Source organism: Neobacillus massiliamazoniensis, from assembly GCF_001048695.1.
Lineage (GTDB): Bacteria > Bacillota > Bacilli > Bacillales > Cytobacillaceae > Neobacillus > Neobacillus massiliamazoniensis.
Genome location: NZ_CVRB01000002.1, coordinates 749,370 through 864,712 on the forward strand (window position 1 = coordinate 749,370; position 115,343 = coordinate 864,712).

At 39.4% G+C, this 115,343-nt stretch carries 96 protein-coding genes, 4 tRNA genes, 3 rRNA genes, 1 riboswitch and 1 other annotated feature (2 of these 105 cut by a window edge); of the genes, 59 read left to right on the forward strand and 44 right to left on the reverse strand.

Features of this window, described 5'->3' with window-relative positions:
- The 32 genes from purH to dnaA all read right to left on the reverse strand — a co-directional run.
- Positions 1-1,075, reverse strand: partial view of a bifunctional phosphoribosylaminoimidazolecarboxamide formyltransferase/IMP cyclohydrolase gene (gene purH, locus BN1082_RS11450; protein WP_090634380.1) — the 5' portion only. The gene continues 464 nt to the left of window position 1, outside the view; only the first 1,075 of its 1,539 coding nucleotides appear in the window; it begins with the start codon at positions 1,073-1,075; its stop codon lies off the left edge, out of view.
- Positions 1,038-1,652 carry a phosphoribosylglycinamide formyltransferase gene (gene purN / locus BN1082_RS11455; protein ID WP_090634383.1) on the reverse strand — a complete coding sequence of 205 codons (615 nt, stop codon included), beginning with the start codon at positions 1,650-1,652 and terminating at the stop codon, positions 1,038-1,040. The genes purH and purN overlap by 38 nt, the downstream gene beginning before the upstream one ends.
- Positions 1,649-2,677, reverse strand: a complete 1,029-nt coding sequence (gene purM / locus BN1082_RS11460) for a phosphoribosylformylglycinamidine cyclo-ligase (protein WP_090634385.1) — start codon at positions 2,675-2,677, stop codon at positions 1,649-1,651. The genes purN and purM overlap by 4 nt, the downstream gene beginning before the upstream one ends.
- An 11-nt stretch (positions 2,678-2,688) precedes the next feature.
- Complete coding sequence (purF, locus tag BN1082_RS11465) at positions 2,689-4,083, reverse strand: amidophosphoribosyltransferase (protein ID WP_090634388.1); 1,395 nt, start codon at positions 4,081-4,083, stop codon at positions 2,689-2,691.
- Entirely contained in the window at positions 4,059-6,275 is a 2,217-nt protein-coding gene (gene purL, locus BN1082_RS11470; RefSeq protein ID WP_090634390.1) for a phosphoribosylformylglycinamidine synthase subunit PurL, read from the reverse strand. The genes purF and purL overlap by 25 nt, the downstream gene beginning before the upstream one ends.
- On the reverse strand, positions 6,259-6,942 hold the full coding sequence (gene purQ, locus BN1082_RS11475; RefSeq protein WP_090634392.1) for a phosphoribosylformylglycinamidine synthase subunit PurQ: 684 nt from the start codon (positions 6,940-6,942) through the stop codon (positions 6,259-6,261). Before purQ ends, purL begins: the two co-directional genes overlap by 17 nt.
- A complete protein-coding gene (gene purS / locus BN1082_RS11480; protein WP_090634394.1) occupies positions 6,939-7,193 on the reverse strand; it encodes a phosphoribosylformylglycinamidine synthase subunit PurS in 255 nt (84 codons plus the stop codon). Before purS ends, purQ begins: the two co-directional genes overlap by 4 nt.
- Entirely contained in the window at positions 7,186-7,899 is a 714-nt protein-coding gene (purC, locus tag BN1082_RS11485) for a phosphoribosylaminoimidazolesuccinocarboxamide synthase (RefSeq protein ID WP_090634396.1), read from the reverse strand. Before purC ends, purS begins: the two co-directional genes overlap by 8 nt.
- A 205-nt stretch (positions 7,900-8,104) precedes the next feature.
- Positions 8,105-9,403 (reverse strand): adenylosuccinate lyase, encoded by a 1,299-nt coding sequence (gene purB, locus BN1082_RS11490; RefSeq protein ID WP_090634399.1) that lies wholly within the window; start codon positions 9,401-9,403, stop codon positions 8,105-8,107.
- A gap of 3 nt (positions 9,404-9,406) precedes the next feature.
- A complete protein-coding gene (gene purK, locus BN1082_RS11495; protein WP_090634401.1) occupies positions 9,407-10,555 on the reverse strand; it encodes a 5-(carboxyamino)imidazole ribonucleotide synthase in 1,149 nt (382 codons plus the stop codon).
- Positions 10,548-11,036, reverse strand: a complete 489-nt coding sequence (purE, locus tag BN1082_RS11500; protein WP_090634403.1) for a 5-(carboxyamino)imidazole ribonucleotide mutase — start codon at positions 11,034-11,036, stop codon at positions 10,548-10,550. Before purE ends, purK begins: the two co-directional genes overlap by 8 nt.
- Before the next feature lie 258 nt (positions 11,037-11,294).
- A riboswitch (purine riboswitch) is annotated at positions 11,295-11,396 on the reverse strand.
- Positions 11,397-11,481: 85 nt separating this feature from the next.
- On the reverse strand, positions 11,482-11,679 hold the full coding sequence (locus BN1082_RS11505; protein WP_090634405.1) for an NETI motif-containing protein: 198 nt from the start codon (positions 11,677-11,679) through the stop codon (positions 11,482-11,484).
- Positions 11,672-11,875 (reverse strand): hypothetical protein, encoded by a 204-nt coding sequence (locus tag BN1082_RS27450; RefSeq protein WP_245640394.1) that lies wholly within the window; start codon positions 11,873-11,875, stop codon positions 11,672-11,674. The genes BN1082_RS11505 and BN1082_RS27450 overlap by 8 nt, the downstream gene beginning before the upstream one ends.
- A 172-nt stretch (positions 11,876-12,047) precedes the next feature.
- On the reverse strand, positions 12,048-12,761 hold the full coding sequence (locus tag BN1082_RS11515) for a sirohydrochlorin chelatase (protein WP_090634409.1): 714 nt from the start codon (positions 12,759-12,761) through the stop codon (positions 12,048-12,050).
- Between the two features lie 22 nt (positions 12,762-12,783).
- Entirely contained in the window at positions 12,784-13,560 is a 777-nt protein-coding gene (gene cobA / locus BN1082_RS11520) for a uroporphyrinogen-III C-methyltransferase (protein ID WP_090634986.1), read from the reverse strand.
- 120 nt (positions 13,561-13,680) lie between these two features.
- Entirely contained in the window at positions 13,681-14,277 is a 597-nt protein-coding gene (gene cysC, locus BN1082_RS11525) for an adenylyl-sulfate kinase (protein ID WP_090634412.1), read from the reverse strand.
- A gap of 12 nt (positions 14,278-14,289) precedes the next feature.
- Positions 14,290-15,438 (reverse strand): sulfate adenylyltransferase, encoded by a 1,149-nt coding sequence (sat, locus tag BN1082_RS11530; RefSeq protein WP_090634414.1) that lies wholly within the window; start codon positions 15,436-15,438, stop codon positions 14,290-14,292.
- Between the two features lie 28 nt (positions 15,439-15,466).
- Positions 15,467-16,528, reverse strand: coding sequence for a sulfate permease (locus tag BN1082_RS11535; protein WP_090634416.1), 1,062 nt, complete (start codon positions 16,526-16,528; stop codon positions 15,467-15,469).
- Positions 16,528-17,280, reverse strand: a complete 753-nt coding sequence (locus BN1082_RS11540) for a phosphoadenylyl-sulfate reductase (protein ID WP_090634419.1) — start codon at positions 17,278-17,280, stop codon at positions 16,528-16,530. Before BN1082_RS11540 ends, BN1082_RS11535 begins: the two co-directional genes overlap by 1 nt.
- A 79-nt stretch (positions 17,281-17,359) precedes the next feature.
- Complete coding sequence (locus BN1082_RS11545) at positions 17,360-17,488, reverse strand: YezD family protein (protein WP_090634988.1); 129 nt, start codon at positions 17,486-17,488, stop codon at positions 17,360-17,362.
- A 177-nt stretch (positions 17,489-17,665) separates the two neighbouring features.
- Complete coding sequence (gene cysI, locus BN1082_RS11550; RefSeq protein ID WP_090634422.1) at positions 17,666-19,384, reverse strand: assimilatory sulfite reductase (NADPH) hemoprotein subunit; 1,719 nt, start codon at positions 19,382-19,384, stop codon at positions 17,666-17,668.
- Between the two features lie 23 nt (positions 19,385-19,407).
- Positions 19,408-21,231, reverse strand: a complete 1,824-nt coding sequence (locus BN1082_RS11555; protein WP_090634424.1) for an assimilatory sulfite reductase (NADPH) flavoprotein subunit — start codon at positions 21,229-21,231, stop codon at positions 19,408-19,410.
- A gap of 551 nt (positions 21,232-21,782) precedes the next feature.
- Positions 21,783-21,899: ribosomal RNA gene (rrf, locus tag BN1082_RS11560) — 5S ribosomal RNA — on the reverse strand.
- Between the two features lie 99 nt (positions 21,900-21,998).
- Positions 21,999-22,252 (reverse strand) — a sequence feature (23S ribosomal RNA rRNA prediction is too short).
- Between the two features lie 647 nt (positions 22,253-22,899).
- A 5S ribosomal RNA gene (gene rrf / locus BN1082_RS11565) occupies positions 22,900-23,016 on the reverse strand.
- 665 nt (positions 23,017-23,681) lie between these two features.
- A 5S ribosomal RNA gene (rrf, locus tag BN1082_RS11570) occupies positions 23,682-23,798 on the reverse strand.
- Between the two features lie 598 nt (positions 23,799-24,396).
- Positions 24,397-26,916: a DNA gyrase subunit A gene (gene gyrA, locus BN1082_RS11575; RefSeq protein WP_090634426.1), complete on the reverse strand. Its 2,520-nt coding sequence runs from the start codon at positions 26,914-26,916 to the stop codon at positions 24,397-24,399.
- A gap of 140 nt (positions 26,917-27,056) precedes the next feature.
- Positions 27,057-28,979 carry a DNA topoisomerase (ATP-hydrolyzing) subunit B gene (gyrB, locus tag BN1082_RS11580; RefSeq protein WP_090634990.1) on the reverse strand — a complete coding sequence of 641 codons (1,923 nt, stop codon included), beginning with the start codon at positions 28,977-28,979 and terminating at the stop codon, positions 27,057-27,059.
- A 44-nt stretch (positions 28,980-29,023) separates the two neighbouring features.
- Positions 29,024-29,308, reverse strand: coding sequence for an extracellular matrix regulator RemB (remB, locus tag BN1082_RS11585; RefSeq protein ID WP_342666647.1), 285 nt, complete (start codon positions 29,306-29,308; stop codon positions 29,024-29,026).
- The gene (gene recF / locus BN1082_RS11590; RefSeq protein ID WP_090634429.1) at positions 29,286-30,404 is read right to left on the reverse strand and encodes a DNA replication/repair protein RecF; all 1,119 of its coding nucleotides are present in this window, start codon (positions 30,402-30,404) and stop codon (positions 29,286-29,288) included. Before recF ends, remB begins: the two co-directional genes overlap by 23 nt.
- 22 nt (positions 30,405-30,426) lie before the next feature.
- The gene (gene yaaA / locus BN1082_RS11595) at positions 30,427-30,639 is read right to left on the reverse strand and encodes a S4 domain-containing protein YaaA (RefSeq protein ID WP_090634432.1); all 213 of its coding nucleotides are present in this window, start codon (positions 30,637-30,639) and stop codon (positions 30,427-30,429) included.
- A 276-nt stretch (positions 30,640-30,915) separates the two neighbouring features.
- Positions 30,916-32,052 (reverse strand): DNA polymerase III subunit beta, encoded by a 1,137-nt coding sequence (dnaN, locus tag BN1082_RS11600; RefSeq protein ID WP_090634434.1) that lies wholly within the window; start codon positions 32,050-32,052, stop codon positions 30,916-30,918.
- A 182-nt stretch (positions 32,053-32,234) separates the two neighbouring features.
- A complete protein-coding gene (dnaA, locus tag BN1082_RS11605; protein ID WP_090634436.1) occupies positions 32,235-33,581 on the reverse strand; it encodes a chromosomal replication initiator protein DnaA in 1,347 nt (448 codons plus the stop codon).
- Between the two features lie 708 nt (positions 33,582-34,289).
- Here dnaA and rpmH point away from each other — a divergent pair.
- From rpmH to BN1082_RS11655, 10 genes are all read left to right on the forward strand, one after another.
- Complete coding sequence (gene rpmH, locus BN1082_RS11610) at positions 34,290-34,424, forward strand: 50S ribosomal protein L34 (RefSeq protein WP_066059809.1); 135 nt, start codon at positions 34,290-34,292, stop codon at positions 34,422-34,424.
- Positions 34,425-34,655: 231 nt separating this feature from the next.
- The gene (rnpA, locus tag BN1082_RS11615; RefSeq protein ID WP_090634438.1) at positions 34,656-35,018 is read left to right on the forward strand and encodes a ribonuclease P protein component; all 363 of its coding nucleotides are present in this window, start codon (positions 34,656-34,658) and stop codon (positions 35,016-35,018) included.
- A 71-nt stretch (positions 35,019-35,089) separates the two neighbouring features.
- Entirely contained in the window at positions 35,090-35,869 is a 780-nt protein-coding gene (gene spoIIIJ, locus BN1082_RS11620) for a YidC family membrane integrase SpoIIIJ (protein ID WP_090634440.1), read from the forward strand.
- The gene (jag, locus tag BN1082_RS11625; RefSeq protein WP_090634443.1) at positions 35,866-36,489 is read left to right on the forward strand and encodes an RNA-binding cell elongation regulator Jag/EloR; all 624 of its coding nucleotides are present in this window, start codon (positions 35,866-35,868) and stop codon (positions 36,487-36,489) included. Before spoIIIJ ends, jag begins: the two co-directional genes overlap by 4 nt.
- A 528-nt stretch (positions 36,490-37,017) precedes the next feature.
- Positions 37,018-38,403, forward strand: coding sequence for a tRNA uridine-5-carboxymethylaminomethyl(34) synthesis GTPase MnmE (gene mnmE / locus BN1082_RS11630; RefSeq protein WP_090634445.1), 1,386 nt, complete (start codon positions 37,018-37,020; stop codon positions 38,401-38,403).
- A gap of 52 nt (positions 38,404-38,455) precedes the next feature.
- Entirely contained in the window at positions 38,456-40,345 is a 1,890-nt protein-coding gene (mnmG, locus tag BN1082_RS11635; RefSeq protein ID WP_090634448.1) for a tRNA uridine-5-carboxymethylaminomethyl(34) synthesis enzyme MnmG, read from the forward strand.
- A 63-nt stretch (positions 40,346-40,408) separates the two neighbouring features.
- A complete protein-coding gene (gene rsmG, locus BN1082_RS11640) occupies positions 40,409-41,125 on the forward strand; it encodes a 16S rRNA (guanine(527)-N(7))-methyltransferase RsmG (RefSeq protein WP_090634450.1) in 717 nt (238 codons plus the stop codon).
- A gap of 222 nt (positions 41,126-41,347) precedes the next feature.
- Positions 41,348-42,211 (forward strand): nucleoid occlusion protein, encoded by an 864-nt coding sequence (gene noc, locus BN1082_RS11645; RefSeq protein WP_090634453.1) that lies wholly within the window; start codon positions 41,348-41,350, stop codon positions 42,209-42,211.
- A gap of 218 nt (positions 42,212-42,429) precedes the next feature.
- Positions 42,430-43,191: a ParA family protein gene (locus tag BN1082_RS11650; RefSeq protein WP_090634455.1), complete on the forward strand. Its 762-nt coding sequence runs from the start codon at positions 42,430-42,432 to the stop codon at positions 43,189-43,191.
- The gene (locus tag BN1082_RS11655) at positions 43,184-44,035 is read left to right on the forward strand and encodes a ParB/RepB/Spo0J family partition protein (RefSeq protein WP_090634457.1); all 852 of its coding nucleotides are present in this window, start codon (positions 43,184-43,186) and stop codon (positions 44,033-44,035) included. Before BN1082_RS11650 ends, BN1082_RS11655 begins: the two co-directional genes overlap by 8 nt.
- Before the next feature lie 202 nt (positions 44,036-44,237).
- On the opposite strand, the gene yyaC is transcribed toward BN1082_RS11655, so the two are convergent.
- Positions 44,238-44,861, reverse strand: a complete 624-nt coding sequence (gene yyaC / locus BN1082_RS11660) for a spore protease YyaC (RefSeq protein ID WP_090634459.1) — start codon at positions 44,859-44,861, stop codon at positions 44,238-44,240.
- A gap of 214 nt (positions 44,862-45,075) precedes the next feature.
- Between yyaC and BN1082_RS11665 the strand changes: the two genes are divergently transcribed.
- The 31 genes from BN1082_RS11665 to BN1082_RS11820 all read left to right on the forward strand — a co-directional run bounded on the left by BN1082_RS11665 (position 45,076) and on the right by BN1082_RS11820 (position 75,561).
- Complete coding sequence (locus tag BN1082_RS11665) at positions 45,076-45,912, forward strand: mechanosensitive ion channel family protein (protein ID WP_245640412.1); 837 nt, start codon at positions 45,076-45,078, stop codon at positions 45,910-45,912.
- A gap of 13 nt (positions 45,913-45,925) precedes the next feature.
- Positions 45,926-46,129 carry a DUF951 domain-containing protein gene (locus BN1082_RS11670; RefSeq protein WP_090634995.1) on the forward strand — a complete coding sequence of 68 codons (204 nt, stop codon included), beginning with the start codon at positions 45,926-45,928 and terminating at the stop codon, positions 46,127-46,129.
- Positions 46,130-46,431: 302 nt separating this feature from the next.
- Positions 46,432-47,532 carry a redox-regulated ATPase YchF gene (gene ychF, locus BN1082_RS11675; RefSeq protein ID WP_090634464.1) on the forward strand — a complete coding sequence of 367 codons (1,101 nt, stop codon included), beginning with the start codon at positions 46,432-46,434 and terminating at the stop codon, positions 47,530-47,532.
- Between the two features lie 327 nt (positions 47,533-47,859).
- Positions 47,860-48,147 carry a 30S ribosomal protein S6 gene (gene rpsF / locus BN1082_RS11680; RefSeq protein WP_090634467.1) on the forward strand — a complete coding sequence of 96 codons (288 nt, stop codon included), beginning with the start codon at positions 47,860-47,862 and terminating at the stop codon, positions 48,145-48,147.
- Between the two features lie 66 nt (positions 48,148-48,213).
- Positions 48,214-48,735 carry a single-stranded DNA-binding protein gene (gene ssb / locus BN1082_RS11685; RefSeq protein WP_090634469.1) on the forward strand — a complete coding sequence of 174 codons (522 nt, stop codon included), beginning with the start codon at positions 48,214-48,216 and terminating at the stop codon, positions 48,733-48,735.
- Positions 48,736-48,790: 55 nt separating this feature from the next.
- On the forward strand, positions 48,791-49,030 hold the full coding sequence (gene rpsR, locus BN1082_RS11690; RefSeq protein WP_090634471.1) for a 30S ribosomal protein S18: 240 nt from the start codon (positions 48,791-48,793) through the stop codon (positions 49,028-49,030).
- Positions 49,031-49,352: 322 nt separating this feature from the next.
- Entirely contained in the window at positions 49,353-50,291 is a 939-nt protein-coding gene (locus BN1082_RS11695; protein WP_090634473.1) for a YybS family protein, read from the forward strand.
- 28 nt (positions 50,292-50,319) lie between these two features.
- Complete coding sequence (locus tag BN1082_RS11700) at positions 50,320-52,293, forward strand: DHH family phosphoesterase (protein WP_090634475.1); 1,974 nt, start codon at positions 50,320-50,322, stop codon at positions 52,291-52,293.
- Complete coding sequence (gene rplI / locus BN1082_RS11705; protein ID WP_090634477.1) at positions 52,290-52,739, forward strand: 50S ribosomal protein L9; 450 nt, start codon at positions 52,290-52,292, stop codon at positions 52,737-52,739. Before BN1082_RS11700 ends, rplI begins: the two co-directional genes overlap by 4 nt.
- Positions 52,740-52,901: 162 nt before the next feature.
- Positions 52,902-54,266, forward strand: a complete 1,365-nt coding sequence (gene dnaB, locus BN1082_RS11710; protein ID WP_090634479.1) for a replicative DNA helicase — start codon at positions 52,902-52,904, stop codon at positions 54,264-54,266.
- A gap of 179 nt (positions 54,267-54,445) precedes the next feature.
- Positions 54,446-55,738 carry an adenylosuccinate synthase gene (locus tag BN1082_RS11715; protein ID WP_090634482.1) on the forward strand — a complete coding sequence of 431 codons (1,293 nt, stop codon included), beginning with the start codon at positions 54,446-54,448 and terminating at the stop codon, positions 55,736-55,738.
- Between the two features lie 447 nt (positions 55,739-56,185).
- Positions 56,186-56,261 (forward strand) — tRNA-Lys (locus BN1082_RS11720).
- Positions 56,262-56,273: 12 nt separating this feature from the next.
- Positions 56,274-56,345 (forward strand) — tRNA-Glu (locus BN1082_RS11725).
- A gap of 10 nt (positions 56,346-56,355) precedes the next feature.
- Positions 56,356-56,432, forward strand: a tRNA-Asp gene (locus BN1082_RS11730).
- A 49-nt stretch (positions 56,433-56,481) separates the two neighbouring features.
- Positions 56,482-56,554, forward strand: a tRNA-Phe gene (locus tag BN1082_RS11735).
- A 401-nt stretch (positions 56,555-56,955) separates the two neighbouring features.
- Positions 56,956-58,404 (forward strand): peptidoglycan DD-metalloendopeptidase family protein, encoded by a 1,449-nt coding sequence (locus tag BN1082_RS11740; protein WP_090634484.1) that lies wholly within the window; start codon positions 56,956-56,958, stop codon positions 58,402-58,404.
- Between the two features lie 478 nt (positions 58,405-58,882).
- Positions 58,883-59,596, forward strand: coding sequence for a response regulator YycF (gene yycF, locus BN1082_RS11745; RefSeq protein WP_218055150.1), 714 nt, complete (start codon positions 58,883-58,885; stop codon positions 59,594-59,596).
- Positions 59,597-59,604: 8 nt separating this feature from the next.
- The gene (walK, locus tag BN1082_RS11750; protein WP_090634488.1) at positions 59,605-61,431 is read left to right on the forward strand and encodes a cell wall metabolism sensor histidine kinase WalK; all 1,827 of its coding nucleotides are present in this window, start codon (positions 59,605-59,607) and stop codon (positions 61,429-61,431) included.
- Positions 61,428-62,750, forward strand: a complete 1,323-nt coding sequence (locus BN1082_RS11755) for a YycH family regulatory protein (protein ID WP_090634491.1) — start codon at positions 61,428-61,430, stop codon at positions 62,748-62,750. Before walK ends, BN1082_RS11755 begins: the two co-directional genes overlap by 4 nt.
- Entirely contained in the window at positions 62,737-63,534 is a 798-nt protein-coding gene (locus BN1082_RS11760) for a two-component system regulatory protein YycI (RefSeq protein WP_090634493.1), read from the forward strand. Before BN1082_RS11755 ends, BN1082_RS11760 begins: the two co-directional genes overlap by 14 nt.
- Before the next feature lie 5 nt (positions 63,535-63,539).
- On the forward strand, positions 63,540-64,334 hold the full coding sequence (locus tag BN1082_RS11765) for an MBL fold metallo-hydrolase (RefSeq protein ID WP_090634495.1): 795 nt from the start codon (positions 63,540-63,542) through the stop codon (positions 64,332-64,334).
- A 138-nt stretch (positions 64,335-64,472) separates the two neighbouring features.
- Positions 64,473-65,690, forward strand: a complete 1,218-nt coding sequence (locus tag BN1082_RS11770; protein ID WP_090634497.1) for a S1C family serine protease — start codon at positions 64,473-64,475, stop codon at positions 65,688-65,690.
- Positions 65,691-65,814: 124 nt separating this feature from the next.
- Positions 65,815-65,973, forward strand: a complete 159-nt coding sequence (locus BN1082_RS11775; RefSeq protein WP_090634499.1) for a CxxH/CxxC protein — start codon at positions 65,815-65,817, stop codon at positions 65,971-65,973.
- A 101-nt stretch (positions 65,974-66,074) separates the two neighbouring features.
- A complete protein-coding gene (rlmH, locus tag BN1082_RS11780; protein WP_090634501.1) occupies positions 66,075-66,554 on the forward strand; it encodes a 23S rRNA (pseudouridine(1915)-N(3))-methyltransferase RlmH in 480 nt (159 codons plus the stop codon).
- Positions 66,555-66,893: 339 nt separating this feature from the next.
- On the forward strand, positions 66,894-67,529 hold the full coding sequence (locus BN1082_RS11785; RefSeq protein ID WP_090634504.1) for a YczE/YyaS/YitT family protein: 636 nt from the start codon (positions 66,894-66,896) through the stop codon (positions 67,527-67,529).
- 363 nt (positions 67,530-67,892) lie between these two features.
- A complete protein-coding gene (gene yjeM / locus BN1082_RS11790) occupies positions 67,893-69,416 on the forward strand; it encodes a glutamate/gamma-aminobutyrate family transporter YjeM (RefSeq protein ID WP_090634506.1) in 1,524 nt (507 codons plus the stop codon).
- Between the two features lie 594 nt (positions 69,417-70,010).
- Complete coding sequence (locus BN1082_RS27000; protein WP_218055151.1) at positions 70,011-70,223, forward strand: hypothetical protein; 213 nt, start codon at positions 70,011-70,013, stop codon at positions 70,221-70,223.
- A gap of 927 nt (positions 70,224-71,150) precedes the next feature.
- Positions 71,151-72,323 (forward strand): ParM/StbA family protein, encoded by a 1,173-nt coding sequence (locus BN1082_RS11800; RefSeq protein ID WP_090634511.1) that lies wholly within the window; start codon positions 71,151-71,153, stop codon positions 72,321-72,323.
- Between the two features lie 13 nt (positions 72,324-72,336).
- Positions 72,337-72,936, forward strand: a complete 600-nt coding sequence (locus tag BN1082_RS11805) for a hypothetical protein (protein ID WP_090634513.1) — start codon at positions 72,337-72,339, stop codon at positions 72,934-72,936.
- A 1,224-nt stretch (positions 72,937-74,160) separates the two neighbouring features.
- On the forward strand, positions 74,161-74,517 hold the full coding sequence (locus BN1082_RS11815) for a nucleotide excision repair endonuclease (protein WP_090634517.1): 357 nt from the start codon (positions 74,161-74,163) through the stop codon (positions 74,515-74,517).
- A gap of 156 nt (positions 74,518-74,673) precedes the next feature.
- A complete protein-coding gene (locus BN1082_RS11820) occupies positions 74,674-75,561 on the forward strand; it encodes a TRM11 family SAM-dependent methyltransferase (protein ID WP_245640395.1) in 888 nt (295 codons plus the stop codon).
- Positions 75,562-75,891: 330 nt separating this feature from the next.
- Here the strand turns inward: BN1082_RS11820 and rluF are convergent, their stop codons facing one another.
- On the reverse strand, positions 75,892-76,599 hold the full coding sequence (gene rluF / locus BN1082_RS11830) for a 23S rRNA pseudouridine(2604) synthase RluF (protein WP_090634519.1): 708 nt from the start codon (positions 76,597-76,599) through the stop codon (positions 75,892-75,894).
- Between the two features lie 235 nt (positions 76,600-76,834).
- On the opposite strand from rluF, the gene BN1082_RS11835 reads away from it, so the two are divergent.
- The 3 genes from BN1082_RS11835 to BN1082_RS11845 all read left to right on the forward strand — a co-directional run bounded on the left by BN1082_RS11835 (position 76,835) and on the right by BN1082_RS11845 (position 80,399).
- Positions 76,835-78,268, forward strand: coding sequence for a sugar phosphate nucleotidyltransferase (locus tag BN1082_RS11835; protein ID WP_090634522.1), 1,434 nt, complete (start codon positions 76,835-76,837; stop codon positions 78,266-78,268).
- Between the two features lie 116 nt (positions 78,269-78,384).
- Positions 78,385-79,416 carry a glycosyltransferase family 4 protein gene (locus BN1082_RS11840; protein ID WP_090634524.1) on the forward strand — a complete coding sequence of 344 codons (1,032 nt, stop codon included), beginning with the start codon at positions 78,385-78,387 and terminating at the stop codon, positions 79,414-79,416.
- 23 nt (positions 79,417-79,439) lie between these two features.
- On the forward strand, positions 79,440-80,399 hold the full coding sequence (locus BN1082_RS11845; RefSeq protein WP_090634525.1) for a phosphotransferase: 960 nt from the start codon (positions 79,440-79,442) through the stop codon (positions 80,397-80,399).
- A gap of 170 nt (positions 80,400-80,569) precedes the next feature.
- On the opposite strand, the gene BN1082_RS11850 is transcribed toward BN1082_RS11845, so the two are convergent.
- Positions 80,570-81,907: an APC family permease gene (locus BN1082_RS11850; RefSeq protein WP_090634527.1), complete on the reverse strand. Its 1,338-nt coding sequence runs from the start codon at positions 81,905-81,907 to the stop codon at positions 80,570-80,572.
- Between the two features lie 588 nt (positions 81,908-82,495).
- Between BN1082_RS11850 and BN1082_RS11855 the strand changes: the two genes are divergently transcribed.
- The 5 genes from BN1082_RS11855 to BN1082_RS11870 all read left to right on the forward strand — a co-directional run bounded on the left by BN1082_RS11855 (position 82,496) and on the right by BN1082_RS11870 (position 88,655).
- Entirely contained in the window at positions 82,496-82,909 is a 414-nt protein-coding gene (locus BN1082_RS11855; protein ID WP_090634529.1) for a hypothetical protein, read from the forward strand.
- An 88-nt stretch (positions 82,910-82,997) separates the two neighbouring features.
- Positions 82,998-84,005, forward strand: coding sequence for a TIR domain-containing protein (locus BN1082_RS11860; protein ID WP_090634531.1), 1,008 nt, complete (start codon positions 82,998-83,000; stop codon positions 84,003-84,005).
- Entirely contained in the window at positions 84,002-84,172 is a 171-nt protein-coding gene (locus tag BN1082_RS27455) for a hypothetical protein (protein ID WP_176699747.1), read from the forward strand. The genes BN1082_RS11860 and BN1082_RS27455 overlap by 4 nt, the downstream gene beginning before the upstream one ends.
- A gap of 627 nt (positions 84,173-84,799) precedes the next feature.
- Entirely contained in the window at positions 84,800-85,318 is a 519-nt protein-coding gene (locus BN1082_RS11865) for a DoxX family protein (protein ID WP_090634533.1), read from the forward strand.
- 247 nt (positions 85,319-85,565) lie between these two features.
- Positions 85,566-88,655, forward strand: a complete 3,090-nt coding sequence (locus tag BN1082_RS11870) for an efflux RND transporter permease subunit (RefSeq protein ID WP_090634535.1) — start codon at positions 85,566-85,568, stop codon at positions 88,653-88,655.
- Between the two features lie 158 nt (positions 88,656-88,813).
- On the opposite strand, the gene BN1082_RS28175 is transcribed toward BN1082_RS11870, so the two are convergent.
- Positions 88,814-89,818, reverse strand: coding sequence for an N-acetylmuramoyl-L-alanine amidase family protein (locus BN1082_RS28175; protein WP_090634536.1), 1,005 nt, complete (start codon positions 89,816-89,818; stop codon positions 88,814-88,816).
- Positions 89,819-90,247: 429 nt separating this feature from the next.
- Between BN1082_RS28175 and BN1082_RS11880 the strand changes: the two genes are divergently transcribed.
- Positions 90,248-91,864 (forward strand): lactate permease LctP family transporter, encoded by a 1,617-nt coding sequence (locus BN1082_RS11880; protein WP_090634538.1) that lies wholly within the window; start codon positions 90,248-90,250, stop codon positions 91,862-91,864.
- Between the two features lie 293 nt (positions 91,865-92,157).
- On the opposite strand, the gene BN1082_RS11885 is transcribed toward BN1082_RS11880, so the two are convergent.
- The 7 genes from BN1082_RS11885 to BN1082_RS11915 all read right to left on the reverse strand — a co-directional run bounded on the left by BN1082_RS11885 (position 92,158) and on the right by BN1082_RS11915 (position 98,780).
- Positions 92,158-93,231 carry a pyruvate kinase gene (locus tag BN1082_RS11885; protein ID WP_090634540.1) on the reverse strand — a complete coding sequence of 358 codons (1,074 nt, stop codon included), beginning with the start codon at positions 93,229-93,231 and terminating at the stop codon, positions 92,158-92,160.
- Positions 93,232-93,261: 30 nt separating this feature from the next.
- A complete protein-coding gene (locus tag BN1082_RS11890) occupies positions 93,262-94,383 on the reverse strand; it encodes a Ger(x)C family spore germination protein (RefSeq protein ID WP_090634542.1) in 1,122 nt (373 codons plus the stop codon).
- Positions 94,380-95,474 carry a GerAB/ArcD/ProY family transporter gene (locus BN1082_RS11895; RefSeq protein WP_090634544.1) on the reverse strand — a complete coding sequence of 365 codons (1,095 nt, stop codon included), beginning with the start codon at positions 95,472-95,474 and terminating at the stop codon, positions 94,380-94,382. Before BN1082_RS11895 ends, BN1082_RS11890 begins: the two co-directional genes overlap by 4 nt.
- Positions 95,455-96,978, reverse strand: coding sequence for a spore germination protein (locus BN1082_RS11900; protein WP_425412149.1), 1,524 nt, complete (start codon positions 96,976-96,978; stop codon positions 95,455-95,457). Before BN1082_RS11900 ends, BN1082_RS11895 begins: the two co-directional genes overlap by 20 nt.
- Positions 96,979-97,468: 490 nt before the next feature.
- On the reverse strand, positions 97,469-97,783 hold the full coding sequence (locus BN1082_RS11905; protein ID WP_090634998.1) for a DMT family transporter: 315 nt from the start codon (positions 97,781-97,783) through the stop codon (positions 97,469-97,471).
- The gene (locus BN1082_RS11910; protein ID WP_090634548.1) at positions 97,783-98,121 is read right to left on the reverse strand and encodes a DMT family transporter; all 339 of its coding nucleotides are present in this window, start codon (positions 98,119-98,121) and stop codon (positions 97,783-97,785) included. Before BN1082_RS11910 ends, BN1082_RS11905 begins: the two co-directional genes overlap by 1 nt.
- 83 nt (positions 98,122-98,204) lie before the next feature.
- The gene (locus tag BN1082_RS11915) at positions 98,205-98,780 is read right to left on the reverse strand and encodes a TetR/AcrR family transcriptional regulator (RefSeq protein ID WP_090634550.1); all 576 of its coding nucleotides are present in this window, start codon (positions 98,778-98,780) and stop codon (positions 98,205-98,207) included.
- A gap of 448 nt (positions 98,781-99,228) precedes the next feature.
- Between BN1082_RS11915 and BN1082_RS11920 the strand changes: the two genes are divergently transcribed.
- From BN1082_RS11920 to pdxK, 5 genes are all read left to right on the forward strand, one after another.
- The gene (locus tag BN1082_RS11920; RefSeq protein ID WP_090634552.1) at positions 99,229-101,427 is read left to right on the forward strand and encodes an ornithine decarboxylase; all 2,199 of its coding nucleotides are present in this window, start codon (positions 99,229-99,231) and stop codon (positions 101,425-101,427) included.
- 78 nt (positions 101,428-101,505) lie between these two features.
- Positions 101,506-103,716 (forward strand): ornithine decarboxylase, encoded by a 2,211-nt coding sequence (speC, locus tag BN1082_RS11925; RefSeq protein ID WP_090634555.1) that lies wholly within the window; start codon positions 101,506-101,508, stop codon positions 103,714-103,716.
- 135 nt (positions 103,717-103,851) lie between these two features.
- Complete coding sequence (gene potE / locus BN1082_RS11930; protein WP_090634558.1) at positions 103,852-105,183, forward strand: putrescine-ornithine antiporter; 1,332 nt, start codon at positions 103,852-103,854, stop codon at positions 105,181-105,183.
- A gap of 435 nt (positions 105,184-105,618) precedes the next feature.
- On the forward strand, positions 105,619-107,100 hold the full coding sequence (lysS, locus tag BN1082_RS11935; RefSeq protein ID WP_090634560.1) for a lysine--tRNA ligase: 1,482 nt from the start codon (positions 105,619-105,621) through the stop codon (positions 107,098-107,100).
- A gap of 409 nt (positions 107,101-107,509) precedes the next feature.
- Positions 107,510-108,322 (forward strand): pyridoxine/pyridoxal/pyridoxamine kinase, encoded by an 813-nt coding sequence (gene pdxK / locus BN1082_RS11940; RefSeq protein WP_090634563.1) that lies wholly within the window; start codon positions 107,510-107,512, stop codon positions 108,320-108,322.
- Between the two features lie 695 nt (positions 108,323-109,017).
- Here pdxK and BN1082_RS11945 read toward each other — a convergent pair.
- Complete coding sequence (locus BN1082_RS11945) at positions 109,018-109,608, reverse strand: TetR/AcrR family transcriptional regulator (protein WP_090634565.1); 591 nt, start codon at positions 109,606-109,608, stop codon at positions 109,018-109,020.
- A gap of 195 nt (positions 109,609-109,803) precedes the next feature.
- Between BN1082_RS11945 and BN1082_RS11950 the strand changes: the two genes are divergently transcribed.
- The 4 genes from BN1082_RS11950 to cydB form a co-directional block, all read left to right on the forward strand.
- On the forward strand, positions 109,804-111,990 hold the full coding sequence (locus tag BN1082_RS11950) for an MMPL family transporter (RefSeq protein ID WP_090634568.1): 2,187 nt from the start codon (positions 109,804-109,806) through the stop codon (positions 111,988-111,990).
- A gap of 432 nt (positions 111,991-112,422) precedes the next feature.
- Positions 112,423-112,791: an HsmA family protein gene (locus tag BN1082_RS11955; RefSeq protein WP_090634571.1), complete on the forward strand. Its 369-nt coding sequence runs from the start codon at positions 112,423-112,425 to the stop codon at positions 112,789-112,791.
- 406 nt (positions 112,792-113,197) lie between these two features.
- The gene (locus tag BN1082_RS11960) at positions 113,198-114,604 is read left to right on the forward strand and encodes a cytochrome ubiquinol oxidase subunit I (RefSeq protein ID WP_090634575.1); all 1,407 of its coding nucleotides are present in this window, start codon (positions 113,198-113,200) and stop codon (positions 114,602-114,604) included.
- 1 nt (position 114,605) lies between these two features.
- Positions 114,606-115,343, forward strand: partial view of a cytochrome d ubiquinol oxidase subunit II gene (gene cydB / locus BN1082_RS11965; RefSeq protein ID WP_090634577.1) — the 5' portion only. It continues 276 nt past the right edge of the window; the window shows 738 of its 1,014 coding nt (coding positions 1-738); its start codon is at positions 114,606-114,608; the stop codon falls past the right edge of the window.

Below are 115,343 nucleotides of genomic sequence, written 5' to 3' on the forward strand. Positions count from 1 at the left end.
TTACTTCATCAAATGGAATTGTCAAAAGACGAAGATTCTTTTTCCCTGTTAAAATTGACAAAGCCTCTTCCGAGAAAGAAGGTGCAATCACAATTTCTAAGAAAATTTCGTGAAGCTTACGAGCTGTTTCGCCATCGACTTCTCGGTTCAAAGCAATAATCCCGCCAAAAATCGAAACTGGGTCTGCCGCAAATGCCTTCGAAAAGGCTTCGAATCCTGTTTTACCAGTTCCAATACCGCATGGATTCATATGCTTTACGGCTACTGCTGCAGGCTCAGAAAACTCTTTGACAATTTGCAGCGCAGCATCTGCATCATTGATATTGTTATAAGAAAGCTCTTTGCCATGAAGCTGTATGGCACTCGCAATCGAGAACGTTGATCCAAGCGGTTTTTTATAAAATGCCGCTTGTTGATGTGGGTTTTCCCCGTAGCGTAACGGCTGTTTTAATTCATATGTAACCGTTAATTTTTCTGGTGTTTCTTCACCCACCAAAGTGGTCATGTATTCAGCAATAAGAGCATCATATGCTGCAGTATGACGGAAGACCTTGGCAGCAAGCTTTCTCCTTGTTTCTGCACTTGTCTTCCCTTCACTCTTCAGTTCTGAAATGACTGTTTCATAATCTTCTGGATCGGTCACAACGGTAAGATATTGATGGTTTTTAGCGGAAGCGCGCAGCATCGACGGACCGCCAATATCTATATTTTCAATTGCATCCGCTACAGTTACATCTGGCTTTTCAATCGTTTGCTGGAACGGGTAAAGATTGACGCAAACAAGCTGAATTGGCTGAATCCCGTGCTCTTCTAACTGCTTTTGATGGTTTTCATCATCATGTTTGGCGAGCAATCCACCATGGATATAGGGATTTAATGTTTTAACCCTGCCTTCTAAAATTTCCGGGAAGCCGGTGACATCACTGACACCGACAACGGGTATTCCTTGCTCTTGAAGGGTTTTTTTCGTTCCGCCCGTTGAGACAATTTCAAAGCCGAGATGTACTAGCTCCCTTGCAAATTCAGATATCCCTGTTTTATCGGAAACACTTATCAGTGCACGTTTCTTCGTCATTTGTACCGTCTCCTTTTGTCAAAAGCATTTGCAAAATCGCTGGGTATAGCTTGTGTTCCATCGTTTGAATCTTTCTTTGAAGGCTCTCTCTCGTTTCGTTTTCTTCTAAACGAACTCGCTCCTGGACAATGATTGGGCCGGTATCCATTCCTTCATCGACATAATGGATGGTCACACCGCTCCATTTCGCTTCCGCGGCGATGGCCTGACCAATCGCATCCTTTCCCGGAAAGTCCGGTAGTAAGGAAGGATGGATGTTAATAATCCGTCCCTCATATTCTTTTAAGAGCGTTGGACCGATGAGCCGCATATAGCCGGCGAGCACAATTAATTCCACCCCGCACTCCTTTAACTGCAAAGAAATTTCCTTTTCATAGTCTTCCTTACTGCGGTAATCCTTTGCTGTGAAAACAAAGGTACGAATAGAGGATAATTTTGCCCGCTCGATGACAAAGGCACCAGGCTGGTCACAAACAAGTAGCTGAATACTTGCATCTAGGCCTACTGATTGAATCGAATCGAGAATAGCTTGAAAATTACTCCCGCTTCCCGAAGCAAACACAGCTATCTTTTTCATTGTTGACCACCTTTAATAACGATACCTTCCTGTTCCGTAACAACGCCGATTTCATAGGCAGTTTCCCCGCACTGTTTGAAGTGAGCCAAGATGTCTTCTACCTTTTCTTTTTCAACAGCGATGACCATGCCGATGCCCATGTTAAAAATCGTATACAACTCTTTATAATCAATTTGGCCTACCTTTGAAATCAACGAGAACACAGGTGGAGTGACCCAACTCGTTTCATCAAGCTCCGCGCCGAGACCGTCTGGCAGCATGCGGGGGATGTTCTCAATAAATCCGCCTCCCGTAATATGGGCCATCCCTTTAAGCTGGAATTTTTTCAAAGCAGACAAAATCGACTTCACATAAATTTTCGTAGGTTTGAGGAGTTCCTCCCCTAACGTACAGCCAAGTTCATCGACAACCTCTGATAAATACCAATTTTTAAACACTTTTCTGACAAGCGAATATCCGTTACTGTGGATGCCGCTCGAAGCGAGACCAATCAGCACATCGCCGGGTTTGATTGACTCCCCTGTTACTAACTGCGATTTTTCACAGGCGCCAACTGAAAAACCAGCCAAATCATATTCTTCCACATCGTACATGCCAGGCATTTCTGCCGTTTCTCCGCCGATTAAGGCACAACCTGCTTGCTCACAGCCGTCCGCAATCCCTTTAACGATTGCCTCAATTTTTTCAGGAACAGCTTTCCCACAGGCAATATAATCAAGAAAATAAAGTGGTTCAGCCCCTTGAACGACGATATCATTAACACACATCGCGACCGCATCGATGCCAATCGTATCGTGGCGGTCCATTTGGAACGCCATCATCAGTTTCGTACCTACCCCATCGGTGCCTGACACCAATACTGGCTCTTTTAAATTCAAAGCTGATAGATCAAACATCCCGCCGAAGCCACCTAAACCTCCGAGAACACCGATGCGGGCTGTTTTTTGAACATGCTTTTTCATTCTATCAACTGCTTCATAGCCTGCTTCGATATCAACGCCGGCATTTTTGTATGCATTCGCCATGTCTCTTCCCCCTACTTTTGGTAATAATACTGGAGTGTTTCAGGATAGATTTCCGTCGGGTAATTGCCGGTAAAACATCCGAGGCAAAACTCATTTTTACCAATTGCTTCAACCATGCCCTCAAGACTTAAAAATGTAAGTGAATCCGCCCCAATCAGCTGCCGAATTTCTTCCACTGATTTATCCGAAGCAATCAATTCTTCTGTCGTTGATGTATCAATCCCATAGAAGCATGGATTTTTGATTGGTGGTGAGCTGATGACGACATGGACTTCGGTCGCTCCAGCCTCTTTTAACATCGTCACAATTCGTCTGCTTGTCGTCCCACGTACAATCGAATCGTCCACCATAATCACGCGCTTTCCTTCGACCACCCCACGAACCGGCGACAGCTTCATTTTCACCCCTTGCTCACGTAACGATTGCGAAGGCTGAATAAAGGTGCGTCCGACATAGCGGTTTTTGATTAAGCCCATTTCATAAGGAATGCCCGAAGCTTCCGCAAACCCGATTGCCGCAGAAATGCTTGAATCAGGAACTCCTGTGACAACATCAGCCTCAATTGGGGCTTCGATGGCCAATCTCTTACCAAGATTTTTTCTAGCGGTATGAACATTAACTCCCTGAATATTACTGTCAGGTCTTGAAAAATAAATATATTCCATCATGCAAATGGCTTTTGTTGTGCTTACGGCGAATTGCTCTGAAAATATCCCCTTGTCGTTAATGATGAGTAGCTCTCCCGGCATAATGTCGCGAATATATTCTGCTCCGACTACATCAAAGGCACAGGTTTCCGATGCAACCACATAGGCGTCTCCAAGACTGCCCAGTGAAAGAGGTCTTAGGCCATGCGGGTCTAGCGCTACCATTAATTCTGTTTCTGTTAAAATTAAATAGGCATAGGCACCTTTTAGCATGGAAAGAGCATTTTTAGCGCGGTCTTTTGAATCAGTAAAACCGCTTCTTTTCATTAAATGAGCTAATACCTCAGTATCTGAGCTCGTTTGAAAAATACTTCCTTGGGCTTCAAGCTGATGCTTTAATGAAGTGGCATTAACCAAATTTCCATTATGGGCAAGAGCAAGACTCCCTGTCTGTGAGTGGAACAAGAGTGGCTGGACATTTTCATAGCCTCCGCCACCTGCTGTTGCATAACGTACATGCCCAATCGCAGCATTACCGCTTAACTCCTTCATCACTTCCGCTGTAAAAATCTCAGCAACAAGCCCTTCACCTTTCACACCTTTTAGCGTTTTACCGTCCGACACGACCATTCCGGTACCCTCTTGGCCGCGATGCTGAAGGCTATGAATTCCGTAATAGGTGAGCTGAGATGCATCCGGATGTCCCCAAACTCCAAAAATTCCGCACTCTTCATTTAATCCCTTAATTTCAGCAAGCATGGGATCGCCCCTTTCCAGGCAGCTTTTAGTTCTTCCACCGAAGACTCAAGGATGGTTTCATTTCCAATGAAAACACGCAATGCTGCTGATTCATTCACTTCTCCAATCAACTCAGCACTTACTAACTTTTCAAACTCTTGTTGATTTTCTTTTTTAACCGTTAAAAGAAAACGTGATTGTGATTCACTAAATAATGCCGAAATCGGATTTCCAGTCAGCTTCACTTCAGCGCCCAGTTGGTTGTTCGCGAAAAGGCATTCAGCTAAAGCTACCGCTAATCCACCTTCTGATAGATCGTGGGCCGATTGCACGAGGCCTGCACGGATTGCTGCAAGAATTTGCTGCTGTCTTTCTTTCTCTATTTCGAGGTTTACTTCTGGAGCTTTGCCAAAAATCTGGCCGTTAACAAGCTTCTGCAGCTCGCTGCCGCCAAATTCAGCCTTCGTTTCACCGATAAGATAAATCAAATCACTGCTTTGTTGAAAATTCTGCGTCGTAATATGGTCAATATCAGCAACAAGCCCAACCATCCCCACAACTGGAGTTGGGTAAACTGCTGTTCCACTTGTTTCGTTATACAAGGAAACGTTTCCACCAATGACTGGTGTCTGTAACGTCCGACATGCTTCACTCATACCTTCGCAAGATTTTTCCAGCTGCCAGAATACTTCCGGTTTTTCCGGACTTCCGAAATTCAAGCAATCGGTAATCGCCAATGGCTCTGCGCCTGAGCAAACGAGGTTGCGGGCGGCTTCGGCTACAGCAATTTTTCCACCTGTTTCCGGATCGAGATACACATAGCGAGAATTACAATCTGTTGTCATGGCAAGCGCTTTTCGGGTTCCGCGAATCCTGAGCACAGCTGCATCTGACCCTGGAGCAACAACAGTATTCGTACGAACCGCATAATCATATTGCTCATAAACCCATTCTTTACTAGCCACCGTTGGCTGACGTAAGATGTTTAATAAAGTTTCTTTCAAATCATCTACTTGAGGGATTTCAGCTTGAGTTTCTTGAAGATATTCAGGCTTGCGTGAAGGTTTTTGATAAACCGGCGCATCCTCTGCAAGGGCATCAGCCGGCACCTCTGCAACGATTTCTCCTTTATGCAATAAACGAAGCTTCTTATCATCAGTAACTGTACCGATGGCAACAGCTTCTAAATCATATTTTTTTAAAAGATCAATGATTTCTTGTTCTCTTCCTTTTTTAATAACAACGAGCATTCGTTCTTGTGATTCCGACAGCATCATTTCATAAGCAGTCATCCCTGTTTCCCGCTGTGGAACGAGGTCTAAGTTCATTTCAATGCCCATTCCTGCTTTGCTCGCCATCTCGGCAGAGGAACTGGTAAGACCTGCTGCTCCCATATCCTGAATACCAACAAGGGCATCAGATTGAATCAGCTCTAGGCATGCTTCTAATAAAAGCTTCTCCATAAAAGGATCGCCTACCTGAACGGCTGGACGCTTTTCATCGGATTGCTCTGTTAGTTCTTCAGATGCAAAAGTGGCACCGTGGATGCCATCGCGTCCCGTTTTCGCACCAACATACATGACCGTATTGCCAGCACCATGCGCCTGCCCCTTTTTAATGTCCTTATGGTCAATCAAACCAACGCACATCGCATTAACGAGCGGATTTCCTTCATAGCATGGATCAAATTGTATTTCACCGCCAACAGTTGGAATACCGATGCAATTTCCATAACCAGCAATCCCAGCTACGACTTCTTTAAATAAATAGCGGACTCTGGCGTCATCCAGCTCCCCGAAACGAAGTGAGTTTAAGATAGCGATTGGTCTTGCCCCCATCGAAAAAACATCACGGATTATGCCGCCGACACCTGTTGCTGCTCCTTGATAAGGTTCAATCGCTGACGGATGATTATGGCTTTCGATTTTAAAAACAACTGCCTGACCATCACCGATATCAACAATTCCCGCTCCCTCGCCAGGACCCTGGAGAACTCTTTCCCCTTTGACTGGGAATTTTCTAAGAACTGGCTTCGAGTTCTTGTAGCTGCAATGCTCCGACCACATAACAGAAAACAAGCCTGTTTCCGTATAGTTAGGTGTGCGTCCCAAGATGCCTTCAACCATCATAAATTCTTCATCGGACAAGCCCATTTGCTGATACAATTTTTCCGCCTTAATTTGGTTTGGATTTGGTTCAAGCGATAACAGCATGTGTATTCCTCCAAGTCTTCACGATGGTTTGAAACAATTTCAGTCCGTCTGCACTGCCTAAAAGCGCATCGACTGCTCTTTCAGGATGCGGCATCATACCGAGGACGTTCCCTCTCTCATTGGTGATACCGGCAATATCAGCAAGGCTTCCGTTAGGATTTTGCTGATACGTAAAGGCGATTTGATTGTTTTTCTTTAATGTTGCGAGGGTTTCTTCATCGCAATAGTAATTTCCTTCCCCATGGGCAATCGGAATCGTAATGACTTCTTCTTTCTCATACTCAGCGGTAAACATCGTTTGATTGTTCTCAACCTTCAACTCTACCGGCTTACAAATAAATGATAGACTTTCATTCCGTCTCATCGCCCCTGGAAGTAGCCCAGCCTCAAGGAGAATTTGGAACCCATTGCAAACACCAAGAACTGGCTTTCCAGCATCCGCTGCTTTTACCACTTCTTTCATGACATTACTGAACCGGGCTATTGCACCTGAGCGTAAATAGTCACCATACGAAAATCCACCAGGTAGTAAAATTCCGTCAAATCCTTCTAAGCTCTCAGTATCATGCCAAACATATTCTACTTCTGCGCCAAGTTCATCTTGAATGGCATGAAACATATCTACATCACAGTTCGATCCTGGAAAGACAATGACTGCAAATTTCACTGTGGAACAACCTCCTCTACCTCATATCGGTAGTCTTCAATTACTGGATTCGTTAGCAGCTTTGCAGCCATTTCCTCCACTATTTCATTTATATTCCGGTCCGATTTTTCAATGGTCAGTTCCATATATTTTCCGATCCTAACATCCGTCACTTCTGTATAGTTTAGAGCATGTAAGGAATGGGTAACGGCTTTCCCTTGAGGGTCTAGCACGCTTTCTCTTAAAGTGACATACACCTTTACTTTATACATTTTGATGTCCTCCAAGTCTCTTCAAAATAGTTTCATAGCCTTCGGTTAAGCTACCTAAATCACGGCGGAATATATCCTTATCAAGCTTTTCATTTGTCACGCTGTCCCACAAGCGGCAGGTGTCAGGAGAAATTTCATCTGCAAGAAGAATCGCTCCGGTTTCGTCTTTTCCAAACTCTAATTTAAAATCGATCAGGCGGATGCCAAGTTCTGAAAAATAGCTCGTTAATACCTGATTAATTTCTAGTCCCTTTTGACGCAAAGTATTTAATTCTTCAGACGACGCTAGCTTCATTTCAAGAATATGGTCGACCGTGAACAGCGGATCGCCAAGTTCATCATTTTTAAAATAAAACTCAACAATTGGTGTCGAAAGCTCTCGGCCTTCTTCAATTCCTAATCTTTTTGCAAGAGTGCCAGCAGTTACATTACGAACGACCACTTCAAGCGGAATAATCTTCACTTTTTTTACCAGCTGCTCAGTTTCTGAAATACGCTTAATAAAGTGAGACTCAATCCCTTTTTCTTTTAGCATTAAAAATAGCAAACTGGTAATCTCGTTATTCAGACGTCCCTTACCGGTAATCTCCGCTTTTTTTTCTCCGTTAAAAGCGGTCGCGGAATCCTTGTATTCAACCAAAACAACATGTTCATCGTCTGTCCGATAAATCCGCTTAGCCTTACCTTCATAGAGCTGTTCTCTCATTGTGATCCACTCCTATTTTTAATATTGGGAATCTTCAGGATGGTACAGGGCCACGATTCGTGCCCTATATCTTGCTATTTTCTGTTTTGCGGTCACGTAAAGTGGTTCTACGTGACCGGTTGAATGCTTTTTTCTTGTTTTTGTGAACGTAGAACCGCTCTCCGTTCACGGTTCCACGCTTTTTCTCGGTTTCGTGAACGTAACCTTACCCGTTCAAACCTAATCGGTCAAAAATCGTATCTACATGTTGGAGATGGTAGCTATAATCAAAACAATCAGCTATTTCTTCCTGTGATAGTTTTGAGGTTATTTTTTCTTCAGCTTCTATTAAACCGCGGAATGGTACTTGGTTTTCCCACGCTTGCATCGCTTTCGGCTGGACGGTGTCATACGCTTCTTCGCGGGATAATCCCTTATCAATAAGCGCAAGCAACACGCGCTGTGAATAAATCAATCCCAATGTGCGATCCATGTTTCGCTTCATATTCTCCGGATAGACAGTTAGATTTTTTACAATGTTTCCGAAGCGATTGAGCATATAATTCAACGCAATGGTCGCATCTGGCAAAATGATTCGTTCCGCAGAAGAATGAGAAATATCGCGTTCATGCCAAAGCGGCACATTTTCATAGGCTGTCATCATATAACCGCGAATCACCCGCGCCATTCCCGTCATGTTTTCTGAGCCAATTGGATTCCGTTTATGCGGCATTGCAGAGGATCCCTTTTGCCCTTTTGCAAAAAATTCTTCCACTTCTCGAGTTTCGCTTTTTTGCAAGCCACGAACTTCCACGGCAAATTTTTCAATCGAAGTTGCCACTAAAGCAAGTGTAGACATATAGTGAGCATGGCGGTCGCGCTGCAACGTCTGCGTTGAAATCGGTGCGCTTTGAAGACCTAATTTTTCACAAACATATTTTTCAACAAACGGATCAATGTTGGCATATGTTCCAACAGCTCCGGAAATTTTACCAAACTCTACCCCTTGTGCAGCCTGTTTAAACCTTTCAAGATTCCGTTTCATTTCCTCATACCAAAGGGCTAGCTTTAATCCAAAGGTAGTCGGTTCTGCATGAACACCATGTGTCCGGCCCATCATCACGGTATATTTATGCTCAATTGCTTTGTTCTTTAAAATTTCAACAAAGTTTTCGATGTCTTTTAGTAAAATGGCATTGGCCTGCTTGAGAACATAGGATAGTGCCGTATCAACAACATCCGTTGAAGTTAAGCCATAATGGACCCATTTTCGCTCCTCACCTAATGTTTCCGAAACTGCGCGGGTAAATGCCACAACATCATGCCTTGTTTCCTCTTCAATTTCTTTAATCCTGTCAATATTAAAGGATGCATTTTCACGAAGCTTAATAACATCCTCTTTCGGTATATCACCTAATTCTGCCCATGCTTCACAAGCAAGAATTTCTACCTCTAGCCAAGCCTTAAAACGGTTCTCCTCCGTCCAAATGGCTCCCATTTCTGGTCTTGTATAACGATCAATCATCTTTTATCCTCCGATCTTTTCCTTCACTGTCTTCCAAATGCTGCTTTTGGTGAGTTCATGTAGAACCTCTTCCACATCATCTCTTAAAATCGTAACATGACCCATTTTCCGTTTTAGTTTTGGTTCTTTCTTTCCATATAAATGAACCTTCCAGTCCTGCAATGTTGGTATTTCAGCATATAAGTTTTCGAGGTGCTCTCCTAATAGGTTGACCATGACAACCGGTTTTATTAACTGAGTGCTTCCGAGCGGCCAATTACAGATGGCCCGAATATGCTGTTCAAACTGCGATGTCAGGCAAGCTTCAATCGAAAAGTGGCCTGAATTATGCGGCCTTGGGGCCAATTCATTGATAAAAATAGCTCCATCCTTCGTTACAAACATTTCAACTGCCAGTGTCCCGACTACATGTAACGAATCGGCAATCTGTTTTGCTTTGTGGATGGCCTTTTCCTTTGTTGCTAGTGAAATTCTTGCTGGGACAATCGTTTGATGCAAAATATTTTCTTCGTGAACATTTTCCGCCACCGGAAAAATAGCTGTTTCCCCATCAAGCTTTCGCGTCACAATGACGGATATTTCTTTTTCAAATGGAATCCATTTTTCCAACACACATACACCATGATGAAGGAGTGCCTCACCCTTGACTAGGTCCTGCTCACTCTTTATCACCTGCTGGCCTTTGCCGTCGTAGCCACCTCTTGCTGTCTTAAGAACAGCAGGATAGCCAATCATTCCGCTTTTTAAAAATAATTCTTCTATATTATTGATCACTTCATAGGGTGCTACCTTAACTCCTGCATGTTGGATCGCTTTTTTTTCTAAGATTCGGTCTTGAGTAATCGTTAAAAGCTCTTGCCCCTGGGGTACATAGGCCCGTTCACATATCCATCTTAACGTTTCAGCATCAATGTTTTCAAATTCATAGGTAATAACATCACTGATTTCAGCTAATTTGCTGATGGCCTCTCGGTCATTGTACGCACCAATGATTTCAACATCAGCCACTTGCCCACAAGGAGAATCTGCTATTGGTTCGAGAACAGCAATTCGAAATCCTTGAGCCTTGGCCGCTAGCGCCATCATTCTCCCCAACTGTCCGCCGCCAATAATGCCAATGGTTGCCCCTGGTAAAATCGTCTTGTTATTCAAGTGTATCACTACTTTCTAGGACCTCATCCCTGATGCGATCTCTTCTTGCTGCTAGCTTTTCTGCTAATTCAACGTCTTCTGTTGCTAAAATTTGTGCTGCTAACAGACCTGCATTCACAGCGCCAGCTTTTCCAATCGCAACCGTCGCAACGGGTACTCCGCCCGGCATTTGCACAATTGATAATAGTGAGTCTAAACCATTTAAAGCTTGAGATTGGACAGGAACACCGATTACCGGCAGAATGGTTTTCGCTGCAACCATCCCAGGAAGATGGGCTGCTCCACCCGCACCGGCAATAATCACTTTTAATCCTTTTTCTTTAGCTTTTTCCGCATATGTAAACATGAAATCGGGTGTGCGGTGGGCTGAAACAACCTTTTTTTCATAAGCAATTTCAAATTGATCTAAAACATCACATGCATGCTTCATCGTTTCCCAATCAGACTTGCTCCCCATAATCACTCCAACCAGATTCTCCATCTTTATCCCCCTTTTTCATAAAACGTGCGGGTATCTTGCCAACCTCCACGGGTAATTATTAAAAATTTATCGGTAATTGTCAAAAGTCACGGGTAAATCCTTCTATTTTAAGAGTAAATTTCTCAAACTCGCGGAAACAAACCCTGCACAATAAAAATACCCGGATCAAATGGCTTCTCCAAAAGAGAAAGCCATTTGTCCGGGTGAAAATATTTAGGCCAACACAAAGTAAGGGTAATGCCCCTACTATTGTTACCGAACATATTGACTTTCCCTCATAGTCCAAAAATTTACGGTCATTGGGTAGAAACTTATGGGCCATATTCCCATTGATATACGAGGGTGAAACATCATTTATTAACTAACCTTATCTTATCAAGCCATTACATGGGTGTCAACAAATTTGTCGAACATTATTTTTCAATAGCACTATAATGTTCGTATTTTACTGGTTTATCTTACCTTCAAAGACAATTTGGCGGCCAATCGGTTCATAAATAGTTTCACTGCCTCTTTTTATCTCTTGAAAAATTGGTTTTTCAATCCGCTTTACAGGTTCATACCCTAGTTGTTTCATTCTTTGTAAACACTGTTCAATGCTTTCATTTTCCTGAACTTCAAACTGCATTTTCCTCTTATTCATATTTGCCGTTTTTCCTTTCTTTTATTTTGGCTATGTTAAACTTGCCTGTTGATTTGCGCTCCAGGCGCTTCGCTTTCCGCGGGCGTTCCGGGGAGCCTCCTCGGCGCTTAAGCGCCTGTGGGGTCTCCCCTGCCCCGTACTCCCGCAGGAGTCTCGCGCCTTCCGCTCCAATCATCATAGTTTCAAAAATCAACAACAGCCTTTATTTTTCTATACTATTTGTTAGGTTTTCTTTTAAAACAAACATTATTTACCTTAGTTCTATAAATTTATCAACTAAAAATTATTACCCATTTACTTTTAGATTGATATGTTTTTGTGCGACTTTTAAATAATAACATAGCTGAAGGGTGACAGTAGTTTGAAAGCTAATAGTCGACAAAGATATCCTCAATCTCCTTGTGCCTGCTCAGCGGCCCAGTATGAAGAATTTGATATCCCTGATTTTCCCTTTTTCGCACCATATGATCAACTTCAGTTAATAAAAGACCAGAAAATAACAAATAGGGAATCACGATTACCCTCCCTACAGTAATTTTTAAAATCGTCTCAACACCTTCCTGCAACCTTGGTTCAGCTGCTGCCAAATAACAAACCGAAACATGGTCCACATTAAGCCGTTTTTGAACTCCATTTGCAATCTCATTGAACGAGGCGTGGATACTTGCATCACTGCTACCCCTGCCGACAATTAAGATTGAGTCCTCTAAAGTCATGACACCCGCTGCTTCGCGGACAAGTTCAGAAATGGCATCAAGAATACGCTCCTGGACTCCAAGTGGATTCCTTACATTTATCTGGACATTGGGAAAACGTCTGCGTAAAGAAAAAAGAGCCTCTGGTATATCATTCTTAATATGACCAGCGGCTAAAAGGAAAATAGGGACAACGGTAATCTCCGTTGCCCCCCTTTCTACACATCTCCCGAATCCTTCATCTATCGAGGGCTCTGTCAACTCAAGGAAACTGATTTCCTGAATTGGAACATTCACTCGACTCATTACCTTTTGCAGGAAGGATTTTGCCTCTTCAGCGCCCTTTTTCGATCTTGTTCCATGACCAATGTAAAGAATCGCTTTCATTTATCTTCATCTCCTTTTCTGCTTAACCTTGAACAACCGGTAATTGCGGAATGATTTCTTTCTCAAACCAATTCAACCGATGATGCAGATTAACAACTTCACCAATCACTATCATACTCGGGTTGGCAATTTTTGCTTTTTCTACAATTTCTTCAATTGTCTCAAGGGTACCCACAACCGTTCTTTGCTCACTTAATGTCCCCCAATGCACAAGAGCGATGGGAGTTTTTGGTGATTTCCCGTGCTGAATAAGATGTTTAATAATAGAAGGAAGATGAGAAACTCCCATATAGACACAAATCGTATCGACCGCTTTCGCTAAATGTGACCATTGGTGTTCCGCTTCAACATCCCCCGCTTGATGACCTGTAATTAACGCAAAGCTTTTACTTATATTCCGGTGGGTTACCGGTATACCCGCATAGGCGGAAGCAGCAATCCCAGCGGTTATACCTGGAACTATTTCAAAGGGGACATGATTCTTAGCACATTCTTCCGCTTCTTCTCCACCTCGGCCAAAAACGAAGGGATCTCCTCCTTTTAGGCGGACAACCGTATAGCCTTTTTTGGCATATTTCACAAGAAAGTGATTGATTGTTTCTTGCTTCATCGTATGGTAATGCGGAAGCTTGCCGCAATATACCAGTTGTGCTCCTTCTTTTGCATGCTGAAGAAGTTCCGGATTAACTAATCGATCATATAAAATCACATCAGCCTGTTGGAGACAGCGCATGCCTTTAACGGTAATTAAATCTGGGTCTCCAGGACCTGCACCGACTAAATAAACTTTGCCAACCATGGAACTCACAATCCTCTCCTCTGTTAAACTAGCCTGTTGATTTGCGCTTCAGGCGCTTCGCTTTCCGCTCCAATCAACATAGTTTCAAAAATCAACAATGTCCTTTCACACAGCCATTTTTTAAAAAATATTTTTCTCTCGTAGGTAGTCCAAAACTTTCACCACTGCTTCTTCAATCGATATTAAATCCGAGCGGACGGTGATTTCAGGATGTTCTGGAGCTTCGTATGGAGAATCAATCCCGGTAAAATCTCTAATTTCACCACGTCGCGCCTTGGCGTAAAGCTGTTTTGGATCGCGCCGCTCACATTCCTCGATTGGGCAGTCAACAAAAACCTCAATGAATTCGCCTTTCGCAAACAGGCTGCGTACCTGCTCACGGTCTGAGTGGAATGGAGAGATAAATGCGGTGGTTACCACCTTGCCGCTATCGACAAACAACTTCGCGACTTCCCCAATCCGCCGGATATTTTCAGTCCTGTCGTGTTCAGAAAAACCTAAATCTTTATTTAAACCGTGGCGGATGTTGTCACCGTCAAGAACATATTCGCTGATTCCCTGACGATAAAGCTCGTTTGATACTGCGTTCGCAATCGTTGATTTTCCCGATCCCGAAAGACCGGTAAACCATAATACACAGCTTCTGTGGCCATTCTGAACACAGCGGTCATGTTTTGTAATAGTTGTTTCATGCCATGTGATATTCGTTTGTGTCACTTTCGTTCCCCCTTACACTGTCACTCTATTTTTTAAACCTTCAATTAATACCTGGACAACTTCCTTCCTGCTGAAGGTTGATGGCGGGAGGGTACCGCTTCTCAGCATCTCACGGACTTTTGTTCCTGAAAGAATGATCCGATCTTCCTTGCCATGCGGACATGTTTTATCAGAGGCCATGCCATCGCATTTCGTGCAATAAAAGCTATGTTCGAAAAATAAGGGCTTAATCCCAAGTTCCTCTTCGGTAAATTCGCCAAAAATATACTGGGCATCATAGGTACCATAATAATTACCAACACCGGCATGATCGCGCCCTACGATAAAATGAGTGCAGCCAAAGTTTTTCCGGGCGATTGCATGGAAAATCGCTTCCCTCGGTCCGGCATAGCGCATCGCTGCCGGATAAACGCCCAGTTGAACACGCTCTTTTGGATAATATTTTTCAAGCAAGACACGATAACTTTCGAGGCGGACATCTGCCGGGATATCATCTGACTTTGTTTCCCCGACAAGAGGATTAACGAACAAGCCATCAACCGTTTCCAGCGCTGCCTTTTGAATATACTCATGGGCCCGGTGGATTGGATTCCGTGTCTGAAAACCTACGACCGTTTTCCAGCCCTTTGCTTCAAATAAGGCTCTCGTCTCTTTCGGTTCAAACCACACATCCCCAAAAACTCCTTTTTCCGGCCGTTTTACTAGCACCACTTCCCCAGCAACATATACCGGTCCTCTTTCAAACAGACGCTTCACACCGGGATGAGTAAGTTCATCTGTTTTATATACATGTAGGGCTTCTTTTGTTAAATCTGGTTGATACCATTCAGAAACTATGATTACCCCATATACTTCATTATTAAATACGAGTTTGAATTGTTCTCCCACGATAAGCTGTTCCGCTGTCTCATATGAAACAGGTAGCGTAACCGGGATGGACCAGATGGTATTATTGGCAAGACGCATCCTTTCAACCACTGATTCGTAGTCGTTTTTCCCAAGAAATCCGGTTAACGGACTGAACAATCCGACGCCGATTAATTCAAGGTCGCTTAAGGCAATCGCATCGATTTTAATTTCTTTTTCGATATTTGAAAAATCATAGTTCGGATCAATTGCTTGAATAAGTTTTCCACCATGAGGTTTTGGTAAAAATGACATGAACAATCAACCTTTCATTTTTTAGTTTCTATTCTTTTGCAGGTGTAACATTAATCTTCTTTGCCGGCCGTTTCATTAAGAACAAAACTCCGAAAACAGAGATCAAAACGCCAGCCATAGCAATAATTGGATAAATATTTTTCTGAATTAATAATTGGATAATAGTATAAGAGAGAACCATTGATAAAACAGGAGACACAATCCAGACCGTCAGTAGCTGTACGACAATATCTTTTTTAAGAACGGTTCTTCCGTGCTTTGCAAAACCAATTCCAATGATGGATGACGTGGTGATTTGCGTTAACGGGACCGGAATCCCAAATAAAGAAGCGGCAGTAACAATGCTAGCCCCGGTTCCGGAAATGATACAGCCCTCTTCAAGCTTTAGAGTTGTAATTTTTTTACCATTCGTTTCAATCACTCGGTGTCCGAACAAGATTGCTCCTAAGGAAACAGCCAATCCGCCCCAAAGAACCGCATCCCCCGTCGACATTAATCCAGCTGCTGCAAGCGGACCGACCGCATTGGCAACATTGTTCATCCCTGCTGAAAAAGCTTCAAACAAACCCATTAAGACAACCAGGATTGCCAACACAGGCCCGGCCTTTGACTTCTCTACTACTTGTTTAATCCTTTTATTTTTTAACAGGGTTGCGGCAAGAATGGCAATCACAAACGCTGCAAAAGGCGTTAGCAGCCAAAACATGGCAATCCATAAGATTTTTCCTACAAAAACCGACTGGTAAACAACCCCTGCTCCGACCACCGAGCCAACTGCTACTTCGCTGGTCGATAATGGAATACCAAAGAAATTCGCCAAAAACAAGGACAAGGAAGCGGAGGCCAGAACGATTAAAGCGATAGCAACCGTAAAGGTCTTGCTTGGAACGATCCCACTCCCAATCGTCTTCACTACCTCTCCACCGCCAAGCCATGCTCCAAGAAATACGGCAATACCGCACAGAAATAATGCAATTCGTTTATTCACTACACCTGCACCATAGGAAATTCCCATCGAGGCAGCAGCTCCGCTAGCACCAATATTGACTGCAAAAAACAACCCGATCGAAACGGCAATTATTATCAGCATCAGGTTGGCCTCCTCTTACCTGTTGTTATGTCACCTATTTTTGTGTGTAATCCGCACTCCGTTTTCCCGCTTCCCGCCCAGCGTCCGGCACGGGAATCGCCATCCATACCAACAGGCTGTGTGCATGGGAAACAGCCGATACTTGGATAGTGATGATCATGCAAGATATTATAGGGAAGCTCATTTTCCTTGATGTAGGACCAGACTTCATCCCATGTCCAGTGAATCAGCGGACAGATTTTGATATTTTTAAATTTGTCATCCTTGTTCAAGAATTGAGTATCCTTACGTGTCGGTGACTGTTCCCGGCGCAGACCCGAAATCCAGGCATCCTTGGAGGACAAGGTTTCTTGTAATGGAATAACCTTTCTAATCTGACAACAAAGATTCGGGTCCCTTTTCCATAAGGCTGAGCCATACTCTGCTGCTTGCTCATCTAAACTCAAGGCAGGTTTCTTGCGTTCAATTTTCAGAGTAGGAAAGCGAGATTCGATTTTATCAATCACATCGTAGGTTTCCGGAAAGTGCAACCCCGTGTCTAAAAAAACAATATTAGCATCCGGCTTTATCTGCTGAATCAGGTCTATTAACACAATTGCTTCCGCACCAAAGCTTGAGGCGTAGACAATCTTGTCTTCCGGGTAATTTTGATAGGCCCACTCTAAAACCGTACGAGCACCTTTTGTACCATCATCAGTCGGAAAGGTTACAGATTGTTGGGTCCAATTTTCATAGGACACAGAACTAGTCATTTTAACAAAGCCCCTTTCTGGTATTAAAAAAGGCAGTCTTTCACCAAATAAAGGTGAAGACCGCCTCTAGTATTTCTAGTCAGCGTTTCTGGTTCGATTGCAAACGTACCTTTTCATTTTTCTCAATTTGTACAACTCTTCCATTTTGAACAACCAGGGTAATCGATCCAAAGTTTAATTTTTCCAGCATTTGTTCCAAATGTGACATAATTTCTTGCCATTCAGATGGTTTCAGCTGACTTCCCACCTTTCAAATAGAAATGCAGAAGCGCCTCGATCAGCCTCGACAAACATATTCTTGATAAGCAATATTTTGTTAAAATTAATCCTACCATACCTATCGGTTTTGTCAATATAATTTCAAAAAATTTTTAACATTCTCAATTTAATCATGAAAATTAGTGCCATCTGTTACGGCTTTGACAATTCCAGTACGGATGGTAAAATCACCAAAGTGTTCACCTTCAAGCCGTTCTTTCGCATAGCGTGAAAGCAGCACCCGCAGTTCACTTAATATTTCTTCTTCACCAATGTTTTCTCGGTACATTTTGTTTAATCGGCTGCCGTCAAAGGCTGCTCCAAGGTACATATTGTATTTCCCTGGTGCCTTTCCAATAAGGGCGATTTCACCAAGACCAGGTCGAGCGCACCCGTTCGGACATCCGGTCATTCGGATGGTGATTTCTTGATTGCGAAGCCCATTTTCTTCGACAATCTCGTCGATTTTATCAATCAAGACCGGCAAATAGCGCTCTGATTCTGCCATCGCAAGTCCGCAAGTCGGCAGAGCCACGCAGGCCATCGAGCTCCGATGAAGCGCACTATATCGCTCACCGTCTGTTAGACCGAATTGATTAATCAGCTCATTTATTATTTTCTTATTCTGGGCCGATACATTGGCAATGATCAAATTTTGATTTCCTGTTAAACGGAAATCGCCAGTATGAATTTTGGCAATTTCCCGCAATGCCGTCTTCAGCTTATAATCATCAAAATCACCAACACGGCCGTTTTGAACAAACAGTGTGAAATGCCACTTTCCTTGGGCACCCTTCACCCAGCCATAGCGATCGCCGTTATCGTCAAAATGAAACGGTTTCGCTTCCTGCAGTTTCCAGCCAAGACGGTTTTCCAATTCCTCCTTGACCACTTCAAGCCCAAGGCGGTCAACGGTGTATTTAAAACGGGCGTTTTTACGGACCGAACGGTTACCATAGTCACGCTGGATTGTAATGATTTTTTCCGCGACTTCAAGGATTTGGTTGGGTTTACAGAAACCGATTACTTTAGCAAGTTGCGGGTAAGTTTCTTTGTCACCATGTGTACTGCCCATTCCGCCACCAATCGCAACGTTAAAACCTTCTAGTTTGCCATTTTCCACGATCGCAATCAGACCGAGGTCCTGTGAATAGACATCAATATCATTCGATGGCGGAACGGCAATGGCAATTTTAAACTTACGCGGTAAATAAAGCGCGCCATATATTGGCTCGACTTCCTCCGTTTCTGGGGTACCGGCCACCTTTTCTTCATCGAGCCAGATTTCATGATAGGCTCTTGTCTTTGGCATTAAACCTTCACTCAGTAATTTGGCATATTCATAGACTTCAGTATGAATCTCTGATTGATCAGGATTTGGATTGCACATCACGTTCCTGTTTACATCTCCGCAAGCGGCAAGTGTATTTAACAGCGACTGATTAATTTCCTGAATTGTTTTTTTCATATTCCATTTTAATATGCCATGCATTTGAAACGACTGGCGTGTTGTCAGTTTTAAGGTTCCGTTCGCGTATTTTTGAGCTAGGTCGTCAAGGACAAGCCATTGCTCAGGTGTTGCGATACCACCAGGCGCACGGACACGCAGCATAAATTGATACGCTGGTTCGAGTTTTTGCTTTTGGCGTTCATTGCGGAGGTCGCGGTCATCCTGGAGATAGCTACCATGGAACTTCATCAAGCGGTTGTCGTCATCGTTGATTCCTGCGCTAATCCCGTCCTGCATAGATTCCCCAAGTGAACCACGTAAATAATTGCTTTCTTCTTTGATGCGCTCAACATCGCTTGGCGGTCCGTCTGGCGCTTTTAAAATTGGTTTTACCATAAGAAACTCCTCTCCCTCCACTGTCAATATACATCACGTTGGTAACGTTTTTGTTTCTGCATCTCAGCCAAATACTCTTCAGCCTTTTTCAGGCTCATGTCGCCTTCTTTTGCGATAATTTTCAGTAATGTATGATGGACATCATGGGCCATGTGTTTTTCATCCCCGCAGATGTAAACGGCTGCCCCCTCTTCAAGCCATTCAAAAAGTTCCTTGCTGTGTTCAATCATCCGATGCTGCACATATACTTTTTTATCAGTGTCCCTAGAGAATGCCACATCCATTTTCGTTAGGACTCCGTTTTTCATCCATTTCTGCCACTCTGTTTGATATAGAAAATCTGTTGTGAAATGCTGGTCGCCGAAGAATAGCCATGATTTGCTGTTGATCCCTAGTTCTTCACGTTCCTGCATAAAAGAACGGAATGGGGCAACACCCGTTCCCGGTCCAACCATAATAATTGGCGTTTCCGGATTTCTTAGCAGCTTAAAATTTTCATTTTGTTGAATATAAATCGGTAGTGTATCCCCTGGCAGCAGGCGTTCCGCTGTAAAAATCGAGCAGACGCCTTTTCGATCCCTTCCGTGTGCCTCATAGCGAACCGCACCGATGGTCAAATGGACTTCATCAGGATTGGCCGCTAAACTGCTTGCAATCGAATAGAGACGAGCAGGCATTTTGCGGAGTACAGAAACAAACTCAAACGTCGTTTTCCCCCACGGTCCAAAGTCACGGACTAAATCAAGCAGATCGCGTCCATGGAGATAATCTTTTACTTTTCCTTCATTGCCTGAAACCAAAAGATCCTCTAAATTCTTACTGTTTGTTAATTTACTGACTTTTTCAAGCAGCGGTTTAGTTAAGATTGTAATTTCATAGTATGAGAGAAGCGCTGCGTGCAATGGACGAATATCTCCCTGTTTCACTGCCACCTTTTCTTCTGCATTCCATGGTAATTCCTGAAGTAGGAGGTCAACAAGTGCAGGATCGTTTTGCGGAAATATTCCAAGGCTGTCCCCTGGTTCAAAAGTAAGGCCAGACCCTTCAAGTGAAAGCTCAAGATGATGTGTTTCCTTATTCGAGCCGCGCCCATTCAAATTGGTATTTTCAAGCAATTCTGCATAAAAAGGATTGGTTCTAGAATAAACTGGTTCAGACACTTTTAAGACGGATGCAGAAGCAGGCACTAATGCAGCACTTTCACTCTTCCCTTCCTTTAAGCTACTAAGCACACCTTCAAGCCATTCCGCTGCCGGATCATCATACTCAAGATCGCAGTCAAAGCGCGGATAAAGCCTTGTTCCACCAAGTGCCTCGAGCCGTGAGTCAAAGTCTTTTCCGGTTTGACAGAAAAACTCGTATGAACTGTCGCCTAGAGATAAAATGGAGAAGTTAAGGTTTTCCAACTTCGGTGCCCTTGAACCATGAAGAAATTCATAGAAGGTAAGCGCATTATCCGGCGGGTCCCCTTCACCATGCGTACTAGCGATAATCAAAAGATTTTGAACTTTCTTCAGATTATTCGGTTTAAAATCACTCATCGCTGACACTGTTACTTGAAAACCTTTCCCTTCAAGTGTTGAACCAGCTTTCTTTGCAAGTCCTTGAGAGTTACCTGTCTGAGAACCATAAAGAATTGTTACTTCTTTCGTTATTGCTTTCTCTGTGCTTTGGGAAGAATGCTCAGCTGTCTTCGCAACAGTTGCACCAATTACTCCTGTAAATTGGAATGCAGCAAGATATCCGCTGAGCCACACCTTTTGGGATTCTGACAATGTAGGCAAAATGCGGTTTAAGAGCTCCACCTGCTCTTGAGAAAATGGACTGTTCAATACCTGAAGTTGCAATAATATCCACCTCACAAAGGTTATTTTTTGTAAATTAGAATTCTGGAATGTTACTAATTTTCAGTCAATATCAATTAAGAATATAATAGTTTTACTATTCCTATAAGTCAAGTGGGTTTTATCGAATTTAAAAATTACATTGTTGAAATTTACTTTTCCTTAAAAGATATGCGGTTTTCAAATATGTTGTTCGGATTCGCAGATAAATTGAAAAAGCTGCTGAGGATTTTATAAATTTACTGATGAATTTTTCGATTTGCGCATATATTTTAAAATTCGCGCATATCACCTCTAGATTCGCGCATATAATTTCATTTTCTGAAAAATTAGGGTGATTTGTTGGTTAAAATCAGTAATTAGAAAAGTACTTTATAAAAATATATTCAAAATCGCTTAAATTCGACTGCTATTAAGGGATTAAAGTTACAATATTTTAGGCTATCCGCGGATTTAAGCATTCTATCAGCGAATTTGAGTATCCTACCCGCGAATCGAAAAAAAATGCATAATACAAAAAAAGACAACCAAATTCGGTTGTCTTTCATTCATTTGCCTGGCAACGTCTTACTCTCACAGGGGGATAGCCCCCAACTACCATCAGCGCTGAGAAGCTTAACTTCCGTGTTCGGTATGGGAACGGGTGTGACCTTCTCGCTATCGCCACCAGACTATTTACTTAAGGGATCGTTCCCTCAAAACTAGATAATACAGAAGAAATAAGTTTGAATGAGTAAGCCTTGTTCATATTAAATGACTTGGTTAAGTCCTCGATCGATTAGTATCAGTCAGCTCCACATGTTACCACGCTTCCACCTCTGACCTATCAACCTGATCATCTTTCAGGGATCTTACTAGCTTGCGCTATGGGAAATCTCATCTTGAGGGGGGCTTCATGCTTAGATGCTTTCAGCACTTATCCCGTCCGCACATAGCTACCCAGCGATGCCTTTGGCAAGACAACTGGTACACCAGCGGTGCGTCCATCCCAGTCTTACAGGCAGGTTGCCCACGTGTTACTCACCCGTCCGCCGCTAACCTTCAGGAGCAAGCTCCTAAAGATTCGCTCGACTTGCATGTATTAGGCACGCCGCCAGCGTTCGTCCTGAGCCAGGATCAAACTCTCCAAGAAAGTTGATTTAGCTCGAAATTTACGTTGGCTTCACATCATTAAATGAAGTGAATAATTATTGTTTGTTGACGTTTTTGTTTGTTTAGTTTTCAAAGAACAATTGCGTCGCTTCTTAATCTTTTTTCAGAAGCAACTCTATTAATATATCAGATCGTCAGTAATAAGTCAACACTTTTTTAAATTTCTATTTCTTTATTAAGTTGTTTACTTGTTATTAACGACAGCTTTTATATATTATCACTCTCAAAATGAAACGTCAATAGTTTTTTATATATTTTTCGTTCCCGTTTACAGCCCATGATACATAGTTTTGCCTCAGATCATGTATAAAAACTACGTTTTTACATAGTAGTTTAATCAGATTTATCAAAATAACTTAGATATTGCGACCATTTCTCTCTTTTCTCCAATTTCAGCTGCCTTGGACTTCGATAAGCTATCGTTTATTCACCATTCTTTCTATTACGGTTACTTATCATCACTTTCAATTTTAATCTTTACGAAAAAAGACAACCAATTTAGGTTGTCTTTTTTCATTTGCCTGGCAACGTCCTACTCTCACAGGGGGATAGCCCCCAACTACCATCGGCGCTGAGAAGCTTAACTTCCGTGTTCGGTATGGGAACGGGTGTGACCTTCTTGCTATCGCCACCAAGCCTACATCACTGAATTTGCTTCGTTGCTGGCTTGCGGCGAGGTGAACATTTTTCCTCGAATTTGCTTTGCCGAAGGAGCAGACATTCAATGTATAATGATTTATAGAATTAATGGAAAAAGTAATTTATTCTAACGGGATCAATCCCTCAAAACTAGATAATACTGAAGAAATAAGTTAAAACGAGTGTACCATATTCATTTAAAATGACTTGTCTACTTTCGGCTCCTAGCTTTTCGGTCGTTTCGATCCGTCCCAACAAATCTAAAATTCAGGATTTCAAAACTGTATAAAAAGCTTTCAACCTATTAATATAGATTAGAGAAGTTAATTAATTTCGAATTTACGTGACCTTATTTATTAGATTGGCTCGAATCGGGGATCGTATATCGCATAGAACCACAATAATAAGCTACTGTTTTCATGCTTTTCACCCAATTTCGGTCGCTTAGAGCCTCAAAAATGAAGATTTGCCCTTCTTTCTTGGAGGAAACCGGAGTATGTCAGTAAATTTTGCCTACTATTAAGGGCTTAAAGTTACAATATTTCAGGCTATCCGCGGATTTAGGCATTCTATCAGCGAATTTGAGTCTCCTATCCGCGAATCGAAAAAAAATGCATAATACAAAAAAAAGACAACCAAATTAGGTTGTCTTTCATTCATTTGCCTGGCAACGTCTTACTCTCACAGGGGGATAGCCCCCAACTACCATCAGCGCTGAGAAGCTTAACTTCCGTGTTCGGTATGGGAACGGGTGTGACCTTCTCGCTATCGCCACCAGACTATTTATGTAAGGGATCGTTCCCTCAAAACTAGATAATACAGAAGAAATAAGTTTGAATGAGTAAGCCTTGTTCATATTAAATGACTTGGTTAAGTCCTCGATCGATTAGCTCCGGTTTCCCGAAGTTATCCCAGTCTTACAGGCAGGTTGCCCACGTGTTACTCACCCGTCCGCCGCTAACCTTCGGGAGCAAGCTCCCAAAGATTCGCTCGACTTGCATGTATTAGGCACGCCGCCAGCGTTCGTCCTGAGCCAGGATCAAACTCTCCAAGAAAGTTGATTTAGCTCGAAATTTACGTTGGCTTCACATCATTAAATGAAGTGAATAATTATTGTTTGTTGACGTTTTTGTTTGTTTAGTTTTCAAAGATCGAATTTCTCTATCGCTCAGAAGCGACTTTATAAATATACCACCCATCATATTATATGTCAACACTTTTTACTATTAAAAAGTTACTAAAATTATTGAGCAAATAGATATTTAGAATTCCTTCCTAGATTAAGGGCTTAACACTAGGCTGGACAGTTATTGTGACAATAGTTATCATTTTCTTTCAAGAAAAAAAGGAACACAAATTGTGCTCCTTCTCATCCTTTTATTCTTCATCACTTGGATCGTTTACTATTACATTTTCATCACTAGCGTCTGCGTCTAGATTGTCTGATTCATCCGTCATTTCTTCTTCTTTTTCCACTTTAGCGACTGTTGCTACAAATTCATTTTCGCTTTCTCTCATACTAATAAGTTTCACACCTTGAGTATTTCGACCCATAGTAGAAATTCCAGCTACTTCCATTCTAATTAGAACACCGCCAGTGGTAATGAGCATGAGGTCTTCTTCACCCGTTACAGCTCTGACTGAAACAAGCTCTCCATTTTTAGCAGATACATTACAAGTCTTAATTCCTTTACCGCCTCTACTTTGAATACGGTATTCTGAGGCATGGGTGCGTTTGCCATAGCCTTTCTTTGTAACAATCAGAACATCATTATTTTCTTCTAAAACTTCCATTCCTACCACTTCATCATTTGAATCTAATGTTATTCCTTTTACCCCTGTAGCTGTTCTTCCCATTGACCTAACATCTGTTTCAGGGAAGCGAATCAGCATACCTTTTTTCGTCCCAATGATGATCTCTTTATTTCCATCGGTAAGACGAACAGAAATCAGTTCATCACTTTCACGAAGACTCAATGCAATTAATCCATTGTTTCTAATATTCGCGAATGATGTTAATGGAGAGCGTTTAGAAACACCGTCTTTTGTTGTAAAGAATAAGAACCAATCATCGACAAATTCCTCAACTGGAATGATGGCGTTAATCCATTCTCCTTTTTCAATACCAAGAAGGTTAATAATTGGAATTCCTTTGGCCGTACGGCTGAATTCTGGAATTTCATATCCTTTTGAGCGATATACCTTCCCTTTGTTGGTAAAGAAAAGAATTGTATCATGCGTTGAGGTTGTGATTAAATGTTCAACGAAATCATCCTCATTTGTTCCCATTCCTTGTATCCCTCTGCCGCCACGTTTTTGGGCACGGTAAGTGGAAACAGGGAGACGCTTAATGTAACCGTTATGCGTTAGAGTAATGACGATATTTTCGCGAGGGATTAAATCCTCATCTTCAATATTTTCAATTCCCCCGGTGACAATTTCAGTCCGGCGCTTATCGTTAAAGCGTTCTTTTATTTCAAGTAATTCCTCACGAATGATTTCAAGGACTTTTTCCTCGTCAGCTAAGATAGCCTTTAATTCGGCAATTAGCTTAACTAAATTTTGATATTCCTCTTCAATCTTTTCTCTTTCTAAACCTGTTAAACGCTGCAAGCGCATATCTAAAATTGCTTGAGCCTGCTTTTCAGAAAGGTCAAACTTTGTCATTAAGCCTTCGCGGGCAATGTCAGTCGTTTGTGAACTGCGAATTAAGCTAATGACTTCATCAAGATGATCTAAAGCAACCTTCAATCCTTCTAGAATATGAGCACGAGCTTCTGCTTTGCGCAGCTCAAACTCGGTCCTTCTACGGATAATGACTTTTTGATGATCTAAGTAATACGATAAACATTGCTTAAGGTTTAATACCTTTGGATGTCCGTCAACAAGGGCTAAGGTATTAATCCCAAAGCTGGTTTGAAGAGCTGTTTGTTTATACAAATTATTTAAAAGGACGTTTGCATTTGCATCTTTACGCACTTCGATGACAATGCGCATACCTCTGCGGTCGGATTCATCTCTTAGGTCAGTAATACCATCTATTTTTTTATCACGGGCCAATTCAGCAATCTTTTCAATCAGCCTTGCTTTATTTACTTGGTAGGGTATTTCATGAACAATAATGACTTCTTTACCGTTTGATTTTTGTTCAATTTCTACCTTGGCTCTAATTGTAATTGAACCTCTGCCTGTTTCGTATGCCTTGCGAATCCCGCTCCGCCCAATAATTAACCCTCCAGTAGGAAAATCAGGGCCAGGGATAATTTCCATTAGTTCTTGAATTGTCATGTCAGGGTCATGACTAATGGCTAATACTCCATCAATGACTTCACCAAGCTGATGAGGCGGAATATTTGTTGCCATCCCAACCGCAATACCAGTAGTCCCGTTGACTAATAGGTTTGGAAATCTTGCAGGTAAGACAACAGGTTCTTTTTCCTCACCATCATAGTTGTCTTGAAAATCAATGGTATCTTTATTGATATCTCTTAATAATTCCATGGATATTTTGGACATTCTAGATTCTGTATAACGCATTGCTGCTGCAGAATCGCCATCTACTGAACCGAAGTTCCCATGGCCGTCAACAAGCATATAACGGTAGTTGAAATCCTGTGCCATCCGGACCATCGTTTCATAAACCGCCGAATCGCCGTGAGGGTGATACTTACCAATAACATCTCCAACAATACGAGCAGATTTTTTATATGGTTTGTCCGAATGCATTCCAAGATCATGCATCGCATAAAGAATACGGCGATGAACTGGTTTTAATCCATCACGAACATCTGGAAGAGCACGAGAAACGATAACACTCATCGCATAGTCAAGAAAGGAAGATTTCATCTCCTGACTAATATTAATTTCTTTAATATGTGAATTTGGTGTTTCAGCCATTTTGGTACCTCCTTTAAGTATAGAGGGTATACGAAAAAAGGAGGATAGCGGTTCCCCTCTATCCCTTATTTTCGCTTTTTCTTTGTCTAGCTCCAGCGCCTAGGGACTCGGGTCCCTGGTCAAGACGCTTCCGCTATTCTTTAAATATCTAAATTCTTTACGTATTTTGCATTTTCTTCTATGAAGTTTCGGCGAGGTTCTACTTTGTCACCCATTAACATTTCGAATGTTTCGTCTGCTTCGATTGCATCTTCAAGGTTGACTTGAAGCATGGTTCTTGTAGAAGGGTCCATTGTTGTTTCCCATAATTGTTCAGGGTTCATTTCTCCTAAACCTTTATAACGCTGGATATTAGGTTTAGGCTGACTTGGTAGCATTTCAAAAATCCTGTCGAGATCTCGGTCATTATAAGCATATTCAACGCGTTTGCCTTGTTGTACTTTATAGAGTGGCGGCTGCGCAATATAGACATAGCCAGCCTCTAAAATTTTCCTCATATAGCGATAGAAGAAGGTTAAGAGCAATGTTCGGATATGCGCGCCATCGACATCGGCATCAGTCATAATGACAATTTTATGATAACGGGCTTTAGCAATATCGAAATCTTCCCCGATTCCAGTACCAATTGCCGTGATCATTGCCCGCACTTCATTGTTTGAGAGGATTCTATCTAAACGCGCTTTCTCTACGTTCAGAATCTTACCACGGAGCGGCAAAATAGCCTGGAAGTGACGATCGCGGCCTTGTTTTGCTGAACCGCCTGCTGAGTCACCCTCAACAATATAAATTTCACTTTCAGAAGGGTCTTTTGAAGAACAGTCTGCCAATTTACCAGGTAAACTAGAAACCTCTAGAGCACTTTTTCTTCGAGTCAATTCCCTTGCCTTTTTGGCTGCAAGTCTTGCTCGAGCCGCCATTAGACCTTTGTCCACTATTTTTCTAGCCACCGTTGGGTTTTCCAATAGGAATTTTTCGAAATGATTGGCGAAAACAGCATCCGTAATTGCCCTGACTTCAGAGTTTCCGAGCTTTGTTTTCGTTTGCCCTTCAAATTGAGGGTCAGGGTGTTTGATGGAGATAATCGCTGTTATCCCTTCACGAACATCTTCCCCAGAAAGATTCGTATCATTTTCTTTAATTAGTCCATTTTTTCGAGCATAATCGTTAATCACCCTTGTTAAAGCGGTTTTAAACCCAGACTCATGGGTTCCGCCTTCATAAGTGTGGATGTTGTTTGCAAATGAGTAAATGCTTTCTGTATATCCCTCGTTATATTGTAGAGCTACCTCGATGGTAATGCCATCGCGATCACCCTCAATATAAATCGGTTCATCATGTATCACTTCTTTTGTGCGGTTTAAATGCTCTACATAGGATTTAATTCCGCCCTCATAGTGATATTCGTTTCGTTTATTTTCAACCCGCTTATCTTCAATCGTAATTTTCAATCCACGGTTCAGGAAGGCAAGCTCCCTTATCCGTGTAGCGAGGGTATCAAATTCATAAATTAACGTTTCAGTAAAAATTTCACCGTCTGGCTTAAAATGGGTGGTAGTTCCTGTCGAGTCTGCGGACCCAACAATTGCTAAATCTGCAGCTGGAACGCCTCGTTCATATTTTTGATAGTAGATATTCTCGTCCCTGCGAACGAATACTTCAAGATAGGTGGACAGGGCATTTACGACAGAAGCACCAACACCATGAAGTCCGCCGGAAACCTTGTAACCTCCGCCGCCAAATTTACCGCCGGCATGAAGAACCGTCATAATGACTTCCACGGCAGGTCTGCCCATTTTTTCTTGAATACCAACTGGTATCCCACGGCCATTATCAACAACAGTAATACTGTTATCTTCTTCAATAATGACATTGATTTCATCGCAATATCCCGCTAATGCTTCATCAATACTGTTATCGACTATTTCCCAAACGAGATGATGAAGACCTTTAACGCTCGTTGAACCAATATACATTCCTGGCCGTTTTCGAACAGCTTCAAGTCCTTCTAATACCTGTATCTGATCGGCATCATATGTTTGTTCTTCCACTGCATTCTGATCCATTGTCACTAGAAATTCACCTGCACTTTCTTAACTACACGACTGATCTATAGAAACTCTTGCATATTTCTCTGAATTGAACGTTTTTTTAATGTTCCGGAGGCAATAGGGGATAAATATACATAATCAGATGTAATAATGACTGATTTAAATATTTTTTTGGAAAGATTTATTACCTTATTTTGATGCCGGTTAAGAAATTCTAAAAAGAGCTCTGAAGAACTTACGCTCTCTTGATCCAGAATGGCAATAATATCCTTCGCCCGTATATTAAGGTCCTCTCCAATATGAATATACACTTTCTCACCCTCAATTAACTTTCTTAATGACACCAGACTCGACAATAAATGTTGAAGCTTCCTTTAAAGTCTGATGGGCAATTCCATCGACATTAGTAGTAGTCACAAAAGTTTGAACCCTACCTTGGATGGTATTGAGAAGATGAGACTGGCGATAATCATCCAATTCAGATAAAACATCATCAAGCAATAAAACGGGGTATTCCCCGATTTCAGAATAAATTAACTCAATTTCCGCAAGTTTAACTGAGAGGGCGGTTGTCCGCTGCTGACCTTGGGAACCAAAGGTTTGAACATCGCGTTTATTAACAAAAAACAATAAATCATCTCGATGGGGCCCAAATAGAGTCGTTCCACGCTCAATTTCCCGCTCCATTACTTTGTTGAATTTGTCTTGAAAGCTTGTTACCATTTTCGACAAATCTTGTTCTTCACATACATCCACTGACGGTTTATACTCGATTTCAAGTGTTTCGAGTCCTCGGGAAATGCCATGATGGATCGGCTGAGCCCATTTTTCAAGCAATCGTAAAAATTCAAACCTTTTGGCTACAATTTTTACGGCTGTTTGTATAAACTGCTCAGTTAAGATTTCCAGCATGGTTTGATCGGTCTGCTTTTTTATTTGCATCATTTTCAAATAATGATTTCGTTGTTGAAGTATTTTTTGATATTGACTCATATCATGTAAATAAATTGGCGAAACCTGGCCAATTTCCATGTCAATAAAGCGCCGTCTTATTTGCGGATTGCCTTTCACCAGGCTGAGGTCCTCCGGAGCAAACATTACCACATTAAAATTCCCAACATATTGACTTAACCGCTGCTGTTCAATATGGTTGCATTTTGCTTTTTTTCCCTTTTTGGAAATGACCAATTCAAGTGGGAGAGAGCTGTACTGTTTTTGGATTCTACCTTCTATTTTAGCATAATTTTGGTCCCAACGAATTAATTCTTTATCATTTGATGTCCTGTGGGACTTTGCCATCGCTAAAACGTAAATTGACTCCATCACATTTGTTTTTCCTTGGGCATTCTCACCTAAAATAACATTCACTTTATTTTCAAACTCTATCGTTAATTCTTCATAATTCCGATAATTTTTTAATGCTAATTGTTCAATGTGCATGAACTAAACATCCTTTGGAATTTTACGTGATCAAAAAGTCTCCGAATCCGGGAATTCGAACCTTGTCACCCGAGCGCAGCTTTCTTCCTCTTCTTTGATCTTGTTCACCGTTAATAAATATTTCATTTTCACTTAAAAACCATTTTGCCATTCCACCTGTCTGAATTACATCGGCCAATTTTAAAAATTGCCCTAACGTAATGAATTCCGTATCAATTTTAATTTTATCAGGCATCCTGTCACACTCTTTTCTAAAAATGGTCTCAATACTTTATTTTACTAAATAATCCTTTAAGATACAAAGGAAACCGAAAAGCGGAAGGTACCCGTTTAGCAAAGTTCATACGTCGCTGGGTGCCGCCGCCGAAAAACTCACGTTTTTCGGCGTACGAGGTATCGCTTCCGAAGCTTACTCTTATGGAGCTGGACAATTCTCTAAGTCTAACGATATAAATTCAGTCCATATAAGAAAGCCGCCATTAAACTGGCGGCCATATAGGTTTTGTCTGATTTAGTACGTTCTTACCGGCAAAATAAGCTGTAAAATCGTTTCATCGTGAAGTGGGCGGATTACGAAGGGACGCATCGCTCCGGTAAAGTTAATTCGAATATCTGTTCCTTCAAGTGCTTTTAATGCATCCATCATATATTTCGCACTAAAGGAGATTTTTAATTCCTCTCCATCAATCGATTGACTTTGAATTTCTTCGACAACCTTTCCGATTTCAGGGGTATTGGAGGATATTTCAATCACTCCTCCTTCATTAGTCGCTAACTTGACGACATTATTTCTTCCTTCACGTGCTAATAATGATGCACGATCAATTGCCTGAAGAAATTCTTTTGTATTGACTGTCACATCCGTTTTACTTTCAGAAGGGATTAATCTCGATGTATCAGGATAATTACCTTCTAATAATCTTGAGAAAAATAATAAGTGCTTTGCTTTAAATAAAATTTGATTTTCGGTAATAACAATATCAATCGGATCATTGCTATCATCAATAATTTTACTTAATTCATTCAAGCTTTTCCCAGGAATGACCACGTTGTAGCTTTCATGAATTTCCGTTTCAATTTTTGCCTTCCGTAGAGCAAGGCGATGACTATCTGTTGCAATACAGGTTAATTCCCCATTCTCAACCTTCCAGTTTACACCTGTCAAGATGGGGCGTGTTTCTGAGGTTGACACTGCAAAAAAGGTTTGCCGAATCATCGCTTTTAGTAAATCCGTTGCAATATGAAATTTATTATTTTCTTCAATTTGTGGCAAATGAGGATATTCTTCTGCATCAAGACCGTTTAGATTAAATTCTGATTTCCCAGATCGAATAACGGTTTGCAAGTGATTAAGAACCTCTATTTCAACTGAATCAGTAGGTAATTTCTTTACAATTTCACTGAAGAATCTTGCCTGAAGTACAATGGATCCCGTTTGTTTGATTTCGACAATTTCATTCCCTGCTTCCTCTTTTGGAATAAAAGATTCAATTGAAACATCAGAATCACTGCCGGTTAACGTAACACCATCTTCTGTTGTTGTAATTTTAATACCTGTTAAAATCGGAATCGTTGTTCTACTTGTGACTGCTTTCATTACATCTTGAACACTTTGAACGAGGCGGTCCCGTTGGATTATAAATCTCATTTTTTAATCCTCCGAATAACATATTTTTTAAAGCATTAACATATAATATTTTTTTAAAAAAAATAGAAGAAGTACTAGTAGGGCTTGTTAGTATGTGGATAACCTCCTATTTCAAAGGAAAGACAGTCTATCCACATGTGGACAGACTGTGCGTAATTCATTAGAAGTTATTCACATGTGCATTAAACTTTCAACAGCTCATTTAATTCTTTAACTTGTTTTTGCAGCTGTGAATCTGACTGAAGCAGCTTTGATATTTTTTCATGGGCATGGATAACGGTTGTGTGATCTCTGCCGCCAAATTCTTCTCCTATTTTCGGCAAAGAACAGTCGGTTAATTCGCGTGACAAATACATGGCAACTTGCCTTGGGAATGCTACGGATTTCGTTCTCTTTTTCGCTTTAAAATCTTCAAGCTTAATACTATAATGTTCGCCGACGACCCTTTGAATTTCATGAATGGTAATAACCCTTGGTTTTGAACTTGGGATAATATCCTTTAGGGCCTCTGCAGCTAGATCTGCATTTATATCTTTATTAATTAACGAGGAGTACGCTACGACACGAATCAACGCTCCCTCGAGTTCACGAATGTTAGAATCAATTTGATTGGCAATATAAAGCATGACTTCATTTGGGATATCCAAGCCTTCTGCTTTTGCCTTTTTACGAAGAATGGCAATCCTTGTTTCTAAATCTGGCGGTGTAATATCCGTAATTAATCCCCATTCAAACCTTGACCGCAGCCGATCCTCTAATGTCGGAATTTCCCTTGGTGGACGGTCGCTGGAGATAATAATTTGCTTGCTTTCTTCATGAAGGGTATTAAAGGTATGAAAAAATTCCTCTTGTGTTGATTCTTTTCCCGCTAAAAACTGAATATCATCTATTAGTAAAACATCCACGTTTCGATATTTGTTGCGGAAATTCTCAGCTTTATTGTCACGAATCGAGTTAATGAACTCATTTGTAAATTTCTCAGATGATAAATAAACGACTTTTGCTGAAGGATTATGTTCTAGCACATAATGGCCAATCGCATGCATTAAGTGTGTTTTCCCTAATCCAACACCCCCGTAAATAAACAAGGGATTGTAGGCTTTGGCTGGAGCCTCCGCCACAGCTAGAGAGGCAGCGTGGGCAAAACGGTTTCCTGCACCAATAACAAATGTATCAAAGGTGTACTTTGGAATGAGTACGCTTTGAGGCAACTCATTATGATCATCATCATTTTTAGCCTTTTTAGGAGCAGCCAGTACTACTTGCCCTTCCTCATTTTGATTATGCGGAATAATAAATTTAACAGATAACTCTTCACCGGTTATTTCATAGAGAATGCCGGAAATTAACTGGGAATAACGCTCTTCCAACCAATCACGTGCAAATTCATTTGGAGCTGTAATTACCAGTAAATCTCCTTTAAGAGAGTGGGCCTTAGTCGACTTAAGCCATGTGTCAAAGCTAGGCTTGCTTATCTTCTTCTCAATGTCGGTCAGAGCTCTATTCCAAAGATCCGCAATATTTTCCAACGGATAACCCTCCTTTTTTTATATTTTTCGTACATATATGTCTTGCTCCATTCTGTCTGTTAAAAAATCGAATAGACAATAGGTTCACGTTTCTTCCTTTTATCCAATTAGCGAATCGTTTCGTTTAATATCAGCAAAAATAGGCTGTATAACCTATGAATTTATAAATATACGAAACAATGATTGTGGAAAACATATTATAAGGAAATAAAGTGGAGTTTCGACAATATCCACTACCTGTGGACAAGTTTCTGCAGAACCCTAGAATAACCTATCCACATCTTATCCACATTGTGTGGATAAACTAATTCTTGGATATTATTATTCAGAGTGAAAACACAAATATAATATCAAATTATAGCTAGGTTCGCAATGGGTTTTCGTAGTTTATCCACAACTGTAACATTCTGTGCATGAAAATTGTCCACAGGTGGTTGTCTTGTGAAAAAAATGTCAATATCTTGTGTAAAAGCTGAAAAAAATGTCGATATTTTATCCACAAGCAAAAAATGGAGATATTCTGTTCAAAATGAATGACAAACGGATATTTCAATCCGGCAATAGGAGCTGCACCATAAAGTAATAAAAATATTGGAAATAAGGGACAATATTTGGAGAGTGGTTGACAATTGCAGAGAGACATCTTTATAATAAGTTAGACTGTCTGTGTTAAATTTAGAAGGCTATTCCTCAGGGAGGTGTCATATAATGAAAAGAACATATCAACCAAATAAACGCAAACATAGTAAAGTTCACGGTTTCCGCAGTCGTATGAGTTCAGCAAACGGACGTAAAGTTCTTGCTCGTCGTCGTCGTAAAGGAAGAAAAGTATTATCAGCTTAGACCACTGAAACGTCTCAGTGGTCTTTTTTCTAATATTAGAAAGAAGAAAAGCGGAAGCGCCTTGATCAGGGGCGACAGGCATAAGACGAGCTGGCAGGAAGGTTGCTTTTTAACCTTCAAGACGGTTTGGCTTATGACCCCGAGCCCCTAGGCGTTGCAGCTAACTAGCTTAAAGGCGCTATGCATGTTTTGGAAATTGCACCTTAGACTAGGATGTTAGAGGGTGTTTTTATGAAAAAGGAATTGCGTATTAAAAGAAATAAAGACTTTCAAGCAGCTTTTCAGAAAGGACGATCCTTTGCGAATCGGCAATTTGTCGTCTATGTATTAGGGAAAGAAGGCCAGGAGTCTTTTCGGATAGGGCTGTCTGTCAGCAAGAAAATCGGCAATGCTGTCACACGAAACCAAATAAAAAGATACATAAGACAATCCATATTTGAACTTAAGGATCAATTGCGAACAGGGAATGACTACGTCATCATTGCCAGGAAGCCCGTCAAAGAAATGGACTTTTTTGAGGTGAAAAAGAGCCTTATTCATGTCCTAAAGGTCGGAAAGGTTTTACAACTGCAAAAAGAAGGTCAAAATAGTTGAGAAATAGACAAAAATAAAATTATTTTTGGCCATAACATAACGATATACTTATTCCAAGGAGGAAAATACGGTTGAAAAAACGAATATTATTTTTGATTAGTATACTCTCATTGTTCGTTCTGTTAGCAGGATGCAGTCAAGTTAATCAGCCGATTACCCCGGAAAGTAAGGGATTTTGGAATCAATTTATTGTCTACCCATTATCCTGGCTGATTAAGGAAGTAGCACATTTACTTTGGGGCAGTTATGGGTTATCGATTATAGTTGTAACTATTTTGATCCGCCTTGCGATTTTACCGCTGATGATTAAGCAGACTAGAAACGCAAAAGCCACGCAGGCATTGCAGCCGGAATTGCAAGCGCTTAAGAAGAAATACAGCTCGAAGGATCAATTGACACAGCAAAAAATGCAGCAGGAACAAATGGCGCTTTTTCAAAAACATGGGGTTAATCCCCTAGCAGGTTGTTTTCCTTTGCTCATTCAAATGCCAATAATTATTGGTTTTTACCAGGCGATTTCAAGAACGAGGGCTATCGCCCAAGATACATTTCTATGGTTTGATTTAGGGTATAAGGATCCATACTATATTTTGCCGATTATTGCTGGAATCACTACATTTATTCAGCAAAAAATGATGATGGCCGGAACGGAAAAACAGAACCCGCAAATGGCGATGATGGTTTGGACGATGCCGGTGATGATTGTCTTTTTTGCTTTCAATGTCCCGTCAGCCCTTTCACTATATTGGGTCGTAGGGAATATATTCATGATTATTCAAACATATTTTACTAAAGGTCCTGAACTGAAAAAATCTTCAGAGACCGGTATTGCGGGAGGAGCAAAAAAGTGAACCAGGTAACTGCTACAGGACAAACTGTCGAAGAAGCAGTAGAATCAGCTTTAGCTCAATTAAAGACAACAAAGGACCGCACAGATGTCTCCATCATTGATGAGGGGAAAAAGGGGATTTTCGGAATTTTTGGATCGCGTCCTGCGGTTGTAAAAGTAACCGTTATCATTGATCCGTTAGAAGAGGCGAAAAAATTTCTGACTCAAGTGAGTGAACAAATGGGGGCGCCGGTGGAAATAGAAATCCGCCGTGATGGCAAACAAGTAAACTTTGTACTAACTGGAGAGAAAATTGCCCTTTTAATTGGAAAAAGAGGCCAAACGCTGAATTCATTGCAATATTTGACCCAGCTTGTAATCAATCGGTATTCGAAGCAATATTTATCTGTCATTTTGGATGCAGAAGATTACCGAAATAGAAGGAACGAAACATTAATTCAATTAGCTAATCGCGTTGCCCAAAAGGCGTTAAAAACGGGTAAAGATGTTTCATTAGAGCCAATGCCTTCTTATGAGCGAAAAGTTATTCATACCGCTTTATCGGAAAACAATCGTGTAAAAACATCTTCTGACGGAACTGAACCGCATCGCTATGTTGTTATTACTCCGATAAGAAAATAAGCATTTCTAAAGAAGGGCATCCTATCACATTTGATAGGGTGTTTTTTTGTTGGGCTGTCCCAAAATGTGACAGGCACCACTATTTGTACTAAGTTCATGATAACCGCAATGTTGATTTCCGCTCCAGGCGCTCGACTCCTGCGGGAGTACGGGGCAGGGGAGACCCCGCAGGCGCAATAGCGCCGAGGAGGCTCCCCGAACCGCCCGCGGAAAGCGAGCGCCTGGAGCGGAAATCAACAGACAAGTTTTAACAGACCATTAATAAAAGGGGGTGCCCTAAAAGTTTTGGGACACCCTCTTTTTTGTGGTTCAGAAATATATTGGGTGTGGATAGCAGACGGCTTTTTGTTTTATTGTTATTCACATGTGGATAAGCTAAAATAAAACGAGGATATTATGATTAAGTTGTGGATAAGCAGTGGTTAAATTGCTTTTTTCAATAGAAACAATGTGGTATTCTAGTAATTTGGAGTAAAAACTTTCGTTATTTTTATATAAATAAATTTCGATAAGGTGAGGTGAATGAACATGGAATTTGATACCATTGCAGCGATATCGACGCCCATGGGAGAGGGGGCGATCGCCATTGTCCGCTTAAGCGGGGATGATGCGATTCGAATTGCAAGTCAGCTATTTAGGGGAATCCATGGTAAGAAGCTGACAGAAGTAGTATCCCATACGATTCATTATGGACATTTGGTGGATCCGAAGGACGGGCAAGTGGTGGAAGAGGTCATGGTGTCGGTGATGAAGGGACCAAAGACATTTACGAAAGAGGATGTTGTCGAAATTAATTGCCACGGTGGCATCGTATCTGTTAATCGGGTTCTAAAGCATGTGTTAAAGAACGGTGCAAGGTTAGCGGAACCAGGTGAATTTACGAAACGTGCTTTTCTAAATGGACGAATCGACTTATCACAGGCGGAAGCGGTAATGGATTTAATTAGGGCGAAAACCGATCGGGCTATGAACTTAGCATTAGGCCAGATGGAGGGGCGTTTGTCCAAGCTTATTCGCAAGCTAAGACAAGAAATCTTAGAGATTCTTGCCCATGTTGAAGTGAATATTGATTATCCTGAATATGATGATGTGGAAGAAATGACCCATAAAATGCTGAAGGAAAAGGCTTCCTATGTGCGGGAAGAAATCGAGAAGCTTTTGCAAACCTCTGAGCAGGGAAAAATTTTACGTGAAGGGCTTTCGACTGTCATTATCGGCCGGCCGAATGTTGGCAAATCTTCGTTATTAAACAGCCTTGTTCATGAAAACAAAGCCATTGTTACCGATATACCAGGAACGACACGCGATGTGATTGAAGAATATGTGAATGTCCGTGGAGTACCGCTTAAGCTTGTCGATACAGCCGGAATTCGCGAAACAGAGGATATTGTGGAACGAATCGGGGTCGAACGATCACGTCAGGTGTTAAAAGAAGCAGATTTAATATTGCTTGTATTGAATTACGCTGATCAGTTAACAGCAGAGGATGAAAATCTTTTCAAGGCAGTTGAAGGGATGGACGTGATCGTCATTATCAATAAAACTGACCTCCCTCAGCAAATCGACCTAGAGCGGGTAAAGGACCTAGCGGGCGAACATCGAATGGTTACGACATCCTTGTTGGAAGATCGCGGTGTCGATGAATTAGAGGATGCCATTTCTGCGTTATTTTTTGCCGGGGCTATTGAAGCAGGCGATCAAACCTATGTTTCAAACAGCCGCCATATTGCGTTGTTAAGTCAAAGCCTACAGGCGATCGAAGAAGCGTTAGATGGTGTTGAAATGGGAACACCGATTGATATTGTTCAAATAGATTTGACACGGACGTGGGAATTGCTTGGTGAGATCATTGGCGACAGCGTACACGAGAGCTTAATTGATCAGCTATTCTCACAGTTTTGCTTAGGAAAATAGGTATGCAGAGGTCGGCAGTAAGGCGCCGATGTAAAAAATGGAGGTTTAATCGATGCAGTACGATGCAGGTAATTTCGACGTTATTGTCGTAGGAGCAGGTCATGCCGGCTGTGAGGCTGGCCTTGCGGCGGCGAGAATTGGCGCGAAAACATTAATCATTACTATTAACTTAGACATGATTGCATTTATGCCATGTAATCCATCAGTTGGGGGCCCTGCAAAGGGGATCGTTGTTCGCGAAATTGATGCCCTTGGCGGGGAAATGGCAAAAAATATTGATAAAACATATATTCAAATGAGAATGCTGAATACCGGTAAAGGTCCGGCCGTTCGGGCATTACGAGCACAGGCAGATAAGTTTGACTATCAGCATGAAATGAAAAAAACAATTGAAAATGAACCAAACGCCACGTTAATCCAAGGAATGGTCGAACGATTAATAGTCGAGGATGGTGCTGTTGTTGGCTGTATAACGAAAACAGGTGCTGCTTACCGGGCAAAAACAGTCGTGATCACAACAGGTACTTTCTTGCGCGGAGAAGTTATTATTGGTGATTTGAAATATTCAAGCGGTCCAAACAATCAGCAGCCATCCATTCGTTTATCTGAGCATTTGGAAGAGCTCGGGTTTGAGCTCGTACGCTTTAAAACAGGAACACCGCCAAGAGTAAACAGCCATTCAATCGATTATAGTAAAACAGAAATTCAGCCTGGAGATGAAATTCCTCGAGCTTTTTCTTATGAAACAACCAAATTTATCACGGACCAGCTTCCATGCTGGCTGACCTATACGAATGAACACACGCATCACATTATCGATTCTAATCTTCACCGTTCCCCGATGTTTTCAGGGATGATTAAAGGAACCGGACCGCGCTATTGTCCGTCGATCGAAGACAAGGTAGTGCGCTTTAATGACAAACCGCGCCATCAAATTTTCTTGGAGCCTGAAGGAAGAAACACACAGGAAGTGTATGTTCAAGGATTATCAACAAGCCTTCCTGAGGAAGTCCAACAGCAAATCCTTAAATCCATACCAGGTCTTGAAAAAGTACAAATGATGAGAGCAGGCTATGCCATTGAATATGATGCGATTGTACCGACCCAACTTTGGCCAACTCTTGAAACAAAAGTAATTAAAAATCTATATACAGCAGGCCAAATTAATGGGACATCAGGATATGAAGAAGCAGCTGGGCAAGGCCTGATGGCTGGAATCAATGCTGCGCTAAATGCCTTAGGTAGAGACCAACTTATTCTTAGCCGCTCAGATGCCTATATTGGTGTATTAATCGACGATTTAATCACAAAAGGAACAAACGAGCCGTACCGATTATTAACGTCAAGAGCAGAGTACCGGCTTTTATTGCGTCATGATAATGCCGATTTAAGGCTGACAGAAATTGGCCATCAAATTGGACTTATCAAAGACGAGCGGTATGAGAAATTTTTAGTAAAAAAAGAAGCCGTCGAAAATGAGAAGAACAGACTGCATTCCATCATTTTAAAACCTACTGAACAGGTTCAAACGTTAATCAAGAGTCTTGGAGGCAGTGAGTTAAAGGATGGAATCCGTGCTGCTGATCTGCTTAAAAGGCCTGAGATGACATATGAGCATGTGGAGAGTCTTACAAAAGCGGATGTTCCTTTGGATGACGAAATCAAGGAACAGGTTGAAATTCAAATTAAATATGAAGGGTATATTGAGAAGTCTCTTCAACAGGTCGACCGCTTAAAGAAAATGGAAAACAAGAAAATTCCTGACAATATCGATTATGATGCCATTACGGGTCTCGCTACAGAAGCAAAGCAAAAGCTTAAGAAAATTAAGCCGTTATCGCTCGCACAAGCATCACGTATTTCAGGGGTTAACCCTGCTGATATATCCATCTTACTGGTCTATTTAGAACAAGGTCGAATTGCGAGGATTTCTAATCAGTAAAAGAAAAAGCTCCAGCCCATAGCCGTTCTGCCAAGCTGGACAATTAGTGAGGAAGATTAATCAATGATATTAGAACAATTTGCTACCATGCTTCATGATAAAGGAATTTCCCTTTCAGAAGATCAGCTGGGCCAGTTTGAAGCGTACTATGAAACGCTTGTTGAATGGAACGAAAAAATGAATTTAACGGCCATCACAAATAAAGCGGATGTTTTTTTAAAGCATTTTTATGATTCAATAACCGCATCCATTTATTTTGATTTTACGAAGCCCTTTCATCTTTGCGATGTCGGGGCTGGGGCAGGGTTCCCAAGTATTCCGTTAAAAATTGCTTTTCCACATATTCAAGTTACCATTGTCGATTCATTAAACAAGCGAATTTCTTTTTTACAACATCTTGCTACTACCTTAAAATTGGAGAATGTCCAATTCGTCCATGATCGAGCTGAAACCTTCGGGGTAAACCCCATTCATCGAGAAGCCTTTGATGTCGTTACAGCAAGAGCAGTTGCCAGGATGTCTGTTTTAAGTGAACTTTGTCTGCCTCTTGTAAAAATAGGGGGACATTTTATTGCCATGAAGGCACTTAATGCAAAGGATGAGCTGGAAGTTGGTCAAAAAGCGATTACGATTTTAGGCGGTAAAGTCGAGAATATTCATACCTTTACATTGCCAATTGAAGAAAGCGAAAGAACCATTTTGGTTATTAAAAAAGAAAAGCAAACGCCAAAAAAATATCCACGCAAACCGGGAGTTCCCGGAAAAACGCCGATTGAATAATGGCACTTATTTTTTCCAATCCAGCTCCTGCGCCTAGCCCCTTGGATCATAAGCCTCCTCGCTGTGGTTGCTGAAAAGCTGCCTCCTCGCGGTTCGTCTGTAGCCTCGCGGGGCTGACCAAGGCGCTTACGCTTTTTTAAATAAAATATCAAACCGGTTGGCAGGAAGATTGTACTAGCATAGAGAATAAGTTATAGGGAGTTTCGTAAAGGAGTGTTGGGGATGAAAAATTCATTTACACGCTTTTTTGGCCTCGGCGAAAAAGGAGAACAAACCATTGAGCTGGAGAAAGAGCTGGATGTTGTAAATTCAGAAGAAATTAAAAAAATACCAATTGATGATATTGTTCCAAATCGTTTTCAGCCACGAACAGTCTTTGATGAAGGAAAAATTGAGGAATTGTCACGGACCATTCATATCCATGGGATTATTCAACCGATTGTTGTCAGAAGGTTTGAAGATGGTCAGTACGAAATTATCGCTGGGGAGCGCCGCTGGCGGGCAATGAAAAAACTTGGCTGGAACGAAGTACCGGCAATTATAAAGAATATGTCGGATACAGAAACCGCTTCTATTGCCTTAATTGAAAACCTGCAGCGGGAAGAGTTGTCACCGATTGAAGAAGCCATTGCATATGGACGGCTGCTGGAGTTACATAATTTGACGCAGGAGGCACTTGCGCAACGACTTGGCAAAGGGCAGTCAACAGTTGCCAATAAGCTTCGCCTTCTTAAGCTGCCGCAGCCCATTCAGGATGCACTGTTAAATAAAGTCATAACCGAACGTCATGCCCGCTCACTTATTCCTCTAAAGGATCCTGAAAAACAGGTTAAGCTTTTAGAGGAAATTATTGAAAAAGGCCTGAATGTGAAACAGACTGAGGATCGTGTCGTCAAGCTTCTTGAACAAAAAGAGCAAAAACCAAAACCAAAGCGAAAAGCATTTAGCAAGGATGTACGAATTGCTGTAAATACTATCAGACAGTCGTTATCAATGGTTTCAGACAGCGGCATCAATCTTAATTCTGAAGAAGAAGAGTTTGATGAATTTTATCAATTTACGATTCGCATTCCGAAGAAAAAGTAAATGAATAGACGAAAAATGCAAAGAACCAGACGAGATGATTGTTTGGTTCTTATTTTTTTAATTTTGGTCCCACTATAATTTTTTGTTTCATGATAAAATAGATAGCATGGCAATTATCTTTACTTGTTTCAGTTCTGATAGTTGCCATATAATTACTATTGATATGTAAGTTTAATAGATGATGAGAATATAATTTAAATAAGAAGGTAGGTGACATCATGGGGAAAATCATTACTATCGCGAATCAAAAGGGCGGAGTCGGCAAAACTACTACTTCTGTCAACCTTGGCGCCTGCTTAGCATACATAGGGAAAAGGGTCTTATTAGTAGACATTGACCCGCAAGGAAATGCTACAAGCGGGGTTGGAATTGAAAAGGCAGAAGTAGCACAATGTATATATGACGTGTTAGTAGATGATGTCGAAGCAAAGGAAGTAATTAAACCGACATCGGTGGAAAATTTATATGCCATACCTGCAACGATTCAACTGGCCGGGGCAGAAATTGAGCTTGTTCCTACGATTTCTAGGGAGGTTCGTTTAAAACGGGCATTAGAAGAAGTGAAGGATCAGTTCGATTTTATTATTATCGATTGCCCACCATCATTAGGCCTACTAACCCTCAATGCCTTAACTGCCTCCGATTCAGTGGTAATTCCAGTGCAATGTGAGTATTATGCATTAGAGGGATTAACTCAATTATTAAATACAGTAAGGCTCGTTCAAAAGCATCTAAACCAAGATTTAAAAATTGAAGGTGTATTGTTAACAATGCTGGATGCTCGAACGAATCTTGGGTTGCAAGTTATTGAAGAAGTAAAAAAATACTTTCATGACAAAGTCTATAAAACTATTATTCCACGGAATATTCGTCTAAGTGAAGCTCCGAGCCATGGGGAACCTATTATTAATTACGATTCTAAATCACGCGGGGCAGAAGTATATTTAGATTTAGCAAAGGAAGTGGTCTCGAATGGCTAAGCGTTTAGGAAAAGGGCTTGATGCATTTTTTATGAACCCGGAAGTTGGCACTGAAGAGACAATCCAAGAAATTAAGCTAAAGGATTTGCGTCCTAACCCCTACCAACCGCGAAAAAATTTTGAACAAGAAGCAATCGATGAATTAAAGGCTTCAATATTGGAGCATGGAATTCTACAGCCTCTTGTTGTGAGAAAAAGTATTAAGGGATTTGAAATTGTAGTTGGCGAAAGGCGTTTTAGGGCTGCTATGGAAGCGAAGCTTGAAAGTGTTCCTGCAGTAGTCCGGGAACTGACTGAACAGCAGATGATGGAATTAGCTGTCCTAGAAAACCTGCAAAGAGAAGACTTGAATTCGATTGAAGAGGCACTTGCCTATCAAACGTTAATGGAAAAATTAAAGCTTACACAAGAAGAAGTGGCTAAACGTTTAGGAAAAAGCAGACCACATATTGCAAACCATGTCCGCCTCCTTTCTCTTCCTGCAAATATCCAAGAGTTGATTTCAAAAGGGAAAATTTCAATGGGGCACGGCCGTGCATTACTAGGGTTACGTAAAAAAGCCAATCTTCCGCAGATTGTTGATAAGATTATAAAGGAATCATTAAATGTCCGTCAGCTTGAAAAACTCATTCAGCAGATAAACGAAAATGTTCCACGTGAAACAAAAAAGCCGGAAAAGCGGGATGTATTTATTCAAGAACGTGAGCATTCCCTTCGCGAAAGATTTGGAACAGCTGTAAATATTAAACAGTCAAAAAATAAAGGGAAAATTGAAATTGAGTTTTTCTCCAAGGAAGACTTAGAACGAATTTTAGAAATGCTTGATCAAAACGATTCCTATTAGACCATTTTTTTTAGTATAGAAATATAGAAACAATCGGTTGTTTATTCACCGATTGTTTTTGTTTTAGTCTAAGAAAGTATAAAATTTGACTTCGAGAATGGTCTAGCTTCAGCGCCTAGGGGCTCTTAGGTCTACAGCCAATCCGTCCTGAAGGTTAAAAAGCAACCTTGACACCGGCTCGTCTTATGCCTGTCACCCCTGTTCAAGGCGTTTCCGCTTTTCTTGTTTCCTCCGACCTTGTAAAATCTGCCCAGGTTTTCTTGGGATATGCAAGGCTTGCCAGATAAATTCCGTTCGCAATCGTTTTTGCCATATTCATTACGAGATGCAAGCGAGTGTTTTGTAATACAAAAAATTCCATAAAACCACTGACATTTACAATCCCGGTAATATGTATATTACCCACTGATGGAAGATCCTTGTTTACCCCGGCACCTGGCTTGACAGGTCCGTCGTTAAGTTGAATCATCCCTACATTTTTCATTCTTCCTAAGCAGGCATCAATCCCTATAATATAAGGATTAAGATGTTTCATGTGGATTTCGTTAAGTCTTTCATTTAGATTAACAGCATGAACAGGCTCCTCTAATGTACCGTACACATAAAAAGAAGGAAGATTCTTTTCCTCTAACAATGTCCCAACCAGCGGTCCTAAAGAATCCCCTGTGGAGCGGTCCGTACCAATACAAACAAAAACGATCGGGCGGCCATCCATTCTAGGTAAATATGAAAGCAATGTTTGCGCAAGGGAATCAGCTGCTTGAGTATCATAATGAAATACTCTTGCCTTCTCCCTTCTATCGAAAAATCCCGCCTTCAGGTTCATGAAGTCCACTCCTTAAATAAAAGATAAGTCTTACTATTATACGGAAAATTCAGGCAATCTATACATAGAGAGTGAGAAAAAGGTAAATTTCAATACTGTAAAGCCAAGAAAAAAATTGTTAAAATAGATATGATTATTTGCTAGATTGGAAGGTGTAATGATGAGTTCTACGGAAAAACAGATCAGTTTTACGGAAAATTGGTTTAAGCAAACTATGGATACACTGCAAAATGAAGGAACATGGGTAAATTTAGGCGTAGCAGTTATAAAAATTATTCTCATTTTATTTGTCGCCAATCTTGTTATCCGGTTTGGAAAAATAGCAATTCACAACATTTTTAAAATTAGGAATCTTTCTCCTTTAAATACTTCGGAACGGAGGGAGGAGACCCTCTCAAAGCTTCTTGATAATATTCTATCCTATGTCGTTTATTTTATTGCGTTAATGATGATTCTTTCTGTTTTTGGAATTAATGTACAAGCATTGATAGCGGGAGCAGGAATTGTTGGATTGGCTGTAGGTTTTGGGGCACAAAATTTAGTGAAAGATATTATTACAGGATTTTTTATTATTTTTGAAGACCAATTTTCAGTTGGTGACCATATACGAATTGGACAATTTGAAGGAAATGTCGAAACCATCGGCTTAAGAACAACAAAGATAAAAAGCTGGACAGGGGAAGTCCATATTTTACCTAATGGAAGTATTACTCAAGTCACCAATTTCTCTTTAAATAACAGTTTAGCAGTTGTCGATATAGGCATTGCCTATGGGGAAGATCTTGAAAAAGCCGAAAGAGTTATAGATGAGCTCTTGATAAAAATGCCGGCTCAAAATGAAGATTTAACGAAAACACCTGAGCTTTTAGGAATCCAAACGATGAGTCCTACTGAGATTGTATATAGAATTATCGCAGAAACGCTGCCGATGAAACAAGCCAGTGCTGCCAGATTGATTCGTAAAGAAGTCAAACTTGTTTTAGACCAGCATGGAATCAAAGTTCCATATCCAAAACTTGTTGCGTACTCGCAAGGGGATCAACCAAAATAAAGTTTTAGGGGGCATTTTTATGGAAGAAAAGGAATTTCACTTAAATGATGTGGTAGAAATGAAAAAACAGCATCCATGTGGAACGAATCGCTGGAAAATAATCCGTATGGGAATGGATATTCGGATTAAGTGCGAAGGCTGCGGACATAGCGTCATGATTCCACGGAGGGAATTTTCAAGAAAAATGAAAAAAATCCTTGTGAAGGCAGAAGACTAGACTTTCATCAATATGGAAATGATAGCTGCGGACTATAGTTGTGCCTCGGCAGCACGTTATATGACGTGCTTGAAAATCTGAGAAAATTAACTAACTGTCGCCCTATAGGTGGCAGTTTGTCGTTGTTTGGGTAAAAACATTCAATAAACAGCAAATTGTTCAAAAAGAGAAATCAAAGTCAGCTCTTACCCTTTACTTTATCTTGTCTTTTTGCTTACCAATGCCTATAATTGTAAAGATGCTGACCATATCAATTAGAACTATTTTTATTCATAGATTATTTTTTAGAGGAGTGGAAGTGAATGGCTTTAACAGCTGGGATTGTTGGCTTACCGAATGTCGGGAAGTCTACCTTGTTTAATGCGATCACACAGGCAGGGGCTGAATCAGCTAATTACCCGTTCTGTACGATTGATCCGAATGTTGGAATTGTAGAAGTACCAGATCACCGTCTACAAAAGTTAACAGAGCTCGTGCAGCCCAAAAAAACAGTACCAACAGCATTTGAATTTACTGATATCGCTGGGATTGTAAAGGGCGCAAGCAAAGGGGAAGGCTTAGGAAACAAATTCCTATCCCATATTCGTCAGGTCGATGCAATTTGTCATGTGGTACGTTGCTTTGCTGATGAAAATATTACCCATGTTTCAGGTAAAGTCGATCCTATTTCTGATATTGAAACGATCAACCTAGAGTTAATCCTTGCTGACATGGAATCAGTTGAAAAACGGATTGGCCGAGTAGAGAAATTAGCGAAACAAAAGGATAAAGAGGCTGCAGCTGAATTTGAAGTTCTTTCAATGCTACGAGAAGCCTTTGAGGCGGAAAAGCCTGCTCGTTCGGTTGAATTTACAGAAGAGCAAATGAAAATTGCGAAACAGCTCCATCTTTTAACGACGAAACCTGTCCTCTATGTAGCGAATGTAAGTGAAGAAGAAGTTGCTGACCCTTCTAATAACGAATACGTCCAAAAGGTTCGTGAATTTGCTAAGCTTGAACATGCTGAAGTAATTGTGATTTGTGCAAAAATTGAAGAAGAAATTGCTGAGCTTGAAGGGGAAGAAAAAGAGATGTTCTTATCCGAGCTCGGAATCCAAGAATCAGGGCTAGACCAATTAATCAAAGCTGCCTATAGCTTGCTTGGACTAGCTACCTACTTTACAGCAGGTGTTCAAGAAGTTCGTGCTTGGACATTTAAAAAAGGAATGAAAGCACCACAATGTGCGGGAATTATTCACTCAGACTTTGAGCGAGGATTCATTCGTGCAGAAACTGTTTCCTATGAGGATTTACTTGCAGGTGGCAGCTATAACGCTGCAAAGGAAGCTGGGAAAGTCCGCTTAGAAGGAAAAGAATATATAGTTCAAGATGGAGATGTTATTCATTTCCGATTTAATGTTTAAAACGAAAAGCGGAAGCGCCTTGCTCAGGGGCGACAGGCATAAGACGAGCCGACTTGAAGGTTGGTTTTTAACCTTCATGACGGATTGGCTTATGACCCCGAGCCCCTAAGCGCTGCAGCTAGACAATTAGAAAAGCGGAAGTGGCTTATGACCTCGAGGGGCTAGGCGCTGCAGCTGGACAAACGAGAAGCTCTAGCGCTTAGGCGCCAGAGCTTTTCTTGTTATTGCCTTTCTTCCATTTCTATGCTATAATTTGAACTTGTGAGTAATGAATAATTGCTCCTTGCCCGTTAATAGGGCCGCTTAGACCAAAAGGAGGTGACTGTGATGAATAAGTACGAAATCATGTACATCATCCGCCCAAGCATTGAAGAGGAAGCGAAAAAAGCGCTAGTTGAGCGTTTTAATAACATCCTTCTTGAAAATGGCGCGGAAACTGCTGAAGTAAAAGATTGGGGTAAACGCCGTCTTGCTTACGAAATCAATGATTTCCGTGATGGATACTACCAAATCGCTAAAACGACATCTTCGGCTGCTGCAGTACAAGAGTTCTCTCGTCTTGCAAAAATCAGCGAAGATATCATTCGCCATATCGTAATTAAAGAAGAAGCGTAAAATAGATTTATTCAGCGGAAATGTTTCACATGAAACATTTCTCAGAAAGAAAAGGAGTTGATTCTGATGTTAAATCGTGTTGTGCTTGTCGGTCGTTTAACCAAAGATCCCGATTTGCGTTATACACCAAACGGGGTCCCTGTTGCTACCTTTACACTTGCAGTAAACCGCACATTTTCCAATCAGCAAGGCGAAAAAGAAGCAGATTTTATTAACTGCGTTATTTGGCGTCGTCCTGCTGAGAATGTTGCAAACTTCTTGAAAAAGGGCAGCTTAGCAGGCGTGGATGGCCGAATTCAAACTCGCAGCTATGAAGGACAAGATGGTAAACGTGTGTATGTCACAGAGGTTGTGGCAGATAGTGTTCAATTTCTTGAGCCTAAAGGGGCTGGCGGGAGAAGTGACAACGATATGTACGGAGCTCCTCCAAGGGAACCACAGGGTAATCCTTATGGAAACAGCAATCAGAATCAACGTCCTTATCAAAACCAAAACCAAAACAACAATAAAGGTTTTACGCGAGTGGATGATGATCCATTTGCCGGGAATGGTCAAATTGACATTTCTGATGATGACTTACCATTCTAATCAAACCTTATATTGAACGGATCACTAATAAATAATAATGAAGGAGGGAAATTCCATGGCAGCAGGACGCAAAGGCGGACGTGCGAAACGCCGTAAAGTGTGTTATTTCACAGCTAACGGCATCACTCGCATCGACTATAAAGATGTAGATTTACTTAAAAAATTCATCTCTGAACGTGGAAAAATTTTACCACGCCGTGTAACTGGAACTAGCGCTAAATATCAACGTAAATTAACAGTTGCAATCAAACGTGCTCGTCAAATGGCATTATTACCATTCGTAGCAGGTGAATAATAAAGCGTAAAAAGCAGTGAGGGTGGTCCTTGCTGCTTTTTTTATAGGATAAGAAAGTATAAAATTTGACTTCGAGAATTGTCTAGCTTCAGCGCCTAGGGGCTCGGGGTCATAAGCCAATCCGTCATGAGGTTACAAACCAACCTTCAAGCCGGCTTGCCTTATGCCTGTCGCCCCTGAGCATAAAGGAAATCTTCCTTGAATAACCTTCGCAGGAACAAGCTGTGCTTGTTCCGAAGGCGCTTACGCTTTTCTATGTTGAATGGTAAAGTCTAAATAGTTAAAATTAAGGGATAGGCTTACATAAGATTGAGGTGAAAAAGTGAAGAATACACGCAGAATAACAGAAGGTGCCATCCTCTTAGCTGTCTTTGCTGTTATTTTATTAATAACATTTTATGTTCCTGTATTTGGTTTGGTGGCAAGCTTGTTTTTACCACTGCCATTTATGCTGTTTGCTGCAAAAAATGATTGGAAAAGTACAATAGTTTTTGTTGTATCCTCCCTGCTATTATCATTAGTTTTTGGCTCCATTCTCTCCCTGCCACTTACCCTTGCTTCGAGTACGACTGGCGCTGTAATGGGGGTGCAAATTAATCGAAAAAAAAGCAAACTAGCGATTTGTGTCTCAGGTTTCTTTGTCTTTTTGGCTAATTCCATCATTATGTATGGTGTGAGTATTATCTTTTTTAATCAAGATATTATGCAGCAATCGATTAACCTATTGCGTGATTCGATAAAATCTTCTACTGATATGTTGAACAACATGGGCCAGGGGGCAGAAGCTAAAAAAGTAGCCGACCAATTTAATCAGTCATTAAGTTTAATGAAAACCCTTATTCCTTCAATGTTTGTCTTTTCTTCGGCTTTTATGGTACTAGTTACTCAAGCAATTTCTTTTCCGATTTTAAAAAAATTTGGAATTAAAGTTGAAAATTTTAAACCATTTAGAGAAATAATCTTACCCAAAAGCATGTTGTGGTATTTTTTGGTGATAATGTCTATTAGTTTGTTTGTGCACCCAAGTGCCGGATCCTTTTGGCAAATGGCTATATTAAACCTTACTTTTATTATATTTTTCCTAATGATATTTCAAGGATATTCCTTTATGTTTTTTGTTTTTCATCAGAAGGGGATATCGAAATCCGTCTCTATTCTAATAGCTATAATCTCATTCATCATACCAATTATGCTTTATATTGTTGGGATATTAGGTATAATGGATTTAGGTTTTGATTTAAGAAAGCGTTTCGAAAAGTGACTATACGGTTTTAGGAGCTGAAAAAACTTTGCCTGCATTTTTAGAAAAGCGGTCAATTCGTTACCCTTTTTACGGGTTAATAGGTGTAACATTGTTGCTGCTTATTGTTCTGCTTCTATTTAATTGGATATTGAGCTTAGCGGGATTTTTGTTAATGATTGTGCCAGTCTACTATATGATTGTCATTGAGCATAATCAACGAAAGGAAATGGAGGAGTATATTTCTAACCTTTCCTATCGTGTGAAAAGGGTGGGCGAAGAAGCCTTAATGGAGATGCCCATTGGGATTATGTTAATCAATGATGCATACTTTATCGAATGGACAAATCCTTTTCTTTCTTCCTATTTTGATGAGGAAACTCTTATCGGCAAATCCTTATTTGATGTGGCAGATGTTCTAGTTCCCCTTATCAAACAAGAAGTAGAAACGGAAATGATTACCCTAAAGACCCGCAAATTTCGTGTGATTCATAAATGGGAAGAACGACTGCTTTATTTCTTTGATGTAACAGAACAAGTAGAAATTGAAGAACTGTATCGGAATGAGCAAACGGTTATTGCAATTATCTTTTTAGATAATTATGATGAACTGACCCAAGGTATGGATGACCAAATGAGGGGCAGCATCAATAATTTAATGACATCCACTTTGAATAAGTGGGCAAATGAAAATGGTATTTTTATAAAAAGAACTTCTTCCGATCGTTATATTGCCGTTTTTAATGAAGAAATTCTCCTTTCTCTTGAAAAGAGAAAATTCACCATACTTGATGAAATAAGGGAAATTGCTTCCGTAAAAAACGTTTCCTTCACCCTAAGTATTGGAATTGGGACAGGTGTTTCATCATTACCGGAATTAGGCAGTCTGGCCCAATCAAGCCTTGACTTGGCATTAGGACGCGGTGGAGATCAAGTAGCGATCAAGCTGCCAAATGGCAAGGTAAAATTCTTCGGTGGTAAGACGAATCCCATTGAAAAACGGACTAGGGTCAGAGCACGGGTTATTTCCCATGCATTGAAGGATCTCATTACTGCCAGTGACAAAGTCATCGTCATGGGGCATAAGAATCCTGATATGGATTCAATCGGCTCCTCCATTGGTATTTATAAAGTAGCTGAAATGAATCAAAAAGACGCCTACATCGTCCTGAACTTTAATGAAATCGATATCGGCGTTGGCAGGTTGATGGATGAAATCCGTCAAAAAGAGAAATTATTTTCCCACTTTATTTCGCCTGAAGAGGCGCTGGAAATGGCAACAGATAAAACCTTGCTGGTAATTGTTGATACACATAGACCATCGCTCGTGATGGAAGAGAGGCTTCTAAGTAAAATTGATAATGTGGTTGTGATTGATCATCACCGCCGCGGTGATGAGTTTATCAAAAATCCGTTACTTGTTTATATGGAGCCTTATGCCTCTTCGACCGCCGAGCTTGTTACAGAGTTTCTTGAGTATCAGCCGAAAAATGGAAAGATTGAAATGATTGAAGCAACTGCTTTATTAGCAGGCATTATTGTCGATACGAAAAGCTTTACATTACGAACAGGTTTCCGTACATTTGATGCAGCCTCCTATTTAAGGGGCCAAGGTGCAGATACCGTTCTCGTTCAAAAGCTTTTAAGAGAAGATGTGGAGACCTATATTAGAAGATCTAAGCTCATCGAATCGGTTTCCCTTTATCGGGCCGGGATTGCCATTGCAATGGGAACGGAAGACCAGCTTAATGATCAAGTCATTATTGCTCAAGCAGCAGATACATTGCTGACAATGGATGGTATCATTGCTTCGTTCGTTATTTCCAAAAGGAGCGAGAGTGTCATTGGCATTAGTGCAAGATCATTGGGTAGCATTAATGTCCAGTTGATAATGGAAAGCCTGCAGGGCGGAGGCCATCTGACAAATGCTGCAACCCAGCTTACAGGACTGACATTAGAAGAAACGGAAGCTCAATTAATGAAAGCAATTGATGAGTATTTTGAAGGAGTGAAAAAAGAATGAAAGTAATCTTTTTAAAGGATGTAAAAGGAAAAGGGAAAAAAGGTGAAATCAAAAATGTTGCTGACGGGTATGCACATAATTTTTTGATTAAGCAAGGACTAGCGGTGGAAGCATCAAATGCCAATGTCAGCACATTGGATGCCCAAAAAAAGAAACAAGAAAAAGAAGCAGCAGAAGAGCTGGCTGAGGCGAAAAAATTAAAAGAGGTACTGGATAAAATTACGGTTGAGCTAACGGCAAAATCCGGTGAAGGCGGCCGCATATTTGGTTCGATTACAACAAAGCAAGTGGCTGAAGAACTGCAAAAGAAACACGGTATTAAAATAGACAAACGAAAAATGGAATTAGCTGATGCCATCCGTACTCTTGGGGTGACTAAGGTTCCTGTGAAGCTTTACCATGATGTTGTGGCAACACTAAATGTTCATGTAAAAGAAGGAAACTAAATTTCCCAGTTCGAATTTCGAGATAAACATGATAAAATATACAGGTATGCATGATGTGATCGGTTATTACTGGTCACTTTTCTTCTTTATGGAGACCGACAATTTTCGAAGTCGAAATAAACCTATGATTATATAACCCTCTTAGATTGGAGGTTTTAATAAATGAGTGATTTATTTGCAGACCGTCTGCCACCGCAAAATATTGAAGCGGAACAGGCTGTTCTAGGTGCGATTTTCCTAGAGCCGTCTTCTTTAACATTGGCGACAGAAATCTTAATACCTGAAGACTTTTACCGTGCTTCCCACCAGAAGATTTTTAATGTCATGTTAAAATTAAATGATCTTGGCAAAGCGGTTGACCTTATCACCGTGACGGAGGAACTGGCTGCTGCTAAGCTATTAGAGGATTCCGGCGGTGTCAGTTATTTAAGCGAACTTGCCGGATCGGTCCCAACGGCGGCAAATATTGAGTATTATGCGAAAATCGTAGAAGAAAAGTCATTGCTTAGGCGGTTAATTCGAACGGCCACTACGATTGCCACTGATGGGTATGCTCGTGAGGATGAAGTCGATTCTCTCTTAAGTGAAGCTGAAAAGAAAATCCTCGAGGTAGCACAACGGAAAAATGCGGGAGCTTTTCATAATATTAAGGATGTTCTTGTTCGTACTTACGATAATATTGAGTTGATGCATAATCGGGTTGGTGATATCACGGGGATCGCCACGGGCTTTGCTGAGTTGGATCGGATGACAGCGGGCTTTCAGCGCAATGATTTGATTATAGTTGGGGCCCGCCCTTCAGTGGGGAAAACAGCCTTTGCTTTAAATATTGCCCAAAATGTTGCCACAAAAACGGGTGAAAATGTTGCCATTTTCAGTCTTGAGATGGGGGCAGAGCAGCTGGTGATGCGGATGCTCTGTGCGGAAGGAAATATTGATGCGCAACGGCTTCGTACTGGTTCCCTTACCGATGAGGATTGGGGAAAATTAACGATGGCAATGGGCAGCCTTGCAAGTTCAGGAATTTTTATTGATGACACTCCGGGAGTTAGAATTAGTGATATCCGTTCAAAGTGTCGTCGTTTAAAGCAAGAACATGGTCTTGGAATGATCTTGATTGATTACCTGCAACTCATTCTTGGTAGTGGCAGATCCGGTGAAAACCGCCAGCAGGAAGTATCGGAAATTTCCAGATCGTTAAAGCAATTAGCTCGTGAGCTACAGGTTCCGGTGATCGCTCTTTCCCAGCTTTCGCGTGGTGTAGAGCAACGCCAGGATAAGCGTCCGATGATGTCTGATATTCGTGAATCAGGGAGTATTGAGCAGGATGCAGATATTGTTGCCTTTTTATACCGTGATGATTACTATGACAAGGAATCCGAAAATAAGAATATCATTGAAATTATTATTGCCAAACAGCGTAATGGTCCAACCGGGACCGTGCAACTAGCCTTTGTAAAGGAATATAATAAATTCGTAAACTTAGAGAAACGCTTTGATGATTCTGCCATTCCTTCAGGAGCGTAAATAGTGGTGAAAGCTAGCCTTTTCGAATAGGCTAGTTTTTTTTAATCATATTTTAATATTTTACGAACATAGAAAACTATAATTAAAAAAATGTTCGTGTTTAATTGACTTTTCACCCAAGGAATTGTTAAACTGTTTATGGATTTAATGAAAAGCATAAAATTTTGGAGGTGCCTTAAATGTCATCAGTTGTGGTTGTTGGTACGCAGTGGGGAGACGAAGGCAAGGGAAAAATTACGGATTTTCTTTCAGAAAATGCCGAAGCAATTGCACGTTATCAAGGAGGCAATAATGCAGGCCACACCATTCGTTTTGATGGAGAAACCTACAAATTGCACCTAATTCCATCAGGAATCTTTTATAAAGAAAAAATCTGTGTCATTGGAAACGGAATGGTTGTTGATCCAAAGGCACTCGTTGCGGAGCTTGCCTATTTGCACGAAAAAGGGATTACAACCGATAATCTACGCATCAGCAACCGCGCCCATGTTATTCTTCCATACCATCTAAAACTTGATGAAGTAGAGGAAGAGAGTAAGGGTGCTAATAAAATTGGTACAACTAAAAAAGGGATCGGCCCAGCATATATGGATAAAGCTGCTCGTGTTGGAATCAGAATGGCTGACCTACTAGAGCGCGATGTGTTTGAAGAAAAACTCGAGCGCAATCTTGCTGAAAAAAATCGCTTGTTCGAACGTATTTATGAAACGACCGGCTTCAAAAAAGAAGATATTCTTGATGAGTACTATGAATATGGACAACAAGTTAAACAATATGTTTGCGATACATCCGTAGTGTTGAATGATGCTTTAGATGAAGGAAAGCGGGTTTTATTTGAAGGGGCTCAGGGGGTTATGCTTGATATTGACCAAGGTACTTACCCATTTGTTACCTCTTCTAATCCAGTTGCCGGCGGTGTAACCATTGGTTCAGGAGTGGGTCCTTCAAAAATTACCCATGCAGTTGGGGTTTGTAAAGCCTATACCTCTCGTGTTGGCGATGGACCGTTTCCAACTGAATTAATTAATGAAATTGGAAACCGCATCCGTGAAGTGGGACGTGAATATGGTACAACAACAGGGCGCCCGCGCCGGGTTGGCTGGTTTGACAGCGTCGTCGTCCGCCATGCTCGTCGTGTCAGCGGCTTAACTGATCTATCCCTCAATTCCATTGATGTATTAACCGGTATCGAAACATTGAAAATTTGTACAGCGTATCGATATAAAGATGAAATCATTACAGAATATCCAGCTAGTCTAAAGGTTCTATCAGAGTGTGAACCTGTTTATGAAGAACTGCCAGGCTGGACAGAAGACATCACCGGTTGTAAAACATTAGATGAATTGCCTGCCAATGCCCGCCATTATGTAGAACGAGTCACACAGCTAACAGGAGTACCTCTAACTACGTTCTCAGTAGGTCCAGACCGTAACCAAACAAATGTGGTTCGCAGCCCTTGGAGACAAGTTTAAGGGATTATACAAGAAGCTCTCTGAAAAGAGAGCTTCTACATTTTTGTTTTGTTAAACAATGTCTTTTACCTGCCCGGTCTAGTTAATAAAGCAAGAATACGGTCACGAAAACTAGTATACGTGCCCGGTTTGGTCAGAAAAGCAAGAATACGGTCACGAAAACAAATTTACGTGACCGGTTTGGTCAAAAAAGCAAGATTACAGTCACGAAAACTGTTTACCTGCCCGATTTCGGGAAAAGTACATGATTTCGGTCAAGTAAATTTTTCCCCTGTTTTTGTCGTTAGTTAGCGCTATTGAGTAAGGAAATTTACTACTTTTTCAAAACATATCTAGCTAATTAAAAAAAAATGAAAAAAAGTATTGCCTAACTTTAATAATCTATGATAATATAAAAAGCGTCGTCACAAACGAGCTATTAGCTCTTGTGAACGTTAATATAGTGTCGAGCCATTAGCTCAGTTGGTAGAGCATCTGACTTTTAATCAGAGGGTCGAAGGTTCGAGTCCTTCATGGCTCACCATTTTTAATAAATGGCCCCTTGGTCAAGCGGTTAAGACACCGCCCTTTCACGGCGGTAACACGGGTTCGAATCCCGTAGGGGTCATAAAATTTTTGGTCTGGTAGTTCAGTTGGTTAGAATGCCTGCCTGTCACGCAGGAGGTCGCGGGTTCGAGTCCCGTCCAGACCGCCACTTACATAAGAATCTTGGCTTGATAGTTCACAAAACCAAACTTAATAATGGCTCAGTAGCTCAGTCGGTAGAGCAAAGGACTGAAAATCCTTGTGTCGGCGGTTCGATTCCGTCCTGAGCCATCCCAAAAAAAGAAGCTTACAATCCGTAGGCTTCTTTTTTTACATTTTGTATTATGAATTTGTTATCGATCTGTAATATTTACTCCAAAAAAATACAATTTTCAAAAAAATCTTGTCACATATTGTTACAATGGATCTAATACCATTGAACTACTCCAAACTCTTATTTCATAAGGATTTGAGACTATTCTATTAAAATTAGGCTAGGAAAAATCTCTTAAAAAATTCCCGTAAAAAGTAGAAAAATGTCAGCTATTATACATTTTTGTTACATTATAACGATTATTGTTTTTAAAAAGAGGAACTATGTTAAAGTAAAAATTGCGGTAATTATGGGAAATTCTCTAATAGTTGGAATGTACTAGTCTATGAGAATCATTTCCTATCTTTAGGAGGATCAAATGCTCTTTATTAGATTATCAAAAAAGATGGAAATAATTTTGAAAACAGCTATTACTACAGCATTGGCTGCATCTGTTATTGTGTTTAGTACTGGCCCAGTGGCATTTGCACACAACTCAAAATTAACAACAGTGTATAACGTTTATCTCAATCATACCTATATTGGAACAGTTACTGATAAAAATGTTGTAGAAAAGGAAATTGCTGCGCAAATTGACAACATTAAGAAATCCTACAAGAATGTTGACATAACCGTAAATCCTACTATTGAATACATAGAAAAGCAAGATCTCCATTCAACAGCAAATAACCAAGAGGCAATACAAAATATTGACAACGCCATCGTGCAAAATACGGAGACTACACCTGCAGCAATTGTGGTCGATGGAAAACCAGTTGTTTATTTGAATAGTATAAAAACTGCAAACGATGTGATGAAAAAGCTCAAGCTGAAATATGTAAGTGAAGAACAGTTAAATGAACTCGATGCAAGAAAAGTATCGCCAAATACTGCTTTACCTCCTTTGAAGGAAAATGAAACAAGACTAGTAGATGTTCGCTTTTCAGAAAAGGTTTCGATTAATGATGAAAAAACGACTCCTGTTAAAATCATGTCAGAAGAAGAGGCCATTGTCTTTTTACAAAAGGGAACAATAGAAGAAAAAAAATATGCGGTCCAACAAGGTGATGTTCTTGGGTCCATCGCAAACAACAATGGGCTTAAGTTGTCTGAACTAAAGGCATTAAATCCGGGACTTGATGAAAATTCAGTCTTAAAAATCGGTCAAGAGGTAAATATAACAGCACTAAAGCCGTTGCTTCATGTCATGATTGAGAAGGAATCGTATCAAAAGGAAGACCTTCCGTTTAAAGAGGAAGTTATCGAGGATTCCTCCATGCCAAAAGGTGATACAAAGGAAAAGCAAGCAGGTATTAATGGAACTAGAATTGTCACCTATCATATTTTTGATCAAAATGGCGTAACAACCAATAAAGAAGTAGCAAATGAACAAATCCTAGTGCAGCCGGTTAATCATGTGGTTATTAAAGGAACCAAGGCCATTCCATCACGAGGTGAAGGGAGCTTTGTATGGCCTACAAACGGAGGCTATATCTCCAGTGGAGTAGGATATAGATGGGGGAAAATGCATAAAGGAATTGATATTGCAAGACCGAGCGACTTGACCATCAAAGCGGCTGACAATGGAATTGTTGTCTTTGCCGGCTGGGGAGGAGCTTTTGGGAATAAAGTAGTCATTGATCACCAAAATGGTTTTCAGACCATTTATGGGCATCTTTCATCCATTGGTGTCCAAGTCAGCCAGGTTGTTCCAGTAGGTACAACCATCGGTATCATGGGAGCAACAGGGGATGCGACCGGAGTCCATTTGCATTTTGAAATTTGGAAAAATGGGGCACTACAAAATCCAGTTGACTATTTAAGATAAGAGCATGAGAAAAAGTCTCTAGTGTATCTAGAGGCTTTTGTTTTTTTAAAGGCTATGTAAAAGCTCATTGATGATTTTGCCACTATGTTGATTAGAGCGGAAATCAACAGGCAATTTTAACAGAGCCAAAAAATAAAAAAGATAAAATACTAAATTTGAGAATGATCTGGCTCCGCTCCATAAGAGCAAGCTTCGAAAGCGATACCTTGCATTGAGCTTTTCTTATTGTCTAGGTCCAGCTCCTAGCCCCTCGGGTCATAAGCCACTCCCAAAACGAAGGCAAAAAGCGCCTTCTTTTTGGAAGTGTCTGTAGCCTCGCGGGGCTGACCAAGGCCTTCCGCTTTTCTTATAATATAAATATTCAAAGATAACAAATACTAGTAACAGGTGAATTTAAGCTAATAAAATGGTAAAGTAAAATAGAGTAGATATGACCTTAATGATACTTAATAGATTATTTTAAATAAAAGGAGCAATATTGATGGAAAAGAAAATTCTCGTCGTCGATGATGAAAAACCAATTGCAGATATTTTACAGTTTAACCTAAAAAAAGAAGGATATGATGTGTATTGCGCTTATGATGGCAATGACGCTCTCAAAATGGTTGAGGACCTGCAGCCAGATCTCATCCTTTTAGATATCATGCTTCCATTAAGAGATGGAATGGAAGTATGCCGCGAAGTCCGGAAAAAATATGAAATGCCGATTATTATGCTGACAGCTAAGGACTCTGAAATTGATAAAGTATTAGGCCTTGAGCTTGGTGCAGATGATTATGTAACGAAACCGTTCAGTACGAGAGAATTAATCGCACGGGTAAAAGCAAATTTACGCCGTCACCAGCAAGTGCTCTCACAGCCAGATGAGGAAAATGAATCGAATGAAATCGAAATTGGCTCTCTTGTGATTCATCCAGATGCCTATGTCGTTTCAAAGCGCGGCGAAACGATTGAACTGACACACCGCGAGTTCGAATTACTCTATTATTTGGCGCAGCATATTGGACAAGTAATGACAAGAGAACACTTGTTGCAAACGGTTTGGGGCTACGATTATTACGGCGATGTGAGAACGGTTGATGTGACCGTAAGACGTTTGCGGGAAAAAATTGAGGATAACCCCAGCCATCCAACCTGGATTGTAACGAGAAGAGGCGTTGGTTATTACTTACGTAACCCAGAACAGGAGTAATGGCTTTGATGAGAAAGTTTAGTTTCTTTCGATCGATACATGTTAAATTTGTCATTATTTATGTCCTACTAATTTTAGTAGCGATGCAAATTATTGGCGCGTACTTTGTCAAGGAGCTCGAGCAAACGTTAAAAACGAACTTCCAAACATCCTTAAAGGCACGCGTAAATTTACTTGGCTATAATATTGTGGAAGAAATGGACAAGGTTAGAACAGCTGATGATACCACACTTGAAGCAGACATAAAAAAAACCTTAAGAGATTTTTCGGCAGTTGATATATCAGAGGTTCGCGTCATTGATGCCAAAACGCTTAAAATATTAGGAACTTCCGATCCCAATAATCAAGGGTTGGTTGGACAAAGAACAACGGATCTCCTTGTCAAACAATCCCTTGTTTTAGAAGAGGATCAAAGCAGTATTAAAATTGACCCGAAAACAGGGCATCGAATTTGGGTGCTCTCTACCCCGATTAAGTCAGGGAATAAAGTGATAGGGTCCATATATGTTGTTGCAAAAATAGAAAATGTTTTTGAACAAATGAAAACCATTAATAGAATCTTTGCAACGGGTACGGCCATTGCTCTTTCGATTACAGCCGTGCTGGGTATTTTGTTAGCCCAAACGATAACAAGGCCAATCGCAGATATGAAGAAACAAGCATTAGAGATGGCTAAAGGCAATTTCTCTAGAAAGGTAAAAGTTTATGGCAATGATGAAATTGGCACATTAGCCATCACCTTTAATAATTTAACGAAGAAACTGCAAGAGGCGCAGGCCATGACGGAAGGCGAAAGAAGAAAGCTCTCTTCAGTCCTCTCCTTTATGACCGATGGCGTAATTGCCACCGATCGAAAGGGGCGTGTGATATTAATTAACGAGCCTGCTGCTGAAATGCTGAATGTTTCACGTGAAACAGTTCTTTCTCAGCCAATCGTCTCTTTATTAGGGCTGGATGATACGTACTCTTTTGAAGATTTATTGGAGGAAAAGGATTCAAAGATATTGGATTATAGTACAAAGGCAGAACCTTTTATTCTTCGTGCCAATTTCTCTGTTATTCAAAAAGAAACAGGCTTCGTAAATGGTTTAATTGCTGTCCTTCATGATATTACTGAGCAGGAAAAAATAAATGAGGAAAGACGTGAGTTTGTCGCCAATGTTTCCCATGAACTCCGTACCCCTCTTACATCGATGAGAAGTTATCTAGAGGCATTAGCAGAAGGTGCCTGGCAAGACGCGGAAATTGCTCCGAAATTTTTAGAGGTTACAAGGACAGAAACCGAAAGAATGATTCGCCTTGTTAATGATCTTCTTCAGCTATCGAAAATGGATAGCACCGATTATATATTAACAAAGGAATGGGTGAATTTTGTTGACTTCTTCCACAGGATTATTGACCGCTTAGAAATGACAAAAGAGCAAAATGTGACATTTAAACGAGAACTGCCGAAACAGGCCATTTTTGTCGAAATAGACGCAGATAAATTAACCCAAGTTTTATACAATATTATCTCAAATGCGATGAAATACTCTCCTGAAGGAGGACAAATCACCTTCTCGATAAAAGAGCAGGAAGACCATATTATTGTCAGTATTTCTGATGAAGGGATGGGAATTCCAAAAGAAAATATTGGAAAGATTTTTACTCGTTTTTATCGAGTTGATAAAGCGAGATCCCGGAAACTTGGTGGTACCGGTCTAGGTTTAGCTATTGCAAAAGAAATGGTAAATGCACATGGAGGTACCATATGGGCAGTAAGTGAAGAAGGAAAAGGAACTGAAATTTCTTTTACCCTGCCGTATGATGTAGCTGAAGAGGATGAATGGTCATGAGCTATGAAGGTATTAAATCTGCCATTTTAACAATATTAGTGCTAGGCAGTATTTTTTTAACATGGAATCTTTGGACGTATCAGCCCCATTATGAAACTTTAGATAAAACCAATACAGTAGCGGAAGTTTCCTTAAGTGAAAAACAAGAGGTGAAAAAAATTGTTCGTCCCGACCAAGTTGTATACCATATTAAAGGTGAGCATTATGGAACGAACAATGCGAATGAACTGGATCGGCTGATCAAGGAATTGAGTTCATGGTCTTTTTCTGATGTAAAAAATTACTCAGATAAGGTCGGAAACATTAAGGAATTGGTCCATGGAAGTGGAAATGTTGAGATAATTTTTCCTGCAGATATTCCGATCGACCTCTATCGAAGTGTGTTAACTTTCCAGGATAAGAAAATTCCTGCTTTTAATTTCAGCCGAATCATTATCAATGTGGAGAATTCTGAAAAGGAAACAGGAAGTGTTTATTTTGTTTCCTCCGATTATCAGCAAGTATATATCAGCCATATTTCTGCATCCAATATAGCTGATTTTACAAGTAAATTTTATAAAACCGCATCCCATTATCCACATTTTTTTGCTTACCAGACAACGGATAAGAAGGTAATTTATTTACCTGATAATAATACGGAAATGATGGAATATAAGTATTTACCTGTTACTTTTAATGCCGATGAATTTAAAGAGGCCCTTTTCAGTGACCCGAGATTTGTTCAAAAGAGCTTTATACCGTCAGGTGAAGAGTTTACTAATGGAATTAGTAAAATGACGGTAAATAATAATACGAATATGCTTATATATGTAAATCCTACTGCGGAAAATAGTTATTTTGATACCTCATACGATTTGGTTAAGCGAAGTATTGACTTTGTGAACGAGCACGGCGGCTGGACCGATCCATATCGCTATGTTGGGAATAATGAAGTCAGCAAGTCCGTCACCTTCCGTTTATACAGCATAGAAGGTTACCCGGTCTTTAACGAAGATGGCATTTCGGAAATGACCGAGGTGTGGGGAAGGGATGAAATTAATAAATATGTTCGTCCAAATATTGCATTGGAGCTCCCTTTAACGTCAGAAACACAAAAGATGACTCTTCCATCCGGTCACGAGGCGTTAAAATTTTTACAAAGCAAGAAAGATTTTAAACCAGAGCTTCTTGACCAATTGGTTTTAGGTTATCACATGCAAAGGGATTCGGAGGAACAAAGGCTAATCCTCTTAGAGCCTGCCTGGTATTATCGTTATGATAAAGCATGGGGGCAGATTACGATGGATGACCTAGGAGGCATGAAGCATGGATTGGAATAGGATTAAAACCATTTTTATTATTACGTTTTTAATATTAGATGTGTATCTATTATTTCAATTTATGAAAGCCCGTGATGCCAATAAATATGAGCTGATTACGGAGGCCTCGTTCGAAGATAAGCTAAAAGCGGATGAAATTCAGTATGATGAGTTGCCAAAGACACCGATCAAGGAACAATACATTAGTGCAAAACCGAAAGTTTTTACAAAAGGGGATACAGCGAAGCTAAAGGGTCAAACCGTCTCGTTAAAGGATCCTAATACAATGCTTAATGTAACACTTGATAAGCCGCTTTCTGTAGGCTCTAAGTTTGAGCCATCTGAGTTAAACACCTTTCTAAAGGAAAATGTCCTTTATGGCGACCATTATCTTTTTTGGGAGAAAAATGATAAAAAAGGCACCATTACTTACTATGAAGCCTTTGAAAATATTCCATTGTATAAAAACATTAACGGGATGATTACTTTTAACCTTAACGAAGACAATCAAATCGTATCTTATCAGCAAACATATCTAGAGGGAATCGAAAAAATTTCGGCAAAGGAAGAAATTCTGTCCCCTTTAAAAGCACTTGAAACCTTGCATCAAAAAGGTCTGCTGAAGCCAAAAAGCAAAATAACGAAAATCGAGCTTGGTTATTCGACCCTCATTCAATTGACGGCATCCCAAGTTTTAGCCCCTACTTGGCGCATTGTCGTAAATGATAAAGAAAATCTATTCGTCAATGCCTTTGAGGGCCAGATTATTCAATTTGATAACGATGGAAAAAGCAAAGTGGAGTGAAAATAATGTCATTAAGATATAGCATCTTAGCAAGCGGGAGTACGGGGAATGCTCTTTTCGTGGAGTCTGATGAACATTCCTTCTTAGTTGATGCTGGATTTAGCGGAAAGCAGATGGAGGCTCTCTTTGGGCAAATTAATCGTGACATCAGTAAGCTGTCGGGAATATTCGTTACACATGAACATAGCGATCATATAAAAGGAATTGGCGTGCTCGCCCGGAAATATAAATTGCCTGTGTATGCTAATGAAAAAACATGGCGGGCGATGGAAGGGTCAGTCGGGGAAATTCCAACAGAGCAAAAGTTTATTTTTAATATGGAAACGGTCAAAAGCTTTGGGTCTACGGATATTGAATCCTTCGGAGTCTCACATGATGCAGCCGAACCGATGTTTTATATTTTCCATCATTCAGGGAAAAAAATCGTTCTGATTACCGATACAGGTTATGTCAGTGATCGGATGAAGGGTGCAATTTCGAATGCGGACGTTTATATTTTTGAGTCCAATCATGATGTACAGATGCTGAGAATGGGAAGATATCCATGGAACATAAAGCGCAGAATATTGAGTGATGTCGGCCATGTTTCTAATGAGGATGCAGCCGTAGCGATGAGTGAAGTGATTGGTGACAACACTAAGAAGATATATCTCGCCCATTTAAGCCTTGATAACAACATGAAGGATTTAGCAAGAATGTCCGTCACACAGACCCTCCAAACCCAGGGGCTTATGGTCGGCGAACAGTTTGACCTTTATGATACAGATCCTAAAATCCCGACCAATTTAACTGCTGTTTAATGTTTAGAAATGAATAATCACGGGAATAAAGAGTGAAAATGAAATATTTTTCGCTCTTTTTTTATTTTTCATAATGAAAACAGGAAAATAAGCCAAAATATGCATTAGCATCTTTTCGAAAGTGAGGTATGGTGTAAATTGGGCTATTATGATGATCATTCAGATGAACGCAATAAAGTTCGAAGGAAAAGAAAAAGTGGTACTTTCTTAACCGGTTTTGTTGGTGCCATAATTGGTGCTGTACTCGTGATTTTTACCATTCCGGTATTGTCCAACCAGGGTCTCCTTCCCTATAGAATTCAAGCAAATCAAGCAACTCCAAATAACAAAGATATTGGTCAAAAGACAGTAGAACTTAATGTAAACACAGATACGACTAGAGTAGTTCAACAAACAGAGGATACAGTTGTTGGAATTACGAATATCCAATCAACTAATTTTTGGTCCGATCAAAACGGGAAAACCGAAGCGGCTGCTGGAACAGGATCGGGTATTATTTACAAAAAAACAGGTAATAACTCATATATTGTTACAAACCACCACGTAGTTGAAGGAGCAACAAAGCTTGAGGTAAGTTTGACGGATGGTACAAAGCTCCCAGCAACCCTCCTTGGCAGTGATATTTGGACAGATTTAGCGGTGCTTCAGATTGACGGAAGCAAAGTGAAAAAGGTAGCGGTATTTGGTGACTCGGATAAGTTGAAGCTTGGCGAGCCCGTTATTGCGATTGGGAATCCACTTGGTCCAACTTTCGCGGGCTCTGTTACGCAAGGAATTGTTTCAGGTCTAAATCGAACGATTCCAGTTGATATTAATCAAGATGGAGTGGTCGATTGGCAGGAAGAGGTTATCCAAACAGATGCAGCTATCAATCCTGGAAACAGCGGTGGAGCTCTGATCAATATGGGGGGACAAGTTGTCGGTATCAACTCAATGAAGATTGCTCAGCAATCTGTAGAAGGGATTGGATTATCCATTCCTATTAATTCAGCTAAGCCCATTATTAACGATCTTGAGAGAAACGGGAAAGTGAACCGTCCATATATGGGAGTTGACATAAAATCGGTAGATGAAATACCGGCCTACTATCAGCAACAAGCACTTAAACTCCCAGGAAATATAAACTATGGTGTGGCTATCAGACAAGTAACACCCCTTTCACCAGCTGCCAAGGCAGGTCTCAAAGAATTGGATGTCATAGTCGAGATGGATGGCAAGAAAATCAATGATGTCATTGATTTGAGGAAGCACTTATATCAAGAGAAGAAAATTGGAGACAAAATGACGATTAAATTTTATCGTGATGGAACGTTAAAAGATACAACATTAACGCTAACAGGCAGCTCTTCACAATAATATATTTGAAGAAAACAGGAAGGATTTGTTCACCTTCCTGTTTTTTTAATGTAAGATGAAAAAGTCTAGTGACATTAGTATAAACTAATAAGTAGAAGTTATTTTAGAAAGGTGAAGTGTTGTAATGATTTATAGCTGTGAAGAACATGTGGATATCGCATTAGATGAAGTGGTGGATAAATCGGGGGAGTTTCCGATTTTAACAAAAATAGATGTGGATAATTTATCAACAAGCTGTGAATATTGTCAAAATCCAGCTGTATATATGGTGGCGAACAAATAATCCCATACAAGATGTGGATAAAAATTGTGGAAATGTGGATAACTTTTGTGGATAACTTGTTTGTAAACTGTTTGTAACCATTTTGTAAAGGGTTGTGGATTGTGAATATCTCGATTGTGACAGTAGGCAAATTAAAAGAAAAATACCTAAAGCAGGGTATTGATGAGTATGTAAAGAGATTATCAGCATATGCGAAGATAGAAGTTATAGAGGTGGCGGATGAAAAGGCGCCAGAAGAATTAAGTGAGATGGAAATGATTCAGGTAAAGCAAAAAGAGGGCGAGAGAATCTTAGCTAAGGTCGCTCAAGACACATATGTTATTGCACTGGCCATCAACGGAAAGCTAAGATCATCTGAGGAGCTTGCAGATTCGTTAGATAAATTAGCAACCTACGGAAAAAGTAAAATTGCCTTTATCATAGGAGGATCGCTTGGCCTAAGTGAGGAAGTCTTGAGTCGGGCAAACGAACACCTGTCCTTTTCGCGAATGACCTTCCCCCATCAGCTGATGAGGTTAATATTAGTAGAACAGATATATCGGGCTTTTCGAATTAACCGAGGTGAACCGTACCATAAGTAAATAAGTTCATTTTTATAAGACTATATTAGTTGATTTAACGTTTTCCCCCTTGAATTTTAGGTGAAATTAATCAAAGAGCCAAACGTAGCAATATTATTCTTATTGCTGGTTTTTTAGATAAACATAACAAATGGATGAATTATATATCTTCAAAAAGAAAAAGCTGACGTGGTCAGCTTTTTCTATGCTAAAACTTATAAGGACCCATAATTTTACTTTAATAAACAAAATTAAAAATACGCTTTTTTGGGTTATATTTCAGAAAATATAGATTATAAATTCTGTCCAAATTTAATGTTATATTAATAAAATAATAAGATATAAGATAGAGGAGCAGTTATGAAAAAGGAATGGATTCTACGCTGGTCTTTTTTTATTTTTGGATTAATGGTGTTAGCATTTGGCATATCTTTAACAATTAAAGGAAAGTATTTAGGGATTGGACCATGGGATGTTTTTCATTATGGTCTATTTACTAAATTTGGCTTAACTATTGGGACTTGGTCGATTATATGTGGATTTTTACTCTTGTTGATCAGTTCAATTTTCAATAAGGCATGGCCAAAAATAGGGGCCTTTCTGAATATGTTGTTTCTAGGATTATTTATTGATCTTTTTAATTGGATTCTACCGAGCATTGATAGTTTAGTAGGAGCAACTATTGCTTTTATCATAGGTGTTGTATTAATTGGGTACGGTATTGGATTATATGTTTCTGCTGATTTTGGAGCAGGTCCTAGAGACAGCTTTATGTTATTAATTGTTGAAAAAACGGGTTGGAGGATCCCGCTGGTTAGAAATGGAATTGAGGTACTCGTTTTTCTTCTTGGTTGGATGTTAGGTGGGCCTGTTGGATTTGGAACAGTGTTTATTGCGTTTGGATTAGGTCCAATTCTAGGATTTTCTATTCCTCAATGTAAGAAATTGATGGCATATTTTCTTGATAAAAAGGATCGCCTGCTAACACATATGTAGACAACGAAAAATAATACAATGTATGAGTATTCTTGATGGGGGAGCCCTTTAAATTTGCTTGTCCCCGCTTTTTTGAGGGCCTCATATAGAGATATCACGGTGAACCGTACCATAAATAAGGCAGTTTTTTACCTAATTTAGGATTTTATATTATTATAAATGCCTGCCACCTCCGAATATTTATTGAATTCATCGACAAATATTGGGGGGACAGGCACCGTAACCTAAAATTTATCCAAATCCAACTCAATATTATTTATTTCATCCAGCTGCATTGTTGAAATCGAAATATTAATTTAGAAAAAACATTTTTGGTAATACTAAGTAAACATTCCGTGTCGAAGGTATAGGGAGGGAAAATGTGTGTCAAACACAAACATAACCAAAAAGTTGACTTTAGTATCCCTAGTATTAATGATTTTTACTTCTGTTTATGGATTCAACAACATTCCAAGATCATTTTATAAGATGGGTTATGCCGCTATTCCTTGGTTTATATTTTCAGCCATAACCTTCTTTGTTCCTTTTGCATTAATGGTAGCTGAATTTGGTTCCGCCTTTAAAGAGGAAAAGGGTGGTATCTACTCATGGATGGAAAAATCCATCGGTCCAAAATTTGCATTTATAGGAACGTTCATGTGGTATTTTTCTTATGTAACTTGGATGGTTAATGTCGCATCCGGTATGTGGGTTCCGGTGTCAAATGCTATCTTTGGACAAGATACAACACAAAACTGGACTTTATTTAATCTTCGAGGACCTCAGGTTCTTGGGGTTTTAGGAATTGTATGGATTCTTATAGTAACCTATACATCAACAAAGGGTCTGGATAAGATTAAGAAAGTAACCTCTTTAGGTGGTACTGCAGTCTTGTTATTGAATGTATTTCTTTGGGTTGGTGCAATAGCAGTACTTATAGGTAATCATGGACATTTGGCGCAGCCGATTACAGGGTTACATTCATTTACTCAAACACCAAATCCTAAATATGCAGGAGATATTATTGCTTCGTTAGCATTTGTAGTATATGCCCTCTTCGCTTTTGGCGGAATTGAAACAGTAGGCGGATTAGTGGATGTAACAGAAAATCCAGAAAAAACGTTTCCGAAAGGAATTCTTTTTTCTGCAGCCATAATCTCTGTTGGGTATTCATTAGGAATACTATTAATTGGAATATTCACAAACTGGGCATCTGTAATGGGTATTGCGAATGTTAACCTAGGAAACGCAAGTTATATAGTTATGGCCAATTTAGGCTACTCAATAGGTACCGCTTTTGGAGCAAGCCATGCTACAGCTACGGCTTTGGGATTTGGGGTTGCAAGATACATTGGACTTTCAATGTTCCTGGCACTGTCCGGTGCGTTCTTTACCTTGATGTTTTCACCGTTAAAGCAGATGATTGAAGGAACGCCTAAGAGATTGTGGCCCGGAAAAATCGGTGAAACAAAGAATGGGCTGCCTGTTAATGCTATGTGGATTCAAGCTACTATTGTTTGTGTAATGATCGCACTAATCGCTTGCGGTGGAAGCACAATGGCCGCATTCTTTAACATACTCGTTTCGATGACTAACGTGGCTATGACAATACCGTATGTATTTATAGCACTTGCATTCCCGTATTTTAAGAAAAAAGTGGAAATCAATAAGCCGTTTATCGTATATAAAACGCAATTGAGCGCAAATTTTTGGACATGGATTGTTGTTCTAACAGTTGGACTTGCAAATTTCTTTAGTATCGTACAGCCAGCTTTAGAAGGGGATATGCAAACAACCATTTGGAGTGTGGCTGGACCAATTATTTTCTCAGTTGTTGCATGGTTAATGTATAGCAAATATGAAAAAAATAATGATAAAGAAAAGCAGAAACAAAAGAAAATAAGTTAGCCTTAAAATTCAAAAAGATAAAGATTGAAGTGGAGCACAATATGGCTTCACTTTTTTTCTTGTTTAAAGAACCTCATTTAGATACATTACGGTGAACCTTACCACAAGTAAGTGAGGTTTGAAAACTTACAGAGGAATTAGCTTTATTTATGTATGTAAATTGGCTTTTTTCAGTTTAAATAATTTTATTGGATTGATATGTAATAGCTTTCCTTCTTCTAATCACTTCTTTAATCAATTACTGATAAAGAAAAACTCAACGATCATTTTCGACTAATCGTTGGGTTTTCTTTTTTATAAGAGTTATGATGATGTCATTAATTAACAGTTATATAAACAATTTACAAAAAATAATTAGTATACAAAAATGTTTACAGGTATACAGTTAGTAAACATTTTGTGTGCAAATCCGTGTACATGTAAACGAATCCGTATACATCCTTTAGAGACAAGATGTATAGGGATTTGTTACTAAAGATTACAGAAATGTCTACAAATGTGGCTATGACAATCCCTATGTATTTATAGCACTTGCATCCCGTATTTTAAGAAAAAGTCGAAATCAATAAGCCGTTTATCGCATATAAAACGCAATTGAGCGCAAATTTTTGGACATGGCTTGTTGTTCTCACCGTTGGATTTACAAATTTCTTAAGTATCATACAGCCAGCTTTAGAAGGGGATATGCAAACAACCATTTGGAGTGTGGCTGGACCCGTTATTTTCTCGGTTGTTGCATGGTTAATGTATAGGAGATATGAAAAAATACATGATATAGAAAAGCAGAAACAGAAGAAAATAAGTTAGGGGCAAATAATTCAAAAAGATAAAGATGACCAAAGCTAGTCCGGATGAAGTGATTTTGAAGCCCGCATGGTTTGTGAATTTCTGCAAAAAAACTGCAGGTTATGTAGGTGCGGTGAACCGTACCACAAGTAAGTGAGGTTTGAAAATTTACAGAGAAATTAGCTTTATTTATGAATGTAAATTGGCTTTTTTCAGTTTAAATAATTTTATTGGATTGAACTGTAATAGCTTTAATAGCTTTCCTACTTCTAAACACTTCTTTAATCAATTACTAGTAAAGAAAAACTCAACGAGCATTTTCGACTAATCGTTGGGTTTTCTTTTTTTATGGCTGTGTTAAAGGTCAATGTTGATTTTTGAAACTATGTTGATTGGAGCGGAAGGCGCGAGACTCCTCGAAAATGCTATCGCATTTCCTTCGTGCGTGGGCGGATTCAAGGATGTAATTCAACGTCCTGCGGGAGTACGGGGCAGGGGACCCCACAGGCGAATAAGTGCCGAGGAGGCTCCCCGGAACGCCCGCGGAAAGCGAAGCGCCTGGAGCGCAAATCAACAGGCAAGTTTAACACAGCCTTTTTTATAAGAGTTATGATGGCGTCATTAATTAACAGTTATATCAACAATTTACAAAAAATGATTAGTTTACAAGAATGTTTACGAGTATACAGTTAGTAAACATTTTGTGTGCAAATCCGTGTACATGTAAACAAATCCGTATACATCCTTTAGAGACAAGATGTAAACGGATTTGTTACTAAAGATTACAGAAATGTCTACAAATAGCAATAGTTTACAAGATGTTTACAGTTGTATATCTTTTTAGCAAAGCTAATTGAAGAATCTAGTAATTTCTTATAGCCTTTAATTAGAAATAAAGGATTTACAGAAAATCCTTTAAAAATAAATCAATTAGAAAAGGATGATTAAATGATGAGCTCTAGAATTGCAGCTGTAGATGTTGGTAATGACTCCATTAAGGCAATTTTTGGGGAATTAGAATACGAATTAAATATTCCTAATATTATGGCAAGAGATACAGAAGATCGTCCTGTGATTGGAATAGAAGAATTAAATAATAAAAATCCACTAGATGGAATACATATCAAGGTGCACTCCCCTGCATTGAAAGACAACAACGCCATCTATCGTGTAGGCCATTTGGCAACAAAGAGCAGCAACGCAACCGAGCTTGATCCAGGCAGTGCTAAATCCGAAGAAGATCAAACATTGGTAATGCTTTTTGCAACTTTGGCATTAGATGCCGTTAATGAGGGAAATACTAATACTTTCCCACGAGTAAAAAATGTGATTGATGCAAATTATACGCTTGGAACCGGCCTCCCCCTACGTGAAGTAAAAGAAGGAAAGGATGCTGGGTACCGATCTAAATTGATTGGTTCTGTCCATCAAGTGGAATTTCTTGTCACACCAAAATACCAAGGATTAAAAGTGAACATTAAATTTAATGAAGTGAAGATTTATCCTGAAGGATTCGCGGCTTATATTAATCTTGTAATGGATAATCATCTAAAAATCATTAATAAGGATTTAATTGATAAGAGAATTATCATTCAGGATATAGGGGGGTTATCGACAGATATCGCTGTCATTAAGAACCGAAATGTCGATGATGATAAAGCACAAGGATTTAATCTTGGAGTATCAGAATCATTAGAGGCTATAAGAGAAGAAATCAGATCGAAACATGGCATTGAATTAGACAGCCGTCGCGATGTGGTTGAAATTATTACGAGAAAAAATGACAGGAATCATATTATGGTTAAGGGGAGCCGGACAAGTGTTCATGATATTACGGATCGTATCTTACTTGAACTAGCAAAAAAACAATATCGGTTATTACGCAATGTATGGCAGAAAAATTCACAAACAGAAATCTGCTATTTTGTTGGTGGAGGAGCTAATGTATTAAAAGAATATATTAAAACATTAAATAATAATTTAGATGGGTATAATATTGAATTCTTTGAAGATGAGAAAGAGAGCATTTGGATGATGGCAAATGCTTATTATAAGCTCATCACCGATTTTGTTAGGAAGATAGAAAAGCCTAAACCACCACAAGAGCCTGTGAAGAAATAATTAAGGTGATTATATGAAAAGCTCTGGTTCAAATGAGATTAAGAGAGGGCAAGCTATTTCATTTCGTGTCCCTTCTGATACCCCTGAACATCTTTTAAACCATTTACAAAAGCTAAAGGAATCAGAAAGAAGGAATTTTTCTAGTAAAATTGCCGAGTTTGTGCTGCGAGGGGTCGGTGAATCTTTTTCGAAGGAACGGGAAACGATTACGATTCCTCTTCCTCATAAATTAAGTAAATCACAACGAGATTGGTTAAAGCATGAGCATTCTGAGGCCCTGTTAGGTACTATTGTATACCAACTTCTAATGGATCCAATTCGTGCTACTGCCTTACTTACATCGTTAAATAGCAACTCCTTAGATATAGATGAGGCCTTGTATTTGCAAGAAGAAATAACGAACGAAGAGTATCCTGCTATCGAAGTAGCGCAAGTAGATGACTATTTACATTCTATTAAGGAAGCAGCTGTTGCCGAGGTGGATGATTTAGATACGTTTGATTGGGAAAAAGCAACTCAAAACCAATCAATAACAGTGGAAGAGGAACATTCTAACATAGAAAATGATTTAGACAGTCTGTTAGGAGATTTTCTTAATAAAATGAATAAGTAGCACGATAATCTTTATTTATAGTAACTAAGGAGATATCCATGTTTGTTGGTGGTCTTTGCTCGTTAGAATCAAAAGTTATAGTTTGTTGCTAAGTTTTTCACAATTTTTATTAACACTTTGTATGATTACCTATCCTGTATTCTTCAACATGGACACACTTAATCAAATAGAAAAGAGAACAAAATACCAAATACAAAATAAACCTTATCCATAACGGGGAACTGTACCAAAAGTAAATGAGGTTTTCATTCGAGTAATTTATTTTAATAGACCAAAGAGACGCTGCCTGATTTTAGGAAGCGTCTCTTTGGTCTATTATTTATACTTTTGGCTGTGTTAAACTTACCTGTTGATTTGCGTTTCAGGCGCTTCGCTTTCCGCGGGCGTTCCGGGGAGCCTCCTCGGCGCTTAGGCGCCTGTGGGGTCTCCCCTGCCCCGTACTCCCTCAGGACGTTGAATTACATCCTTGAATCCGCCCACGCACGAAGGAAATGCGATAGCATTTTCGAGGAGTCTCGCGCCTTCCACTCCAATCAACATAGTTTTAAAAATCAACAATGACCTTTAACACAGCCATACTTTTATTAGAAGTCAAAGTTATCAGGAACATGCCCGAGAAGGCCATAAGGTAAAGTAACCCTGTTTCGCTGCTTAATCAGGATATTCTTGGGCATCTTATATCCAGGAAGAGGTATCTTTTTGTTTGGCTGTGTTAAACTTGCCTGTTGATTTGCGCTCCAGGCGCTTCGCTTTCCGCGGGCGTCCCGGGGAGCCTCCTCGGCGCTTAAGCGCCTGTGGGGTCTCCCCTGCCCCGTACTCCCGCAGGACGTTGAATTACATCCTTGAATCCGCCCACGCACGAAGGAAATGCGATAGCATTTTCGAGGAGTCTCGCTCCTTCCGCTTCAATCAACATAGTTTCAAAAATCAACATTGACCTTTAAAACAGCCTTTTGTTTAAAGACTGGGAACCATACCAATTATAACTTTCCTCTCCCTTGTTGAATCTGTCGAAATACTTGTTCCAAGAAGGGAATTCTCCTCTTGGATTCTTTTAACTAACATTTTTATTTCTTTGTTTTAATTGAAGTAAAATGTTAACATTGAATTTTAATAAAACTTGCTGTACAAACCGCCACTTAAGTAGGTGCGGTGAACCCTACCATAAATAGAGGCGGTTTTTTTTTTTTCATTTTCAGATAATCGAAAGAGGAAGTGAACGTAGTGATAAACATAACTATTCCAAAACCAAGTGTTACCATTACCAAACAGAAAAATCCTGAGCTAAGTAATATTTATGGGTTTACTGATTTTCATCTTATCCCTAGAGATAAGGGTGGTATTTTTATGTTCTATAACAAGAATCAAGAACTATTATTCGTTGGTAAAGCAAGGAAGTTGAGACCAAGAATTAAAAAGCATTTTGAGGATACTGTATCCCCAATTAAAATGCATAGAGATGAAGTCACTAAAATTGAAGTTTGTGTTATTGAAGACCCTGTACATAGGGAAATATACGAAACGTATATTATTAATGAACTCAAGTCGAAGTACAATATAGACAAGGTGTTTTTTAGGTAAAATTTTATCAAGAGAGGCGATAGGTACGGTTAAATAAGACCATACCTATTGCCTTTTATTATTTGAGAGATTAAAGGATGAGAACTATTGGATTGTAAACACAAAAAACTAACGACCTATATATATACTTACGCCTGTTATGAGGAGGAATTTTCATTGTGTGCTTTAGAAATGCGCTCATTATTTGGGAGTGAGTCCCAAACTAGCATTTTGGAAAGCCATGTGAAAATTGATCCAAGTCGAAGTCCTTTTATTAAGGAAAGACTTGCTGTAATTTATGAGGGGGAAAGCCCTCAAGATCTTCTCAAACAAGTAGCAACCCTTCAAGTAGCTGGTGCAACGTTTAAAGTGATTTATGTAAAAAATGGTGGTCCTTCAAAAAATGTAGAGCAAGGATTTGAGAACCGACGTGCAATTGAGAAGGAAATTGGATTACATATCAATGGTATGGCTGATATTCATCACCCAAAGCGATTGTTTGGCGTTATGAATGTAAACGGAAGATGGGTATTCGGTGATTATGTTAAAAGTGAGTCTGTTTGGTTTCGACATCAACAGAAGCCGCATAGTTACTCCACTGCGCTTAACACTCGTGTAGCAAGAGCAGTTGTGAATATCGCCATTCCTAATCCAAGTGGTATAAAGGTAATTGACCCTTGCTGTGGAATTGGGACAGTACTAGTGGAAGCTTTATCAATGGGGATTGACATAGTGGGGAGCGACAGGAATCCTCTTATTCTTGGTGGAGCCAGAGAGAATATTGCCCATTTCGGGCTTTCTGGAGAAGTGAAATTAAAAGATATCCGTGACATCACAAATCAATATGATGTAGCGATTATCGATTTACCCTACAATTTGTGTTCTGTCATAACACCTGAAGAGCAGACCGAAATGATCCAAAGTGCGCGCAGGTTTGCTAAAAAAGTCGTAGTGATAACCGTTGAACCAATCGATGAAATCCTCATAAACGAAGGATTTGTAATTATTGACCGAGCTATCGTTAAGAAAGGGTCATTTACTCGTGAAGTGATTGTATGTAAGTAAACACAAGTAAATGAGGTTATTAATGGTATAGATAGAAGTGATAACAACAGTCGGTCCTGCAAAATAACCCAGGCCTAAATATTGAATAGGCTGTGTTAAAGGTCATTGTTGATTTTTGAAACTATGTTGATTGGAGCGGAAGGCGCGAGACTCCTGCGGGAGTACGGGGCAGGTGAGACCCCACAGGCGCTTAAGCGCCGAGGAGGCTCACCGGAACGCCCGCGGAAAGCGAAGCGCCTGGAGCGCAAATCAACAGACAAGTTTAACAAAGCCATTGAATAAAAAATACAGATGGAGTAATAGTTTTACGTTGACTCCATCTTTATTTCTTTACCATTCCTTAGGCTCATAGTTTAAATCATGAAATAATTGCTTACGCTCTTTCTTTGATAAGTCTCTCCATTGCCCAACGGGAAGATTACCTAAATGAATATTCATAATTCGAGTTCGCTGCAGCCTATGGACTTCGTAACCAAGTGCTTCGCACATGCGACGAATTTGGCGGTTTAATCCTTGGGTTAAAATGATTTGAAACTCATAATTAGAAATCTGTACGACTTCACAAGGCAGCGTTTTAGTACCTAGAATTTTTACTCCTCCTGCCATTTGCTTTAAAAACTCAGGAGTGATTCGCTTATCTACTGTAACAATATATTCTTTTTCATGCTTATTTTCGGCACGCAAAATTTCATTTACTATATCTCCATCGTTTGTAAGGAGTATTAATCCATCTGAGTCTTTATCAAGCCGCCCTATATTAAAGATTCTTAAGGGATGGTTGACTAAATCAATGATATTTCCTTTAACGTGTTTTTCTGTTGTGCTAGTAATCCCTACAGGCTTATTTAAGGCGATATAGACATAATTACTTGCAACTCTTATCGGGTTTCCGCTAACACGTACATCATCCCCGGGCTCGACTTGGCTGCCTATTTTTGCAATCTTTCCATTAATAGTGACTCTTCCTTCACTAATTAATTTATCTGCTCCACGCCTAGATGTTTTTCCAGACTCGCTTATATATTTATTAATACGCATGTTATATACACCCTTAAAAAGATATTGTTATTTTAGAATACCCGATTTCCATGTTATTTTCAAAGACGAATCAAAACCTCTTTTTTATTCATCACGATGAACCTTATCATAAATAGGGGCGGTTTTTTTGGAACTTCCAATTCCATATATCCAATTACACATTCAACTATACAAGACTACTCACTTCAGCATAAGATGGCATATCCAGCTTTATCAAAAAGGAGGGGGAAAATATTTGAAAGTTATTCTCCTATCTGGTGGTTCCGGTCTCAGATTATGGCCTTTATCGAATACCACTAGATCTAAGCAATATCTAAATCTCCTTAAAAGTCCTATTCAAGGATACGAATCAATGATTCAGCGTGTTTGGCGGCAACTCAGTGAGGTTGATCTACAAAAACATACGTATCTTGCAGCAAACAAAGTTCAAAGTGAAAGTATACTTAACCAACTTGGAGAGGGCATTCGTCTAATTATTGAACCAGAACGAAGAGACACATTTCCTGCCGTTTCCCTGGCAGCGGCTTACCTTCATTCAGTTGAAAAGGTAGAGCAAAATGAGGTAATAACTGTTCTCCCAGTTGATCATCTTGTAGGAAATCATTTCTTTCATGTTTTAAAAGAACTTGAAAAAACAATTCAGCACTCCAATGCCGACATATTACTTTTAGGATTTCCCCCAACTGAGCCATCAGAAAAATATGGATATATTATTCCCGAAGAATTAGAAAATTGTTCTTTCCAAAAAGTAAAGTTTTTTGTTGAAAAGCCCGACAAGAATACAGCTGAAAAACTAATTGAAAATAATGCCCTTTGGAATTGCGGAGTTTTTGTATTCAAGCTGAAATATTTATTAGACCTGTTGGAAACAAAGGGTTATTCAACTGAATTCGACAAATTGGCAAATCAATACGATCAATTACCAAATATAAGCTTTGATTTTGAAGTAGTAGAAAAATGCAACAATATAATCGTAAAACCATTTAAAGGACATTGGAAGGACCTCGGAACTTGGAATGATCTAACCCAAGTTATGGAAACAAATGTTAAAGGAAGCGGTATAATTAGCGGAGATTCAACAAATGTCTATCTCATAAATGAATTAAATATTCCAGTGGTTATGAACGGAGTATCTAATGTGGTGTTAGCTGCAAGTCATGATGGAATCTTAATTTCACATATGGAAAAAAGTTCAGCAATTAAGCCCCTCGTTCAAAAGGTACAAGTTCGAACAATGGTTGAAGAAAAGCGGTGGGGTACCTATCGTGTACTGGATATTGAGACCCTACCAAATGGAAACAAGGTTTTAACCAAGTCGATTTTAATAAATGCCGGAGAAAACATTAGCTATCAAGCACATGTAAAACGAAGTGAAGTATGGACAATTACCTCAGGTATGGGCCTTTTTGTATTAGATGATAGAATGCGGAAGGTTACGGCTGGTGATGTACTTGTCATTCCTGTTGGTGCCAAGCATACGATAAAATCGTTAACGGAACTTCAATTGATAGAAGTTCAAATGGGGAGCGATTTGTTGGAAGAGGATATTATACGGATTTGCATGACATGGGAGGAAGTTGAAAGAATTTGTTTAAAGAATAATCAAAGAAATGGCGGGAATAACCATAATGAAGAGAATGAAAGTAGTGAACAGAAAAGAACATCATAATTGAATTTACAGCAGCCACTTTAATACACTTACACATGTAACTAAAATTGGCATATTATTATAAAAATTGATACAGGGAGAATAATAATGAATCTGTAAAAAAGGAGCAATATGCCATGCTGCCAAAGAAAATTATTGTATGCAATACAATCCATCCTTTCATGACAGGAGGAAGTGAGCTATTTACCAATAAACTTGTTGAGGAATTAAATAGAGCTGGACATAACGCAATCCTCGTTACTATGCCTTTCATCCTAAAGTTCAACAAAGAAAGCCTGGAGAAAACTTGTAAGCCATGGATTGACCTCAATCTTTCAAAGCTTGCAGATGTGGTAATTCCCCTTCGTTTCCCTACCTGGCTTGTCAATCATCCTAATAAAGTGGTATATCTCAACCATCAACTGAGAATAGCTTATGATTTATACGATAAGCCTTATGGGCCAAAACACAGTGAAATAGCCTTTGAGGCCTCTAAATATGTTGCCAAAATGGATCGTTCATTAGCAAATGCGAAGAAAATTTTTGCAGTATCAAAAAATGTGCAAAGCAGGTTAAAGCAATACAGCGGAATAGAAAGTGAGCTTCTCTATCACTCTCTTCCAAATGAAGAATTACATTACCCAGGAACATATGGTGATTATATTCTCAGTGTAGGACGCCTTGTACCAATGAAGCGAGTAGATTTATTAATAAAAGCGATGGCTCTTACAAAAACACCTGTTCGCTGTATGATTGTTGGTGAGGGTGCGGATCGTCCTAGACTGGAAAAGCTGATTGAAGATTTGAATGTTAAAAACAAGGTTGAGTTAACGGGATGGGTTCTTCCTGAGAGATTAATTGATTTATATGCCCATTCTCTTTGTTCCTTTTATGCGCCGGTTGACGAAGATTACGGACTTGTGACATTGGAATCTTTTAAGTCTGCAAAGCCGGTTATTACTACTCAAGATGCAGGGGGAGTATTAGAGTTTGTAAAGCATGATATAAATGGATGGGTTTTTCCGGAGGATGCAGAGATGTTTGCAAGGGCGATGGATACCCTTTATTTAAACCGTGAATTAGCATGTACCATGGGAAAAGCAGGTCTAGAATCAGTTGAACATATTAATTGGAAAAATTGTATCAAAAGATTAGAAGAATATTTTTAATTAGGATAAGGGGCCGCAAATAAATGGATGACATCATCTTGGAAGTACTTGCGGAATACGGAATTGCTCCCAATAAAATAACATTAATCCGTGAAAGAGAGAACCGATGTGTATGGAAAATATCGGGGGACAAAACAAACTATGCCTTAAAATTAGTCAGGCCCAAAATAGCGCGAATTGTTGCAAATGTAGGGGTTTATCTTTTCAACAGAGGGGTTCCGGTAATTACAGTTTTACCAACATTGAAAAATGATTTTTTCGTGCAACATAAAGACGTCTCTTTTGTCCTTTTTCCATGGTTTGAGGGGGAAGCAATCGATTACGATACACCTGGAACCATCAAAAAAATGAGTTCCCTGCTAGCCGACTTTCATGTAGCTTCAAGAGGCTATGAAGCAGCACGCAATCCAATAAAGAAAGAATATTTGAAGTATGCTATGGAAACTGAAAATATGAATAAAGTATATAAAGAATCAATCCATGATGATAGTCAAATGGTAAAAGTATTCTCAAGTCATTATGATTGGCTTCAGAAAAGATGCATTTGGGTAATAGAAAGACTTCCAGACATCTTGGCTGCTTCAGCAATATTTAACCCTGATTTATTATTAAGTCATGGAGACTATGCGCGAATTAACATTCTAAGCGATAAGAATGGAGATTGGAAAATCATTGACCTTGATACTGTTAGAATTTACCCTCCTATGACAGATGTATCAAAAATGATTACTTTAATAAATCACGACCTAGGCAATTGGGATTCAACAAGATATCAATTCATCTTGGAATGCTATAGAAAGATTCGCCCTTTATTTGAAGGGGAAGAGGAACTTCTTATGATCGATCAGTGCTTTCCCCACCAAGCAATTGATTTACTGATTAGTTATTATAATAAAAGCACAAGCAAAACCCTTGTAGAAGAATTAGAACGCTGTTTGGCTTCTGACCAAGAAAAATTGAAAGAGTTCCAGATTAATTTATAAAGAAGGCACCGTATCATAAATAGATGCGGTTATTTTTAAATGGCTACGAAGATTCATATTCATATACATTAAAATTAAGGAGCATGCCTTTTATAGATTAACAGGCATGCTCCTTTTTTATGGAACGATTTTCTCATTTTAGAACAGACTCCAGTGCCAAAGAGTCTTAATTAACCTGCTTCTTCAAAGTCTAAAACAGCAATATTGTTTTTACGAATTTTTGTTTGATAGAGTAGATATAGGATTCCGATCAGTGACCAGACTACTCCTCCAATCAGTGCATCGGCATGAAGGTTTGACCATAAAATACCTGTTAAAGCTGCCCCGATTAACGGCATAATCAAATAGGAGAAAATGTCCCTTGCTGTTTTATATTTCTGTTGTTTGATTACGAAATGGGCAATGACTGATAAATTAACGAATGTAAATGCAACCAACGCCCCAAAGTTGATCACCGAAGAAACTAACTCTAGGCTTGGGGAGATGGCTAACATGGAAATAGCACCTACAAGGACAACATTAAAGGCAGGTGTCCGAAATTTAGGATGGACATAGCCAAATAACTTTTTCGGAAGGACACCGTTTCGCCCCATCACATATAAAAGTCTCGCTACACTTGCATGGGAAGCAAGACCCGAGGCCGCAGTTGCAGCAAAGGCACCAGCAACAAGGAAAATTTTGAAAAGAGAGCCGCCAACATACAATGCAATTTCAGGTAATGTATCGTCTGTATTTTTGAAATTTGAAACATCTGGAAATAACGCTTGGGCGAAATAACCGGTGACAAAAAAGATCGCACCACCGATGAAGACCGTTAACATGATCGCTTTCGGCATGATTTTTGGATGGACTGCTTCCTCAGCGTACATTGTTACGGCATCAAAACCAATAAAGGAGAAACAAACGACTGTTGCACCGGTCAGAACAGCACTGAGATGAACATTTGCATGGAAAAGAGGTTCCGTTGTCAAAATCGTTCCTTGTCCCATTCCTTGAGAAAATTTAAAAAATGCGAGAACGACAAACACCACGATCAAAATAAGGGAGAAAACAACCAAAATGGAATTCAAGCTTGAGGTTTTTCCCATGCTCCATACATTTAATCCAGTACAGATTGCTACCCAAATGAGAACCCAAACCCATGCCGGGATACTTGGAAACATCGATACCATGTAGATTCGTATAATTAAAGCATTCACCATTGGAAGGAGGATATAATCCAGCAGTGCTGCCCAGCCGACTAAAAACCCCAAATAAGGATTCATTGTCTCCTTCGTATAGGTATAGGCCGATCCTGCACTTGGGAATACTTGTACCATTTTCCCATAACTAATCGCGGTAAACAGCATGACTACTAAAGCTGTAATGTAGGCTAGCGGAACAACCCCATTTGTTCCTTTAGAAACAATGCCAAACGTATCAAATGCAATCGTAGGGGTCATATACCCCAAGCCAAGTCCAACGATTGCCCATAATCCAAGCGAACGCTTAAGTGTAACATTCTCCACCTTTATAACTCCCCCTTATGCGCAACTACTATCTGTGAAGTACCTCCAAAATGTAAGTAGTTCCATTTATAATCATTATTCTTCAAAGATATAAATAAATTAAAAAGTCTTTTTGATTCAAACATAAATAGATTCCTCCTTTATAAAAATAAAACATTATTATTTAAAATATTCGCAATTTTCGTGCCAAATAAAAAAAACGAGAAAAAACCCTAAAATTCGACTGTCTTGCCCATTTCAAACTGCTTAAGGACGACAGTTTTTATGAACTTCTGCATAACATACTCTATTTTGCATAAATTTCCTTTTATCTCTTATATAAAAAAGAGGAACAGCAAAACTGTCCCTCTCATTTCTTGTTATAGTGTTGTTGTACTTTCTGCATCATCAAAATCAAAATCAGCTATTTTTACTTTAAAGAATTTCGTTTGGAATAATAAGTAGATAAACCCGAAGATATGATGGGATAACCTTACATAGAAGAGTTTTTTTAAAGCACATGAACCGTCCTGATGCCTCACCAAAAATAAAACAGGAATTCTTTGTTTTCGCTTGAATAATATATTAAATACGATTTGGGGGTATATTATGAATGAAAATAAGTTAAAGCATCTTGAGTTTATTCAGGGAGTAATCAATCGAATGGGGCAAAATTCCTTTTTATTGAAGGGGTGGACAGTTACTCTTGTCGCTGGGCTATTTGTTTTTGCCAATACCAAAGATACGGACTATAGATTCATTTCAATTGCATTCATACCCACTATTTTCTTTTGGCTTTTAGATGGTTATTTTCTTTGGCAGGAAAAGTTGTTCAGAAAACTTTATGATCACGTTAGAACAAAAGGCGAGGATGAGTCTATCGATTTTTCAATGAATGTGAAACCTTTTGAGCACGAAGTAAGCTTATGGATATCTATTTGCTTTTCGAATACATTAAGATTATTTTATCTTCCAATCATTGCTATTATCATCATTACCATGGTGTTTGCTTGTATTTATTAATTATGGTGGTAAATATAACAAAAAAGGGGAATAGATGGTATAATGAAAATATAAAATACATTGCTAAATTACACTTTTTGGAGGAGAAATGACTCGAATCAAACCAAGATTATTTATTGGATCTGCCAGAGAATCCGCTGAATATGTTGATGCAATTCATGAAGCACTTACTCATGTAGCTGAGGTTACTCCTTGGACAGCAGGTGCATTTCGCCCACTCGAATATAATATGGAAAGTCTTGAACGACAATTAGATGAAAATGACTTTGCAGTATTTGTATTTTCACCGGATGACGTTGTAAATATACGAGGTATCATTACATTTACAACCAGGGACAATACTCTGTTTGAAATGGGTTTATTCTGGGGAAGGCTAAGAAGAGGACGAGTGTTTTATATCATTCCTAGTGCAACAACGGAAAGTGAGGATGCACAGGGTTTTCGTTTACCTTCAGATCTGGACGGTCTTACTGTATTAAGGTACGAAATTCGCGGTGATCATAATCACGATGCTGCTGTTAATATAGCTTGCAGGGCTATAAAAAGAAAAATTGCTGAGTTAGGTGTCTTTCAGGATCCAGCAAAGCTCTTAGCGGAAGCTCAAGCAAACATGGAAAAAGATTATGCCTTAATTCGTATACTTCGAACCTTATCAAAACGTCTCCTAGTAGACCCATCCAAAAAGTTTGAATATCTACAAGAAGCTGTTCGAAACGCTTATAAAGCTCCAAATTCTTATTACGTTGAAGGAATAGGAGTTTGGAAAGCGGAGGGTAACGAGGGTCTGAAACAAATAGCTGGAAATGATGGTCAAGGGGATTTTTATCCATTTAATGTTAATGAAAATAGGCGAGAAACAGATAGAATCATCGTAATTGATTGTTTTTTACAGAGTAACGAGCTCGTTTTTCAAAAAAATAATACTGCCTTTGATAATACTTATGTACTATGTTATCCTATAGGAAATCAATTGGTTTTGACGGTTGCAATAACGGGAAGAAGAGCATTAAGTCAAAAAAAGATTGACGATATATTTCTCGATAATTACAACCTTTTAAGCACCATAAATAATATCTTTGGAGGTGCAACTTCATGAAAAGAACAGTGAAATCAAAAGTGGGCAAAAAGTCTTATAAGCTTGGAGAAACTGTTACGGGAGTAAGAGCTGTTTTGCCCTCCAATCACGGAAAAGAAGAATCAGGAATAGTTATTTATAAACGAAAAGCAGACTATCGAGAAGACCCGTATAAAAAGCGGGCTTAGGTATGGCTCCTGTTACGCCCCGATGTTTGTTAGATTTTTTCCATCTAGGATTAATTTTGCTTATTTCACCTCTAAGATCGAAAAGCTTTTATTATACCCCATCGTCGCGGTAAAGATTGAATGATATTTCAAGAAATAGCGCGTTACTTTCTAAAAAAACTCCTTAAAAAAACATCCACTCGGTTATTTTAGTCTCTTGAGTGGATGTTTAATATTATCTTTACATATCTCCGAGTATTAGCAAATTCTTTCGCAAATCCAGTATCTTCAATTTCATCGATCCGGACGCAAGTTAGGGGGGAATAGTTAATTTCCAACACCTACGGATAAACTCACAATAGACTTGGTGCTACAAATTGTAGTGCCAAGTCTATTTTTATTTTTTGCTTAATCAATCTAAAAGCATAGTTAAGTTTCCATCAGGTTATAGGGCACTATTCCTTAACATAACTGGAATAGTGCTTTTTTGATAATTTGCTAAACTGAAACCGCTGTAATAAATTGTTCAAATCTTTTTTACAAATATATGAATTAATGAACAATAAACTCTTAATTCAAGATAAATGGATTACAATAACATTGTAATCATATTTTAAAAATTATTTTCTTAAAAAAGGGGTGCTTCATATGTTTAACAGATTTCTAAGAGAAAATAAAGTTGCCGCAGCCATTCTTACTGTCTTACGTTTATATCTTGGATATGAGTGGATTACAGCTGGCTTCCACAAGCTTTCAGGCGGTTTTGATGCCACCGGCTATCTAAAAATGGTAGTCGCCAACCCGGTTAAAGGTCCTGATGGGAGTATCGTCTATGGTACTTATGTCGACTTCCTAAAACATTTTGCACTTCCAAATGCGCATCTTTTTAATACGATTATTCCATTAGGTGAATTCTTGGTAGGATTAGGATTAATTCTCGGCTGCTTAACAACAGCTGCCATGTTCTTCGGCTTACTGATGAACTTCTCTTATTTATTTGCAGGTACGGTATCAACTAACCCATTAGATATATTATTGGGTGTCATCATTCTTGCAGCGGGCTTCAACGCTGGACGTATCGGTCTTGACCGCTGGGTAATTCCTTTCATTCGCAAAATCGCTGCAAAAGAAAATAAACCTGCAAATCAGATAAAATACAGTGCATAACGCACAAAGAACCTCGCTCATACAGAGTGAGGTTCTTTTTATTTAGTAAAAACACCCATCCTAGTAATGTTTTGGATTTACTATAATTTAACCTTGTATTTACAATAACTTTTCAGTGCTAATGTAAAATCGAATTATGTCTATCAGAAGTAAGCTTAAGAAAGTATAAACATCAATGATGATCATGCTCTAAATTTACTTTATAAAAGGGGGACCGATTTCGGGTGGAGCTTTGCCCGAAAAACATATGAAACGATTGATTGATGCGACACTGAAACGTGCCATTTTGATGATCACTTTAATCGTCTTGATACTCCTTTGGGGTGGAATATCAGCATTCCAAATTCAACGAGATTACATGCCTGAAATTAATAATTCCACGCTTATGGTTACCGTAAGGGCAGACAATTACCAGGCGAATCAAGTAAAGACAATGATTACGGATCAGCTTCAAAAAGCAGTAAGTGTAGTAGATGGTCTGCAGAGTGTGGAGACAAACTCATTTAATGGCGGATCGATGCTTAGTCTTCATTTTTCAATGCAACATGATATGAAAAATGCCGAGGCACAGGTAACAAAAGCTCTGGAGGGAATTTCTCTGCCTGCTGATGTTCAAAAACCTTTAGTCACCCGGCTGAGCACTCATTCTCTTCCGATCATGAGAATTAGCTTGATGAGTGCGTCCCCCAATATTACGGAAAATACGCTTCGAACAGCGATACAAGAGGATGCTGTTAATCGCTTAAAAACAGTCCCAGGTGTACAAGATGTCCGGGTATCCGGGGGTGGAACGGCCGGATTTGCCGTTACCATCCGAAACAAGGACTTGCAAAATGCAGGGTTAACCGTAAATGATGTTAAACAATCTCTTGAAAAAAATTACACAACGGGATTCGACGGGAAGCTAACAAACAATCAGGTTACAATTCCACTCGAGGTTTCCGGTTATGATTTTAATCAACAAGATTTGAAAAATCTTCCTATTCACGGTCAAAATGGAAAAACGGTTCCGCTTTCTGCTGTTGCCGATATTTCAAACTCCATTGTGAACCTTGAGACCATTTCTCGAACGAACGGTGAGCCAAGTGTTCTGTTAGATGTTTTAAAAACTCCGTCCTCGAATATTACGGATGTGTCGGAACGAATTAAAAGCAAAATTAACGAGATTCCAGCTTTGCAACATAAGGATATAAAGGTTTCCATCATGTTTGATCAGGGTGCGCAGGTCAATCAATCATTGAAAGATCTTATCAAAGAGGGCTTGCTGGGCTGCTTATTTTCGATGATTTGTGTATTTCTGTTTTTCAGGAAAGTCCGCTCAACCTTATTAATCGCTCTTTCCTTGCCAATCTGTTTACTGGCGACAACCGGTTTATTAAAAACGATGGGAATCAGTCTTAATATTCTTACCGTTTCCGGACTTATTGTCGCGATGGGCAGGGTAGTTGATGATTCGATAGTTGTCCTAGATAATATGAACCGGAAAGTGCATGAGGCAAAAGGATGGAATAGCATTCAAATGGTAACACACGGTGTATTGGAAATGATTCCTGCAATTGTTTCTTCTACCGCTACAACCGTGGCCGTCTATGTTCCCATTGCCCTAGTTGGTGGACAAATCAGTGCCACTTTCTCAGGATTTGCCTGGTCGGTCGTCATTGCCCTGGTTGTTTCTCTATTTGTCTCCATTATGGTGGTGCCGACCCTTTACAACCTTTTTTGGAAAGGAAAACCGGATGCTGTCGAGGATCGTTTAGAACCATTCGCCCATAAAATGTTTACTTGGGTATTTAATCATAAAGGAAAAGTGGCTATTGTCACGCTAGGATTATTTTTACTGACTGCGGTAGGTGCAGCTTTTCTTCCAGTTAATTTTTTACCAACCGCCAATACAACAGGACAAGTCGGCGTTCGAGTTGAAATGCCACAGAATACATCCTTGACAGAAGTGGATGCGGATGTACAAAGATTAGAGGGCTTATTTAAGGCCAATCCAAAAATAGCCTCTTTTTCGTCGGGTCTTGGTTCCTCTTTTACACCTCAATCCGATGATGTTTTTGATGCAGGAGGAGGGTGGCTTCAACAACCGAACATTGCCAATTTGTCAATAACGGTTAAAAAAGGGGTCGATGTAAATGCCTTTATCCCGCAACTGCAGACCCAATTAAATGGATTGTCAAGTAAAGCGGTATATACGGTTTCAAATGCAAGCATAGCAGGCGATGATACACAGTTAAAAATCAATCTCACGGGAGCCGACAGTGATACGCTTGAAACAATGGCGAAAACCGTCCGCGACCAACTCAAACTCATTCCTGGACTGGCTGTGCAGGGAGCGGCGGATTCTGAAGATAAAACCACTCAGTATCAATTAACACTAAATCGGAATGCGATTGACTATAACGGGATTAAACTGGCAGATGTTCTTGACCGGATTCAAATGTATACCGCGGAGGGAACGAAAGGGTCCATCTCGATTAACCAGAATACCTTCCCAGTTGTCATCCATTCTGATGTGCAAAAAGGCAACACGAATGATATTTTTTCATTAATGGGTGCGGAGACCTTTTTAAATAAGTTTGGTCAAGAAATGCCTTTATCTCAGCTTTCACAAGTAACTTATTCAGGTGCGCCGGTGATTCAAGAGCAAGATGGCCATCCGTATGCTGCTGTGACAGCAAATATCACTTCCAATGATATTGAAAAGGTAACAAAAGAGGTCAAAACTACTCTGGCAAAAATGCCATTGCCAGAAAATGTGAAGGTTTCTTTCGCGGGTGCTCCGCAGCAGGTGTATGAAATGATTTATGAAATGGCGATTGCTTTATTCATTTCTGTGCTCCTGGTGCTCTTAATAATTAGTGTTGTTTTCCGTGGCTGGAAAGCTCCATTGTCGGTGTTAATGTGTATTCCGCTGGCGTTTATTGGATCGGTTATTAGCATGTTTATCTTTAGGCTGCAATGGAATCTAGCAGCGTTTATCGGCCTATTGATGCTTACAGGGATTGTGGTCACAAATGGAATTGTCCTTGTCGACAAAATCGAGAGGAACGTCAGGGGTGGAATAAAACTTGAGGAGGCTATCTTACGGGGAACGATCTCCCGTGTTCGTCCTATTTTGACAACGGCCTTCACAACTATTTTAACCATGATTCCGCTGGCTTTTTCCTCTAGCACCGATACTGTTATCTCGCAAACCCTTGGAATCGTGGTAATCGGAGGGCTGATTAGTTCAACCTTTATTAGTCTGTGCATGGTACCGATTTGTTACAATTGGATGCATCAACCCCGCCGTGTTCTTTTGTCAAAGCGGGTTAAAGTAGAACAAGAGGCGTAATTCCATATAAGAAAACCGTTCCTATAGTAAACGGACGGTTTTCTTATTTTTTTGCACTAAAAGAAAAAAAGGAACAATACTTATTAGACAAGGAGATGTTCCTCATTTCTCGCATCTACACCAGAAGAACGCTACAAAGCACTATTACGGAAACGGCCTTATCTTGTCGACCTCATCGCTCCAGATTGATCAAAGAAATACCATTTGCCACTAATGAAAGTCCAGCCCGTTTTCATTTCACCGCTGGGCTGAAGATAATACCTCTTACCGCCGGAAAGTAACCATCCTGTTTTCATAACTCCAGATTGATCAAGGTAGTACTTCTTACCGCCGGAAAGTAACCATCCTGTTTTCATAACTCCAGATTGATCAAGGTAGTACTTCTTACCGCCGGAAAGTAGCCATCCTGTTTTCATAACTCCAGATTGATCAAGGTAGTACCTTTTACCGCCGGAAAGTAGCCATCCTGTTTTCATAACTCCAGATTGATCAAGGTAGTACCTTTTACCACCGGAAAGTAGCCATCCTGTTTTCATAACTCCAGATTGATCAAGGAAATACCTTTTACCGCTATAATATAGCCAACCGGTTGTAGCTTTGCCATTAACATAATAGTACCGTTTTCCATTGGATATTACCCAACCATTGGTTCCATTGACAGTATAACCATTTGCTTTTGCAATAGCATCAAAACTGTTGCTGGAATAGGTAATGATTACAGGAGTATTCAATTGTACCTGGTCATAGAGCTGGCGGATTTCCGCATTATGCATCCGAACACAGCCCTGAGTTATATTTTTCCCAATGGAACTTTCATTACTAGTTCCATGGATCCCATATGTGTCACCGGATGTACCCCTTGTTTTTAATCCCATCCATCGGTCACCCAAAGGATTATGCGGGTCGCCACCGGGAATACCCCAAGCATAGTATGGTCGATTTTTAATCTTTGTGACAATCTGGAATGTACCTTCTGGAGTTTGGTTTCTTGATTTCCCTGTCGCAACACTATAAGTTCTTGCTAACTTGCCTGCATCATAGAATGCAAGTGTATTAGACTTTTTGTTTATGATAATCAGTTGTGAATTGCCTGCTGCTTCTGTTGGGACGTTTAAGAAAAAGATGCTGAATAATAGAACAAGAACAACCGATAACTTCCTCATTTATTTCTCCCCTAGTTGTTAGTTACAAATTAAAATATTATGTTACTAAAATATATTTTGTCATAATTCAGATAATAAATGTTTAAATTTTGATATTTTTGTAATAAAAAGTTTCTAGTTTCTAGAATCAAACCTGATTAATCATTCGAATTGAGCTGATTACGTAAAAGGACATTTATTGGAGCGTTTGCCAGGAGCAACGAGGAAGATGTTCAAAAGATTAATCTTATCATAAGTAAATGAGGTTTTTATCATTTACTATCAACAAAAAACAAAGGGTGAAAATCCTTTGTTTTTTTGTTGCCAGTCTGTATTCAGAACTTCCTCTGTTGGGGAATTGGATTGTAAATTATTTCAAAACACAAAGCATAGTTTTGTGATAATTGTTAAAAATATATGGGGTCTACATTTAATTAGGAGCTGAGCAGCATGTATGTATGGGTCCAAGTATATAATCCATTGAATAACATTTGGTTTTCAGCTATTATAGCAGCCATTCCTATAATCCTTTTTATTGTAATGCTGACAGTTTTTAAATTAAAAGGCTATATTGCGGGACTTTTCAGCATAATTGTAGCTGGAATTGTTGCAGTTTTTATCTACAAAATGCCTGCTATATTCGTTTTGATGTCTGCTGTCTTTGGAGTTTTAGCCGGTATATGGCCAGTAGCATCGATTGTATTTGCGGCAATTTTCCTTTATAAGATAACAGTAAAAACAGGCAAATTTACAATTATAGAAAATAGTATATCGTTTATTACAGCCGATCAACGATTGCAAGTTCTTATTGTATCATTCTCATTCGGTGCATTTTTGGAAGGAGCTGCAGGATTTGGAGCACCTGTTGCAATAACAGCAGCTATTTTAGTAGGACTTGGATTTAGTCCAATATATGCAGCCAGCCTTTGCTTGATTGCAAACATTGCCGGTGGTGCATATGGAGCAATGGGCATTCCTGTAACTGTCCCTGCATTACTTACAGGTTTAGACGCTCATGTAGTTGCAAGATATACGGCATATGTCATTCCCATATTAAGTATTGTAGTAGCATTCTTACTAATATTTATCATTGATGGGATGAAAGGAATTAGACAAACGTTCCCAGCCGCTTTAGTCAGTGGAATTTCATTTGGATTAACACAGGCAATTGTTCTAACCTTCTTAGGTGCTGAACTGGCAGACATCTTTGCTGCAATTGTTAGCCTATTAGCACTATCAGTATTTTTACAAGTATGGAAACCAAAAGAGATTTTCCGAGTAAGTAATGAGAACCACGGAGATAAACAGCTTAAGTACTCTTTAGGGGAAATTGCTTATGCTTGGCTGCCATTCGTATTTTTAACGATATTTGTTACTTTGTTTAATTTATCATTTTTTAAAAATTTATTTATCACAGGCGGTCCTTTAGAAAAGTTAGTGTTATTGCTGCCAATTCCGGGATTAAACAACTTAGTCATAAAGCATGTACCAATAGTACCGAAGGACACACCATATGCAGCAGTATTTAAATTAGATTTATTTTCATCTACTACAACAGCTATTGTCATTACGATTATTTTCGCAAGCATTCTCTTTCGCTGTAGCGGTAAACAACTGATGGCTATTACAAAAGAAACGGCGAAAGAATTATTTTCACCAGTCCTAACCATTTGTAGTGTACTTGCCTTTGCTTACATTTGTACTTACTCTGGTATGTCATCAACGCTTGGTTTAGCCTTTGCTTCCACAGGAGCAGTATTTCCATTATTCTCCCCAGTGTTAGGGTGGCTAGGAGTTTTTTTAACAGGCTCTGTTGTAAACAGCGGTTCCTTATTTGCACCACTTCAAGCTGTCACCGCTGCTCAAATTGGCATAGCACCTGAATCGATGGTTGCAGTCAATGTAATGGGTGGCACAATGGCTAAAATGATTTCGCCTCAATCTATCGCTGTTGCTGCAGCAGCAGTTGGTTTAGCCGGAAAAGAGAGTGAGTTATTTAAAGTGACAATTAAATATAGCTTATGTTTACTTGTTATAATTGGGATCATAAGTTGGTTGATATTTTAGTTTTTATCATTCGAAGAGTAATTGCAGGCAATTAAAAGGAAGGAGGATGTCCCAATAGTATAACTTTTAGTGGCACCTCCTTTTTATTAATGGTCTGTTAAACTTGTCTGTTGATTTCCGCTCCAGGCGTTCGCTTTCCGCGGGCGTGCCGGGGAGCCTCCTCGGCGCTTTGGCGCCTGCGGGGTCTCCCCTGCCCCGTACTCCCGCAGGAGTCGAACGCCTTCCGCTCCAATCAACATAGCGGAAAAATTATCATGAACTTTGTACTTATTGTGGTGCCTGGCATTTCTTATTTATTTACAACTAATGGTAGAATTTATCAATCCAAGCATCTCGGCAAAATCAAATGGAGCTTTTAGTCTCACACATTCAGCAAATTGAGAGACAAGCTTCAAAGTCTCAATACTTTGTACAGGATAGTGCCCTGCAGCGCTTTCTGCCGACAACATGACAGCATTCGTCCCATCCATTACAGCTTGAAATACATCCGTGACTTCTGCCCTTGTTGGTAATGGGGTTTCCACCATCGATTGCAGCATTTGTGTAGCAGTAATAACATAGGTATCCATCCGGTTACACTCACTTATCATCGCTTTTTGTAATAGTGGAATCCATTGGAAAGGAAGTTCGACACCAAGGTCACCCCGGGCAATCATCACAGCATCGGTCTCTTTACAAATTTCTTGAAAATTTCGGACTGCCTCCATCGTTTCAATTTTTGCCACTAACTGAGGAGTATGTCCTTGTTTAGACTCGATAAAATTTCGGACTTCTTTAATATGTGATGCCTTCCGGATAAATGAACAAGCAATGTAATCCATTTCCTCTTGTAAAAGGAATTCGATGTCCTGTTTATCTTTTTTAGTAATAGCAGGTAAACTCGTTATAACACCCGGAAGATTGACCCCTTTATGCGAAGATATTTCCCCACCTGTTTTAACAGTAGTGATAACTCCTCTTTGTTCCACATTAGTAACCAACAATTCTACCGCACCATCATTAATCAGTATTCGATTCTCTGGCTTTACATCATTAACTAAACCTTGATAATCAACACTTGCCTGTTTATTATCCCCAACCACTTCATCAATGAGAAGTGTAAAGGTCTGCCCAGATTTAAGTATGACTTTTTCATCTTTAACTTTCCCTAATCGGATTTTTGGACCTTGGAGGTCACCTAATAATTTGATTTTATGCCCAGTCTCTTCACTAAGTGATTTTATTAATCGAATAACACTATGATGACTCTCGTGGGTCCCATGGGAAAAATTCAATCGGGCGATCGTCATACCATGATGAATGAGGTCAGTAAGAACTTTTTTATCATTACTAGCAGGTCCAATGGTACAAATACGATTAATCGGCATAGTCATCACCTCCATAACATTCATTAACGGTTAGTTAATGATCCCTTTCTTCGTAATTTCTACCTGAATCGTAGGAACAAAATGCACTTTTTGATAGTTGCTACCCCAGTCTTTCTTCTGATTCTTCCAAATTTCAGGATGGAACGCCATAAGTTGTCTGCCAATACCTAATGCGTCGCAGCGGGCTTTTTGCATTTTATCAAGAGTTTCTTTTACTACTACAGTCATCTCTTTAGTAAGATACTGGTTTAATTGCGCTACCAGTTTTTTATCATATAAGCGATCTTTCGGATATTCTACAATACTCACTTTCCATTTTAAATTCAAATTAACCGTAATTTGATCACCCGATTGAATCAGTACTTTCATTTTTCGCTTTGATTTGTCTATATTAAAGCTCAAAAAATCATGACTGATTTGATGACCCTTCGGTTTACTTATTTTTCTTGTGAATCTCGCCGTTTTCCCTGGTTTGTTTTTCAAAAATAAATACATGGTAGATTCTTCAGGACTCAGTGTACCTGTGATTTGATGGTTATGAAACATAGCACCACGGGAAACATCCACCCGTTTCCCTTTTTTCTCAAGGTATGGAAGAACAAAATCTTCACCGGGGTCCATCAAAATAGGGTACATAGTTTCAACGCTCCCCTTGGGAACGGTAGTAGTCACTTCTTTACTCTTGATTAATTCATCAATTTCCTCTGCAATCAAAACATTCCCAACTTTTTTTAGGGCAAATAAATCTGCCGCCTTCCCTTTCACTACGCCGATCCTGGCGTTTAAGGAACTCTTAGGATCACGGTAAAAAACATCGAGGATCGGATAAATATCTTGTTTTGCCAGTTCTTCACCAATCAGAACAACCCGATTTTTATAAGCACGAAGATATCGTGATATCTGATCGTCTGCATTATCGCGGGCTTCCCTTGGAGTATTACCAACTGTTAAAATAATATCGTTTGTAGGATTTCCTTGTTCGCTAGCAGGCACGTCCCGTATGACAGTGGTCATGAGAATCTTGCTATTCGGTCCGAGATCATACCCTGCTCCATAAATCAAACGGGCATTCTTTAAAAGATCTTGATCCCAACAACCAGTCATGAACAGGAGGATGAAAACAGCTTCGCATAAAAAGCAGATCCTTTTCATCTGATTTCCGCCGCCCCTTTCCTAAGAAAGTACGCCAAACAGAGCAGGATTAATGGAAGTACAATAATTAATGAATAATGAGTAATCGCAACCATTCGATCATATAAGTCACTAATTGCTGGATCTTGGGCTATCAGACCCAAAATAAAGAGTATGAATAGAGCATAAGGGACGGCCTTTTTATGTTCGCCCCTGTGAAAGAAGTGACCAAACCCAACCGATGCCACGTATGTCCAAGCAACGAGGGAAGTAGTAACAACAAAGATCCATAACGATAAAAAGATCAAATCGATTCGATTAATAACCTGAAAGGAGAAACCTTTTAGCATGTAGAGGAGAGGTTCCGATACCTCAGGCATGACCGCCGGACTGAAAATGATTAAACTGGTAAACACTTCAAAAGTGTAAAAGAGGGTAACCACCATATTCGCTAAAGAAACTGCCTTTAATTTCCCGCCACTTTTCCCTTCAACAAATGGATAAATCACCAATATATTTTCATACCCAGTTAAAGGAAACAATGCATCATTCGCTCCTTTGATAATTTTCCCCCATCCTGCTTCTGTTATAGGAAAAATATAACTGAAGTTCATTCTGACATAACCCATCAAGGATAATATCACCATCACAAAGACCGTGAACGAAGAGAGGACAAACAGTCTGGCAATTACTCGAAGGTTTTCTTTTGCCAAATACATACAGGTAAGAAGAGTGAGAAGTAATAATGCCCATCTAGGTGTTTCTTGCAGCACCCACTTTCCTACGACATCGGCAAACTTCCCTAGAGCAGCTCCTGCAGAAAGCAGGTAATAGCCAATATAAGCAAAGCAAAGCAGATTTCCAAGAAATTTCCCAGTAATCTTCGGTAAGAAACTATATAGCGTATCGGAAGGAAATTGTTTGCAAAGAGCACAAAGAATCAAAATAATTATTTGTACGGCCAATCCGGCGATTAAAGCAGAAATCCACGCTCCCCCCTTGGCGCTTGCTTGCAGTTTATAAGGAAGCGATAAAATTCCTACCCCCACTTGGGACTGTATAACAAAAAACATGAGCTGTCCTTGAGTAATTTTATTCTTTTCCGGTATCATCCTGTTCCCACTCCCTTGAATTTCTTTCTTGATTCATCCTTTGTGGATGAGGATCATGGGGGCGTTGATTCAAGCTCCAGATAGGAAAACGAATAAATGTATCCTTCAAATCTTTAATTCGAAGAGGCATGACAGGCGCAAAATAGGCTGTACCAAAGCACTCTAATTTACATAAGTGAATTAAGACGAAAAGCATGCCAAACGTAATCCCGATTAAACCGAACATTGCAGCCAGGATCATGAGAGGGAACCCCAGAATGCGCATTGCAATACTTAATTCATGAGACGGTGCGACAAAAGAAGAAATAGCTGTTAGGGCGACAACAATTACCATTGGATATGAAATCAATCCAGCTCTTACAACCGATTCACCGATGACCAAGCCACCAACAATACCGATGGTTTGACCTACCCGGCTCGGCAAACGAACCCCTGCTTCACGCAGTACTTCTAATGTAAGCTGCATAAAAAATGCCTCCACAATAGGTGGGAATGGAACCCTGTCAATCGTACTTTTTACTGAAAAAATCAAATTTTCCGGGAGAATTTCAGGGTGAAAGCCAATAATCGCAATATATAAAGCAGGTATAAGAGTGGCGATGATAAAGCTCATCAAACGGATCAACCGTAGGAACGATCCGGAAATCCACCCGCTGTTATAATCACCCGGGCTTTGAAAAAAGGCAAAGAAAGTCACCGGTAAAATCAGGGCAGAGGGGTCTCCATCAGATAGAATAACGACGCGCCCTTCCATAAGGTGAGCTACAGCCCGATCCGGTCTTTCCGATAATAAGGTTTGCGGAAAGAGGGAAAATGAGTTATCTTGAATCATTTCGGCAATGAATCCAGGCGAAATCGTGGTGTCCATCGTAATAGAATCAATTCTATGATCCACTTCCATGATCAAATCCGGATTCGCCAGGTCCTGCATATAGAGAAGAGCTAATTTTGTTTTGGTTTCCTTTCCAATTTGGTAATAGCGAACAACTAGATTCGGATTTCGAATGCGCTTTCGAACGAGATATAGATTCGTCATGAGGTCCTCTATAAAACCATCATGAGCGCCGCGAATAACCCCTTCGTTCTCTGGCTCCAAAATACTCCGTTTATTAACTGCAGTTACATTGACAACAAAAGCCTCTCCTGTACCTTCGAATACCAATACGCAATTTCCTTGAATTAAGGCAAAGGGTACCTCGCTGAAATCCGTTTTTTTTGTAATTTCCAAAGAAGTAATGACTTTATCAACGGTTCCTTCTCTTTTTTCTTCTATAGGCTGGATGATCTCGTTTTGAATTCTTTGTAGATCAGTTAGGGATTCTATAAAGAAAATGAGACCATCCAACTGATTAAACCTAATGCTCCGCCATTTCAGATCATTTGAATGAAACAGTTGGTTTTCAATATATTCCTTATTTTTTTCTAAAGAAGAATAAACAGCCATTTCCATATGTGGTCTTTTTTCTGTCCGGTTGTTCGAAAACAATTTTCTGAAAAGATCCATCATTCTACTCCACCTAGGTTCAAGCCAATTTTTATTAATTTAACCATTAAAAGGAGCATTATTCTTTGATGCTGCAGATAAAATTGATAGATTTAATAAAAATAGAGGCTGTCCCAAAAGGTGTTAGGCATCACTATATGAACAAAGTTCATAATATTCTTCCGCTATGTTGATTGGAGCGGAAGGCGCTCGATCCTCGAAAATGCTATCGCATTTCCTTCGTGCGGTGTTGATTCAAAGATGATAATTCAACGTCCTACGGGAGTACGGGGCAGGGGAGACCCTGGAGGCGCAGGTAGCGCCGAGAAGGCTCCCCGGACCGCCACTAAAGCGGAAATCAACAGACAAAGATTAACAGACCATTAATAAAAAGGGGGTGCAATACTTTTGGGGCACCCTCGATTCAAAAAAATAGCTCACTGGGAACTCCCAGTGAGCTTAAAAGTTTTGTAACTTATGAAAGAGGGCAATTATTAATTGTTATGTAAAACTATGATAATAATTTCAGTCCTGTTACCCCAATAATGATTGCACCGAGACTTGCAAGTCGAGACCAACTTCTTCCCTCACCATAAAAAATCATATTTAAAAGCACCGCACCGGCTGTACCGATACCGGTCCATACAGCATACGCTACGCTTGTATCCAAATACTGAAACGAAGTATAGATAAATGCAAAGGAGGCACTGAGCCCTCCAAGGTAAATCAACCCATTTTTAACTGTACGCTTTTTGCTGAATAAGTTCAGCCCCCATACACCTATTAATTCATTAACTGCTGCAAAGAAAACAAATACCCATCCCATCATTGTTCAGCCCTTTTCCCCTTTTTATTATCTGACATCTTTAATCCAATAACTCCTGCAAGGACCATAATAATGAAGAACACCTTTACTAAACTTACTTGTTCATTAAAAAGAAAGACGTCCATCAAGAATGTTCCTATTGTTCCTGCCCCAGCAAAAATGGCATATACTGTTCCAGTCGGTAATGTTTCACAGGCCTTGGCAAGAAAATGAAGGTCCAACATTATAAAAATAACAATGAAAAACCATTCCCACCAATTGGAAGCAGTATGGAAGCCGTATATCCAGACCAATTCCGAAAGACTGGTTAAAAGTACATATATCCATGCTTTGTTCATTTTTTAATACCCCTTAGTTCAAGCATGACTGACATTCAGTCATGATAATTCGAAATATCCCCTTTAAATCCCCTTAATACCCCTTATTTAATACCTAAACCATGCATCGCAAACTCTAATACTTCCTTTTTCTTGATATCAGCCATGTTTTTGTCACCATGGGAATATAAAAAGGTTTGCTCTGCTACCGTTTCAATTAGACCAATAAGCAAAACTGCAGTTTGGTCTGGATCAATCGTTTCACGAATAATACCAGCGGTTTTCGCATCACCCAAGAATTTGCTCATCCATGAATAATATGGAGAATAGATGGTTTCCCATTCCTGTAGAAATTCCGTTGAAGCAAGCCCTGCATAGATCATTGCAAAGATTTCCCGATAATCCTTAGCAATTGTAAAGACTACATCAATTACAGTCCTTAACTGCTCTACAAAAGAGTCCGTTTCCTTAACATTTTTTTTAATTTCAACCAACATTTTTTCTACCATTACTTGTGCAATGGACGGCATGATGGACAATTTTGAAGAAAAATAGATATAAAATGTCCCTTGAGCAATCCCTGCCTTTTTTACGATATCCGATACTTTCGCCTTTTCGATGCCTTGTTCACAGAAAACATCAATGGCTGCATGAATGATTTTTGTTTTTTTATTATCCATTTACGCCCCCAATTATGACTGACTATCATTCATTTTAGACGATTTTTGGTAATTAGTCAAGGGATTCCCACCTTTTTCTCACATAAGCATCGTATAATTGTAGTTTTATATGAACAAAGGCAATCCCATTGTTTTGTAACCGTTTCGATTATTCACCTAATTATAATAAGAATAAAATTATATAACGATAATTTAGATAATTTAGTTTTATAAGAATATTTAGCCCGAATATCCCGAATTATTTCCATATATTTCTTTAACAAAGGGAATTATTCCAATATTTCAACGCATTACCATGGAAATGTGGCATAAAGTTTAACGAATTGTGAAGCTTTTTTGAAATACCTTTTGGTTATATTGACTGGAAATAGTAACTTGCCGCATACTAGCTCATGTAAGAGATGCAACTAAGATATCCAACATCTTAAAGATGAAAAAGGAGGAAATCATGAAACATCTTAAGATTGCTTGTAGCCAAGAATCAGAGGTATTCTTTTCAACAGAAAGACAGACTGTGAGATTAGGAGAAACTGATTACACAGATGTAGCAGCAGTTGTATTAACAGATGAGGAAACTGATTTTATAAAGGAGTTAGAAGATACAAAATTCGGTATTCCTGTTTTTGTTATCCTCAAAAACAGTGATGTACTCGAAGATCGTTTGGTTGGTAACGTTTATCACGTGATCGATGGAAGTCAATATGACGTAAAACGTTATAGTGGACAAATCGAAGATGCAGCAACCCAGTATGAAAAAGAGTTACTGCCACCATTCTTTGATGTATTAAGCGAGTACGTGAATAAAGGAAACATCCAATTCGATTGTCCTGGACACCAAGCGGGTCAATACTACCGTAAACATCCAGCAGGCCGTTTCTTCTATGACTTCTTTGGAGAAAATATCTTCCGTTCTGATATCTGTAATGCGGATGTTAAACTAGGGGATTTATTGATCCATGAAGGTCCAGCTATGGACGCTGAAAAGTATGCAGCTAAAGTCTTTAACGCAGATAAAACTTATTTCGTAATGAACGGAACTAGTACATCAAACGTTGTTGTTACCAATGCAGTAGTAGCTCCTGGCGACCTTGTTTTATTTGACAGAAACAACCATAAATCAAATTATAATGGTGCTTTGGTTCAAGCCGGCGGTATTCCAGTTTATTTAGAAACTTCCCGTAACCCATTTGGATTTATTGGTGGTATTGATGATCACTGCTTCGACGAAGATTATTTAAGATTACAAGTTGCTAGTGTTGCACCAGATAAAGTTGATGCAAAAAGACCATTTAGATTAGCGATCATTCAATTAGGAACTTACGACGGTACGATTTATAATGCACGTCAGGTTATTGATCGAATTGGACATCTTTGTGACTATATCTTGTTCGACTCAGCATGGGTTGGTTATGAACAATTTATTCCAATGATGAAAGATTGCTCTCCACTATTATTGGATCTAAAAGAAGATGATCCTGGAATTTTTGTTACTCAATCTGTACACAAACAACTTGCAGGTTTTTCTCAATCGTCACAAATCCATAAAAAGGACAAGCACATCAAAGGTCAAGACCGTTATGTAGATCATAAACGTTTCAATAATGCCTACATGATGTATGCTTCTACAAGTCCTTTCTATCCAATCTTTGCAAGTCTTGATCTTAATGCTAAGATGCAGGATGGCGAAGCAGGACGCCGCTTATGGGCTGACTGTATCAAAATGGGTATCGAAGCTAGAAAATCAGTATTGAAAAATTGTTCTTTAATTAAACCATTTATTCCTCCGATGGTTAATGGAAAGAAATGGGAAGAATTCGATACAGAGGAAATTGCTAATAATCTAGAATTCTTTAAGTTCCACCCAGGTGAAAAATGGCATTCATTTGAAGGCTATGGCGAGGATCAATATTTTGTTGACCCAAATAAATTCTTGTTAACTACTCCTGGTATCAATGCTGAAACAGGCGAATACGAAGACTTTGGTATTCCAGCTACGATCCTTACCAATTTCTTACGCGAAAATGGAATCATTCCTGAGAAAAATGATTTGAATTCCATTTTATTCTTGCTAACACCTGCTGAAACACCAACTAAGATGCAAAATCTTGTATCACAATTTGCTAGATTTGAAAGATTTGTAATGGAAGATGCTCCTTTAAGTAAGGTTCTTCCAACAATTTATAAGAATAATATTGATCGTTACTACGGATACACAATTCGCATGCTATGTCAGGAAATGCACGACTTCTATAAAAATTTAGATGTTAAGACATATCAAAAGCAATTGTTTAGAAAGGCTACATTGCCTGAAGTAGCGATGACTCCTCAAGAAGCAAGATGGGAATTAGTACGTAATAACAAAAAACTAGTTCCATTAACAGAAATCGTTGGTGAAGTAGCGTTAGAAGGTGCACTACCATACCCTCCAGGAATTTTCTGTGTTGTTCCAGGTGAAAAATGGAGTATATCAGCCCAACAATATTTCTTAGCACTAGAAGAAGGAATTAATAAATTCCCTGGTTTCTCTCCTGAGATTCAAGGAGTTTACTTACAAGAAGAAAATGGTCTTGTCAAAGCATACGGATATGTTTATGATAAAACACGTGTTTCTACTCAAAAGGTGCAAAAAGAGTTGGCAAACGCATAACACGCAAAAATCAAGATTTCACACTTATTGTTCGCTTTTAAAATTACTTTAAAAGCAGAAAGAAAGGGGAAAAATATTATGAAACAATTAAAGATTGCTTGCAGTCCGGAATCATTGAATTTCTTTTCAACAAATCGTGAAACAATTGAATTAGGTTGCACTGATTATACAGATGTAGCTGCAATGGTTGTAACTGAAGAAGAATTAAGTTTTGTTAGTGAAGTAGATAGCACAAAATTTGGTATTCCAGTATTTGTGATCAAATCAAGTGAGAATAAACTTGTAGAGGACGTTGTTGGTAAAGTTTACCACATCGTGGATGGAAATCATTTTGACACAAACCTTTATAGCAGACAAATTGAAGAAGCAGCTTCCCAATATGAAGCCAATTTACTTCCACCATTCTTTAAATCATTAACTGGTTATGTGGATCAAGGAAATTCTTCATTTACCACTCCAGGACACCAAGGTGGACAATTCTTCCGTAAGCACCCTACTGGCCGTGCTTTCTATGAATATTATGGAGAAAACCTATTCCGTTCAGATCTTTGCTGCTCCGACGTACAATTAGGAGATTTATTAATTCACGAAGGCGCTCCAGTGGATGCTGAACAACATGCTGCGAAGGTGTTTAATGCAGATAAAACTTACTTTGTAATGAATGGTACAAGTACTGCTAACTCAGTTGTAGCGAATGCTACCGTAGCACCTGGCGATTTAGTATTGTTTGACAGAAACAACCATAAATCAGTTTATAATAGTGCTTTAGTACAAGCTGGTGGTGTTCCAGTTTATTTAGAAACTGCCCGTAACCCATTTGGATTTATCGGCGGGATTAATGACCACTGCTTCGATGAAGATTATTTAAGATTACAAATTGCTAGTGTTGCACCAGAAAAAGTAGATGCAAAAAGACCATTTAGATTAGCCGTTATTCAATTAGGAACTTACGATGGTACTATTTATAACGCACGTCAAGTTGTTGATCGTATTGGACATCTTTGCGATTACATCCTATTTGACTCAGCATGGGTTGGTTATGAACAATTTATTCCAATGATGAAAGACTGTTCACCACTATTGTTAGAACTTAACGAAAATGACCCTGGAATTTTTGTTACACAGTCTATTCACAAGCAACTAGCTGCATTGTCACAAGCATCACAAATTCATAAAAAAGATAGTCATATTAAAGGACAAAAGCGTTATGTAGATCATAAACGTTTCAACAATTCTTATATGATGTATGCTTCAACAAGTCCATTATATCCTTTATATGCAAGTATGGATGTTAACGCTAGAATGCACGATGGCGAAGCAGGACTTAAGATGTGGGCTGACACCGTTAAGCTTGGCATTGAAACAAGAAAATCAGTATTAAAAAATTGTTCTTTAATTAAACCATTTATTCCACAAGTAATTAACGGAAAGAAATGGGCAGAAGCTGACACAGAAGAAATTGCTAATAATCTAGAATTCTTCAAATTCCATCCAGGTGAAAAATGGCATTCATTTGAAGGCTATGGCGAGAACCAATATTTTGTTGACCCAAATAAATTGTTGTTCACTACGCCTGGTATCAATGCTGAAACAGGTGATTATGAAGAAACTGGTATCCCAGCTACTATTCTTTGTAACTTCCTAAGAGAAAATGGAATTATTCCTGAGAAAAATGATTTGAATTCCATTGTATTCTTATTAACACCGGCTTCAACACAAACAAAAATGCAAAACCTAGTATCACAAATGGTTCGTTTTGAACAATTTGTAAAAGAAGATGCACCTTTAAGTGTCGTACTTCCAAAAATGTATAACAAGAATAAAGATCGTTATAAAGGCTATACAATTGGAATGCTTTGTCAAGAAATGCATGAATTCTATAAAAATAGAAATGTTAAAAAATATCAAAAACAATTATTTAGTAAAGCTTCATTACCAGAATCAGTAATGATTCCTCAACAAGCTAGATATGAGTTAATCCGCAACAACTCTAAATTGGTGCCAATAACTGATATCGTTGGTGAAGTTGCATTAGAAGGTGCTCTACCTTATCCTCCAGGAATCTTCTGTGTTGTTCCTGGTGAAAGATGGACCGAGACCGTACAACAATATTTCTTAGCTTTAGAAGAAAGCATTAATAATTTCCCTGGCTTCTCTTGTGAAATTCATGGCGTTTACTTTGAAGAACAAGAAGATGGCAAGGTTAAAGCTTTTGGATATGTATTAGACAAACAACAACCTGCGTCTGAACAAGCTAGTCAAGAGAAAAAAGAAACAGCAAGAGTATAAAGATAAAAAAGACAAAAAAAGGATAATCTCAAGTGAATAATTCATGATTGAATGATCGCTTGAGGTTATTCTCGAAATTATCTAAAATTATTTAACTTTTACAAGTTTACAATAATATAAATGGAGCTGTCAATTATGAGTCAAACAAAAAATAAAATGAATGCTATGCAGTTAACCATATTAACAGCCGTTAATATGATGGGCTCTGGAATCATCATGCTTCCTACGAACTTGGCACAAGTTGGAACCATGTCAATTCTTTCTTGGATCGTTACGGCATTAGGTTCATTGGCTTTAGCGTATGCTTTTGCTCAATGTGGAATGTTTAGTCGTAAAGGCGGAGGTATGGGAGGATACGCTGAGTATGCCTTCGGTAAAGCAGGTAACTTTATGGCCAACTATACGTATGGTTTGTCATTGCTTATTGCTAACGTAGCCATCGCTGTTACTGCTGTTGGTTATGGTACTGTATTATTTGATTTGAAATTATCTCCAGTTGGAATCGGAATGTGTACAATTGGTGTTTTATGGTTAACAACTATTTGTAATTTTGGTGGAGCAGGAATCACAGGTAAAATTGGTGGTATTACTGTATGGGGCGTTATTGCTCCTGTAGTTGCGATTTGTATTATTGGGTGGTTCTGGTTTGATGGACACCAATACGCTCAAGCATGGAATCCACATAATTTTTCATTCTTTACAGGAATTGGAAAATCAATTTCAATCACCTTATGGGCTTTCTTGGGACTTGAGTCTGCTTGTGCTAATGCGGATGCTGTTGAAAATCCTGAGAAAAACGTTCCAATCGCCGTTCTTGGTGGTACTTTAGCTGCTGCTGTTATTTATATCATTTCTACAAACGTTATTGCTGGTATTGTTCCTAATATGGACTTGGCAAATTCTAACGCACCATTTGGTCTAGCATTTGCGACGATGTTTACTCCAGCTGTTGGTAAAGTTGTTATGGCGTTAATGACTTTAGCATGTGTGGGTTCATTACTAGGTTGGCAGTTTACAATTGCTCAAGTATTTAAGAGCTCTGCTATGGAAGGATATTTCCCTAAAGTATTCCTTAAAGTAACAAAAGCTGATGCTCCAGTTGTTGGAATGATCATCCTTGGTGTTATTCAAACATTATTAGCATTAATGACAATTAGTCCATCTTTAAATAAACAATTTAATACATTAGTTAACTTGGCAGTAGTAACGAATCTTATTCCATATTTGTTGTCTATGGCTGCATTGGCGGTCATGCAAAAACAAGCCAATGTTCCAGCTAAAAAGGCGAAACTTGGAACCACCATTGCGCTTATTGGTTCAATTTATAGTTTATACGCTCTTTATGGCTCTGGATTAGAGGCAATGACTTACGGTTCGATCGTAACCTTCACTGGTTGGACATTATATGGATTCCTTTCGCACAAATTCGATTTAGCCCAACCAGCTCAAGCTAAGAAAGCTTCTTAATAGAAGGAAACTTTCAAGTTACTAAGTAAAAATGAGGGTGCTTTTCATGAAGTACTCTCATTTTTTAAAAATTATTTTATTTGTGGTATATTCTACCATTTTATACATTTAAACTGCAGAAGAACAAAATAAATAGGATAGATCCTTCTCAACTCACAGAATAAGCTTCATTCAGACTTCATTTTACCGGAAGGCTGTTAAGTGCTTTCCAAGTACAATAAGAAAGTATAAATTTTGACTTCGAGAATTGTCCAGCTCCTAGGGGCTCGGGGTCATAAGCCCCTGACCAAGGCGCTTCCGCTTTTCTTATCAGACTTCCGGTAAAATGAAAAACTATCAGAGTTGAGAAGGAATTTATCCACTAACTCTAGCTAGAATTTCTTTTTTACCAACACTAAAAGGCGGAGAGCCAAAATTTTAAAGGGGTTGTTAGCTATGAGTCTAGAAGAGTTAAATGACCAGTTGCTGGTCAGACGGGAAAAAATGACTGCCATGCGTGAAAATGGACTTGATCCATTCGGCAAGCGTTTTGATCGTACACATTATGCGGGTGAGTTAGTCGAAAAGTATAACGCCTTAGAAAACGAAGAACTTGAAGCAAAGAAGATTTTCGTTACACTAGCTGGACGTATTATGACAAAACGTGGAAAAGGGAAAGCTGGATTTGCCAATATTCAAGATATAACTGGTCAAATCCAAATCTATGTTAGAGAAGATGCAGTTACGGAAGAACAATATTCTATTTTCGATTCTGCTGATTTAGGCGACATTATTGGGATTTCCGGTACGGTATTTAAAACAAATACAGGTGAGCTTTCTGTCAAAGTGCAAGATTTTACTTTTTTAAGTAAGGCGCTTCGTCCATTGCCAGATAAATTTCATGGCTTAAAGGATATTGAGCAGCGCTACCGTCAACGCTATCTGGACTTAATCATGAATCAAGAAAGTAGAGAGACATTTATTACTAGAAGCCGTATTATTCGTGAGATACGCAGCTATTTAGATGCCCATGGCTACCTGGAAGTTGAAACTCCAATGTTGCATGCAATTCCTGGAGGCGCAGCTGCACGTCCATTTATTACGCATCACAATGCCCTTGATGTTCCATTTTATATACGGATTGCCCCTGAGCTTCATTTAAAAAGGCTGATTGTCGGAGGACTTGAAAAAGTATACGAAATAGGCCGTGTATTCAGAAATGAGGGTGTTTCGACCCGTCATAATCCTGAATTTACAATGATTGAGCTCTACGAGGCATATGCCGATTATCGAGATATCATGCGTGTTACTGAAAACTTAGTTGCCCATGTTGCTCAAAAAGTTCTCGGGACAACCAAGATTCAATATGGGGAGTATGAGGTTGATTTAACGCCAGAATGGAAAAAACTCCACATGGTTGATGCGATTAAAGAATATACCGGTGTAAATTTATGGAATGTTGACCTAGAAGAGGCACGCCGATTAGCGAAAGAAAACGGTGTCGAAATTAATGAACATATGCTTTATGGTCATATCGTGAATGAGTTCTTTGAACAAAAAGTAGAAGAAAAATTGATACAACCGACGTTCATTTATGGACATCCAGTGGAAATCTCCCCTCTTGCTAAGAAAAATGATGAGGATCCGAGATTTACTGATCGCTTTGAATTATTTATCGTAGCTCGTGAACATGCGAATGCCTTCACGGAGTTAAACGATCCAATCGATCAAAGAGAGCGTTTTGAAGAGCAAATAAAAGAGCGTGAACAAGGAAATGATGAAGCACATCCAATGGATGAGGACTTCATTGAAGCATTGGAATACGGTCTGCCGCCAACAGGTGGATTAGGAATCGGAATTGACCGATTGATCATGTTGTTAACAAATTCTCCGTCTATACGTGATGTTCTATTATTCCCATTAATGCGCCAACGGTAGTTTTAAAAGGTGCCAGTTTTTCTGGCACTTTTTTAATGAGAAAGTATATCATTTTGTCTACGAGAATTGTCTAGCTTCAGCGCCTAGCCCCTCGAGGTCATAAGCCAATCCGTCATGAAGGTCAAAAAGCAACCTTCCTGGCGGCTTGTCTTATGCTTGTCGGGGATGAGCATAAAGGAAATCTTCCTTGAATAACCTTCGCAGGAACAAGCTGTGCTTGTTACGAAGGCGCTTCCGCTTTTCTTATTGCCCAGCTCCGTGAGAGTAAGCTTTCTTATGAATCAAATTCTTCCATTGGTAAAAATGCTGTAAACTGAATTTATCAGCAATTCCAAAATCTATGGTATATCTTGCAAGATAAATTATAATAAAATAGAAATAAAAGAGGATTTTTTAGGAGGAGTATATGATGACGATTAATAAAGTAATGACTATTGCCGGTTCAGATTCAAGCGGCGGTGCAGGTCTTCAAGCAGATTTAAAGACATTCCAGGAACTTGGCGTTTATGGGATGACAGCGATCACATGTATCGTCACAATGGACCCGAAAGACTATTGGCACCATAACGTCTTTCCAATTGCGACAGATATTCTTGAAAAGCAAATGGAAACGATCCTATCTGTCGGGATTGACGCGATGAAAACAGGAATGTTGGGAACTGTTGATATTATTGAGCTAGCAGCAAGAAAAATCCAAGAACATCAATTAGAACGAGTTGTAATTGACCCTGTTATGGTATGTAAGGGGGAAGATGAGGTATTAAATCCGGAAACAACTGATGCAATGCGCGAATTGCTTGTTCCACGGGCACTTGTTGTAACACCAAACCTTTTCGAAGCAGGACAGCTTGCGCAAACAAGAACACCCCGCACGATTGAGGAAATGAAAAATGCTGCTGTGAAAATCCATGATTTAGGCGCCAAAAATGTCTTCATCAAAGGTGGCAGCAAGCTTCAATCGGAGGAAAAAGCAATTGACCTTCTATTTGATGGGAAGGAATTCAAAATTTACGAGTCTGAAAAAATCGAAACGACTTTCACACACGGTGCCGGCTGTACCACTTGCGCTGCGATAACAGCAGAAATTGCCAAAGGGAAAACGGTTCAGGAAGCAGTAGAAGTGGCCAAGGCGTTTGTCACTGCTGGCATCCAACAAGGCTTCCGTTTAAATGAATATGTCGGTCCAACCTGGCATGGAGCATACCGCACTTTAAAAGGTTAATATTTTTTGGAAAAATGAACCCTTGTCCGGATCTGCGGCAGGGGTTCATTTATGATTAACTACTGAAAATAGAGTGAAAACGAGAAAACGGTAGCTTATAGAGGTTCTAAGCGACCGAAAACAGAGTGAAAACGAGAAAACGGTAGCTTATAGAGGTTCTAAGCGACCGAAAACAGAGTGAAAACGAAAAAACGGTAGCTTATAGAGGTTCTAAGCGACCGAAACCAGAATGAAAACAAGAAAACGGTAGCTTATAGAGGTTCTAAGCGACCGAAACCAGTATGAAAATGAAAAAACGGTAGCTTATAGAGGTTCTAAGCGACCGAAACCAGAATGAAAACGAGAAAACGGTAGCTTATAAAGGTTCTAAGCGACCGAAACCAGTATGAAAATGAAAAAACGGTAGCTTATAAAGGCTCTAAGCGACCGAAAATGGAGTGAAATAGAAAAAACGGTAGCTTATAAAGGTTCTAAGCGACCGAAACCAGTATGAAAATGGAAAAACGGTAGCTTATAAAGGCTCTAAGCGACCGAAACCAGAATGAAATCAAGAAAACGGTTGTTTATAGGGATTCAAAGTGGTAACGTCAAGAATTTTGTGTATTTGATTTATAGGGACCAAGGAATTGTCTTTATTGGATACTGCCAATTTAGGCAGTACCCAAGTGGAACTTTTGGATACTAACTTTTCAGGCTCATTCAATAATATCTTTAAAATCTTCTCTTAGTCCTTTTCGTAAGATACCAACGAGTCCTGAACTAGCGAACTCTGCAGCATACGGAAGCGCAACCTTAAAATTTAAAAACGCAGGTTCAAAAAAGGGAGCGGTTAGTTCTCGGATAGATTCAATTAGTTTATCTACAAAATGCGTACTACCATATTCACCTAACAACACTTTCCAGATTTCTTTGCATTGATAAGTATAGTTAAATGCATCCCTAAAAAAATCGACATTATTTCCACTGAGTTTGCCTTGCCAGTTTTCTTTGCGTTGATAAGTAGAGTTAAAAGCATCCCTAAAAAAATCGACATTATTTCCACTGAGTTTACCTTGCCAGTTTTCAAAATGTTTAATAAATTTTTGTATTTCTTCATCTTCTATATACGTTAGTAAACTGTTCTGATTATCATAATGCGCATAGAAAGTACCTCGATTGATATTGGCTTCGGTACATAACTCCGTAATAGAAATTTTGGAAATTGGTTTTTCTGACATCAATTTCAAAAGTGCATCTTTTAGAAATATTTTGGTACGGTCAATTCTACGATCCTGCTTTGAATGCATTTTTCTCTTCCCTTTTTAAAAATTTTTGTAAATAATCAACAATCAGTAGTGGAAATGTTGGGTAACATACAAATCTTCGGCATTTGGTGGTTGTATACCATCTTCTAATTCTAGTATGATTCTTTTTGTAACTTTAATCAACAAAGTGTTCGCTAACGTGCGCTTTGTATGTTAAAAGGTTTTGGAGGAAATACAATGGCAAAAATTTTGTACAAAGTCGGAAGATGGTGTGCTCAAAATCGAGGAAAGGTATTATTTGGTTGGATGGCAGTTTTGATCGCAACGCTTACAATTGCCATCGTGATGAAGCCAAATTTTATTAATGCTCTAACAATTCCAGGCATCCCAGCTGAAAAAGCATCAGACGTTATCAAAAAAGAATTTTCATCTGGCGGAGATGCAGGTAGCATACGGGTTGTGTTTTATGCTAAAAATGGGGATTTAACAACACCGACCAATCAAAAAGTGATTTCAGACACACTTTCAAACGTACAAAAGGATACTAATATTGCTAGTGTCATGAATCCTTATCAAATGAAAACGATTAGTCGAACAAAAGACATTGCATTTGCTGACGTTAATTATAAGGTTGATAAAACAAAAGTATCTGAGAAATCTCTTGATCACTTAAAAGAAAGTATAAAGATTTCTAAAAAAGCTGGTATTCAAACAGAATTGACTGGAAACGTAGAAAAACTTTCACCAATTGAAAGGGGGGGAAGCTCTGAAGCAATTGGTATTGTGGTAGCTTTCTTCATCATTGTTTTTACTTTTGGTTCTTTGGTTGTTGCTGGGTTGCCGATTTTGACAGCTATTTCGGGTTTAGGAATTAGTATAGGGCTTATCTTGATTGGCACAAATTTTGTAGACATGCAAAGTATTTCGATGACACTTGCTATCATGATTGGGCTTGCTGTCGGAATTGACTACGCCTTATTTATCATTGCAAGACACAGACAACAACTGAGAGATAGGATGGAAGTTACCCAATCGATTGCCAAAGCGGTTGGCACGTCAGGAAGCGCGGTTGTATTTGCTGGCTTGACGGTTATTATTGCACTAAGTGGATTGTGTTTAGTCGGGATACCATTTCTAACAGCTATGAGTATTACTTCAGCAATAAGCGTTCTATTCGCTGTTCTAGTCAGCATAACTTTAATGCCAGCTATTTTTGCGCTAGTAGGAAATCGTATAAATCCGCTTCGTAAAAAATCCAAAGATTTTAGGAAGTCAGATAGCGCAGAGAGTAATTTTTGGGGGAGAATAGTCACACGTTACCCTGTTTTAATTGCCATTGTGTGTTTACTTGTTGCCATCACTGTGAGCATCCCAGCATTCAATTTGAAATTGGGTATTGCTGACAATGGAATGAAAGATACAAGTGATACACAACGTAGGGCATATGACCTTTTGACAAAAGGTTTTGGAGAAGGGTTTAATAGTCAACTAGTTGTTGTACTAGATGCAACGAAAGTGTCAGGAGATAAACAAGCTGCTCTCCAAAAAGTTGCAAGTGGACTCGGGAAAAATGATGAGGTAGCATTTGCTACACCAATTATGCCAAATAAATCAGGTGACTATGCTTTGATGCAACTGACACCTAAGCATGGCCCAAATGACGATAAAACAAAAAAATTAGTTGATAACATTCATCATAAAGCAAAGTCTATTATGAAAACCGATAAAGTCAATGTAATGATTACAGGTGTAACAGCCATGAACATTGATATTTCAGAGAAATTATCGGAGGCTCTCCCTATCTTTGTATCTTTCATTGTGATTTTTGCTTTGATTCTATTAACAATTGTTTTCCGTTCGATTTTTGTTCCGCTCAAGGCGGTTTTAGGTTTCTTGCTAACGATTGCTTCCACACTTGGATTTGGTGTTTTTGTTTTCCAAGAAGGTCACTTGAAAGATTTTTTCGGTATTACGAAAGAAGGACCAATCTTAGCATTTCTACCAATTTTCTTGATTGGCATTCTATTTGGTTTAGCGATGGACTATGAAGTCTTTTTGGTAAGCCATATTCGAGAAGAATACATGCATACAAAAGATGCGGAAAAATCTATTTTAGGCGGAATGAAACATAGTGGGAAGGTTATAACAGCAGCAGGTTTGATCATGATTTCGGTGTTTGCGAGCTTTGCTTTCACTAAAGATGTGATGGTTAAGTCGATGGGGCTATCACTTGCGTTTGGTGTTGCTTTTGACGCATTTATAGTGAGAATGACGCTTGTTCCTGCTGTTATGAAATTATTCGGAGACAAAGTTTGGTATCTACCAAAATGGTTAGATAAAATCATTCCGAATGTTGATATTGAAGGTAGTACTTTGAATGATTTAGAAGATGAAAAAGATGAGAAACTGAGTCGTTCTATCTGAAAAAGCAAATATACTATGGGGTAGAAAACCCAAAAATACGATAAGAGAGAAGCCTCTTATCGTATTTTTTTTGACTCTTAATCAATACACCAAGTAAATCCAATTAAAACTAAGATTCCATTATTTTGAGTTGATTTTTTGCTATATATAAAGCTCATTGTTGATTTTGACACTATGTTGATTGGAGCGGAAGGCGCTCGACTCCTGCGGGAGTACGGGGCAGGGGAGACCCCGCAGGCGCTAAAGCGCCGAGGAGGCTCCCCGGACCGCCACTAGAGCGGAAATCAACAGACATGTTTAACAGAACAAATTTTTTTTAACAGTCATAATAGTAATATTTAGTTCATTATCCGTTCATAATCCGTACTTACAATAAAGACATACAAAGGGAATGAGCAAAAAAGCTCACCTTAATCGTAAGGAGGAATAATGATGTTACCATTTGCCATAATATTTATTTCATTAGCACTTGTTTTTTATACAATTGGAGTCTGGAGTGAGAAAGTCCAAGGGGTATTAAAGAATTGGCACGTTACCATCTTTTGGCTTGGATTAGTATGTGATACAACCGGAACAACGATTATGGGGAAAATTGCACAGGGAGGCTTTTTATTTAGTTTTCATGGAATAACAGGCTTACTAGCCATTTTATTAATGCTATTCCATGTCATTTGGGCAACAATAGTTTTAATGAGAAAAGACAAAGAAATGATACAGAAATTCCACAAATTTAGTATTCTTGTTTGGGTCATTTGGCTGATTCCATATATTTCTGGACTAATTTATGGAATGACAAGATAATGTAACTAAAATTACAGAAATTTTGAATAATAGGATAAAAGAACCAAAACGCTTTCACAAAAAAATAGGTGAAGGCGTTTTGGTTTTTTTATCATCTGATACTATTTTCCCTGGCGGCGCTAATAAGTAGGAACAACCAAGTGACATTAGTTGCTAAGATATTAAAAAAATTAATAAAATGGTCATAAATTTGTCATAAATCTAAATCAATAAACGGTGATTATTTGTTAGTATAATAAGTGTATTTATAATAATTATAAAAAAGAAAATAACGGTTATGGTTTGGTAATGCATCTAAGAGTCAGCTCATAAGGATTGTGGTTTAACGAAAGGCACGATAGTTTGTGAAGAAATGAGCATGAAATCTACATCAGTCGTGTAAAAAAAGACTTAGGAGGCAATGATAATGGATCAAGTTTTGTTGGCCAGACTTCAGTTTGGGGTAACAACTGTTTACCACTTTTTCTTCGTTCCACTAACAATCGGGTTAGTTTTTATGGTTGCAATTATGCAAACCATGTATGTGATGAAGAAGAATGAGGTCTACAAAAAGATGGCGAAATTTTGGGGCCATTTGTTTTTGATTAACTTTGCTGTTGGGGTTGTTACGGGAATTATTCAAGAATTCCAATTTGGCATGAACTGGTCAAATTATTCAAGATTTGTTGGCGATGTTTTTGGCGCTCCACTAGCAATTGAAGCCCTACTTGCCTTTTTCATGGAATCCACCTTTATTGGACTTTGGATTTTTGGGTGGGACCGTCTATCGAAGAAAGTGCATCTAGCATGTATTTGGCTTGTTTCGATCGGAACAATTCTTTCCGGACTTTGGATCTTAACCGCTAATGCATTTATGCAAGTTCCAGTTGGGTATGCATTGAAAAATGGCAGAGCAGAGATGGTAGACTTTTTTGCCCTTCTTAAAAATGGCCAACTTTGGGTAGAGTTTCCACATGTGATGACAGGTGCTTTGTGTACGGGAGCCTTTTTCGTAGCAGGAATTAGTGCCTATAATTTGTTAAAGAAAAGACATGTTGACTTTTATAAAAAGTCGATGAATCTAGCCTTAATCATTGGTTTGATTGGCAGTTTAGGTGCGGCATTAAGCGGTCACGATCAAGCACAATATCTTGTTAAAACCCAGCCGATGAAAATGGCTGCTGCAGAGGGAATTTGGCACGATACGCCAGATCCAGCACCTTGGTCAGTTTTCGCCATTATTGATACACAAAACAAAGAAAACAAGTTTGAAATCAACATTCCATATGCACTTAGCTTTTTATCTTATTCCAAATTTGAGGGAAGCCTAAAAGGAATGGATACCCTTCAAAAAGAGTATTCGCAGAAATATGATGCAACAGTAGGAAAAGGCACGAACTATATTCCACCGGTTAAAACGACGTACTGGAGTTTCCGTTTAATGGTGGGCTTTGGAACGCTAATGATTTTACTATCGATGATTGGATTATTCCTTTGGAAGAAAGGTAGACTGGAACAGTGCGGATGGTTCTTGAAGATTTTACTTCCTGCGATCTCCTTTCCGTTCTTAGCGAATACGTTTGGATGGATCATGACAGAAATAGGGCGGCAGCCGTGGACCGTATTTGGTCTTATGACAACAGCTGATTCTGTTTCACCAAATGTGTCTGCAGGAACTATTTTGTTCTCCATCATCATGTATGCATTAATTTTTACGATCTTAGCAACTGTTATGGTTTATTTAATGGTTCGTGAAATTAAAAAAGGTCCTGGCGTACATCAAGATATTGATTCGACTCGTACAGTGGATCCATTTGCAAAGGTAGGTGTTTAGGATGGAATTGAGTGAATTATGGTTTGTCTTAATCGCCGTTGTATTTATCGGTTTCTTCTTTCTTGAAGGATTTGATTTTGGTGTAGGTATGTCGACACGTTTTTTGGCCCGCAATCAAGGTGAACGTTCCATTATGGTCAATACGATTGGGCCCTTCTGGGATGCCAATGAAGTTTGGCTCTTAACGGGAGGAGGAGCAATTTTTGCTGCTTTCCCAAATTGGTATGCAACAATGTTTAGTGGATACTATATCCCGCTGTTAGCTGTCCTGCTTTGTTTAATTGGCCGCGGTGTTTCCTTTGAATTCCGCAGCAAAGTTCCTAATTCTCGCTGGACAAATGTTTGGGATTGGACGATTTTCTTTGGCAGCTTATTACCGCCATTCTTACTAGGTGTTTTATTTACGAGCATGCTTAAAGGAATGCCAATTGATAAAGATATGAACATGACAGCTGGATTTACGGATTTTATTAATGTCTATTCCTTATGGGGTGGATTAACGGTAACATTATTAAGCTTTTTACACGGTTTAAACTTTCTGACTATGAAAACAGATGGCGATCTTAGAAAACGTTCCGCAGCATTAGCTAGAAAAGTAGCCTTAGCCGTGCTAGGAGCACTCGTTATCTTTGTAGGGTTATCATGGACTAATACGGATATTTTTAAAGTGCGTTTTGTTCCAGAATTGATTCTTGTAGCATTGATTGTAGTCGTATATGTATTGTCCTACACTTTTATA

Coding starts and splice junctions, on each gene's coding strand:
- purN (WP_090634383.1), bottom strand. CDS start 1,652: ATGAAAAAGATAGCTGTGTTTGCTTCGGGAAGCGGGAGTAATTTTCAA.
- purM (WP_090634385.1), bottom strand. CDS start 2,677: ATGGCGAATGCATACAAAAATGCCGGCGTTGATATCGAAGCAGGCTAT.
- purF (WP_090634388.1), bottom strand. CDS start 4,083: ATGCTTGCTGAAATTAAGGGATTAAATGAAGAGTGCGGAATTTTTGGA.
- purL (WP_090634390.1), bottom strand. CDS start 6,275: ATGCTGTTATCGCTTGAACCAAATCCAAACCAAATTAAGGCGGAAAAA.
- purS (WP_090634394.1), bottom strand. CDS start 7,193: ATGTATAAAGTAAAGGTGTATGTCACTTTAAGAGAAAGCGTGCTAGAC.
- purC (WP_090634396.1), bottom strand. CDS start 7,899: ATGAGAGAACAGCTCTATGAAGGTAAGGCTAAGCGGATTTATCGGACA.
- purB (WP_090634399.1), bottom strand. CDS start 9,403: ATGATTGATCGTTATACAAGACCAGAAATGGGAGCCATTTGGACGGAG.
- purE (WP_090634403.1), bottom strand. CDS start 11,036: ATGGAGAATCTGGTTGGAGTGATTATGGGGAGCAAGTCTGATTGGGAA.
- BN1082_RS11505 (WP_090634405.1), bottom strand. CDS start 11,679: ATGAATAAGAGGAAAATGCAGTTTGAAGTTCAGGAAAATGAAAGCATT.
- BN1082_RS11515 (WP_090634409.1), bottom strand. CDS start 12,761: ATGAAAGCGATTCTTTACATTGGTCATGGAACAAGATCGAAAAAGGGC.
- cobA (WP_090634986.1), bottom strand. CDS start 13,560: ATGGTTGGCAAAGTTTATTTAGTCGGTGCAGGTCCTGGAGACCCAGAT.
- sat (WP_090634414.1), bottom strand. CDS start 15,438: ATGTCATTTTTACCAAAACCTCATGGTGGAAAACTTATTCAAGCAATT.
- BN1082_RS11535 (WP_090634416.1), bottom strand. CDS start 16,528: ATGCTGATAATAATTGCCGTTTCGATCGGGTTGTTTTTTGCAGTCAAT.
- BN1082_RS11540 (WP_090634419.1), bottom strand. CDS start 17,280: ATGACTAGTTCTGTGTCCTATGAAAATTGGACCCAACAATCTGTAACC.
- BN1082_RS11545 (WP_090634988.1), bottom strand. CDS start 17,488: ATGTCACATTTGGAACAAATGCTGGAAAAATTAAACTTTGGATCGATT.
- cysI (WP_090634422.1), bottom strand. CDS start 19,384: ATGGTAAAACCAATTTTAAAAGCGCCAGACGGACCGCCAAGCGATGTT.
- gyrA (WP_090634426.1), bottom strand. CDS start 26,916: ATGGCTGAAACACCAAATTCACATATTAAAGAAATTAATATTAGTCAG.
- gyrB (WP_090634990.1), bottom strand. CDS start 28,979: ATGGATCAGAATGCAGTGGAAGAACAAACATATGATGCCGATCAGATA.
- recF (WP_090634429.1), bottom strand. CDS start 30,404: ATGCACATTGAACAATTAGCATTAAAAAATTATCGGAATTATGAAGAA.
- yaaA (WP_090634432.1), bottom strand. CDS start 30,639: ATGCCTGATAAAATTAAAATTGATACGGAATTCATTACGTTAGGGCAA.
- dnaN (WP_090634434.1), bottom strand. CDS start 32,052: ATGAGATTTATAATCCAACGGGACCGCCTCGTTCAAAGTGTTCAAGAT.
- rpmH (WP_066059809.1), top strand. CDS start 34,290: ATGAAAAGAACATATCAACCAAATAAACGCAAACATAGTAAAGTTCAC.
- rnpA (WP_090634438.1), top strand. CDS start 34,656: ATGAAAAAGGAATTGCGTATTAAAAGAAATAAAGACTTTCAAGCAGCT.
- mnmE (WP_090634445.1), top strand. CDS start 37,018: ATGGAATTTGATACCATTGCAGCGATATCGACGCCCATGGGAGAGGGG.
- mnmG (WP_090634448.1), top strand. CDS start 38,456: ATGCAGTACGATGCAGGTAATTTCGACGTTATTGTCGTAGGAGCAGGT.
- rsmG (WP_090634450.1), top strand. CDS start 40,409: ATGATATTAGAACAATTTGCTACCATGCTTCATGATAAAGGAATTTCC.
- noc (WP_090634453.1), top strand. CDS start 41,348: ATGAAAAATTCATTTACACGCTTTTTTGGCCTCGGCGAAAAAGGAGAA.
- BN1082_RS11650 (WP_090634455.1), top strand. CDS start 42,430: ATGGGGAAAATCATTACTATCGCGAATCAAAAGGGCGGAGTCGGCAAA.
- BN1082_RS11655 (WP_090634457.1), top strand. CDS start 43,184: ATGGCTAAGCGTTTAGGAAAAGGGCTTGATGCATTTTTTATGAACCCG.
- yyaC (WP_090634459.1), bottom strand. CDS start 44,861: ATGAACCTGAAGGCGGGATTTTTCGATAGAAGGGAGAAGGCAAGAGTA.
- BN1082_RS11665 (WP_245640412.1), top strand. CDS start 45,076: ATGGATACACTGCAAAATGAAGGAACATGGGTAAATTTAGGCGTAGCA.
- ychF (WP_090634464.1), top strand. CDS start 46,432: ATGGCTTTAACAGCTGGGATTGTTGGCTTACCGAATGTCGGGAAGTCT.
- rpsF (WP_090634467.1), top strand. CDS start 47,860: ATGAATAAGTACGAAATCATGTACATCATCCGCCCAAGCATTGAAGAG.
- ssb (WP_090634469.1), top strand. CDS start 48,214: ATGTTAAATCGTGTTGTGCTTGTCGGTCGTTTAACCAAAGATCCCGAT.
- rpsR (WP_090634471.1), top strand. CDS start 48,791: ATGGCAGCAGGACGCAAAGGCGGACGTGCGAAACGCCGTAAAGTGTGT.
- rplI (WP_090634477.1), top strand. CDS start 52,290: ATGAAAGTAATCTTTTTAAAGGATGTAAAAGGAAAAGGGAAAAAAGGT.
- dnaB (WP_090634479.1), top strand. CDS start 52,902: ATGAGTGATTTATTTGCAGACCGTCTGCCACCGCAAAATATTGAAGCG.
- BN1082_RS11715 (WP_090634482.1), top strand. CDS start 54,446: ATGTCATCAGTTGTGGTTGTTGGTACGCAGTGGGGAGACGAAGGCAAG.
- BN1082_RS11740 (WP_090634484.1), top strand. CDS start 56,956: ATGCTCTTTATTAGATTATCAAAAAAGATGGAAATAATTTTGAAAACA.
- walK (WP_090634488.1), top strand. CDS start 59,605: ATGAGAAAGTTTAGTTTCTTTCGATCGATACATGTTAAATTTGTCATT.
- BN1082_RS11755 (WP_090634491.1), top strand. CDS start 61,428: ATGAGCTATGAAGGTATTAAATCTGCCATTTTAACAATATTAGTGCTA.
- BN1082_RS11760 (WP_090634493.1), top strand. CDS start 62,737: ATGGATTGGAATAGGATTAAAACCATTTTTATTATTACGTTTTTAATA.
- BN1082_RS11765 (WP_090634495.1), top strand. CDS start 63,540: ATGTCATTAAGATATAGCATCTTAGCAAGCGGGAGTACGGGGAATGCT.
- BN1082_RS11775 (WP_090634499.1), top strand. CDS start 65,815: ATGATTTATAGCTGTGAAGAACATGTGGATATCGCATTAGATGAAGTG.
- BN1082_RS11785 (WP_090634504.1), top strand. CDS start 66,894: ATGAAAAAGGAATGGATTCTACGCTGGTCTTTTTTTATTTTTGGATTA.
- BN1082_RS11800 (WP_090634511.1), top strand. CDS start 71,151: ATGATGAGCTCTAGAATTGCAGCTGTAGATGTTGGTAATGACTCCATT.
- BN1082_RS11805 (WP_090634513.1), top strand. CDS start 72,337: ATGAAAAGCTCTGGTTCAAATGAGATTAAGAGAGGGCAAGCTATTTCA.
- rluF (WP_090634519.1), bottom strand. CDS start 76,599: ATGCGTATTAATAAATATATAAGCGAGTCTGGAAAAACATCTAGGCGT.
- BN1082_RS11840 (WP_090634524.1), top strand. CDS start 78,385: ATGCTGCCAAAGAAAATTATTGTATGCAATACAATCCATCCTTTCATG.
- BN1082_RS11845 (WP_090634525.1), top strand. CDS start 79,440: ATGGATGACATCATCTTGGAAGTACTTGCGGAATACGGAATTGCTCCC.
- BN1082_RS11855 (WP_090634529.1), top strand. CDS start 82,496: ATGAATGAAAATAAGTTAAAGCATCTTGAGTTTATTCAGGGAGTAATC.
- BN1082_RS11860 (WP_090634531.1), top strand. CDS start 82,998: ATGACTCGAATCAAACCAAGATTATTTATTGGATCTGCCAGAGAATCC.
- BN1082_RS27455 (WP_176699747.1), top strand. CDS start 84,002: ATGAAAAGAACAGTGAAATCAAAAGTGGGCAAAAAGTCTTATAAGCTT.
- BN1082_RS11865 (WP_090634533.1), top strand. CDS start 84,800: ATGTTTAACAGATTTCTAAGAGAAAATAAAGTTGCCGCAGCCATTCTT.
- BN1082_RS11870 (WP_090634535.1), top strand. CDS start 85,566: ATGAAACGATTGATTGATGCGACACTGAAACGTGCCATTTTGATGATC.
- BN1082_RS28175 (WP_090634536.1), bottom strand. CDS start 89,818: ATGAGGAAGTTATCGGTTGTTCTTGTTCTATTATTCAGCATCTTTTTC.
- BN1082_RS11880 (WP_090634538.1), top strand. CDS start 90,248: ATGTATGTATGGGTCCAAGTATATAATCCATTGAATAACATTTGGTTT.
- BN1082_RS11885 (WP_090634540.1), bottom strand. CDS start 93,231: ATGCCGATTAATCGTATTTGTACCATTGGACCTGCTAGTAATGATAAA.
- BN1082_RS11890 (WP_090634542.1), bottom strand. CDS start 94,383: ATGAAAAGGATCTGCTTTTTATGCGAAGCTGTTTTCATCCTCCTGTTC.
- BN1082_RS11895 (WP_090634544.1), bottom strand. CDS start 95,474: ATGATACCGGAAAAGAATAAAATTACTCAAGGACAGCTCATGTTTTTT.
- BN1082_RS11900 (WP_425412149.1), bottom strand. CDS start 96,978: ATGGATCTTTTCAGAAAATTGTTTTCGAACAACCGGACAGAAAAAAGA.
- BN1082_RS11905 (WP_090634998.1), bottom strand. CDS start 97,783: ATGGGATGGGTATTTGTTTTCTTTGCAGCAGTTAATGAATTAATAGGT.
- BN1082_RS11910 (WP_090634548.1), bottom strand. CDS start 98,121: ATGAACAAAGCATGGATATATGTACTTTTAACCAGTCTTTCGGAATTG.
- BN1082_RS11915 (WP_090634550.1), bottom strand. CDS start 98,780: ATGGATAATAAAAAAACAAAAATCATTCATGCAGCCATTGATGTTTTC.
- BN1082_RS11920 (WP_090634552.1), top strand. CDS start 99,229: ATGAAACATCTTAAGATTGCTTGTAGCCAAGAATCAGAGGTATTCTTT.
- speC (WP_090634555.1), top strand. CDS start 101,506: ATGAAACAATTAAAGATTGCTTGCAGTCCGGAATCATTGAATTTCTTT.
- potE (WP_090634558.1), top strand. CDS start 103,852: ATGAGTCAAACAAAAAATAAAATGAATGCTATGCAGTTAACCATATTA.
- lysS (WP_090634560.1), top strand. CDS start 105,619: ATGAGTCTAGAAGAGTTAAATGACCAGTTGCTGGTCAGACGGGAAAAA.
- pdxK (WP_090634563.1), top strand. CDS start 107,510: ATGACGATTAATAAAGTAATGACTATTGCCGGTTCAGATTCAAGCGGC.
- BN1082_RS11945 (WP_090634565.1), bottom strand. CDS start 109,608: ATGCATTCAAAGCAGGATCGTAGAATTGACCGTACCAAAATATTTCTA.
- BN1082_RS11950 (WP_090634568.1), top strand. CDS start 109,804: ATGGCAAAAATTTTGTACAAAGTCGGAAGATGGTGTGCTCAAAATCGA.
- BN1082_RS11955 (WP_090634571.1), top strand. CDS start 112,423: ATGTTACCATTTGCCATAATATTTATTTCATTAGCACTTGTTTTTTAT.
- BN1082_RS11960 (WP_090634575.1), top strand. CDS start 113,198: ATGGATCAAGTTTTGTTGGCCAGACTTCAGTTTGGGGTAACAACTGTT.